The 112048-nt window shown below is 57.1% G+C and carries 115 protein-coding genes (2 of these 115 cut by a window edge); 53 read left to right on the top strand and 62 right to left on the bottom strand.

Annotated elements, in window-relative coordinates:
• On the top strand, nucleotides 1-363 hold the 3' portion of the coding sequence (locus ACR0IU_RS14940) for a response regulator (RefSeq protein ID WP_480716805.1). It extends 354 nt beyond the left edge of the window; 363 of the gene's 717 nt are visible here — the last part of the coding sequence; its start codon lies off the left edge, out of view; the stop codon is at nucleotides 361-363.
• Nucleotides 364-595: 232 nt separating this feature from the next.
• On the opposite strand, the gene aspS is transcribed toward ACR0IU_RS14940, so the two are convergent.
• From aspS to ACR0IU_RS14920, 4 genes are all read right to left on the bottom strand, one after another.
• Nucleotides 596-2371, bottom strand: coding sequence for an aspartate--tRNA ligase (gene aspS / locus ACR0IU_RS14935; protein ID WP_480716804.1), 1776 nt, complete (start codon nucleotides 2369-2371; stop codon nucleotides 596-598).
• 79 nt (nucleotides 2372-2450) lie between these two features.
• Nucleotides 2451-3122: a CPBP family intramembrane glutamic endopeptidase gene (locus ACR0IU_RS14930; protein WP_480716803.1), complete on the bottom strand. Its 672-nt coding sequence runs from the start codon at nucleotides 3120-3122 to the stop codon at nucleotides 2451-2453.
• Nucleotides 3119-3766 carry an aminotransferase class IV family protein gene (locus tag ACR0IU_RS14925; protein WP_480716802.1) on the bottom strand — a complete coding sequence of 216 codons (648 nt, stop codon included), beginning with the start codon at nucleotides 3764-3766 and terminating at the stop codon, nucleotides 3119-3121. The genes ACR0IU_RS14930 and ACR0IU_RS14925 overlap by 4 nt, the downstream gene beginning before the upstream one ends.
• Nucleotides 3721-4848 carry an aminodeoxychorismate synthase component I gene (locus ACR0IU_RS14920; protein WP_480716801.1) on the bottom strand — a complete coding sequence of 376 codons (1128 nt, stop codon included), beginning with the start codon at nucleotides 4846-4848 and terminating at the stop codon, nucleotides 3721-3723. The genes ACR0IU_RS14925 and ACR0IU_RS14920 overlap by 46 nt, the downstream gene beginning before the upstream one ends.
• A gap of 177 nt (nucleotides 4849-5025) precedes the next feature.
• Between ACR0IU_RS14920 and carB the strand changes: the two genes are divergently transcribed.
• Entirely contained in the window at nucleotides 5026-8370 is a 3345-nt protein-coding gene (gene carB, locus ACR0IU_RS14915; protein ID WP_480716800.1) for a carbamoyl-phosphate synthase large subunit, read from the top strand.
• Between the two features lie 102 nt (nucleotides 8371-8472).
• Complete coding sequence (locus ACR0IU_RS14910; protein ID WP_480716799.1) at nucleotides 8473-8883, top strand: VOC family protein; 411 nt, start codon at nucleotides 8473-8475, stop codon at nucleotides 8881-8883.
• Here ACR0IU_RS14910 and ACR0IU_RS14905 read toward each other — a convergent pair whose 3' ends face one another.
• Genes ACR0IU_RS14905 through ACR0IU_RS14895 form a run of 3 tightly spaced genes read right to left on the bottom strand, consistent with a single transcriptional unit; the run spans nucleotide 8884 to nucleotide 13437 of the window.
• Nucleotides 8884-11925, bottom strand: a complete 3042-nt coding sequence (locus tag ACR0IU_RS14905; protein ID WP_480716798.1) for an efflux RND transporter permease subunit — start codon at nucleotides 11923-11925, stop codon at nucleotides 8884-8886.
• Between the two features lie 10 nt (nucleotides 11926-11935).
• Nucleotides 11936-12973: an efflux RND transporter periplasmic adaptor subunit gene (locus ACR0IU_RS14900; RefSeq protein WP_480716797.1), complete on the bottom strand. Its 1038-nt coding sequence runs from the start codon at nucleotides 12971-12973 to the stop codon at nucleotides 11936-11938.
• A complete protein-coding gene (locus ACR0IU_RS14895) occupies nucleotides 12970-13437 on the bottom strand; it encodes a MarR family winged helix-turn-helix transcriptional regulator (RefSeq protein ID WP_480716796.1) in 468 nt (155 codons plus the stop codon). The genes ACR0IU_RS14900 and ACR0IU_RS14895 overlap by 4 nt, the downstream gene beginning before the upstream one ends.
• 154 nt (nucleotides 13438-13591) lie before the next feature.
• Between ACR0IU_RS14895 and ACR0IU_RS14890 the strand changes: the two genes are divergently transcribed.
• The gene (locus ACR0IU_RS14890) at nucleotides 13592-14716 is read left to right on the top strand and encodes a beta-ketoacyl-ACP synthase III (protein WP_480716795.1); all 1125 of its coding nucleotides are present in this window, start codon (nucleotides 13592-13594) and stop codon (nucleotides 14714-14716) included.
• A 188-nt stretch (nucleotides 14717-14904) separates the two neighbouring features.
• Nucleotides 14905-15591, top strand: a complete 687-nt coding sequence (locus ACR0IU_RS14885; protein ID WP_480716794.1) for a hypothetical protein — start codon at nucleotides 14905-14907, stop codon at nucleotides 15589-15591.
• A gap of 104 nt (nucleotides 15592-15695) precedes the next feature.
• Here ACR0IU_RS14885 and ACR0IU_RS14880 read toward each other — a convergent pair whose 3' ends face one another.
• Entirely contained in the window at nucleotides 15696-16157 is a 462-nt protein-coding gene (locus ACR0IU_RS14880) for a hypothetical protein (protein ID WP_170472887.1), read from the bottom strand.
• Between the two features lie 358 nt (nucleotides 16158-16515).
• Here ACR0IU_RS14880 and ACR0IU_RS14875 point away from each other — a divergent pair, with 358 nt between their 5' ends.
• Nucleotides 16516-17094, top strand: coding sequence for a thymidine kinase (locus ACR0IU_RS14875; protein WP_010441806.1), 579 nt, complete (start codon nucleotides 16516-16518; stop codon nucleotides 17092-17094).
• Here ACR0IU_RS14875 and ACR0IU_RS14870 read toward each other — a convergent pair.
• From ACR0IU_RS14870 to ACR0IU_RS14850, 5 genes are all read right to left on the bottom strand, one after another.
• On the bottom strand, nucleotides 17091-18041 hold the full coding sequence (locus ACR0IU_RS14870) for a 2-hydroxyacid dehydrogenase (protein WP_480716793.1): 951 nt from the start codon (nucleotides 18039-18041) through the stop codon (nucleotides 17091-17093). The genes ACR0IU_RS14875 and ACR0IU_RS14870 overlap by 4 nt on opposite strands.
• Nucleotides 18041-18379: a tRNA-binding protein gene (locus ACR0IU_RS14865; protein ID WP_170472910.1), complete on the bottom strand. Its 339-nt coding sequence runs from the start codon at nucleotides 18377-18379 to the stop codon at nucleotides 18041-18043. The genes ACR0IU_RS14870 and ACR0IU_RS14865 overlap by 1 nt, the downstream gene beginning before the upstream one ends.
• Nucleotides 18372-19187, bottom strand: a complete 816-nt coding sequence (proC, locus tag ACR0IU_RS14860; protein WP_480716792.1) for a pyrroline-5-carboxylate reductase — start codon at nucleotides 19185-19187, stop codon at nucleotides 18372-18374. Before proC ends, ACR0IU_RS14865 begins: the two co-directional genes overlap by 8 nt.
• A 33-nt stretch (nucleotides 19188-19220) precedes the next feature.
• Complete coding sequence (locus ACR0IU_RS14855; protein WP_010441802.1) at nucleotides 19221-19721, bottom strand: type III secretion system chaperone family protein; 501 nt, start codon at nucleotides 19719-19721, stop codon at nucleotides 19221-19223.
• A 314-nt stretch (nucleotides 19722-20035) separates the two neighbouring features.
• On the bottom strand, nucleotides 20036-20284 hold the full coding sequence (locus tag ACR0IU_RS14850; RefSeq protein ID WP_010441801.1) for an accessory factor UbiK family protein: 249 nt from the start codon (nucleotides 20282-20284) through the stop codon (nucleotides 20036-20038).
• A gap of 97 nt (nucleotides 20285-20381) precedes the next feature.
• Between ACR0IU_RS14850 and lgt the strand changes: the two genes are divergently transcribed.
• The 4 genes from lgt to ACR0IU_RS14830 all read left to right on the top strand — a co-directional run bounded on the left by lgt (nucleotide 20382) and on the right by ACR0IU_RS14830 (nucleotide 24596).
• Nucleotides 20382-21269: a prolipoprotein diacylglyceryl transferase gene (lgt, locus tag ACR0IU_RS14845; RefSeq protein WP_480716791.1), complete on the top strand. Its 888-nt coding sequence runs from the start codon at nucleotides 20382-20384 to the stop codon at nucleotides 21267-21269.
• A complete protein-coding gene (locus ACR0IU_RS14840) occupies nucleotides 21266-22333 on the top strand; it encodes a class I SAM-dependent methyltransferase (RefSeq protein ID WP_480716790.1) in 1068 nt (355 codons plus the stop codon). Before lgt ends, ACR0IU_RS14840 begins: the two co-directional genes overlap by 4 nt.
• On the top strand, nucleotides 22330-23088 hold the full coding sequence (gene pgeF / locus ACR0IU_RS14835; RefSeq protein WP_170541307.1) for a peptidoglycan editing factor PgeF: 759 nt from the start codon (nucleotides 22330-22332) through the stop codon (nucleotides 23086-23088). Before ACR0IU_RS14840 ends, pgeF begins: the two co-directional genes overlap by 4 nt.
• A gap of 725 nt (nucleotides 23089-23813) precedes the next feature.
• Nucleotides 23814-24596 (top strand): Hint domain-containing protein, encoded by a 783-nt coding sequence (locus ACR0IU_RS14830; protein WP_170772576.1) that lies wholly within the window; start codon nucleotides 23814-23816, stop codon nucleotides 24594-24596.
• Nucleotides 24597-24715: 119 nt separating this feature from the next.
• Here ACR0IU_RS14830 and ACR0IU_RS14825 read toward each other — a convergent pair whose 3' ends face one another.
• On the bottom strand, nucleotides 24716-25216 hold the full coding sequence (locus ACR0IU_RS14825) for an Lrp/AsnC family transcriptional regulator (RefSeq protein ID WP_010441796.1): 501 nt from the start codon (nucleotides 25214-25216) through the stop codon (nucleotides 24716-24718).
• Nucleotides 25217-25443: 227 nt separating this feature from the next.
• On the opposite strand from ACR0IU_RS14825, the gene trxB reads away from it, so the two are divergent.
• From trxB to ACR0IU_RS14800, 5 genes are all read left to right on the top strand, one after another.
• Entirely contained in the window at nucleotides 25444-26385 is a 942-nt protein-coding gene (trxB, locus tag ACR0IU_RS14820) for a thioredoxin-disulfide reductase (protein ID WP_480716789.1), read from the top strand.
• Nucleotide 26386: 1 nt separating this feature from the next.
• Nucleotides 26387-26845, top strand: coding sequence for an RES family NAD+ phosphorylase (locus tag ACR0IU_RS14815; protein ID WP_480716788.1), 459 nt, complete (start codon nucleotides 26387-26389; stop codon nucleotides 26843-26845).
• A gap of 93 nt (nucleotides 26846-26938) precedes the next feature.
• Nucleotides 26939-28594 carry an adenylate/guanylate cyclase domain-containing protein gene (locus tag ACR0IU_RS14810; protein ID WP_480716787.1) on the top strand — a complete coding sequence of 552 codons (1656 nt, stop codon included), beginning with the start codon at nucleotides 26939-26941 and terminating at the stop codon, nucleotides 28592-28594.
• Nucleotides 28595-28794: 200 nt separating this feature from the next.
• Entirely contained in the window at nucleotides 28795-30513 is a 1719-nt protein-coding gene (locus tag ACR0IU_RS14805; protein ID WP_480716786.1) for a bifunctional sulfate adenylyltransferase/adenylylsulfate kinase, read from the top strand.
• A gap of 136 nt (nucleotides 30514-30649) precedes the next feature.
• Nucleotides 30650-31492 (top strand): hypothetical protein, encoded by an 843-nt coding sequence (locus tag ACR0IU_RS14800; RefSeq protein WP_480716785.1) that lies wholly within the window; start codon nucleotides 30650-30652, stop codon nucleotides 31490-31492.
• A gap of 20 nt (nucleotides 31493-31512) precedes the next feature.
• On the opposite strand, the gene ACR0IU_RS14795 is transcribed toward ACR0IU_RS14800, so the two are convergent.
• From ACR0IU_RS14795 to ACR0IU_RS14785, 3 genes are all read right to left on the bottom strand, one after another.
• On the bottom strand, nucleotides 31513-32400 hold the full coding sequence (locus tag ACR0IU_RS14795) for a PhzF family phenazine biosynthesis protein (protein WP_480653116.1): 888 nt from the start codon (nucleotides 32398-32400) through the stop codon (nucleotides 31513-31515).
• 86 nt (nucleotides 32401-32486) lie between these two features.
• Nucleotides 32487-32711, bottom strand: coding sequence for a DUF1150 family protein (locus ACR0IU_RS14790; protein WP_170472953.1), 225 nt, complete (start codon nucleotides 32709-32711; stop codon nucleotides 32487-32489).
• A 5-nt stretch (nucleotides 32712-32716) separates the two neighbouring features.
• Entirely contained in the window at nucleotides 32717-33130 is a 414-nt protein-coding gene (locus tag ACR0IU_RS14785; protein WP_010441788.1) for an Hsp20 family protein, read from the bottom strand.
• 164 nt (nucleotides 33131-33294) lie between these two features.
• Here ACR0IU_RS14785 and ACR0IU_RS14780 point away from each other — a divergent pair, with 164 nt between their 5' ends.
• From ACR0IU_RS14780 to ACR0IU_RS14765, 4 genes are all read left to right on the top strand, one after another.
• Nucleotides 33295-33519 carry a YdcH family protein gene (locus tag ACR0IU_RS14780; RefSeq protein ID WP_010441787.1) on the top strand — a complete coding sequence of 75 codons (225 nt, stop codon included), beginning with the start codon at nucleotides 33295-33297 and terminating at the stop codon, nucleotides 33517-33519.
• A gap of 77 nt (nucleotides 33520-33596) precedes the next feature.
• Nucleotides 33597-34082, top strand: coding sequence for a 5-(carboxyamino)imidazole ribonucleotide mutase (gene purE, locus ACR0IU_RS14775; protein ID WP_480716784.1), 486 nt, complete (start codon nucleotides 33597-33599; stop codon nucleotides 34080-34082).
• Nucleotides 34079-34834: an NAD(P)-binding domain-containing protein gene (locus ACR0IU_RS14770; protein ID WP_480716783.1), complete on the top strand. Its 756-nt coding sequence runs from the start codon at nucleotides 34079-34081 to the stop codon at nucleotides 34832-34834. Before purE ends, ACR0IU_RS14770 begins: the two co-directional genes overlap by 4 nt.
• A gap of 2 nt (nucleotides 34835-34836) precedes the next feature.
• Nucleotides 34837-35904, top strand: a complete 1068-nt coding sequence (locus ACR0IU_RS14765; protein ID WP_480716782.1) for a 5-(carboxyamino)imidazole ribonucleotide synthase — start codon at nucleotides 34837-34839, stop codon at nucleotides 35902-35904.
• A gap of 62 nt (nucleotides 35905-35966) precedes the next feature.
• Here ACR0IU_RS14765 and ACR0IU_RS14760 read toward each other — a convergent pair whose 3' ends face one another.
• The 5 genes from ACR0IU_RS14760 to groES form a co-directional block, all read right to left on the bottom strand.
• A complete protein-coding gene (locus ACR0IU_RS14760) occupies nucleotides 35967-37118 on the bottom strand; it encodes an alpha-D-ribose 1-methylphosphonate 5-triphosphate diphosphatase (RefSeq protein WP_480716781.1) in 1152 nt (383 codons plus the stop codon).
• Complete coding sequence (locus ACR0IU_RS14755; RefSeq protein WP_170779507.1) at nucleotides 37115-37888, bottom strand: alpha/beta hydrolase; 774 nt, start codon at nucleotides 37886-37888, stop codon at nucleotides 37115-37117. The genes ACR0IU_RS14760 and ACR0IU_RS14755 overlap by 4 nt, the downstream gene beginning before the upstream one ends.
• A gap of 38 nt (nucleotides 37889-37926) precedes the next feature.
• Nucleotides 37927-38769, bottom strand: coding sequence for a DMT family transporter (locus ACR0IU_RS14750; RefSeq protein WP_480716780.1), 843 nt, complete (start codon nucleotides 38767-38769; stop codon nucleotides 37927-37929).
• 144 nt (nucleotides 38770-38913) lie between these two features.
• Nucleotides 38914-40557: a chaperonin GroEL gene (groL, locus tag ACR0IU_RS14745; protein ID WP_170472988.1), complete on the bottom strand. Its 1644-nt coding sequence runs from the start codon at nucleotides 40555-40557 to the stop codon at nucleotides 38914-38916.
• A 55-nt stretch (nucleotides 40558-40612) separates the two neighbouring features.
• Entirely contained in the window at nucleotides 40613-40900 is a 288-nt protein-coding gene (gene groES / locus ACR0IU_RS14740) for a co-chaperone GroES (RefSeq protein WP_010441779.1), read from the bottom strand.
• A 228-nt stretch (nucleotides 40901-41128) separates the two neighbouring features.
• On the opposite strand from groES, the gene bla reads away from it, so the two are divergent.
• Nucleotides 41129-42010, top strand: coding sequence for a class A beta-lactamase (gene bla / locus ACR0IU_RS14735; protein WP_480716779.1), 882 nt, complete (start codon nucleotides 41129-41131; stop codon nucleotides 42008-42010).
• A gap of 25 nt (nucleotides 42011-42035) precedes the next feature.
• On the opposite strand, the gene ACR0IU_RS14730 is transcribed toward bla, so the two are convergent.
• Complete coding sequence (locus ACR0IU_RS14730) at nucleotides 42036-42710, bottom strand: DUF2161 domain-containing phosphodiesterase (RefSeq protein WP_480716778.1); 675 nt, start codon at nucleotides 42708-42710, stop codon at nucleotides 42036-42038.
• A 121-nt stretch (nucleotides 42711-42831) separates the two neighbouring features.
• Here ACR0IU_RS14730 and ACR0IU_RS14725 point away from each other — a divergent pair, with 121 nt between their 5' ends.
• The 7 genes from ACR0IU_RS14725 to ACR0IU_RS14695 all read left to right on the top strand — a co-directional run bounded on the left by ACR0IU_RS14725 (nucleotide 42832) and on the right by ACR0IU_RS14695 (nucleotide 48945).
• Nucleotides 42832-43812, top strand: a complete 981-nt coding sequence (locus ACR0IU_RS14725; RefSeq protein ID WP_480716777.1) for a TraB/GumN family protein — start codon at nucleotides 42832-42834, stop codon at nucleotides 43810-43812.
• 99 nt (nucleotides 43813-43911) lie between these two features.
• Nucleotides 43912-44832 carry a manganese-dependent inorganic pyrophosphatase gene (locus ACR0IU_RS14720; RefSeq protein WP_170473001.1) on the top strand — a complete coding sequence of 307 codons (921 nt, stop codon included), beginning with the start codon at nucleotides 43912-43914 and terminating at the stop codon, nucleotides 44830-44832.
• A 196-nt stretch (nucleotides 44833-45028) separates the two neighbouring features.
• A complete protein-coding gene (locus ACR0IU_RS14715) occupies nucleotides 45029-45904 on the top strand; it encodes a TIGR01459 family HAD-type hydrolase (RefSeq protein ID WP_010441773.1) in 876 nt (291 codons plus the stop codon).
• 100 nt (nucleotides 45905-46004) lie between these two features.
• Nucleotides 46005-46448, top strand: a complete 444-nt coding sequence (locus ACR0IU_RS14710) for a MaoC family dehydratase (protein WP_010441772.1) — start codon at nucleotides 46005-46007, stop codon at nucleotides 46446-46448.
• A 60-nt stretch (nucleotides 46449-46508) separates the two neighbouring features.
• Entirely contained in the window at nucleotides 46509-47441 is a 933-nt protein-coding gene (locus ACR0IU_RS14705) for a bifunctional riboflavin kinase/FAD synthetase (RefSeq protein ID WP_480716776.1), read from the top strand.
• The gene (locus ACR0IU_RS14700) at nucleotides 47438-47911 is read left to right on the top strand and encodes a YcgN family cysteine cluster protein (RefSeq protein ID WP_170541368.1); all 474 of its coding nucleotides are present in this window, start codon (nucleotides 47438-47440) and stop codon (nucleotides 47909-47911) included. Before ACR0IU_RS14705 ends, ACR0IU_RS14700 begins: the two co-directional genes overlap by 4 nt.
• A complete protein-coding gene (locus tag ACR0IU_RS14695; protein WP_480716775.1) occupies nucleotides 47911-48945 on the top strand; it encodes a threonine aldolase family protein in 1035 nt (344 codons plus the stop codon). The genes ACR0IU_RS14700 and ACR0IU_RS14695 overlap by 1 nt, the downstream gene beginning before the upstream one ends.
• Before the next feature lie 18 nt (nucleotides 48946-48963).
• Here the strand turns inward: ACR0IU_RS14695 and ACR0IU_RS14690 are convergent, their stop codons facing one another.
• Nucleotides 48964-49563, bottom strand: a complete 600-nt coding sequence (locus tag ACR0IU_RS14690) for a DsbA family protein (RefSeq protein WP_480716774.1) — start codon at nucleotides 49561-49563, stop codon at nucleotides 48964-48966.
• 108 nt (nucleotides 49564-49671) lie between these two features.
• On the opposite strand from ACR0IU_RS14690, the gene ACR0IU_RS14685 reads away from it, so the two are divergent.
• A complete protein-coding gene (locus ACR0IU_RS14685; RefSeq protein WP_010441767.1) occupies nucleotides 49672-50691 on the top strand; it encodes a ribose-phosphate pyrophosphokinase in 1020 nt (339 codons plus the stop codon).
• A gap of 51 nt (nucleotides 50692-50742) precedes the next feature.
• On the opposite strand, the gene ACR0IU_RS14680 is transcribed toward ACR0IU_RS14685, so the two are convergent.
• From ACR0IU_RS14680 to ACR0IU_RS14645, 8 genes are all read right to left on the bottom strand, one after another.
• Nucleotides 50743-51435 carry a nitroreductase family protein gene (locus ACR0IU_RS14680; RefSeq protein WP_480716773.1) on the bottom strand — a complete coding sequence of 231 codons (693 nt, stop codon included), beginning with the start codon at nucleotides 51433-51435 and terminating at the stop codon, nucleotides 50743-50745.
• Between the two features lie 98 nt (nucleotides 51436-51533).
• On the bottom strand, nucleotides 51534-51884 hold the full coding sequence (locus ACR0IU_RS14675; RefSeq protein ID WP_480716772.1) for an H-type lectin domain-containing protein: 351 nt from the start codon (nucleotides 51882-51884) through the stop codon (nucleotides 51534-51536).
• A 111-nt stretch (nucleotides 51885-51995) separates the two neighbouring features.
• The gene (locus tag ACR0IU_RS14670; RefSeq protein WP_010441764.1) at nucleotides 51996-52406 is read right to left on the bottom strand and encodes a F0F1 ATP synthase subunit epsilon; all 411 of its coding nucleotides are present in this window, start codon (nucleotides 52404-52406) and stop codon (nucleotides 51996-51998) included.
• Nucleotides 52407-52418: 12 nt separating this feature from the next.
• Nucleotides 52419-53843 (bottom strand): F0F1 ATP synthase subunit beta, encoded by a 1425-nt coding sequence (gene atpD / locus ACR0IU_RS14665; protein ID WP_039537698.1) that lies wholly within the window; start codon nucleotides 53841-53843, stop codon nucleotides 52419-52421.
• A gap of 20 nt (nucleotides 53844-53863) precedes the next feature.
• Nucleotides 53864-54739, bottom strand: coding sequence for a F0F1 ATP synthase subunit gamma (locus ACR0IU_RS14660; protein WP_170541380.1), 876 nt, complete (start codon nucleotides 54737-54739; stop codon nucleotides 53864-53866).
• A 12-nt stretch (nucleotides 54740-54751) separates the two neighbouring features.
• Entirely contained in the window at nucleotides 54752-56290 is a 1539-nt protein-coding gene (gene atpA / locus ACR0IU_RS14655; RefSeq protein WP_010441761.1) for a F0F1 ATP synthase subunit alpha, read from the bottom strand.
• The gene (locus ACR0IU_RS14650; protein WP_170392445.1) at nucleotides 56291-56851 is read right to left on the bottom strand and encodes a F0F1 ATP synthase subunit delta; all 561 of its coding nucleotides are present in this window, start codon (nucleotides 56849-56851) and stop codon (nucleotides 56291-56293) included.
• Between the two features lie 302 nt (nucleotides 56852-57153).
• Complete coding sequence (locus tag ACR0IU_RS14645; protein ID WP_010441759.1) at nucleotides 57154-57888, bottom strand: class I SAM-dependent methyltransferase; 735 nt, start codon at nucleotides 57886-57888, stop codon at nucleotides 57154-57156.
• Between the two features lie 43 nt (nucleotides 57889-57931).
• Between ACR0IU_RS14645 and gloB the strand changes: the two genes are divergently transcribed.
• From gloB to ACR0IU_RS14630, 3 genes are all read left to right on the top strand, one after another.
• A complete protein-coding gene (gene gloB / locus ACR0IU_RS14640) occupies nucleotides 57932-58717 on the top strand; it encodes a hydroxyacylglutathione hydrolase (protein WP_170779487.1) in 786 nt (261 codons plus the stop codon).
• Between the two features lie 170 nt (nucleotides 58718-58887).
• Nucleotides 58888-61212, top strand: coding sequence for an ATP-dependent Clp protease ATP-binding subunit ClpA (gene clpA / locus ACR0IU_RS14635; protein ID WP_010441757.1), 2325 nt, complete (start codon nucleotides 58888-58890; stop codon nucleotides 61210-61212).
• Between the two features lie 89 nt (nucleotides 61213-61301).
• A complete protein-coding gene (locus tag ACR0IU_RS14630) occupies nucleotides 61302-61910 on the top strand; it encodes a DJ-1/PfpI family protein (RefSeq protein WP_480716771.1) in 609 nt (202 codons plus the stop codon).
• A 14-nt stretch (nucleotides 61911-61924) separates the two neighbouring features.
• Here the strand turns inward: ACR0IU_RS14630 and ACR0IU_RS14625 are convergent, their stop codons facing one another.
• From ACR0IU_RS14625 to ACR0IU_RS14615, 3 genes are all read right to left on the bottom strand, one after another.
• Nucleotides 61925-63604 (bottom strand): peptidoglycan -binding protein, encoded by a 1680-nt coding sequence (locus tag ACR0IU_RS14625; protein ID WP_480716770.1) that lies wholly within the window; start codon nucleotides 63602-63604, stop codon nucleotides 61925-61927.
• Between the two features lie 3 nt (nucleotides 63605-63607).
• On the bottom strand, nucleotides 63608-64786 hold the full coding sequence (locus ACR0IU_RS14620) for a biopolymer transporter ExbB (RefSeq protein ID WP_480716769.1): 1179 nt from the start codon (nucleotides 64784-64786) through the stop codon (nucleotides 63608-63610).
• 68 nt (nucleotides 64787-64854) lie between these two features.
• Complete coding sequence (locus tag ACR0IU_RS14615; RefSeq protein WP_480716768.1) at nucleotides 64855-65385, bottom strand: gamma-glutamylcyclotransferase; 531 nt, start codon at nucleotides 65383-65385, stop codon at nucleotides 64855-64857.
• A 67-nt stretch (nucleotides 65386-65452) separates the two neighbouring features.
• Here ACR0IU_RS14615 and ACR0IU_RS14610 point away from each other — a divergent pair, with 67 nt between their 5' ends.
• On the top strand, nucleotides 65453-66454 hold the full coding sequence (locus ACR0IU_RS14610; protein ID WP_170541397.1) for a DUF2125 domain-containing protein: 1002 nt from the start codon (nucleotides 65453-65455) through the stop codon (nucleotides 66452-66454).
• Here ACR0IU_RS14610 and ACR0IU_RS14605 read toward each other — a convergent pair.
• The 5 genes from ACR0IU_RS14605 to ACR0IU_RS14585 form a co-directional block, all read right to left on the bottom strand.
• A complete protein-coding gene (locus ACR0IU_RS14605) occupies nucleotides 66451-67272 on the bottom strand; it encodes an extensin-like domain-containing protein (protein ID WP_480716767.1) in 822 nt (273 codons plus the stop codon). The two genes, ACR0IU_RS14610 and ACR0IU_RS14605, sit on opposite strands and share 4 nt — an antisense overlap.
• Nucleotides 67269-68189, bottom strand: a complete 921-nt coding sequence (locus ACR0IU_RS14600; RefSeq protein ID WP_170541403.1) for a prephenate/arogenate dehydrogenase family protein — start codon at nucleotides 68187-68189, stop codon at nucleotides 67269-67271. Before ACR0IU_RS14600 ends, ACR0IU_RS14605 begins: the two co-directional genes overlap by 4 nt.
• Nucleotides 68186-69271, bottom strand: a complete 1086-nt coding sequence (hisC, locus tag ACR0IU_RS14595) for a histidinol-phosphate transaminase (protein ID WP_480716766.1) — start codon at nucleotides 69269-69271, stop codon at nucleotides 68186-68188. The genes ACR0IU_RS14600 and hisC overlap by 4 nt, the downstream gene beginning before the upstream one ends.
• Nucleotides 69272-69567: 296 nt before the next feature.
• Entirely contained in the window at nucleotides 69568-70188 is a 621-nt protein-coding gene (gene rpsD, locus ACR0IU_RS14590) for a 30S ribosomal protein S4 (protein WP_010441748.1), read from the bottom strand.
• Nucleotides 70189-70400: 212 nt separating this feature from the next.
• The gene (locus ACR0IU_RS14585) at nucleotides 70401-70907 is read right to left on the bottom strand and encodes a hypothetical protein (RefSeq protein WP_480716765.1); all 507 of its coding nucleotides are present in this window, start codon (nucleotides 70905-70907) and stop codon (nucleotides 70401-70403) included.
• Nucleotides 70908-71535: 628 nt separating this feature from the next.
• Between ACR0IU_RS14585 and ACR0IU_RS14580 the strand changes: the two genes are divergently transcribed.
• Both ACR0IU_RS14580 and ACR0IU_RS14575 read left to right on the top strand, forming a co-directional pair.
• On the top strand, nucleotides 71536-71943 hold the full coding sequence (locus tag ACR0IU_RS14580; RefSeq protein WP_480716764.1) for a hypothetical protein: 408 nt from the start codon (nucleotides 71536-71538) through the stop codon (nucleotides 71941-71943).
• Nucleotides 71944-71960: 17 nt separating this feature from the next.
• Nucleotides 71961-72089, top strand: a complete 129-nt coding sequence (locus ACR0IU_RS14575; protein WP_480716763.1) for a hypothetical protein — start codon at nucleotides 71961-71963, stop codon at nucleotides 72087-72089.
• Between the two features lie 83 nt (nucleotides 72090-72172).
• Here ACR0IU_RS14575 and ACR0IU_RS14570 read toward each other — a convergent pair whose 3' ends face one another.
• The gene (locus ACR0IU_RS14570; RefSeq protein WP_480716762.1) at nucleotides 72173-72622 is read right to left on the bottom strand and encodes a hypothetical protein; all 450 of its coding nucleotides are present in this window, start codon (nucleotides 72620-72622) and stop codon (nucleotides 72173-72175) included.
• Between the two features lie 129 nt (nucleotides 72623-72751).
• Nucleotides 72752-73072, bottom strand: coding sequence for a hypothetical protein (locus tag ACR0IU_RS14565; RefSeq protein WP_170685911.1), 321 nt, complete (start codon nucleotides 73070-73072; stop codon nucleotides 72752-72754).
• Between the two features lie 280 nt (nucleotides 73073-73352).
• On the opposite strand from ACR0IU_RS14565, the gene ACR0IU_RS14560 reads away from it, so the two are divergent.
• The gene (locus ACR0IU_RS14560; RefSeq protein ID WP_480716761.1) at nucleotides 73353-74450 is read left to right on the top strand and encodes a manganese-dependent inorganic pyrophosphatase; all 1098 of its coding nucleotides are present in this window, start codon (nucleotides 73353-73355) and stop codon (nucleotides 74448-74450) included.
• 54 nt (nucleotides 74451-74504) lie between these two features.
• Here the strand turns inward: ACR0IU_RS14560 and lepA are convergent, their stop codons facing one another.
• Both lepA and ACR0IU_RS14550 read right to left on the bottom strand, forming a co-directional pair.
• On the bottom strand, nucleotides 74505-76304 hold the full coding sequence (gene lepA, locus ACR0IU_RS14555) for a translation elongation factor 4 (protein ID WP_170397199.1): 1800 nt from the start codon (nucleotides 76302-76304) through the stop codon (nucleotides 74505-74507).
• Between the two features lie 87 nt (nucleotides 76305-76391).
• Nucleotides 76392-76946 carry an RNA ligase family protein gene (locus ACR0IU_RS14550; protein WP_480716760.1) on the bottom strand — a complete coding sequence of 185 codons (555 nt, stop codon included), beginning with the start codon at nucleotides 76944-76946 and terminating at the stop codon, nucleotides 76392-76394.
• Between the two features lie 244 nt (nucleotides 76947-77190).
• Between ACR0IU_RS14550 and ACR0IU_RS14545 the strand changes: the two genes are divergently transcribed.
• Nucleotides 77191-77499 (top strand): hypothetical protein, encoded by a 309-nt coding sequence (locus ACR0IU_RS14545; protein ID WP_170473067.1) that lies wholly within the window; start codon nucleotides 77191-77193, stop codon nucleotides 77497-77499.
• A gap of 66 nt (nucleotides 77500-77565) precedes the next feature.
• Nucleotides 77566-78507, top strand: a complete 942-nt coding sequence (locus tag ACR0IU_RS14540) for a LysR family transcriptional regulator (protein ID WP_480716759.1) — start codon at nucleotides 77566-77568, stop codon at nucleotides 78505-78507.
• Between the two features lie 307 nt (nucleotides 78508-78814).
• On the opposite strand, the gene ACR0IU_RS14535 is transcribed toward ACR0IU_RS14540, so the two are convergent.
• Nucleotides 78815-78937: a winged helix-turn-helix transcriptional regulator gene (locus ACR0IU_RS14535; RefSeq protein WP_480716758.1), complete on the bottom strand. Its 123-nt coding sequence runs from the start codon at nucleotides 78935-78937 to the stop codon at nucleotides 78815-78817.
• A 267-nt stretch (nucleotides 78938-79204) separates the two neighbouring features.
• Between ACR0IU_RS14535 and ACR0IU_RS14530 the strand changes: the two genes are divergently transcribed.
• Together ACR0IU_RS14530 and ACR0IU_RS14525 are read left to right on the top strand one after the other, a co-directional pair.
• The gene (locus ACR0IU_RS14530) at nucleotides 79205-79612 is read left to right on the top strand and encodes a nuclear transport factor 2 family protein (RefSeq protein ID WP_480716842.1); all 408 of its coding nucleotides are present in this window, start codon (nucleotides 79205-79207) and stop codon (nucleotides 79610-79612) included.
• Nucleotides 79613-79678: 66 nt separating this feature from the next.
• Nucleotides 79679-79969: a nuclear transport factor 2 family protein gene (locus tag ACR0IU_RS14525; protein ID WP_480716757.1), complete on the top strand. Its 291-nt coding sequence runs from the start codon at nucleotides 79679-79681 to the stop codon at nucleotides 79967-79969.
• Between the two features lie 141 nt (nucleotides 79970-80110).
• On the opposite strand, the gene ACR0IU_RS14520 is transcribed toward ACR0IU_RS14525, so the two are convergent.
• Nucleotides 80111-80560 carry a low molecular weight protein-tyrosine-phosphatase gene (locus tag ACR0IU_RS14520; RefSeq protein ID WP_480716756.1) on the bottom strand — a complete coding sequence of 150 codons (450 nt, stop codon included), beginning with the start codon at nucleotides 80558-80560 and terminating at the stop codon, nucleotides 80111-80113.
• Between the two features lie 29 nt (nucleotides 80561-80589).
• Here ACR0IU_RS14520 and ACR0IU_RS14515 point away from each other — a divergent pair, with 29 nt between their 5' ends.
• Both ACR0IU_RS14515 and ACR0IU_RS14510 read left to right on the top strand, forming a co-directional pair.
• Nucleotides 80590-81294 (top strand): NAD-dependent deacylase, encoded by a 705-nt coding sequence (locus tag ACR0IU_RS14515; protein ID WP_480716755.1) that lies wholly within the window; start codon nucleotides 80590-80592, stop codon nucleotides 81292-81294.
• A gap of 61 nt (nucleotides 81295-81355) precedes the next feature.
• Nucleotides 81356-81964: an HdeD family acid-resistance protein gene (locus ACR0IU_RS14510; RefSeq protein WP_050806461.1), complete on the top strand. Its 609-nt coding sequence runs from the start codon at nucleotides 81356-81358 to the stop codon at nucleotides 81962-81964.
• A 59-nt stretch (nucleotides 81965-82023) separates the two neighbouring features.
• Here ACR0IU_RS14510 and ACR0IU_RS14505 read toward each other — a convergent pair whose 3' ends face one another.
• From ACR0IU_RS14505 to meaB, 5 genes are all read right to left on the bottom strand, one after another.
• A complete protein-coding gene (locus ACR0IU_RS14505; protein ID WP_480716754.1) occupies nucleotides 82024-82509 on the bottom strand; it encodes a copper chaperone PCu(A)C in 486 nt (161 codons plus the stop codon).
• A 45-nt stretch (nucleotides 82510-82554) separates the two neighbouring features.
• On the bottom strand, nucleotides 82555-82905 hold the full coding sequence (locus ACR0IU_RS14500) for a hypothetical protein (protein WP_480716753.1): 351 nt from the start codon (nucleotides 82903-82905) through the stop codon (nucleotides 82555-82557).
• 407 nt (nucleotides 82906-83312) lie between these two features.
• A complete protein-coding gene (gene rpmB / locus ACR0IU_RS14495) occupies nucleotides 83313-83600 on the bottom strand; it encodes a 50S ribosomal protein L28 (protein WP_008756960.1) in 288 nt (95 codons plus the stop codon).
• 170 nt (nucleotides 83601-83770) lie between these two features.
• Nucleotides 83771-84913, bottom strand: coding sequence for a Hint domain-containing protein (locus tag ACR0IU_RS14490; protein ID WP_480716752.1), 1143 nt, complete (start codon nucleotides 84911-84913; stop codon nucleotides 83771-83773).
• Between the two features lie 170 nt (nucleotides 84914-85083).
• Nucleotides 85084-86061 (bottom strand): methylmalonyl Co-A mutase-associated GTPase MeaB, encoded by a 978-nt coding sequence (gene meaB, locus ACR0IU_RS14485; RefSeq protein ID WP_480716751.1) that lies wholly within the window; start codon nucleotides 86059-86061, stop codon nucleotides 85084-85086.
• Between the two features lie 120 nt (nucleotides 86062-86181).
• Between meaB and hrpB the strand changes: the two genes are divergently transcribed.
• From hrpB to ACR0IU_RS14470, 3 genes are all read left to right on the top strand, one after another.
• Nucleotides 86182-88620 (top strand): ATP-dependent helicase HrpB, encoded by a 2439-nt coding sequence (hrpB, locus tag ACR0IU_RS14480; protein WP_480716750.1) that lies wholly within the window; start codon nucleotides 86182-86184, stop codon nucleotides 88618-88620.
• 204 nt (nucleotides 88621-88824) lie between these two features.
• Nucleotides 88825-89283, top strand: a complete 459-nt coding sequence (locus ACR0IU_RS14475) for an NUDIX hydrolase (protein WP_480716749.1) — start codon at nucleotides 88825-88827, stop codon at nucleotides 89281-89283.
• Between the two features lie 89 nt (nucleotides 89284-89372).
• Nucleotides 89373-90851, top strand: a complete 1479-nt coding sequence (locus tag ACR0IU_RS14470; RefSeq protein WP_480716748.1) for an inorganic phosphate transporter — start codon at nucleotides 89373-89375, stop codon at nucleotides 90849-90851.
• Here the strand turns inward: ACR0IU_RS14470 and ACR0IU_RS14465 are convergent.
• Both ACR0IU_RS14465 and ACR0IU_RS14460 read right to left on the bottom strand, forming a co-directional pair.
• Nucleotides 90820-91827, bottom strand: a complete 1008-nt coding sequence (locus ACR0IU_RS14465; RefSeq protein WP_480716747.1) for a 2-dehydropantoate 2-reductase — start codon at nucleotides 91825-91827, stop codon at nucleotides 90820-90822. The genes ACR0IU_RS14470 and ACR0IU_RS14465 overlap by 32 nt on opposite strands.
• 64 nt (nucleotides 91828-91891) lie before the next feature.
• The gene (locus tag ACR0IU_RS14460; protein WP_480716746.1) at nucleotides 91892-92857 is read right to left on the bottom strand and encodes a pirin family protein; all 966 of its coding nucleotides are present in this window, start codon (nucleotides 92855-92857) and stop codon (nucleotides 91892-91894) included.
• 276 nt (nucleotides 92858-93133) lie between these two features.
• On the opposite strand from ACR0IU_RS14460, the gene ACR0IU_RS14455 reads away from it, so the two are divergent.
• Entirely contained in the window at nucleotides 93134-93622 is a 489-nt protein-coding gene (locus tag ACR0IU_RS14455; RefSeq protein WP_480716745.1) for a twin-arginine translocation pathway signal, read from the top strand.
• A 3-nt stretch (nucleotides 93623-93625) separates the two neighbouring features.
• Nucleotides 93626-94225: a ferric reductase-like transmembrane domain-containing protein gene (locus ACR0IU_RS14450; RefSeq protein ID WP_480716744.1), complete on the top strand. Its 600-nt coding sequence runs from the start codon at nucleotides 93626-93628 to the stop codon at nucleotides 94223-94225.
• A gap of 27 nt (nucleotides 94226-94252) precedes the next feature.
• Here the strand turns inward: ACR0IU_RS14450 and ACR0IU_RS14445 are convergent, their stop codons facing one another.
• Genes ACR0IU_RS14445 through ACR0IU_RS14435 form a run of 3 tightly spaced genes read right to left on the bottom strand, consistent with a single transcriptional unit; the run spans nucleotide 94253 to nucleotide 96795 of the window.
• Nucleotides 94253-94597, bottom strand: a complete 345-nt coding sequence (locus ACR0IU_RS14445) for a 5-carboxymethyl-2-hydroxymuconate Delta-isomerase (protein WP_480716743.1) — start codon at nucleotides 94595-94597, stop codon at nucleotides 94253-94255.
• Nucleotides 94598-94653: 56 nt separating this feature from the next.
• Entirely contained in the window at nucleotides 94654-95580 is a 927-nt protein-coding gene (gene argF, locus ACR0IU_RS14440) for an ornithine carbamoyltransferase (protein WP_480716742.1), read from the bottom strand.
• A 27-nt stretch (nucleotides 95581-95607) separates the two neighbouring features.
• Nucleotides 95608-96795: an acetylornithine transaminase gene (locus ACR0IU_RS14435; protein ID WP_480716741.1), complete on the bottom strand. Its 1188-nt coding sequence runs from the start codon at nucleotides 96793-96795 to the stop codon at nucleotides 95608-95610.
• A gap of 294 nt (nucleotides 96796-97089) precedes the next feature.
• Between ACR0IU_RS14435 and ACR0IU_RS14430 the strand changes: the two genes are divergently transcribed.
• Nucleotides 97090-97980 (top strand): DMT family transporter, encoded by an 891-nt coding sequence (locus ACR0IU_RS14430; RefSeq protein WP_480716740.1) that lies wholly within the window; start codon nucleotides 97090-97092, stop codon nucleotides 97978-97980.
• Here ACR0IU_RS14430 and ACR0IU_RS14425 read toward each other — a convergent pair.
• Nucleotides 97962-98765 carry an ABC transporter permease gene (locus ACR0IU_RS14425; protein WP_480716739.1) on the bottom strand — a complete coding sequence of 268 codons (804 nt, stop codon included), beginning with the start codon at nucleotides 98763-98765 and terminating at the stop codon, nucleotides 97962-97964. The two genes, ACR0IU_RS14430 and ACR0IU_RS14425, sit on opposite strands and share 19 nt — an antisense overlap.
• A gap of 125 nt (nucleotides 98766-98890) precedes the next feature.
• On the opposite strand from ACR0IU_RS14425, the gene ACR0IU_RS14420 reads away from it, so the two are divergent.
• The gene (locus ACR0IU_RS14420; RefSeq protein WP_170541501.1) at nucleotides 98891-99460 is read left to right on the top strand and encodes a GcrA family cell cycle regulator; all 570 of its coding nucleotides are present in this window, start codon (nucleotides 98891-98893) and stop codon (nucleotides 99458-99460) included.
• Between the two features lie 209 nt (nucleotides 99461-99669).
• Here the strand turns inward: ACR0IU_RS14420 and ACR0IU_RS14415 are convergent, their stop codons facing one another.
• A complete protein-coding gene (locus ACR0IU_RS14415) occupies nucleotides 99670-99861 on the bottom strand; it encodes a hypothetical protein (protein WP_480716738.1) in 192 nt (63 codons plus the stop codon).
• 111 nt (nucleotides 99862-99972) lie between these two features.
• On the opposite strand from ACR0IU_RS14415, the gene ACR0IU_RS14410 reads away from it, so the two are divergent.
• Complete coding sequence (locus tag ACR0IU_RS14410) at nucleotides 99973-100986, top strand: GlxA family transcriptional regulator (protein WP_480716737.1); 1014 nt, start codon at nucleotides 99973-99975, stop codon at nucleotides 100984-100986.
• Nucleotides 100987-101086: 100 nt separating this feature from the next.
• Here the strand turns inward: ACR0IU_RS14410 and ACR0IU_RS14405 are convergent, their stop codons facing one another.
• Nucleotides 101087-102163, bottom strand: a complete 1077-nt coding sequence (locus ACR0IU_RS14405) for a DUF2235 domain-containing protein (RefSeq protein ID WP_480716736.1) — start codon at nucleotides 102161-102163, stop codon at nucleotides 101087-101089.
• A complete protein-coding gene (locus ACR0IU_RS14400; protein ID WP_480716735.1) occupies nucleotides 102141-104432 on the bottom strand; it encodes a xanthine dehydrogenase family protein molybdopterin-binding subunit in 2292 nt (763 codons plus the stop codon). Before ACR0IU_RS14400 ends, ACR0IU_RS14405 begins: the two co-directional genes overlap by 23 nt.
• Nucleotides 104433-104609: 177 nt before the next feature.
• Here ACR0IU_RS14400 and ACR0IU_RS14395 point away from each other — a divergent pair, with 177 nt between their 5' ends.
• The 4 genes from ACR0IU_RS14395 to ACR0IU_RS14380 all read left to right on the top strand — a co-directional run bounded on the left by ACR0IU_RS14395 (nucleotide 104610) and on the right by ACR0IU_RS14380 (nucleotide 110439).
• Nucleotides 104610-105509 (top strand): phytanoyl-CoA dioxygenase family protein, encoded by a 900-nt coding sequence (locus tag ACR0IU_RS14395; RefSeq protein WP_480716734.1) that lies wholly within the window; start codon nucleotides 104610-104612, stop codon nucleotides 105507-105509.
• 93 nt (nucleotides 105510-105602) lie between these two features.
• Nucleotides 105603-108764, top strand: coding sequence for a valine--tRNA ligase (locus ACR0IU_RS14390; RefSeq protein WP_480716733.1), 3162 nt, complete (start codon nucleotides 105603-105605; stop codon nucleotides 108762-108764).
• 139 nt (nucleotides 108765-108903) lie between these two features.
• Nucleotides 108904-110067 (top strand): benzoate/H(+) symporter BenE family transporter, encoded by a 1164-nt coding sequence (locus tag ACR0IU_RS14385; RefSeq protein WP_480716732.1) that lies wholly within the window; start codon nucleotides 108904-108906, stop codon nucleotides 110065-110067.
• A 39-nt stretch (nucleotides 110068-110106) separates the two neighbouring features.
• A complete protein-coding gene (locus ACR0IU_RS14380) occupies nucleotides 110107-110439 on the top strand; it encodes a DnaJ family domain-containing protein (protein WP_319545128.1) in 333 nt (110 codons plus the stop codon).
• On the opposite strand, the gene ACR0IU_RS14375 is transcribed toward ACR0IU_RS14380, so the two are convergent.
• Both ACR0IU_RS14375 and ACR0IU_RS14370 read right to left on the bottom strand, forming a co-directional pair.
• Nucleotides 110440-111222, bottom strand: coding sequence for a crotonase/enoyl-CoA hydratase family protein (locus ACR0IU_RS14375; protein WP_480716731.1), 783 nt, complete (start codon nucleotides 111220-111222; stop codon nucleotides 110440-110442). It lies immediately after the preceding gene.
• A gap of 67 nt (nucleotides 111223-111289) precedes the next feature.
• Nucleotides 111290-112048, bottom strand: partial view of an SMP-30/gluconolactonase/LRE family protein gene (locus ACR0IU_RS14370; protein WP_480716730.1) — the 3' portion only. It continues 312 nt past the right edge of the window; only the last 759 of its 1071 coding nucleotides appear in the window; its start codon lies beyond the right edge, outside the window; its stop codon occupies nucleotides 111290-111292.

The raw sequence follows: 112048 nt of genomic DNA, 5'->3' as shown, positions 1-112048 counted from the left end.
TTGGCCAAACCCCTCAAATCGGTTGCTTATTTCCAGAAAACTATTCTTGCGCTTTTGCCGGAAGACCGGCGCCCCAGTGACCTCGGCAAGGTCAAAGACGATATCATTCACCCGGACCCGTTGGCATATCAGGACGACATGGCCCATATCGCCGATGTGCTCACCGGGCCGACGGACCAACGCACGCTAAACTATGCCACGCAGTTTCTGCAAAGCGTTGCGCGAGATGCGAATGACACAACGCTTGCGGAGGCGGTGCATGAGCTTGCCCGGTCGCAATCCAAAGGTGCCCCGATGACAGCACAGACGGCAAGAGTCGCAGGCCTTGTGCAAGACCGCCTGGAAAGACAGGAGGCAATCTGACGTGCTGACTGCCTACTTCTTAACGGCCTCGATCCTGAGTGTATGGCTCTATCGCCGAACACGATTTACCGCTAAAACCATCCGCCGCAAGCGGCGAAACCATGGGAGCCCGTTCGACTGAACCGTAGCAGGTACTTCTACAATACGCGACCAATCTCGCAATCATCGCTGAGTGTTTGGGTCTTTGCCACCAGCAAGACAAAAGCTGCCCGCTCAAGGCGAGCGGTTGGCTTTAGTCCTGCGGAATGATTCTTAGACCCAGCTCCATCAACTGATCCGAGGTCGGATCAGAGGGAGCATCCATCATCAGGTCTTCGGCGCGCTGGTTCATCGGGAACATCATCACCTCGCGGATGTTGGCCTCATCCGCCAACAGCATCACGATCCGGTCGATACCAGCGGCGCAGCCACCGTGCGGCGGCGCGCCGTAGTGGAATGCGTTGAACAAAGCGCCAAAGCGGGATTTGACTTCGTCTTCGCCGTACCCTGCCAGTTCAAAGGCCTTCAACATGATCTCGGGCTTGTGGTTCCGGATCGCACCCGACACCAACTCGTAGCCGTTGCAAGCCAGATCATACTGATACCCACGTACGTCCAGAGGGTTGCCCTGCAAAGCTTCCATTCCGCCCTGCGGCATCGAGAACGGGTTGTGTTCAAAATCAATCGCGCCGGTTTCTTCATCCTGCTCGTAGATCGGGAAGTCCACGATCCAGGCAAAGGCAAAACGGTCTTTTTCAGTCAGACCAAGCTCTTCGCCAATCACATCCCGCGCTTTGCCAGCGACCTTTTCAAAGGCCTTCGGTTTACCGCCCAAGAAGAACGCCGCATCACCGACGCCCAGACCCAATTGCTGACGGATTGCCTCGGTGCGTTCGGGGCCGATGTTTTTGGCCAGCGGACCTGCGGCTTCCATACCTTCGCCCTGATCCCGCCAGAAAATGTAACCCATGCCGGGCAGACCTTCTTTCTGGGCAAAGGCGTTCATACGGTCACAGAACTTGCGGCTGCCACCGCTTGGTGCAGGGATGGCGCGGATTTCGGTGCCGTCCTGCTCCAACAGCTTCGCGAAAATTGCGAAGCCAGAGCCGCGGAAGTGGTCAGAGACCACTTGCATTCTAATAGGGTTCCGCAGGTCGGGCTTGTCGGTGCCGTACCACAGGGCCGAGTCCTTGTAGGAGATTTGCGGCCAATCCTGATCGACCTTGCGACCACCGCCGAACTCTTCGAACACGCCGGTCAGAACGGGCTGGATGGTGTCGAACACGTCCTGCTGCTCGACAAACGACATCTCGAGGTCAAGCTGGTAAAAATCGGTCGGCGAACGGTCAGCGCGCGGGTCTTCGTCGCGGAAGCAGGGTGCGATCTGGAAGTATTTGTCGAAACCCGACACCATGATCAGCTGTTTGAACTGCTGCGGTGCCTGCGGCAACGCGTAGAATTTGCCCGGGTGCAAACGCGACGGCACCAAGAAGTCGCGTGCGCCTTCGGGTGAGGATGCCGTAATGATCGGCGTTTGATATTCGCGGAAGCCTTGATCCCACATGCGGCGGCGCATTGATGCAACAACGTCCGAGCGCAGGGTCATGTTCTGCTGCATCGCCTCGCGACGCAGGTCGAGGTAGCGATAGCGCAGACGGGTTTCCTCGGGGTATTCCTGATCGCCGAACACCATCAACGGCAGTTCATCGGCAGCGCCCAGAACTTCCAGCTCGCGCACGTAAACCTCGATTTCGCCTGTTGGCAATTTCGGGTTAACGAGATCAGCGTCGCGGGCTTTGACAGTACCGTCGATGCGGATACACCATTCGGACCGCACCTTCTCAAGCTCAGCAAATGCCGCACTGTCGCCATCGCACAGAACCTGAGTCACACCGAAATGGTCGCGCAGGTCGATAAACAGCACGCCGCCGTGATCTCGGACACGATGCACCCAGCCAGACAGGCGGACGGTTTCACCGACATTGGCGGCGGTCAGAGCGGCGCAGGTGTGGCTGCGATAGGCGTGCATGGATCATATCCCTTCGGGCGCAGAATTCGTCGCGCCGATACACCCCTTTGGGCTAGGAAAGTCAAGGCGGGTCGCGCCGTCAAAACGGCCTTTGCACGTTGCCCGAGTAGAAATAGACGCCAAGCCCAGCCGCAAAGATAATATTGCCGGCAATTGCATGCAGAAGAACAGCGTAGAAGAATGACCCTCGCTTGCGATAGCCCCAGGTGAAAAGAAGGCCCCCGGCGAAGGTCATGATCGCGACGACCCAGCTCCAATACATCAGGTGCGCAAGCGAAAACAGCCCGGCGTTCAGCAGATAGGCCGTGCGGCCTTGGGGCAGGATCGCGTGGTAGCGTCGAAAAAAGAGAGAGCGGAACAGCAGCTCTTGCGGCAGAGCGGACAACAACGGGTAGCCGATCCAAATGAATATCAGCATCTCCGGGCGATACAGCAGCAGAGCAAAGGCTGCATCGGGTCGTGCCCACAATACTAGGGCGGAACAGAAGGCAGCCATGAACAGGGCAAATGCAACGACTTCCGTCCACGACCAGTTTCGCCAACCATATCGAAGCTCGGCCCAAGAGAATCCGGGCGTATCCTGCAGCAGCAAAATGCCGAGGCCGGTAAACGCAAAGAGAGAAGGAAACATCCAGCTCGGCGGGAACAAAGTCGCGATCAGGACCGGGACGGCGACATAGAATAGTATGAACTCGATCCTGAGGCGTTGGTTGGTTGCTGGGGTGTCCACCCACTCGGTGTTTTTGCTCAAGGTGCGACAAGCTCCGCCCGGATCAGCCCCCGCAGGGAATTTCCAAAGTAGATAGATTGTGCGTTTTGAAGATCGCTCAAGGTTAGAACTGCTTCGGTAACTAGTTTATTATCAATTAATTCCTCTCGCAGAATACCCGGAAGCAAACCGCAATACAGAGAAGGCGTCAGTTGTCTTCCATCCGGCATGGTCAGGAACAGGTTCGTGATTGTACCTTCGCAAAGCTCCTCCCGTTCGTTGAGAAACAGCAGTTCGTCAACACCCTGCGGCAACTCTGCCCGCGCCATGTCATAAACGGCCCTGCGGGTCGTTTTGTGGCGCAGCCAGATATCCGACGAGGACAACCTCCGATCCGCCAGACCCACACGCCAGACCGATGGGTTGGCTGCAAGTTCCCCGGTTGTCAGCTCAAAATTACCACGTGCGTCCAGCGTCAGGCGGCAGCGCATCGAGGTTTCCCGCGATGCATTCTCCAAAGTTTGATGGGCAGAGCCTCGGTCAAACGCTATCCCCAACTTCTCAGCTGTGCGGGCCATGCGGGACAGATGGCGGTCGAGACGAACAAACCCTTGCCCCGGCCGGAACGCCAGAGTTTCGATCAGACGGAAATCAGGCTCAGTTGGTGGGCGAAGCGGGCTTTCCATAGCGCCTCCTCATATTCTGAAGGGGCAGTGCTGTCCCAGACCAGCCCACCGCCGACGTTCAGGGTCGCTTTGTCGTCTTCAACCATAAGAGTGCGGATGGCCACGTTGAATTCAGATCGCCCGTCCGGTGCTGCCCAGCCAATGGTGCCGCAATAGGCATCGCGGGGCCACGGCTCAAGATCAGACAGGATTTCCATCGCCCTGATCTTAGGTGCCCCGGTGATCGAGCCGCACGGGAAGAGGGCCGTCAGAATATCCGACAACCCGACGCCGACATGCAATTGCGCCTGCACCAGCGAGACCATCTGGTGCACGGTTGCATAGGTCTCGACCTTGAACAGCTCGGGCACTTTTACCGACCCGGCCAAAGCCACCCGGCTGATATCGTTGCGTAACAGATCAACGATCATCAGATTCTCAGCCCGGTTCTTTCCGTCTGACGACAAGAAAACGCGGCGGCGTTCGTCTTCGACCGGGTCTTCGCTGCGCGGTTGGGTGCCCTTCATCGGGCGCGTTTCGATCCGACCTTCGGCATCGGTACGGAAGAACAGTTCAGGAGATCGGCTCAGCAAGTCGGGCAAGCCATCCTGCTGGACCAATGCGCCATGACCAACAGGCTGGCCCGCCGCCAGCGTAGCGTAAAGCGCGGCGCTGCCCCCGGTCACTTCAAGGTCTATCGGGAAAGTGAGATTAGCTTGATAGATGTCCCCAGCACCGATGGCGTCATGCACCAATCGAAAGGCTTGGGTGTAGCGCGCCTCGTCCCAACGAGGTTCAAACTCGGTGATACCGACAGTATTTAGTGACAGGCCAACGCGATCCGGTTCATCAAACACCCCGAAACACAACAACGGCAGGCGACGACCTGCTGGCAATCGATCCGCGAGTCGTGGTTCCAGCACATAGCCAAGTTCGTAACTTGCGTATCCTGCCAGCCACGCCCCATCCGCGCGCACCTGATCAAGCGCCGCCAGAGCCTGGGGCACCTCTTCCGCGTTGTCCGCGCGGATAATCCGGATTGGACGCTCGAAACGAGTTCCGCGCCCGGCTGGTCCTTGATCGAAACGAATACGCAATTGCATCCTCATTTGCCGTGCTGCGCGGTATAGAGAATAGCGCGCCGAGGGAAAGAGGGGAAAGCGGCAATTTTAAACCCATTTCCGATAGCTCTTGCACCTTTTCGCGCGGTCCCTATAACGCAGGACAATTTGGGCGCTGGGGCGGTGCCCTGACTCGCGGACAATCGAAGGAACAAGGCCATGCCGAGAAGAACCGACATCCAGTCGATCATGATCATCGGGGCGGGGCCCATTGTCATCGGTCAGGCCTGCGAATTCGACTATTCCGGTGCGCAGGCCTGTAAGGCGCTGCGAGAAGAAGGCTACCGGGTCATTCTGGTGAACTCGAACCCCGCGACGATCATGACCGACCCCGGTTTGGCTGATGCGACATATATTGAGCCGATCACGCCCGAGGTTGTCGCCAAGATTATCGAGAAAGAACGCCCCGACGCCCTGCTGCCCACCATGGGCGGGCAGACCGGCCTGAACACCTCGCTGGCGCTGGAAGAGATGGGTGTGCTGGACAAGTTCGGTGTCGAGATGATCGGCGCAAAACGTGACGCCATTGAAATGGCCGAGGACCGCGCCCTGTTCCGCGAAGCGATGGATCGGCTGGGCATCGAAAACCCCAAGGCCGAAATCGTGACCGCCCCCAAGGACGAGAGCGGTAAGAAAGATTTGGACGCCGGTGTTGCTCTGGCTCTTGAAACCCTGGAAACCGTGGGCCTACCGGCCATCATTCGCCCCGCCTTTACACTGGGCGGCACCGGTGGTGGTGTGGCGTATAACCGTGAGGATTATATCCATATTTGCCGCTCGGGCATGGATGCCTCGCCCGTGGGTCAGATCCTGATCGACGAAAGCCTGCTGGGCTGGAAAGAATATGAGATGGAGGTGGTGCGCGACACCGCCGACAACGCCATTATCGTCTGTTCCATCGAAAACGTCGATCCGATGGGCGTGCACACAGGTGACTCGATCACAGTGGCCCCTGCCCTGACGCTTACCGACAAAGAATACCAGATCATGCGCAATCACTCGATTGCCGTGCTGCGTGAAATCGGCGTCGAAACGGGCGGCTCGAACGTGCAATGGGCGATCAACCCGGTTGATGGCCGTATGGTCGTGATTGAGATGAACCCTCGTGTTTCGCGGTCCTCTGCTCTGGCATCGAAAGCGACGGGTTTCCCGATTGCAAAGATCGCCGCGAAACTGGCCGTGGGCTATACGCTGGACGAATTGGACAACGACATCACCAAAGTCACACCGGCCTCGTTCGAGCCGACCATCGACTATGTCGTCACCAAAATCCCGAAATTCGCGTTTGAGAAATTCCCTGGGTCTGAGCCCTACCTGACCACCGCGATGAAGTCGGTGGGTGAGGCCATGTCGATCGGCCGCACGATCCACGAATCAATGCAGAAGGCCCTGGCTTCGATGGAATCCGGCCTGACCGGCTTTGATGAGATTGAAATCCCCGGCCTGAATGTAGGCGTTTGGGAAGAAGCCGACGACAAAGCTGCCGTAATCAAGGCTATCAGCCAGCAAACACCTGATCGTCTGCGCACCATTGCCCAAGCAATGCGCCACGGCCTGACTGATGACGAGATTTTCGGCGTCACCAAGTTCGACCCGTGGTTCCTCGCCCGCATCCGTGAGATCATCGAAGCCGAGCGTCAAGTTCGTAAAGACGGCCTGCCGGTGACCGAGGACGGTATCCGCAAGCTGAAAATGCTGGGCTTCACGGATGCGCGCCTCGGCAATCTGACCGGCCGCGACGAAGACAATGTTCGCCGCGCCCGCCGCAATCTGGGTGTGAATGCTGTCTTCAAACGCATCGACACCTGCGCCGCTGAGTTCGAAGCGCAGACACCCTACATGTACTCGACCTACGAGGCCCCCATGATGGGTGAGGTTGAGTGCGAGGCGCGCCCGAGCGACCGCAAAAAGGTCGTCATCCTTGGTGGTGGTCCGAACCGGATCGGCCAGGGGATCGAGTTCGATTATTGCTGCTGCCACGCCTGTTTCGCTCTGACCGAAGCGGGCTATGAGACCATCATGATCAACTGCAACCCCGAGACGGTTTCAACCGATTATGACACCTCTGACCGGCTGTATTTCGAGCCGTTGACCTTCGAGCACGTCATGGAAATCCTGACAAAAGAACAGGAAAGCGGCACGCTGCACGGTGTGATCGTTCAGTTCGGCGGACAGACCCCACTGAAACTGGCCAACGCGCTTGAAGCTGAAGGCATTCCGATCCTTGGCACCACTCCAGACGCCATCGACCTTGCCGAAGACCGTGAACGCTTCCAGGCGTTGGTCAACGATCTGGGCCTGAAACAGCCGAAGAACGGCATTGCTTCGACTGATGAGCAAGCGCTGGAGATTGCCGAAGAGATCGGATTCCCGCTGGTGATCCGCCCGTCCTACGTTCTGGGTGGTCGCGCGATGGAAATCGTGCGCGATATGGATCAGCTGCGGCGTTATATCAACGAGGCCGTGGTGGTCTCGGGCGACAGTCCTGTGCTGTTGGACAGCTATCTTGCCGGGGCTGTTGAACTGGACGTGGACGCCTTGTGCGATGGCACCGATGTTCACGTTGCGGGCATCATGCAGCATATCGAAGAGGCTGGCGTCCACTCGGGCGACTCGGCTTGTTCTCTGCCGCCTTATTCGCTGTCCGACGAGATCATCGAGCAGATCAAAGAACAGGCGTTTAAACTGGCCAAGGCGCTGAATGTCGTGGGTCTGATGAACGTGCAGTTCGCGATTAAGGATGATGAGATATACCTGATCGAAGTGAACCCTCGCGCCTCGCGTACGGTGCCCTTCGTGGCCAAGGCGACCGATAGTGCGATTGCATCGATTGCCGCCCGTGTAATGGCAGGTGAGAAGCTAACGGAATTCCCAAAGCGACCACCTTATAAGACGGTGGACGACACCAAGATTGCCGACCAGATGACACTGGCCGACCCAAATATGCCGTGGTTCTCGGTGAAAGAAGCCGTACTTCCCTTTGCGCGCTTCCCTGGCGTTGACACCATCCTGGGCCCTGAAATGCGTTCGACCGGAGAGGTCATGGGCTGGGATCGCGACTTCCCGCGCGCTTTCCTGAAAGCACAAATGGGGGCCGGTATGGTGCTGCCCAGCGCAGGTCGTGCGTTTATCTCGATCAAGGATGCTGACAAAGGGCCGGATATGCTCGAAGCAGCGCGTGTTCTGGTTGAACAAGGCTTTGAGCTTGTTGCGACCCGCGGCACACAAGCCTGGCTGACTGAAGAAAGTGTGCCGTGCGGGGTAGTCAACAAGGTCTATGAAGGCCGCCCGGATGTGACTGACCTGATGAAGGACGGTGGCGTTCAACTGGTGATGAACTCTACCGAGGGCGCTCAGGCGGTAGAAGACAGCCGCTCAATCCGTTCGATCGCGTTGTATGACAAGATCCCATACTACACCACAGCCGCCGCCAGCTACGCCGCTGCGCTGGCGATTAAGGCGCAGGCCGAAGGCGATGTTGAGGTGAAATCGCTGCAGGGTTAAGCCACGGCAACGGTATGAATGAATAGACCCCGGCCTCGGCCGGGGTCTTTTTTCTTCCCCTCCTTGCCCGTCGCCCACATGATGGGCGGGGAAGGAGTGCACATGGACCTCTACACCACATACGGAAGCAACGACCTGCCGCGGGCCATCCGCTTTTACGATGCGATTTTCGCGGTTCTTGGTCAGCCGCGCCTGCCCGGATGGATCGACGGTTGGGCCGGATGGGGCACCGATCCCGACAGCGGGACCGGCTTTTGGATCTGCACACCTTTTAATGGTGCCCCCGCCAGCACCGGCAATGGCACGATGATCGCCTTTCCCGCCAGAAGTGCCGATCAGGTCCGGCGTTTCCATGCCACGGGTTTGGAAAACGGCGGCACGGATGAAGGCAAACCGGGTGTCCGTCCCCATTACGAGCCCGGTTTCTATGTGGCCTATTTGCGCGATCCTGATGGCAACAAGCTGTCCTGCTTCTATTATCATTATGACCCCGAAAAGGATGCCGGCAGCTGATCAGCCGGCAGCCAGGCGTCGCCTTTCTTCACGGTTGAAGAACAACATGTAGAAGACCGGCGCAGCAACCATCGTCAGGATGGTGGCAAAGGCCAGACCGCCCATGATCGTGACCGCCATCGACACAAAGAACGCATCCGTCAGCAGTGGAGCCATCCCCAGAATCGTCGTAATCGCCGCCAACATCACCGGGCGCAGACGCGAGACCGAGGCCTCGACAATCGCGGGGCGCAGGGCTTTGCCAGTGGCGCGGACCAGATCGATCTCTTCCACCAACACGATGCCGTTCTTGATCAGCATCCCTGACAAGCTGAGCAGTCCCAAAAGTGCTGTGAAGGTGAACGGAAGGCCCGTTCCAAGCAGACCGATAACCACGCCATTGACGGACATCGGGACCAAAAGCCAGATGATGACCGGTTGCCGGATCGCGTTGAACAGCAGTACCGAGATCAACACCATGATCAACAGGCTCAGGGGCAATTGCCGCCCAAGGCTGGCCTGCGCGTCGCCCGAATCCTCGAACTCACCGCCCCATTCCATGCGATAACCGATGGGCAGCTCCATCGCCTCGATAGCGCTGCGCACTTCGGAATGGACCTGCGCGGCGGTCATGTCAGGAGGGATATCCGCGCCAACCGTGATGGTCAGCACTCGGTCACGGCGATGAACCAAGGTATTGAGCGCTTTGTAGTCGAACCCGTCCACCATCTGTTCAATCGGCACGAACCGTTCCGATTGATCGGAATAAACCACCTGATCGACAATCGAATAGTCCCCATCTGCCGGACGGCGCAGGATGATCGGGATCTGGCGGTCACGTTCGCGCAGAACACCGCCGGTAATCCCATCGGTCGAAAACTGCAGCGTGGCGGCAATATCTTCTCGCGAGACACCTGCCGTTTGCGCCCGTTCTGTCGCATAGATAGGCTGCACAGCCAGTTCCTGCTCGCGCCAATCGTGATGCACATGCAGCGCATTCGGAGATGCGGCTGTCATCCGCCCCACGGCTTCTTCGGCCAGCTGGCGCAGAACTACCGGATCACTGCCCGAGAACCGGGCCTGGATCGGATCACCTCCTCCGGGGCCAAAAATCAGACGTTTGGTACGGAACTCACCTTCAGGAAACTGAGCCGACCCGAATGCTTCGAGATCGGCCTGCAAGGCAGGAATATCGTCCAGCGTTTCGGTGCGGATGATCATATGGCCATAGCTTGGGTTTGGCTTCTCAGCCGCATAGGTCAACATGAACCGCGTGGCCCCCTGCCCCACGAATGTGGCGACCGAGACGACATCATCACGTTCGGCCAACCAATCCTCAAACACAGCCATGTCTTCAGCGGTGCGGGAAATCGGCGTGCCTTGCGGCAGCTTGTAGTGCACGAAGAACAGCGGCGTGTTCGAGTTGGGGAAGAACTGCTGTTTCATCAGGCCGAAACCTGCAAAGCAGGCGACCGTGACCGCGATCAACCCGGCGACCACCAGCCAACGGAACCGCAGCGCCCAGTTCAGGATTGCTCCGTAGATGCGAAACAGAATGCCGCCATAGGCGTCAATCTCGCCCTCTCTGCCCTGCTTGAAAAAATAGTGCCCCAGCAAAGGCGTCACGGTGATCGCCAGAACCCAGCTCAGCAGCAGTGAAATACCGATCACGGCGAATAGCGAGAACAGGAACTCCCCGGTCGCATCAGGGCTGAGCCCGATCCCCGCGAAGGCCATTATCCCGATCACGGTCGCGCCCAGCAGTGGGATTTGCGTTTTCGACGCAACCTCTTCCGCCGCATCGCGCGAGGGTTTGCCCCGCAACATCGATATCTGCATCCCTTCGGCCACCACGATGGCGTTGTCGACCAGCATCCCCATGGCGATGATCAGGGCGCCCAGCGAAATCCGCTCCATCTCGATCGAGAACATCGACATGAAAAGCAGCGTGCCCACAACTGTCAGCAAAAGGGTGGAACCCACGACGATGGCCGCACGCCAACCCATGAAAATGCCCAGAACAGCGACCACGATGCTGACCGACATGGCGAGGTTCAGCAGGAAGGCGTTCGAGGCCTCATCGACAACAACATGCTGCTGATAGATGGGCAGGATTTCGACGCCAAAGGGGATCTCGGAATTCAGCTCAGCCAGTTTCGCGTCTGCACGCTGGCCAACTTCGACGATGTTTTCGGTGGCCAGCCCGGCAATACCTAAAGTGAAGGCCTCAGTCCCGTTGAAGCGGATCATGATATCGGGATCGTTCTGCCGCCCACGATAGACATCAGACATGTCGAACAGGTTGATCACTTGGCCTTGCGAACCAACTGACAGCCCCGCGATAGCCGACACGCTGTCCGAGCCCTCGGCCGTCAGGATCGTTGTCCGGTCACCTTCTGAGCGCAACGAGCCCGAGGCGTTGACCGAATCTGCATTTGCGATGGCCTCGTTGATCGCCTGTAAGGGCACGTTCTGATTGACCGAGATCGACAGGTCGGGTTCGATGAAAATCGCCTCGTCCGGCAGACCCTGCACCTCGACATCAGCCACACCGCTGACCGTCAGCAATTCGCGGCGCAGGAAGGTCGCCAACTCGTGCTTTTCGGCGTCCGAGAACCCATCTGCCGTCACCGCATAGAACAGGCCAAACACATCCCCGAACCCGTCATTCACATATGGCACACCCACGCCCGAGGGCAGACCGCGTGCCGCATCGCGCACCTTGGCGCGCAGGCGGGTCCAGATGTCGGGCAATTCGCTGCCGTCATAGGTGGACTTGATCTCAACCTCGATCAGCGATTGGCCGGGCCGATTGACCGAAGTGATGACATCCACCTCGCCCATCTGCTGAATGGCGGATTCCAGCGGTTCCGAGACTTCGAGCGCCACTTGTTCAGCAGTCGCACCGGGATATTGCGTGGCGATCACCGCCTGTTTGATTGTGAACGCCGGGTCTTCAAGGCGACCCAGCGACGTGAAGCCCCAGATACCACCGAACAGGGCAATCAGGATGAACAACCACGTATAGAGCGGCCGGTCGATCGAAGCGCGTGCGATGCTCATGAAACCGCCCTCAGTTCGAGAAGCCGACAAAGCGGCGGACGGTTTGACCGTCGGATAGCGCACCACCACCGGCGACGACGATTTCTTCGCCATCGGTCAAGCCGGTGAGTACGCGGACATCGCCGCTCTGGGTGGGTTCAATCGTCACGGGAACCCGGCGTACGGTGCCTTCATCGGCACCAACCGGCGAGAAGACCATCGCGCCCAGTGCTCCACTGGCATCAGCTTCTATAGCCGTGGGCGGGATGATGATCCCGGTACGCTCGTCCTGCACCTGCACCGTAACCGTTACGGAGGAGCCGGGTAGAATTTGCAACCCCTCTGGCGGGGTCAAACCAAACTGGATGCGGAACGTCTGGCCCACGCTTGAGGATTCTGCGTCGAATTCGCGTATTTCCAGCGGAAAAATCTCATCGCTAACCGGGAACTTAGCAGTAATGGTAATATCATCCTGCTGTCCGGAACGCTGGAACAGGATTTCGGGCACGTCGACCTCAATCCGCAGTTCGGACATATCATGGAGTCGCACGATGGGCGTGCCCGCTGAAACAGTTGTAAACGCTTCAACCGCGCGGCTTGAGACCAGCGCATCGAACGGGGCGGTCAGCGTCGCATGCTCCAACGCATATTCGGCGTCCCGTACCGCAATCGCAGCCAGTTGCGCCGCTGTTTCGGCATCGTCAACGGCCACTTGGCTGGCTGCCGTTCCACGCAGTCGAGACAGACGGGCAAGGGTGCGGTCCGCCTGATCTTTCTGCAGGCGAGTGCGGTCGAACTGCAGCTCAAACGGTTCCTGATCGAGACGGGCAATCAGTTCACCTTTGGGGATCACAAAACCTTCGGTCACAGGCATCTCGACGATCTGCCCCGCGACCTGAAACGCCAGATCAACGGTTTGTCGCGCAGCGATCCGGCCGAAGAACTGACGCGAAAAGCCGGGTGAAGTTTCGCTGACCTGCATCAGTTTCACAGGCTTTGCAGGCTCTTGCGCCATGGCGGGGACAGTCAACAAGGACAGTGCGAGGCAAACAGAGGTCAGGAGTTTCATTTCGTCAATCCCTCGGGAATTCCGGTTTTCAGAATGTTGTCACGGATTTTGTGAGCCAGCCGTGCGAACTCGGCGGTTTCTTCGGTGTTCAGGCCCGATGCGCTGTGAAACAGCTCACCAGCCACGGCCACCAGCATGTTGCGGGCCTCTTCGCCCTGTTCGGTCAACACCAAAAGCCAGGCGCGCCGGTCTTCGGGATCGCGCTGCCGGGTCAGATGCCCCGCCTGTTCCAGTGCATCGGCAGTCGCCGTGATCGTGGACGGCACGGTCAGCATATCCGCCGCTAGCACCCCCATACGTTTGGGCGCATCCAGCTTGATCAGCATATGACATTCCTGATGGCTCAGGTCCGTTTTGATGCAATCAAAGCTCTCTTCCAGTTTCCAGTAAAGCGCATAGACCCCCATCATCGCCTGAATCTCAGGGCTGAGGCGGCCTAGTCGGGTGCTGATTTCGTCAGACATGGGTCTCTTCCATCCGAATCGCGGCGAAATATACTTCGAATAATGAACTATTCAAGTTCTGAAGCGGCCGCGCGTGCATTCCCTTGGGTCAACACATCTTGATCAATACCGGCTGGGGCTGCATTTTGTTCAGATCATGAAATCAGGACCCGCCATGTACACCCCTGCCATCACCGGTACCGGCGTCTATACGCCCGAGAACATCATCACCAACGCCGAACTGGTGGAAGCGTTCAACGCCTATGCCGACCGGATGAACGCCGAATATGCGGATGCGATTGCAGCGGGTGAGATGGAACCGATGCAGCATTCCTCGGAAGAATTCATCGTCAAAGCATCGGGGATTGAAAACCGGTATGTGATGGATAAGACCGGCGTTCTGAACCCCGAGATCATGCATCCAGCGCTGCGCCAGCGCAGCGACGACGAACCGGGGATCATGACCGAGATGGCCGTGGATGCGTGCCGTAAAGCCCTGGCTCAGGCTGGACGCGATGCCGAGGATGTCGATCTGGTGATCTGCGCCGCCTCGAACCACGAACGCGCCTATCCGGCGATTGCCATCGAGATTCAACAGGCACTTGGGATCGAAGGGTTCGGGTTTGACATGAACGTGGCCTGTTCCTCGGCCACCTTCGGCATTCAGGCGGCGGCTGATATGGTGCGCTCGGGATCGGTACGTGCGGCGCTGGTGGTGAACCCCGAGATTTGCTCGGGCCACCTGGAGTGGCGCGATCGGGATTGCCACTTCATCTTTGGTGATGTAGCCACAGCAACACTGGTCGAACGCCGTGACAATGCAAATGGCCCGCATTTCGAGATCATCTCGACCCGCTGCGCTACATCATTTTCCAACAATATCCGGAACAATAACGGCTTCCTTCGCCGCTCTCGTCCAGACGGGGTTAAGGATCGCCGCGACATGCAGTTTATGCAGAACGGGCGTAAAGTGTTCAAGGAAGTGCTGCCCATGGTCAGCAAACATATCAGCGACCATATGGAGGCTGAGGGTATCAGCAGCGATAACCTCAAGCGCCTGTGGCTGCATCAGGCCAACAAGACTATGAATGATTTCATCGGCAAAAAGGTTCTCGGCCGTGAACCTGAGGCGGAAGAGCAACCTAATATTCTGCAAGACTATGCCAACACATCCTCGGCAGGATCGATCATTGCTTTTTCGAAACACTCCGATGATCTGAGTGACGGCGATGTGGGGCTAATCTGCTCATTTGGCGCTGGGTATTCCGTAGGATCGGTGATTGTGAAGCGGCACCAATAAACGGCATATATTCATTTCTCTACCCACCCGTTCCTTACGGCCTATACCAATTCAGCCCGAAATTGTTGCTTGAAAATATCTTCAGATAAGCCCCACCGATCCTTCATCTTCGATCAACACCTCATACACGGGTGCCCCGGGGCATCCGAGTGGAGTATTGATGGGAGCCCTAAGGTATGGGAAAATCGATGAAAACTGGGATGGCCGCGCTGGTTGCTGCGCCATTCATCGGAGTCATGTCCAGCAGCGCGGCTGTTGCCGAGGCTCAGGTCTGTACAGTCAAAACAGCGCGCAGCGCCGCAAATAGTGGTGACTATGGAACGCTTTGCGACTGCTCACATGTCACGCCCGGTTTTGTCAAACATCTGCAAAAACGCTCGGACCTGCCGGATATCTTGCAGAACACGTCAGCGCTATGCCCAGGGCTAACCGATTTGCTTGTCGATCTTCCAACGGCGTCTGTCACCGGCGCATCGACGGGGGAGGATCGCAGCAGTGATCCGAATTTAAGGTCCGCCGTAGCTGAAAAAGATGAAGACGCAGGACCAAATACAGGCGAAGGCCCTGGTTCTGGCGAAGGAGATACGCCTGGAAACGGCGGGGGCGAACCCGGAGATGGAGGAGACAACCCTGGCGATGGAGGCACCAATCCCGGTGATGACGGTGACAAGCCCGGAAAAGGTGGCGACAAACCCGGCAAGGGTGACGGCAAACCCGGCAATGGTGGCGACAAGCCCGGTAAGGGCGGTGGCAAAGGTGGCCATGGCGGTGATAAGCCCGGAAAGGGCGGGGCCAAAGGCAACAATGGTGGTGGGAATGGCTCAGAAGGGGCCAGCCCGGGGCGTGGAAAGAATGCCAACAACGACGAAGGCTGAATGAAGGGGCTCAATACGAAGAAAGGCGGCCTGCGTGCCGCCTTCTTCAACAAGAAATCATTGCAAATCCATGCAGAGACTAAGCACCAACAAGTGCGGATGCGTCAGCTGACGCTTTCTTCTTCAAGGTGAAGCTTCATCTCGATCAGCACCTGCTGCAGCATGCTGGTCTCTTTCAGCAAGCGCTTTGCCTCGTTGACGGTGATGATGCCATCTTCGATTGCGGTCTGGTATTCGGACATCAGCATCGCAAAGCGTTGGCTTAATGCAATGACGTCAGAATTCACGCCACCGGTACGAGGGCCTTCTGAATTCCGACCGTTATAAGACAGGGTGATACCCTGCAAATCGGCCAGTGCCGAGGTGACATGCGGGTAAGCTGCGGCGTTTTCCAGTTGCGCAACAGCATCCACAGGCATGAAGCGGTCAACGTGTTCGGCATTATCAGAATAATATCTTCCCAGGGTGGCTTTGGATTTACCAGTGATCTCGCACGCGGCTTCGATCCCGACATCCTTTACCAATGCCTCGGTGTGCTTTTTCAGATAGGCCCCGATATCTGCCATGTTGCTACCCTTGTTACCTGCGCTCCTGTCCCCCGCCTGTCCGTGCCGGGGGAAAGGGTAGGGAAATTTCCCATATTCGAGTCATAATTGAAATGCCATAAATTGACTATCCCTCAGATATGCAGGGATTTTGTGAGTGAGTGGCGGCCGTTCGTGCCGGTAAAGAGTGATTGCAGGGCAATATTACCGCCTTGCAAAGTAAATAGGCCAACTATAGGCCGAAGACGCCGCTGTTGCGGACGCGAGGTTATCCATCCCCAAGAGCATCTGCTCGACCTCTGCTGCTGTAGCGGCGGCGTCGCTTTCCCGGTACATGAGACCGCTTGCCCAGACCGATCAGGCGAATTAGACCCACGGCATGGCAAAGCTCTATTTCAACTATTCGACCATGAACGCGGGCAAATCGACCGTGTTACTGCAGGCCTCGCACAACTACCGTGAACGCGGTATGGATACCTATCTTATGACCGCTGCCATCGATGGGCGCGCGGGTGAGGGGCAGATCGCCTCGCGAATCGGAATTTCCGAACAGGCGGATAAATTTCACCCCGCCGACGATGTGTTTGCCATGATCGAAAACCGTCTGAAACAGGGGCAGATTGCCTGCGTGTTCATTGATGAGGCCCAGTTTCTGTCGGAAGAACAGGTCTGGCAGCTTGCGCGTGCTGTAGACGACCTGAAGGTTCCGGTGCTGACATACGGATTGCGGGTGGATTTTCAGGGCAAGCTCTTCCCGGGATCTGCCACACTTCTGGCATTAGCTGACGAGATGCGCGAAGTGCGAACCATCTGCGAATGCGGCCGCAAGGCGACCATGGTGATTCGTCAGGACGAGAACGGGAACGCCATCACCGAAGGGGCCCAAGTGCAGATCGGCGGGAACGAGACCTATGTTTCGCTCTGCCGCAAACACTGGCGCGAGGTTGTCGGCGACTAGACCGGGTTGGGCAAGGCTCGCCCGGCAACAAATGCCGCCACATTGTTCAGCGCCATATGGCCCATATCGGTGCGCACCGCTTCCGTTGCCGTACCCAGATGCGGCAACAGCGTCACATTCTGCATCTCACGCAAAGTAAGTGGAACTTCGGGTTCGAATTCGTAAACGTCCAATCCAGCGCCAGCGATCTGCCCTTCTTGCAATGCAGCAATCAACGCTGTCTCATCTATGACTTCACCGCGTGCGATGTTGACCAGAATTCCATCGGGTTTCATCACCTCCAGCACTTCGGCGTTAACCAGATGGCGCGTTTCAGTCCCGCCGGGAACGGCTAATACAAGAAAATCTACAGACGCCGCCAATGCGTCGAGATTGGGAAAGTACTCAGTTGGAAAATCCACCTGCTTTGGGCTGCGCGATTGATACGCGACGCTCATGCCAAAGCCAAAATGACAGCGTCGAGCAATCGCCTGCCCAATCCGCCCCATACCCACGATACCCACCTTCTTACCGCTTACATGATGGCCCAGCATTTGCGTCGGGTGCCATCCTTCCCAGCCGCCTGATCTAACCAGACGCTCCCCCTCACCGGCACGGCGCGCGGTAGCCAACAGCAGAGTCATGGCAATGTCTGCCGTGGCATCTGTAACAGCGCCGGGCGTGTTGGTCACCAAAAGGCGTGCTACCCGCGCTGCGTCCACATCAATATGATTGTAGCCAACGCCAAAATTTGCCAGCAGTTTACAGCGTGGCTCAGGCGTTTGGGCAAACACCTGTGCCGAAAACTGATCTCCGAGCGTGGGGACAACGACATCAAATTCGGTCAGCGCGCGCGCCATCTCGTCTTGTGTCAGAGGCGAGGTCGCCTCACGAATTTCCACATCGAACTCAGCTCGGGCGCGGGCTTCGACAGCCTCAGTCATTGGGCGGGTAATCAGCAATTTCATTAGTGCATCCGCCCCCCGGTAGGAACTTCTCCGTCCGGCCCGATCAAGACGATCTCTCCGTTTTCGTCCGGAAGACCTAGCACCAGAACCTCGGACATGAACTTGCCGATCTGACGCGGCGGGAAGTTCACAACAGCCATCACTTGCTTGCCCACCAGAGTCATCGGGTCGTAATGGGCGGTGATCTGGGCAGACGTCTTGCGCTCACCTATCTCATCACCGAAGTCGATCCACATCTTGATCGCGGGCTTGCGAGCCTCTGGATATGGTTCAGCACGGACGACCTCGCCAACACGAATGTCGACTTTAAGAAATTCGTCGAATGTGATCTCACTCACGAGAAAGCTCCTTGGATCGGTTGGTTGCGGCTTTGACGGCACGATGCAGCAGGTCTGGGAACCCATCCTCTTCGTGCATAAGCACCTCTAGCGCTGCCTGCGTGGTGCCATTGGGCGAGGTCACATTGATCCGTAGTTGCGAGGGGTGCTCATCTGCGGCCATCGCCAACGCCCCTGCCCCGGCTACGGTTGATTTGGCCAACTTCATCGCCAGCTCAGGCGGCAAGCCATGTGCTTCACCTGCTTGTGCCAGCGTTTCAATTAAGTGGAAAACATAGGCCGGACCTGAACCACTAACGCCAGTTACGGCATCCATCTGCGTCTCATCATCAAGGCGCACCGTTTCGCCAATCGCCGAAAGCAATCCCTCGGCCAATACAATATCGGCATCCGAGGCTTCCGAATTACCAATCAGTGCCGTAATCCCCTGCCGAACCGCTGCAGGTGTGTTTGGCATTGCTCGGATGATGGGTGTGTCCGCACCCAGAACGTTTTCGAAAGTGGCCAAAGATGTGCCGGCAGCGACCGAAATGAACAGACTATCGCCACCGCCAAGCGCCTGAATGGCAGGCAAAGCCTCACCCATCATTTGCGGCTTAACGGCCACCAAAACCACTGCCGGGGATTCGGGGAGAGGTGTGTTTATGTTGACGCCCTGCGCCTTCAGCCAGTCAGAGGGATAAGGATCGATCACCCAAACCGATGCTGCGGGCAGGCCATGTTCCAACCAACCCGCAAGCATCGCTGAACCCATCTTGCCGCATCCCAGAAGCACCAACCCCTGTTCGGCAACGCGCGAGATATCCATGATTGCCCCTCCCCTATGGTTTGGGGCAAAGCTTTACGCGCGGCCGTAAGCCTCTGCAATGGCGACTTGCATTGCCTCTTCGGGATCACGGTTGCCCCAGGTCACCAGTTGGATCGCAGGGTAGTAGCGCTCGGCGCTCAGTACCGCTGCGGTGATCATGGTATCGATTTGTTCCGGGCTGGCGGTCTGACCACCGGCCAGTACCAAGCCATAGCGATAGACCATCAATTTTTGATTGGCCCAATAGGTAAACGCCCCGGCCCAACACTGATCATTCATCTTGTTCAGCAATTCATAAAGCTCGGTTTCGCGCTCAGCTGGAGGCTCCATTTCGAACGAACATACCATACGCAGCGTTTCGTCGTAATTCGACCAGGCCAGTGTGATCGAGTACGTGCGCCACTGTCCTTCAACAGCCATGGCAATCTGATCATCCCCGATCCGGTCAAAATCCCAGTCGTGATGTTCTGCAAGATGTTCAACAATGTCGATCGGATGAAGGTCTTCTTCGAGATACTGCTCGGAAAGGGCCATAATGCCACCTCACTAATCTCTAGCAATTTGGGGCTGGCAGCGCCCCAGCGCTAGTTGCCTGCTCTACAAGCCGGGCTTCCCCAGTCTGTCTGTACTAAATATGGTGCGACGCGCGCCGGGTTCTGGCAACCCTAATTATTGGGGATAACAGCAATAAGTTGTGGACAGTTGGCAACGCCGATCAAAATATTGGCGTCTCACGCAGCTTTGTCTTGATTAATTTCTGCAAGGCGGCATCATACACGACACCGCTCAATCCAAGTCTGGATTGCGCGGCTGATTGTCTTTGCCTGACATTTGCAATTCAGTCGGACTTATTTGTCCAGCTTCGCTTCAAGTGCGGCAATACGCTGTTCAAGCGCGGCATTTTCTTCGCGCGCTTTCTGCGCCATGGCCCGCACGGCATCAAACTCTTCCCGGGTTACAAAGTCGCGATCAGCCAGCCAGCGATCCATCATCGACTTCATCGCATTTTCAGCTTCTTCCCGCGCCCCTTGCGCCACGCCCATGGCGTTGGTCATGAGTTGAGACATATCGTCCAGAATCTTGTTACGGGTTTGCATGGGCTTTCTCCGATTTCACGATTGCTCTCTATATGGGTAAAGAATGGCCCGGGCTCAAGGTTGACTTGCCCCGTAAACCCCGGGCAATGAGACGCACATGCAGGCTGTACTGAATTTTCCCGATCTGTCACCCGACGTTTTCTCGATCTCTGTGTTCGGGATGGAGTTTGCGCTGCGCTGGTATGCGCTGGCCTATATCGTTGGCATTCTGATTGCTTGGCGCGTGGCGCTGATCGCGCTGCGGCGACCTGGGCTTTGGACGGACGAGACACCCCCGATGCGCCCCGACCAGCTTGAGGATTTAGTGACCTGGATCATCGCGGGTGTCATCCTTGGGGGCCGCTTGGGTTTCGTCCTTTTCTATCAGCCCGCCTACTACCTATCGCACCCGCTGGAAATCCTGATGGTCTGGCAAGGCGGCATGGCGTTTCATGGCGGCCTGCTGGGCGTGATCATCGCCAGTTATCTGTACGGTAAGCGCCACAAGATTCCGCTTCTCTCGCTAGCCGATCTGGTTGCCCACACGGTGCCACCCGGGTTACTGCTGGGGCGGCTCGCGAATTTCAGCAATGCCGAACTTTGGGGGCGGCCCAGTGAACTGCCATGGGCGGTGATCTTTCCCGGCAGTGCGGCACAGGATTGTCCCGGCGTTGTGGCCGGAATGTGCGCCCGCCATCCTTCGCAGCTGTATGAAGCAGCACTTGAGGGGCTGCTTCTTGGTGCACTACTGATCTGGTTGGCCTATCGGCGCGGCGCGTTTCAGAAACCCGGTCTGATTATGGGCGTGTTTCTTGCAGGCTACGGCACTTCGCGATTCCTGGTCGAATTCTTTCGCCAGCCGGACGCCCAATTTATCACACCCGGCAACCCGCTGGGGCTTGCATGGCATGTGGGTGGGTACGGCCTGACCATGGGGCAGCTTTTATCATTGCCGATGATTGCACTTGGCCTTTGGTTTGCGCTGCGGGCGCGGCGTAGATCATGAATCTGAAGGATCTTCTGCTCCTCCGCATTCAAAATGATGGCCCCATGACCGTCGCCGACTACATGACCGAATGCCTGATGCATCCCGAGCATGGCTATTACGCGACCCGCGACCCGCTGGGCGCCCAAGGTGATTTCATCACTGCTCCAGAAATCAGCCAAATGTTCGGCGAGTTGATCGGTTTGTGTCTAGCGCAATGCTGGCTTGATCAGGGCAAACCCGAACGTGTCGCACTGGCAGAGCTTGGCCCCGGTCGTGGCACGCTAATGGCAGACATCTTGCGCGCGACAAAAGGTGTTCCCGGCTTTCATGACGCGATCGAGATTATGCTGTTTGAGGCCTCTCCGGTCTTGCGCAGTATCCAGTCCAAAACACTGCAGAACTATAAACCCCAATGGGTCGAGGCCATTTCTGATCTACCGGATCTTCCGCTGTATCTGGTGGCAAACGAATTCTTCGATGCTCTTCCCGTACGTCAGTTCCTGCGTGACGGCGAAGGTTGGCGCGAGCGATTGGTCGGGGGTGACGGCTCCTCACTTGCATTCGGACTGGGCGCGCAGACCCCTCAGGCTGCACTGAACGAACGATTACAGGATACACAGGATGGCGATCTGGTCGAGTTATGCGCGGCTGCATCCTCCATTCTGAGCAGCGTCGCGGGGCAGATTTCACGGAATGGCGGGGCTGGGCTCATCATCGATTATGGCGACTGGCGATCTCTTGGAGACACCTTGCAAGCCTTGCAGACACATAAAACAGTCGACCCATTGGACCAACCCGGCCAGGCTGACCTGACAGCGCATGTCGACTTTGAGGCATTGGCGATTGCGGCGCGCGCTGCGGGCTGTGTCCAATCAAGGTTGACACCGCAAGGGGTGTTTCTTGAACGACTAGGGATCACCGCGCGTGCTCAGTCTCTTGCTGCCCGGCTCAGCGGGTCACAGCTTGAGGCGCTGATATCCGCACATCGACGGTTGACGCACCCGGATGAAATGGGAAACCTATTCAAAGTACTGGGCCTATATCCGCAACACGCTGCACCGCCACCGGGACTGGAACCATGACATTGGAAATCCTCACATCTGATATTCTGTCCCCTGTACGACACGGGTTCTTCAGTCGTCGTGGCGGCGCCTCGTCAGGCATTTATGCGGGTCTCAATTGCGGAACCGGTTCAACTGATCTGGCCGAGGCCGTAGCCTTGAATCGTAGGCGCGTCGCCCAGGCCATGGAAGTCACCCCAGAGGGCTTGATCGGCGTGCATCAGGTGCATTCTCCGACCGTAATCACCGTGGACGGACCAATTAATGGCGAGAAGCCCAAAGCAGACGCAGTTGTTACGGCGACGCCAGGCCTCGCCCTGACGATATTGACGGCGGATTGCCAGCCAGTTCTATTGGCTGATTCTGACGCAAAAGTGATCGGTGCGGCGCACGCGGGTTGGCGCGGAGCGTTAGACGGCGTTCTAGAGGCAACTCTTGATGCGATGGAGGGATTGGGGGCTACACGGGCAAACACTGCAGCGGTCATTGGTCCAACCATTTCGCAACGTGCATACGAAGTTGGCCCGGAATTTCTGGACAGCTTTATCGCTGACTCGTCAGAAAACACGCGATTCTTCGCAAATGGCGAAGGCGACCGCCTGCACTTTGACTTACCCGCGTTTGGCCTGCACCGTTTGCGTCAGGCCGGTGTTGGACAAGCCGAATGGATTAAGCACTGCACGTATTCCGACCCTGATAGGTTTTATTCCTATCGGCGTTCAACCCACGCCAACGAGGTCGATTACGGCAGGTTGATTTCAGCGATCAGGCTGTAGATCTAGCCCGAATTAAGGCAACTTCGCCCAGATTCTGCCACATTTATTGTGTTTATCTGTCACAGAATCGTCTCAAATTTTCACCAATGCTCAGACGGTTACCCGAAATTGGGGCAACTGAGCGTTGGCGCACGTAGCCAAGAGGTAACTAAAACCTTCCTATTGTCCTGAATTCATCCCGGATCAGCCTTATCGGTGCCGCAAAGCCGCATCACATTTGGTCGACATACAGGAACCGGGCGTTTCGCCCCAACGAAGCAGGATGATGAATATGAGAATGAAATCGCGCTTTCTGAATGCCGTGCTTACGGCCCTTAAGGATCAGGAACCAGAAATGCCCTGGAAGCGGGTTTCTAGTCACTCTGTCAGAGTCGCGCGCCGCCTGGCGGCGAGACGCTGACAAGCAACCCCATGGGACCAGCTGCCGGTCTCAACGGGCAAGCCACATACCGGGTAATGCTCTGGTTCGGTATGTGGGGTCGCGATCGAGATTGCGACCATGTTTCGGAGCGTGTGCTTGCGGGCAATTGAAGCCTGCAGTTTACGAGTTTGTCTGGGGGGTCATGAAATTGACCATGAACATTGGTATTTGCTTTTCGCGGCGCTGCGCACTTGCAGCATCGGCCGGTGTTTATCCCTTTGATTAAAGACAAAGAACATAGCCGTTTGGCGCAGTTGCACGGGGGTTCAAAATGCCCGGACGGTATTTAGAGGAGACGGAATATATGGCTATTCCAAATTCTCTGGCACAAGCTGCCAGAAACGCGGTCGAGACGTCAGCGCTGTTGCGCGATGTGCCTGGGCCGTCAACAAAACCTAAGGCCCAACTTCGAAGGTACGAAGTCTCTTGCCTGCTGGAAAATGGGGATGTTTCACAGACAAGGCATATCGCACCGGCCTTACCGATGTTCGAAGATGCGTTTTGCGCCTTTACACGTGGCTCGTTGGTCGAGACAACGCATGGTCCGATGGCCATTGAAGACCTGTTGCCCGGTGATGATGTTCTTACTCAGAACGGATCATCCGAAACGGTGCTTTGGAAGGGGTCTGTAACACTAATCCCGGGGCGCGAAGATTCGCGTGGACGGACCCGTCCGCTGACCCGAATTATGGCCGACACCTTTGGAATGCAGAAACCAATGTCGGGCGTTATCGCTGGTCCCGCAGCACGCCTGCTCGCGACACCAGCGCATATGCGCCATTTGCATGCCGGCCAACCTATGCTGACACCCGTGAATGAGTTCCAAGACGGTACGAGCGTAATTGAAACGCTACCGCCGACTCCGGTTGAGTTGTTCCATATCTGCGTCGCGCGACATTCGGTCATCCGGGTTGATGGTCTGCAATTCGAAACCTACCATCCTGGCGTCAATGCTGTACGTATGATCAGCCACTCTTTGCGATCGATCTATCTGAATCTATTCTCACATATCGAATCACTGAACGATTTTGGACCGTTGCTCTTGCCAAGAGCGGGTGATGGTGAAATTGACGCCTTAACAGCGTGATTTGGTTAATGATTACTGCAAGTGTGGGGGCATCATGCAGATATTAGTAATTTGGGCGCTATCCCTGGCTGTGGCAGCGGTGCTGTCACCATGCGCGGTGGATCAATCTGGCATCAGGGTCAGGCCGTCTGGTTCATCCGGTCTTCCAGTACGTCAAATGGTACGCCTGGCTCGTCTTTTGCGCCTCGGATAACGAGCGAGGTTTTCACGCTGGCAACGTTTGGCGTGGTCAGCAACTCGCCCGTAAGAAATTGCTGAAAACTGCTGAGATCCGGTGCAACGCACTTCAGGATGAAATCCACCTCGCCGTTCAGCATGTGGCATTCACGGACTAAAGGCCATTCGCGGCAACGGTCTTCAAAGGCACTGAGTTCGGATTCAGCCTGGCTTTCCAACCCGACCATCGCAAAAACCTGCACCTCGAATCCAAGTTCGCGGGCGTTCACATCCGCATGGTAACCATGGATATAACCCGAATCCTCCAATGTCCGCACCCGTCGCAGACAGGGTGGAGCCGATATCCCAACGCGTTTGGCAAGTTCAACATTGGTCATTCGGCCGTCGGCCTGCAGCTCCGCAAGAATCTTGCGGTCGATTTCATCCAATCGGGTCGCGACCATCGAATGCTCCTAAATTTTTCCGGTTGTTATATCAGCAGCCCCGGTGGGCGCAATAATATTTCACGACTGAGCAATTTTCGTTATCTCAAATGTATGTTCGCCCGATTAACCTGTCATCAGTCGCATCAAGAGCTTGCAATATGAAAGGGCTTTAAGCTCTGCGTTGTGGTCGCTATATCGATCCGGATTGGAAAATTGCCCTAAAAGGCAGATCGAGTGGGGATACCATGGCTGAAACACGACACACAAAGGTTTTGATCATCGGATCGGGACCGGCCGGATACACTGCTGGCGTCTATGCAAGCCGCGCCATGCTGGAGCCGATTCTGGTGCAGGGTATCGAGCCTGGAGGGCAACTGACCACTACTACCGAAGTCGAGAACTGGCCAGGTGACACCGAGGTGCAAGGGCCGGATCTGATGGTGCGGATGCAGGATCACGCCAAGGCCATGGGATGCGAGGTCATCGGTGACATCATCAACGATCTGGACCTCAGCCAGCGCCCCTTCACGGCCAAGGGTGACAGCGGCACAGTTTATACTGCCGATGCAGTAATCCTGGCCACAGGCGCGCGGGCCAAATGGCTCGGCCTGCCATCCGAGGAAAAATTCAAAGGCTTTGGTGTCTCGGCCTGTGCCACCTGTGACGGTTTCTTCTATCGTGGGCAGGAAATTGTGGTAATCGGTGGTGGGAACACCGCAGTGGAAGAGGCGCTGTTCCTGACCAATTTTGCCAGCAAAGTCACGCTGATCCACCGCCGCGATGAGCTGCGCGCCGAGAAAATTCTGCAGGACCGGCTGCTCAAGAACGAAAAGATCGAGCCGCTGTGGTTCCATGAATTGGACGAAGTCGTTGGCACCGATGCTCCGCTGGGCGTCGAAGGCGTCAAGGTCAAGAACGTCAAAACCGGAGAGATCACCGAAATCCCGTGCAAAGGCGTGTTTGTCGCTATCGGTCACGCCCCGGCGAATGAACTGGTTAAAGACACCTTGGAAACCCACATGGGGGGCTACGTCATTACCAATCCGGGCACGACCGAGACCTCGGTTCCGGGCGTCTTCGCAGCCGGGGACTTGACCGATCATGTGTATCGTCAAGCTGTAACGAGCGCTGGCATGGGTTGCATGGCTGCGCTGGACGCCGAGCGGTTCCTGGCGGAGAACGACTAGAATGATTACAGAGTTCTCCGGCCCGGTCTGGAGAATTCTGTTCCGCAGCCAATTGGGCACCCCATTGGCGCCTGCACGCGCACCCGAAGGCCGGTTTCATCATTCCGGCCAATTCGCCCTGTATGCTTCACTAAGCGCAGAAGGAGCTGGGATCGCCATACGGCGCTATGTCTCGCCATGCGATCCGTCGCGTGTAATTCAACAGTTTCAGGTTTCCGCAGCGCATTTGATGGACTTGCGGGCGCGCGCCGATGTCTCGATTGTCTGGCAAGACCTGCGGGACAACGGCACCCCTTCCCCAACTTGGCGATTTTCGGATGAAGCACGCGCATCTGGCGCGGACGGGCTGTTGTACAGTTCGCGTTCGCGGCCCGAACTTAACCATCTCGTGTTGTTCAGTACTGGGGTCAATTTGATACAGCCGACGAGCACGCCTAACGATTGGCGTCCCGAAAGGTAACCTTGACCGGCGCACACCGCCGTATCAGGATCGATTCAAACAACGCGACGAACAGGTAAGCTTTTGGATAACGCACTTTGGCGCGGCGGATGGATGAGCCGGCTCAGGATCGCAAGCGGCCTCGTGCTGTTTGTCTTTGCGTTCTTTCACTTCATCAATATCGGCTTGGGTCTGTTTCACACCGATCTGCTGCATGGAATGCAGGACGGGCGCAAGACCGTTAGCCGCCACGGGATCGGAACCGTTCTGCTGTATGCCGCGCTGCTGGTTCACGCGGGGTTGGCTCTGATCTCGATCGCACAGCGCCGCACCCTAAGGATGCCTTTCAGTGTCGCTCTGCAAGTCGTTTTAGGTCTTCTAATCCCGCTTCAGCTGATCTCGCACCTAGTCCAGACCCGATATGCCCATGAAATATTCGGAGTAAACGACGAGATGGGCTATATCATTGTCTTGATGTGGCCCAACAGTGCGATCTGGATGCAAAGCTTACTGCTTCTGCTGGTTTGGGTGCATGGCTGCATTGGTCTTCATATGTGGCTGCGTCTGACGTTTTGGTGGCGCAAATTGACACCTTACCTGATCGGCGTTGCTGTTTTTATACCTGGCTTCGCGCTGGTTGGGCTTTTGACGGAAGGTCGTCGCATCTGGTCTGATTTCGCTGATCCAGATCTGCGCGAGCAATATATTGAACATTACAATTGGCCTTCACCCGAGACATTTCAGGATCTGTTCGTAGTAAAAGACAATACGTTGTTGGTATTTTGGGGAGCGCTTGCACTCACCGGGGTGATCTTTGTTGGGCGCAAGCTGTGGCGGCGGCGTCACTCGGTCCGTATCCGTTATGTGAATGGACCTGAAGTTGTATCCGAGAAGGGTATGACCCTACTTGAGATGTCGCATGCAAACGGCATCCCACATACCGCCCTGTGCGGTGGCAAGGGTCGCTGCACAACCTGTCGTGTTATCGTTGAAGAAGGGGAAAACCAGCTGCATCCACCCACAGAAATCGAAGCCCGTAGTCTGAGAGCCATAGGCGCCCCGGACGGCACGCGCCTGGCCTGTCAGATGCGCCCAACGGACCCAGTTACTGTATTTCGCGTGTTCAGACCTGATGGCGCGCGTGATCGAGCCCACGCCAGTCAGGGGCAGGAAAGGCAATTGGCTGTCCTGTTCCTTGACATGCGTGGATTTACAGCCCGCACAACCGGACAATTACCATATGACATCGTGTTCCTTTTGAACCGTTTCTTCGACGCGATTGTGCCTGCCATCACTGCTCAGGGTGGGGTAGTCGATAAATACATGGGGGATGGTTTGTTGGCCATGTTCGAAACGGCGGACACCAAAAGTTCCGCCCTTGCCGGACTTCAGGCAGCCGTTGAAATTAGCCAGGCGTTAAAGAGATTTAACCAACAACTTGAAGCCGAGGGCAGCGCAGCTGTATGCATTGGCATGGGCCTGCATATAGGTGATCTTGTGTTGGGCGAAATCGGTGCCGCAAAGCACGCCCCACGCACCATCATCGGGGACGCGGTGAATGTCGCCAGCCGTCTGGAGGCCGAGACCAAAGCGCTGGGCGTCGAGCTACTTGTATCAGACAAAGTACTTCAAGCGGCGGGACTGCAATGCGACCCAAGCGATTTACGTGATTTCAACTTGCGAGGCGTTATCGAACCTGTGCCCGCCCTGCCCGTCCAGAACGCATCCGAACTTGAGTCGCGGATCTTGCCGCTGGAACAGATTGCCTGATTGACCGCCCCAGATTGTATGTCCGTGGGAACTTCTATGCAATAGAATGCAAAATCCAAAAAAACGTTCCATTTCAAATAAAAACCATGCATATCATCCTTTGTTTTTTTCTCACTATGGACTTCACCCACTGCACGGGGCACATGCCTCGCTAACGCCTCTGAAACAAGAGCAATCAAAACTGAGATAAGAGATTTCCTATGACGATGCTAAGCAACCTGGCCCCGATCCCTGAATTGTACGTTTCTTATGAATCCGCACAAAAGCTGAAGGTCGAAGCAGCCGACCTGACCAGTTGGGACCTGAGCCCCCGACAGATCTGCGACTTGGAACTGCTTATGAATGGCGGGTTCAACCCGCTCAAAGGTTTCCTGAGCGAAGCCGACTACGACAACGTGGTCGAAAACATGCGCCTGGCCAATGGAGCGCTGTGGCCTATGCCGATCACGCTGGACGTTGATGAGGAATTTGCGGCAACCGTCGAACCAGGTCAGGACATTGCCCTGCGTGATCAGGAAGGCGTCATTCTAGGCACCATGACCGTGACCGACCGCTGGACGCCGGACAAGGCACGCGAGGCCGAGAAGGTCTTTGGTGCGGATGATGATGCCCATCCGGCGGTGAACTACCTGCACAACGTAGCGGGTAAAGTTTATCTGGGCGGCCCGGTTACGGGTATCCAGCAGCCGGTACATTATGATTTTAAAGCCCGTCGTGACACACCAAACGAATTGCGGGCGTACTTCCGCAAAGTTGGCTGGCGCCGGATCGTCGCATTCCAAACACGCAACCCATTGCACCGCGCGCATCAGGAATTGACATTCCGCGCTGCTAAAGAGGCGCAGGCCAACCTGTTGATCCACCCTGTAGTCGGAATGACCAAGCCCGGCGATGTTGATCATTTCACGCGTGTACGCTGCTATGAGGCGGTGCTGGACAAATACCCAGCCTCGACCACGTCTATGTCGCTGTTGAACCTGGCCATGCGCATGGCTGGCCCACGCGAGGCGGTCTGGCACGGCTTGATCCGTGCTAACCACGGCTGCACCCATTTCATCGTTGGTCGTGACCACGCCGGTCCGGGCAAAAACTCGGCTGGTGAAGATTTCTATGGCCCCTATGACGCGCAGGACCTGTTCCGCAAATACCAGGACGAAATCGGCCTCCAGATGGTCGACTTCAAACATATGGTTTACGTGCAGGAACGCGCCCAATACGAGCCGAATGACGAGATTCTGGACAAGGACAACGTCACGATCCTGAACATCTCGGGCACGGAACTGCGCCGCCGTTTGCGCGAAGGGCTCGAGATTCCGGAATGGTTTTCGTTCCCCGAGGTTGTACAGGAATTGCGCAATCGTTTCCCGCCGCGATCTCAACAGGGTTTCACAGTGTTCTTCACAGGCTTCTCAGGTTCAGGCAAATCCACTATTGCCAACGCTTTGATGGTCAAACTAATGGAAACTGGGAACCGTCCTGTCACTCTGCTGGACGGGGATATCGTGCGAAAGAACCTGTCCTCTGAGCTGGGCTTCTCAAAACAGCACCGCGACCTGAACATCCGCCGCATCGGCTATGTGGCCAGTGAGATCACCAAAAACGGCGGTATCGCCATCTGTGCGCCGATTGCACCTTATGCCACCACCCGGCGCGCCGTCCGCGAAGAGATCGAACAATTCGGTGCGTTCTGCGAAGTGCATGTGGCCACCAGCATTGAGGAATGCGAGCGCCGCGATCGTAAAGGCCTTTATAAACTCGCACGGGAGGGGAAAATCAAGGAATTCACAGGAATTTCTGACCCTTACGATGTGCCTGAAAACCCTGAGCTTAGCGTCGAGACCGAGAATGTCGAAGTCGATAACTGCGCCCATCAGGTTCTGCTGAAACTGGAAAGCATGGGATTGATCGCTGCCGGTTGAGCATCTCGTAAAAGTCACGGCAGCCTCCGTCATTCGGAGGCTGCCACATTCGTCTGAAACACCCCACGTTGCCTGATCTGGTCAAAACCGAATATAGATTGAGCAATCGAATGATCGGGTGTGGTCAGGTCACTGAATGGCGCAACCTCTGCCAACTATCGCCGGCTTCTGGTACGGTTCGAATTTATCCTGGATCGAGGCGCTTTGTATCCAATCCTATCTCGATAACGGTCACGAGTTCGTTCTATACACCGCCGAACAGATCGATGGTGTACCCGACGGTGCCGTAACTCGTCCTGCATCTGACATACTCTGGCCTGCTCCGTTCGATCTTGGGAATAACGACCGACAACGGATCGCAGTTTTCTCAGACATCTTTCGGCTGCATCTGATGCGGAAAACCAGTTCTATCTGGGTCGATCTGGACGCGTACTGCGTCAGGCCATTTGAGTTCGAAGGCCCTTATGTCTTTGGCTCCACTTCCTCTGGATCACTTCCCAACGGGGTTCTCCGGCTGCCGAGTGAGTCACAGGCACTGACGCAGATGTTGGAATTTGTGGCGGCCGAAAACCCAACCCAACCATGGCGTGGACCACGCTTGCACCGAAAGAACCGCGATCGTTCCATGCGTGGAGAAACATGGGGGATCGAGACGCTGCCCTGGGGGTGTTCCGGCCCCAAGGCGCTGACTCATTTCATGAACAAGACGGGTGAGGATCGCCAAGCAAAACCGCCAGATGCGTTTTATCCACTTGAACGGCAAGAGCTTTGGAAACTGCACGCCCCGAACATCGCGCTGAAAGAGTTCGAGGGTGAGCGGACCTATTCAGTTCATATCTACGGCCATCAAAAGAAATGGCTCGCAAGTCAAAATGCAGGCCTGCCGCAGAGACGGTCATATCTGGAAAGGATCTGCGAAAGGCATTCGATTGATCCGGCTTCGCGACCAATCATTCAGGCAGATTGGATGAAGCAGTAAGCTGCGACAGACCCAATGCGCTATGACACCCCGTCAGGCAGGTCCACCTGCCCACGCATCAGCACATGGCCGCGCCCGGCAACTTTGATTCCAGTCATGGCTTGGGAGGGCCCAACCTTCGTAACGCGCGCCTGGCCGGGCCGCCCCATATCGTGCCCCTGCTCAGCGATAAAACAGTCCTTCTTCATCAATTCATATTTCCACAGATAGGCCGCCATCGCGCCAGTCGCCGAACCCGTAAACGGGTCTTCGGGAGGGCTTGGCGGCGCCATCAAAAGGCGCGAAAATGTATCGCCTTCCGCCGTTGCGCCATCGAGTGTGACCAGAAACGGCTCGGCCATGTCGGACCCCGAGAATCCAGCCCTTTCAGCAATTCTTCCAAGCGAATCCACGTCAAGCTTAGCCGCACGCAGCGCTGCGTGATCGCGCAAAACCGTGATGCAGAACGGCAGTCCGGTCGAAACGAATTGAGGTGGAGAAACAATTGCAGCCTCAGGCAACCCGATAGCAGCAGCAACCAACTTGGCTGGCACCTGATCACCAAATTTCGGAGCGACCTGCGTCATCTCAATCTCATCGCCATTAAGTTCGATCGATACGATCCCTGCCCCGGTTTCCAGCGTCAGCGCATCGCCTTCGAACAGGTCACGCGAACGCATTGCTGCAACGGTTGCGATTGTCGGATGTCCAGCAAACGGGATTTCCCGGCTGGCAAGAAAATATCGGACTCGGATGTCGGCTACATCCGATGGTCCTGTGAAGGTGCATTCAACCAATGAGGTTTCGCGCACGTAAGACATACAAACCTCATCCGTCAGGCTGGCCCCGCCATGCACGACTGCGCAGCCGTTACCGCCAAAGGCCCGATCACTGAATGCGTCCACCCAGTCAAAATCATACCAGCTCATGATGCACACTCCTGCTTTGCCGACTGCGGCAAGATCACCGCAGTCGAGGCAAATGTCACGTCATTTCAGCAGAGTGCGGAGCCGGTTCAGTGAACGGCCACGGGCGAAAGATCATGCTCCCGTGCAAGCACAAAGGCCAGTTTGCGGTCGGCCACCAAAGCCAGTTGCTGGCCATCGGAATCGTGAACCGCATAAAGCTGATCCAAATCGCCTGCCTGCTCGCGCAGATCCTGCGGCAGGTCGGCCACATCAACGGCCTTTACATAGACAATCCGGTTGCCTTCAGTGTTGATCTCAATCGGCGTATTCATTGCTCTTACCCCTTCTTGATGTTGATTGTCTGAACCACGGTTTCTGGCACGGCGCGGGTCAGATCCACATGCAGCAGACCGTTCTCCATGATCGCCTCGCCCACCTCGACGCCATCTGCCAGCACAAACATTCGCTGGAATTGACGGGCCGCGATGCCGCGATGCAGGAAAATGCGCCCTTCACTGTCGTCGCGTTGACGGCCCCGGATCACCAGTTGGCGATCCTCGATCGTGATCGACAAGTCCTCTTCCGCGAAACCGGCCACGGCCAGCGTGATGCGATAGGAAAAATCCGAGGTCTGTTCGATGTTATAGGGCGGGTACCCTTCGTTGCCAGCCTTTGCAGACCGTTCCAGAAGGCGTTCCAACTGCTCGAACCCCAAAAGATGCGGGTATGAGCCTAAGGTAAGTTTCGACACGTATTTTCGTCCTTCTTTGTCAAAGCGACGTTTTGTGCGGCCCCGTTCTGGCAACCGCGTATTATAGAATATGGGAAGATACAGGGATGTCCACAAGGTCTGGCCGGATAAAGCCTGACACACTATCTTGTGTGTAAAGCACCACATGAGCTACTGAGTCGCCAATGAACGCGCCCACCGATCTTTCGATGAAAACCGATGAAGTCCTGCGTGTTGAGTTGGAGGTTTTTCGCCGCCAGCACCGCGATCTGGACGAGGCAATTGAAGCTCTGCAGGCCAAGGGAACCTCGGACCAGCTGACGATCAAACGACTGAAAAAGCAGAAACTGCGCCTGAAAGACATTATTCGTCTGATCGAAGACCGTTTGACCCCAGATATCATCGCCTGAAGCGCGTGTACCGCATTGCCACATAAGTGGATTTGGCTATAGTGCGCGCTCTTTCCGAAGGCAGGGGCACAGTAGCTATGAGCGATGTGAAAGTAGGGATCATCATGGGCAGTCAGTCGGACTGGCCCACGATGAAAGAGGCCGCCGATATTCTAGATGAATTGGGCATCGCATATGAGGCGCGCATCGTCTCGGCTCATCGCACGCCAGACCGTCTTTGGGACTATGGCAAATCCGCTGTTTCGCGCGGCTTGCACGTGATCATCGCAGGTGCAGGCGGCGCAGCGCATTTGCCCGGCATGATGGCGTCAAAAACCCGCGTGCCGGTGATTGGTGTGCCTGTGCAGACACGCGCACTGTCGGGCGTGGATTCGCTCTATTCGATCGTGCAGATGCCCAAAGGCTTTCCGGTGGCAACCATGGCGATCGGCTCGGCCGGTGGAGCCAATGCGGGGCTGATGGCTGCGGGAATACTAGCGCTACAGGATGCGGCACTGGCGGATCGGTTGGAGGCTTGGCGCGAGGCGCTCTCGGCCTCGATTCCCGAGGAACCGCAGGGATGAGCCGCATCGGCATCATCGGCACCGGCCACATCGCGGCGCCGATTGCACGATTAATGGCTTCAAAAGGGCATGAAATTTGTGTCACCGAGCGCAACGCGCAGGTTTCCGAGGCCTTGAAGGCAGAGCTTGGAGTCGGTGTCGGCACTCCGCAGGAGGTACTTGATGGCTCAGACATCGTGTTCCTCTGCCTGCGCCCACATATTGCAGAAGATGTTCTGAGCCCGCTGACCTTTCGCTCTGATCAGCAGATCGTATCTGTGATGGCTGCGGTGCCTCAGACCCAGCTTGCAACACTATGCGCTCCAGCATCAAATTTCGTGCAGACCATCCCGTTGGGATTTTTGCAGACCGGAGGATGCCCACTCGCCGCCTACGGCAATGATCGCTTGCTGGCCGAGTTGTTTGAGCCCGAAAACCCCGTGGTAAAAGTCGCTGACGAGACGGCATTGAACGCCCATTTCGCAATCTGCGCCATGGTGCCAGGCCTTCTGGATCTGATGGCAACCGGTGCAGACTGGCTGGCCGAGCAAACCGGCGACGAACATGGTGCCGAGTTCTACACCACTCAACTGATGTCAGGCTTCCTTGAAGCCACGAAGAAAGGGCAAGCGGGTCAATTGGCTACAGAGCGCGACGCACTTGCGACCGAAGGCACGCTAAGCCTTCAGATGACAGATACCTTGCAGTCCGAGGGCGCGCATGATGCTTTGCGCAGCGCTCTTACAGCGATTGGCAAACGATTGGAGACGTAACGATGGCAGATATGCTCCCGACCGGTGCAATGATCGGAATACTGGGCGGTGGCCAACTGGGCCGTATGCTGTCGGTCGCCGCAGCACGACTGGGGTTCAAGACTCATATCTTTGAACCAGGTACGAACCCGCCCGCCGGACAGGTGGCGGATCGTGTCACAACCGCTGCGTATGATGATGAGAACGCTCTCAAGGCCTTTGCGGAATCGGTAGACGTCATCACCTATGAATTCGAAAACATCCCCACTCAGGCGCTGGATCTGCTTGAAGCACATTGCCCAATCCGCCCCGGCCGTGAGGCGCTGCGGGTCAGTCAGGACCGGCTGACCGAGAAGACCTTTCTGCAAGGTCTGGGCCTTAAAACTGCGCCCTTTGCAGACATCACCGATCTGAACAGTCTGCAGGCTGCAATTGATGAAATCGGCACCCCTGCGATCCTGAAAACCCGCCGCTTTGGATATGACGGCAAAGGGCAAGCCCGCCTACGTGCGCCCGACGACGCCGAGGCAGCTTTGGGTGACATGGCAGGTGCGCCTTCCATTCTGGAAGGGTTCGTGGAATTCAGCCATGAAGTGTCGGTTATCGCAGCGCGTGGCCTCGACGGTCAGGTCGCCTGTTTCGATCCCGGCGAGAACGTGCATCGTGATGGCATCCTGCATACGACCACAATCCCAGCACGCCTGTCTCCGGCGCAACGAACAGACGCAGTATTACTCGCGGCCAATATCCTGAACGCGCTGGATTATGTTGGCGTGATGGGAGTTGAACTGTTCGTGACGCCTGAAGGCTTAGTCGTGAACGAAATCGCGCCTCGGGTTCACAACTCGGGTCATTGGACGCAGAATGGTTGTGCCGTAGATCAGTTCGAGCAGCATATTCGAGCAGTGACAGGTTGGCCATTGGGCGACGGGCAAAGGCACTCGGACGTTGTGATGGAGAACTTAATTGGTCACGACATGGACCGCGTGCCCGAACTTGCGCGTGAGCGGGATATCGCGCTGCATCTCTACGGCAAGACCGAGGTCAAGGTGGGCCGCAAGATGGGGCACTTCAATCGTATCGTGCGTTAGAAGTAATCGCGCTGACGCGCGATGCCTCTGGCGGGGATACTTTGGGCCAGATGAAGCTGGGATCAGCTTAGAAACCGCCTGGCGATATCACCGGACATGTAGCTGACGCGCCCACCTGACAAAGTGGCCGCAACACGTTGGGTTGTTGCGTCCAATATTACAAGATCAGCGCGTTTTCCGGGTTGCAGTGCTCCACGATCCTTGAGGCCCAGAACTTCTGCGGGACCCGAAGAAACCAAAGCCCAAGCATTTGTGAGGTCCAGCAAACCGGATTTAACCAGCATCAACGCAGCACGACGTGGGCTGGGGTAGTGGTAATCCGATGCCAGCGCATCACACAGACCCATTGCGATCAGGTCCAAAGCACTGGCATTTCCCTTATGCGAACCGCCACGAACGACGTTTGGCGAACCGAGGATGATGTGATCACCACCCGCTCTGGCGGCTTCGGCGGCTTCAAGCGTTTCGGGGAATTCCGAGATCATGACACCGCGATCGCGCCAGACCGTACGATCCTGAGAAGTGGAGTCATCATGGCTGCCCAGTCGTATGCCTCGTTCTGTGAGTTTAGCGCAAAGCCCATCCAATGCAGCTGGCACCTCGGTACTGCGTGCGTGCATTGATAGCAGCATGTCAAAATGGGTTTCCGGATTACGCCCCGCCTTCAACGCCTGCCCCGTCAGACGCGGTGGTTTGCGCCCTTCCGCCAACCGATCATGAGGCAGATGATCGTTTAGGACCACGTAGGGGACCTGCCAGCTTTCAATGCGCTCTGGCAGCACCTCATAGTCGTCCAGCATATGGGTTTCAAAGCGTAGCTGTGGGATCAGATCTGTCGCCACATCATCACGGACCGCCGATATGGCCTCGAAGACTTGCCCGGCAAATTCGGGTCCGCGCACGCCACCTTCCCAGCTGTGAAACTGCGCCAGAACAGCGGTCGTAATTCCGTTTGCCGCCAATTCCGCCTCAACCGATAAAATGCCCTCTGCCATCTGCTTCATCGCGCCACGACGCGGTGCGATATGGCGTTCGAACCCGTCGCCATGCAGATCTATGATCCCGGGCAGAACAAAATAGCCCGACAAATCAATCTGCCTCCCTGCCCTGCCCGACTGTACAAGACCGTCTGCGATGGATAACTCACCGCTCGTAAGCCCATCCTCCGGCAGCAGAACATCTGCGCCGGTCAATGTCAGTTCCAATGAGCTCATTGAGTGCGCTCCGATTCGGGTTCCGAGCAGTCTTCGCCCAGACAGATCTGATCGATGATATCCATCACCCCATCAAGCCAAGTGATCTGGGGATCAAACTGTCCGAATTCGATGAAATGCAGTGTCTGCGCCATGACGCGTGGGTTATTCATCATGAACGTATGGGTAACCGGCAGGACAATATGATCTGACATACCCTCAACTTTTGTTGTCTCAATTGAGACCTTGCCGTCATCGGGCCCGTCAATAAGGGACGAAAAAAGCGGATTTAAAGAATTCTCTCCCGCAATCACCCCCAGATCGAAGTCGACAGGCGGCAAGCGGCGCGGAATGCCCTCGGGGCCTGTTCCCAATGCCAGACCGGCGGGTCCATTCAGAAAACCGAACACCTCCCAGGCGCCAAGCTCATCTACCAGTTGGCTGCCTTGGTTCGGGGGGCCAAGCATAACGACGCGCCCAAGTTTCTCGGGTTCATTATCCTGCAACCAATACCGTAACAGAATGCCTCCCATCGAATGGGCCACGACGTTCACCGTGTCGTCACCACAGGCCTCGAAAGCATCGGGCAATGTCTGGTTGGCGAGCTCGGGTATCGGCAAATCTGTCGATGGGTAACCCGGCCTGATTACGGTATAGTCATGGGCATGGAAAAGCTGCTCCATGACGGTAAACGAAGCCTCGGTACGCGCAAGCCCGTGGAGCAGCACGACGCATTTCGCCTGTACCGCCACGGGAGCAATAGTAAGAAAGATCGCTGCTACAAACTTCATACCCGCCAAATAAGACTTAACCAAAGTTGAGAAAACCCCTAGTCGCCGCGCCGCCGCGTCACTGCCAGCGCAATTCCGCCCAGCACAAAACTTGCTCCTAGCAACAGCCGTAGGTTCGCAACCTCTGATAGCAGAATGATACCGGCGGCAATGGCGATGACCGGAACGCTGAGTTGTACGATCGCGGCGACGGCAGGCGAAAGCTGCGGCACAACGCGATACCACAGTGCATAACCCAGACCGGACGTGACGCCTCCGGATAACGCCGCCAATACATAGCCTAGCGTCGTCATATACCAGTCACCGCCCATTAGGAACAAGGCGAGTGCCGTAAATGGCAAAGCCACAATGAAGTTTGCAGCAGTTCCCGACAACGCGTCTGGTTCTGATCGCCCAGAGATGGAATAGATAGCCCATCCAATCCCGGCAGCCGTCATCATACTCGCACCGAACGGATCGACCTGCACCGGCCCGGCAGGCCAAAGGACAAATATCAGACCGCCCAGCGCAACCCCGGCACCCAGTAGCTGCCGCATCATGGGTGCCGAGCCGGTCAAAGCCCCGATGGCGAACATCGTGATCTGCACCACTCCAAATAGGATCAATGCGCCAAGCCCTGCATCGAGCGTCAGATAGGCGACGGAGAATCCGATCATGTAGAGTAATAGCGACCCTGCCCCAGCTATGCGCCGGCGGCTAAACACTGGGATTGCGCCGCCTCGCATAGCCACCAGTGCGGCCAAAACTAAAGCACCAGACAATACTCGAACGACCGCAAATCCCGCCGGATCACTGGCACCGCTATCAATCGCAAGCCGATTGAGGATCGAGTTTGCCGCGAAGGCGCACATGGTCAGTGAGGTCAAAAGAAACAGGCGCATATCAACGGCATAGAGGTTTCAACGCGGTTTGCACACTCACTTTTCTGCGCGAACACGGCACGCGGTTCGCCGTGTTTACCAGCGCAAACTAAAACGGGGCCGCCCAAAGGCGACCCCGTCGATAAGCGCTATGGCTTGAGCAGCTTACATCATGCCGCCCATGCCGCCCATGTCGGGCATGCCACCGGCAGGTGCCGCGCCTTCTTTGGCGGGCTTGTCCGCAACCATTGCTTCGGTGGTGACCAGCAGGCCTGCAACCGATGCCGCGTCTTCCAGAGCGGTACGGACAACTTTGGCCGGGTCGATGACGCCGAACGAGAACATGTCGCCATATTCTTCGGTCTGAGCGTTGAAGCCGAATGCTGCGTCGGAAGATTCACGAACCTTGCCTGCAACAACTGCACCGTCGACACCTGCGTTCTCGGCGATCTGACGCAGCGGCGCTTCGATTGCCTTGCGAACGATGTTGATGCCTGCGTCCTGATCGGCGTTTGCACCTTCCAGAGTTTCCAGCACCTTACCCGCCTGAACCAGCGATACACCACCGCCAACAACAACACCTTCCTGAACGGCTGCACGAGTTGCGTTCAGAGCATCGTCCACACGGTCCTTACGCTCTTTCACTTCAACTTCGGTCATGCCGCCGACGCGGATAACGGCAACACCGCCTGCCAGTTTGGCAACGCGCTCTTGCAGCTTCTCACGGTCGTAGTCCGACGAGGTTTCTTCGATCTGAGTGCGGATCTGAGCAACACGTGCTTCGATCTCGGCTTTCTCGCCCGCACCGTCGACGATGGTGGTTTCGTCTTTGGTGATTTCGATTTTCTTGGCGGTGCCCAGCATGTCCATGGTGACGGACTCGAGCTTCATGCCCAGATCTTCGCTGATGACCTGACCGCCGGTCAGGATTGCGATGTCCTGCAGCATGGCCTTGCGGCGATCGCCAAAGCCCGGCGCTTTGACAGCAGCAATTTTCAGGCCGCCGCGCAGTTTGTTGACAACCAGAGTTGCCAGCGCTTCGCCTTCAACGTCTTCTGCGATGATCAGCAGAGGCTTCTGCGACTGGATCACCTGCTCGAGCAGCGGAACCATCGGCTGCAGCGAGGACAGTTTCTTTTCGTGCAGCAGGATCATGCAGTCATCCAGATCTGCAATCATCTTGTCTGCGTTGGTGACAAAGTAAGGCGACAGGTAGCCACGGTCGAATTGCATACCTTCGACAACATCGGTCTCGGTTTCCAGACCTTTGTTTTCTTCGACAGTGATGACGCCTTCGTTGCCAACTTTCTGCATCGCGTCAGCGATCTGCTGGCCAATCTCGGCTTCGCCGTTGGCCGAGATCGTGCCAACCTGAGCAACTTCAGCGCTGTCTTTAACTTCACGCGAGGCGTCTTTGATGCCTTCAACAACCTTGGCAGTTGCCAGGTCGATGCCGCGCTTCAGGTCCATCGGGTTCAGGCCCGCTGCTACCTGTTTAAGACCTTCGCGAACGATGGCTTGCGCCAGAACGGTTGCGGTGGTGGTGCCGTCGCCGGCTTCGTCATTGGTGCGACTGGCGACTTCTTTCACCATCTGCGCGCCCATGTTTTCGAACTTGTCTTCCAGTTCGATTTCCTTGGCAACCGAAACACCGTCTTTGGTGATGCGCGGTGCGCCGAAGGATTTGTCCAGAACCACGTTACGGCCTTTGGGGCCCAGGGTCACTTTAACAGCATCGGCCAGAACATTCACACCGGCCAGCATGCGGTTACGGGCATCGGTGTCAAATTTGACGTCCTTTGCAGACATGTTGTCTCTCCTTGAGAAAATGTATTGAGATGAAGATCAGAGAAACCGCTTGGGCTTACTCGATGATCCCCATGATGTCGCTTTCTTTCATCATCAGCAGCTCTTCGCCGTTGACCTGAACCTCGGTGCCCGACCATTTGCCGAACAGGATTTTGTCGCCAGCTTTTACAGCCATCGCGATCAGTTCGCCGCTGTCCTTGCGCGCGCCTTCGCCGGTTGCGACGACTTCGCCTTCGCTGGGCTTTTCTTTTGCACTGTCGGGAATGATCAGACCACCAGCGGTTTTCTCTTCGCTTTCTACGCGACGAACCAGCACACGGTCGTGAAGCGGTTTCAATGCCATCTTTGCAGCTCCTTGGGCTCAAAGTTAGTTTATCCTCCCCTCGCCGACTGGCGAGGCGTTAGCACTCGGGTCTCATGAGTGATAACGACGCATAGCTAGGGAGTAACCGAAAGTGAGTCAACAAGCTGCATGAATATTTTTTGCAGCTTAAAGAATCCAGAGTAGTTGGTTAACTCAAAACCTCGGCAGACTATTCTGGTCGCACCCTTGATTGAAGCGGAAACTTTGATGTCTAGATGCCAGTTCCTTGCCGCCGCGAATGTGCTTTCACTTGCTCTGATTATCTGTTTCGCCGCTACCGCGCAGGCCCAAACCCTTATCCAAACCACCCGATTATGGGAGCACCGCTTGGACGCGCGAATTGGCGTCCTTCTGTATGAAACTGACGCTGCTTGGGAAGTCTCGCATCGGGCCGATGAGCTGTTCCCGATGTCCAGTACATTCAAGCCACTCTTGTGCGGCGCGATTTTGGCAGGTGTGGATTCTGGTGCAGTAGACCTGTCAGAAAATGTGGCAATTCAGACATCAGACCTTGTGGAATACTCACCTGTTACGAGCGAATACGTTGAGACGGGAATGACAATTGGTGCGTTATGTCGGGCAACCATGACAATCAGCGACAACGCAGCGGCCAACCTCTTGTTAAAACAACTGGGCGGGCCAGCCGGGCTGACCGAGTTCCTCCGGGCAACGGGCGACGGCACTACACGCCTGGATCGTTGGGAGACTGCCCTGAACGAAGCCACCCCTGGCGACCCGCGTGATACAACGACACCAAGGGCAATACTGGAGACAATAGAACGGCTGTTATTCGACGAGGTGCTTTCACCCGCCTCAGCCGCGCAGCTTGAGAAATGGATGATTGATGATCAGGTGGCCGACGGGCTTATCCGCGCTCACCTGCCAAAAAGCTGGATAATTGGGGGCAAAACCGGAGCAGGAGGTTACGGCAGCCGCGCGATCATCGCCTTTTTGCAGACACCTGAACCACGAACATATATGGCAGCCATCTATCTGATTGAAAGCGATGCGTCATTTCCTGAACGCAACGCGGTGCTCTCGGACATTGGCCAAGCGATGATCGCCGAGATTAGCGCACGGATTGACTGATCACCTTCAGCACGCGGCAAGTCGGCTATTCCGCTTCTTCCCAGCTATATGCCCAATGTTTCAATCCTTCGGCCCCCGAGGCAGATAGGGCATATACGCCTTTCTCCACCTTCTCGAACCAGCCGTAGTGGTTGTCATACATCAGGCGCGTGGCTGTTTGGACCCCCGTCGCCTTTGCCACCGTTTCCCCTTTTACCGCGCCATGTTCAGCCAGATGTGCCGCGCATTTAAGCGCATCTTGCCGATAGGCCGTCACAATACCATGGCGCGTGGCACCGCCTGCATTCGGATCACCCTGTAGCCGTTCAAATTCCCGCAGCAATCGCTTGGCTTTCACCTTGTCTTTGCGTGGCGTATATGGGCCAGGGTCGCATTGAACCTCAACCGTACCATCCGGGCGCACGGTGATCAGGCCCAGGCCCAAACGGCGACACATCGCCAGATTGTCCTTCAAAGCCCGTCGCGCCATTCGCCCTTTGGGCTTACAGACCCCGATGTAGACTTGATCGGTCACTTTCAGGCGCGTGATGGCCTGATGAAACAGCGCAAGGTTAAAGCGCAGTTTGAGTTCAACGATCACCAAGTCTTCGCCATCGCGTACGGCCACGATATCGGCAGCGCCGACCTCTCCTTTCACGGTATAGCCCTGTCGTTCCAACAACGCTTTGATTGGGGGATAGAGATCTTGCTCAAGCTTCATAAGGCCATGCTATGCGGTTTCGCGCAGATTGCCAGCCGCTGCTTGATAACAAACCACGTTGCAGGCCGTAAGAAGGCAGGGGTATGAATTGGGCATCGTCGCAAGCTGCGGAAGGATTCCCATGCGTCTGCTCAGCATCTGTCTTTGCCTATTATTTCCAATCACCGCGCAAGCAGCCTGTGAGGGGCGAGATCTGAGGCTTGATCTGTCGACAGACGCTCAGGCTGAGCTGGACGAGACGCTTCGCGCTATTCCATTTCCGGAAGGCAATCACTGGATCGCCACGAAGGACAACACTGTGCTGCATTTGATCGGCACTCTGCACACCAACGATGCGCGAATGGGTCCAGTGGTTGATAGATTGGCGCCAATCCTGAGCCAGGTCGACGCGTTCTACTTTGAAGTTACAATGACAGAAATGGAGGCTTTCGAGAAAGATCTGGCCGAGGACCTAAGCCCGGTATTGATCACCTCGGGGCCTACCTTGATTGATCTGATGTCAGAAGAAGATTGGGCCGCGTTGTCGGAAACGCTGGCTGATCGCGGGATTCCCAGTTGGATGGCTGCGAAGATGCGCCCTTGGTTCCTGAGCATGATGCTTGGCATTCCGCCTTGCCTGATGAACACCCCAAATTTCGATCGGGGCATGGATACGCGCTTGACCGAATTGGCCGATGAACATCAAATTCCTCAGTATTCGCTCGAACGTATCGAGGACCTGATTGTCATGTTCGACAGTCATTCGTTGGAAGATCAGGTTGCCTCGCTGACCCGGATGTCAGGCGCACTGGAGGCGGGTGACGATCAAATGATCACCATGGCGAATGCGTATATCGAGGAACAGCACGCCGCAATCATGGAATTGGCCAAGATACAGGGGCTTGAAGCATCAGGACTGACACCCGAGGAGTTTGATGCCGAATGGCAGAGTTTTGAGGATCAGCTTCTGGTACAGCGCAATGCAAATTGGATGGAAATAATTTTGAGCCTGAAGGATCAGACCGCAGTCATCGCTGTTGGGGCCGGACATCTAAGCAATGACTACGGCTTGCTAAACCAGTTGCAACAGGCGGGATACACCTTGGAGCGCGCTGAATTCTAGGAAATCAGACCAAGGGTCGCAGCACCTTTCCTTCCAGGTGACATCCGGGATTGACCACCCTATAAGGCGCGCAAATCCACATTCCTCAGGACACGCGACATGACAACGCTAGTTTTTGGCCATAAATCTCCCGACACCGATTCCACCGGCTCTCCGATCCTGTGGTCCTGGTATCTGAACGAAGTGAAGGGTGAGCAGGCCCAGCCTGCATTGCTGGGTGAACCCAACACCGAAGCGGCGTTCATGCTGGAACGCTGGGACCTGCCCAAGCCTCAGATCATCGAGGACGTGGCAGAAGATGCGCCCGTTATCATCGTCGACACCAACAATCCGGCTGAGTTGCCGGCCAGCATCAACAGCGCCGACATCCGCGCGATCATCGACCACCACAAGCTGGTTGGCGGACTTGAAACCAAAGGCCCGATCGATATCACCGTGCGCCCACTGGCCTGCACGGCAACCATCATGGTCGACCTGATGGGTGACGATGCCGCCAAGATGCCTGACGCCATCAAAGGTGCAGCGCTGACCTGCATCCTGTCGGACACGCTGGAGTTCCGCTCACCTACCACCACCGCCCATGATCGTTCCGTGGCCGAGAAATTGGCGGCTGAGCTTGGTCTGGATGTCTCGGCCTATGCCGCCGACATGTTTGCAGCGAAATCGGATGTCTCGTCTTTCTCGGACGCCGAACTGATCCGCATGGATAGCAAGGAATACGAAGTCGACGGCACCAAGTTCCGGGTCTCGGTTCTGGAAACTACAGCACCCGGCGTCGTGCTGGATCGCAAGGACAGCATCGTAAGCGCGATGACCGACGTGGCCAAGGAAGACGGCGTTGATCAGGTGTTGCTGTTCGTGGTCGACATTCTGAACGAAGAGGCGACCCTGCTGGTTCCAAACGATCTGGTCAAAGGCGTCGCCGAGAAAAGCTTTGGCGCTACCGTAGACGGCGACGCGGTTGTCCTGCCAGGCATCATGAGCCGGAAAAAGCAGATCATTCCAAACCTCAAGGTCTGAGTTTAGATCATCAAAGGCGCTCGAACCGGGCGCCTTTCTTTTTGCGAGGCTCTGCCTCGCGCTCCGGGATATTTGTGGCCAGATGAACAAGGGAATCCTATTCCCTTCAACACGCCCAAAGCGGGACCTCTGGCAAATCTGGCCGGGCTCTGCCATAGGCTTGGTATCTTGCATTCCCTGTTCCACGAGGCGCGCCATGACCCAAATCGTTTCTTCACTTGCGGAAATCTCTGACAGGTACAAAGCGCTGTTCGTTGATTTGTGGGGGTGCGTTCACAACGGGATAACCGCCTACCCCGAGGCCGTGGCTGCCCTGCAAGCTTATCGGCAAAAAGGCGGCACTGTGGTTCTGGTGACAAACTCTCCCAAGCCCCGAGCCGGTGTTGCAGTGCAGCTAACGCAATTCAACGTACCCGCGGACGCCTATGACACCATCGCGACCAGTGGCGATTCGGCACGTTCTGCGATGTATCGCGGGACGGTTGGTGAAAAAGTCTACTTCATGGGCGAATGGCAACGTGACGCGGGATTTTTTGAACCTCTGAAGCTGTTGGATCATCCTATCCATATCGAACGCGTGGCGCTGGACGAAGCTGAAGGCATTGTGTGCTGCGGCCCGTTCGACCCGATGGCAGACCCGGATGTAAACCGGCCCGACTTTCTATATGCCAAGCAGAAAGGATTGAAACTGCTTTGCGCCAACCCCGATATCGTCGTGGACCGAGGCGAAACACGCGAGTGGTGCGCAGGAGCTTTAGCCCGGCTTTACAGTGAGATGGGAGGTGAAAGCCTGTATTTCGGCAAGCCGCACCCGCCGATCTATGATCTGGCCCGACGAAGGCTGCAAGCAATCGGAGTCGACGCCTCGGATTCCGAGATACTGGCGATTGGTGACGGGCCGCAGACTGACATCGCGGGGGGCATGGGTGAAGGCATTGACACCTTGTTCATCACCGGGGGACTGGCCGCTGCTGAAACCAAAACCGCACATCACCCGGATGAGGATGCATTGCGGGTCCATAACGAAAAAGAACAGATTAACCCAACCTTCTCGATTGGCCGTTTGAGATAGCAAAAAAGACTTGATTTTCTGCGACTGCGAAGTAATAAAGTTGCCGACGAGCGGCAAAAGATAGTCTTTTGTTACTCTTTCGATCTCGGATGAGGGCAGCATGTTGGATAACCTTCCACGCGGAACGATTTGTATCGAAGACATCGAAATGGGAATGTCACGACACTTGCGTAAAGTGGTGACCGATGAAGACATTGAGATGTTTGCTCAGGTTTCGACCGATCGCAATCCGGTTCATCTGGATGATGACTATGCCCGCGATACGATTTTCGAAGGACGCATTGCGCATGGCATGCTGACCGCTGGCCTGATCTCTGCCGTGATCGGGGAGCAGCTCCCGGGACATGGAACCGTGTACATGGGACAGTCGCTCAAATTTCTGGCCCCGGTGCGTCCGGGGGACATGGTTTATGCCGAGGTCAAGGTGATCGATATCGATTTCTCCAAACGTCGGGTTAAGCTGGATTGTCACTGCGCTGTCGACGGTAAGAAAGTGCTGGTGGGTGAGGCCATGGTGCTGGCACCAAGCCGCAAGTTCGACTGATCACGCAGCTTAGCCGATCTGCGGCTTGAACCTGACGGTCAGTCCCGCTAGGCAATCCTCATGCAGATCATTCGTGACTTCCAGTTTGTCGAGCCAGAAGATCGTGGTGCCAGCGTCGCCATTGGAAACTTTGACGGCGTCCATTTAGGGCATCAATCCGTCATTGAACTTGCGCGCAATGCTGAATTGAACGCACCGCTGGGAGTCATGACCTTCGAGCCGCATCCACGAGAGTATTTTGCCCCAGAGGCTCCGCCCTTTCGTCTGATGCGCGGCAATGCGCGCGCGCACCGGCTGGAAAAGCTCGGCGTGCAGAAGCTTTATGAACTTCCCTTCAATTCGGCGCTGGCGGGAATGACCCCTGAAGCTTTCGCCAGAAACGTCATATGTGATGGTCTGGGGCTGTCTCATGTTGTCGTGGGCGCTGACTTTTGTTTCGGCAAAGGACGCAGCGGCAACCCTCAGGACCTGGTTCGCTTCGGCGAAGAGATGGGGTTCGGTGTAACCATCGCGCCCCTGTTGGAGCGAACCGAGAATGTGGTTTCATCGACTGCGATCCGTACGGCTCTGACTGAAGGGCGTCCGCGCGATGCGGCAACAATGCTGGGTCACTGGCATCGGATCGAGGGCGAGGTCGTTGGAGGCGAGCAACGTGGACGCGACTTGGGATACCCGACGGCCAATATGTCGATCGAAGGGCTGCACCCTCCGAGATTCGGTGTTTATGCAGTTCTGGTCGACGTCCTGGATGGCCCACATCAGGGCAGCTATCACGGGGCGGCATCGGTCGGGACCCGGCCAATGTTCCAAGGTGAGGTTCCCAACATCGAAACATTCCTGTTCGATTTCTCAGGCGATCTTTACGGCGCGACGCTGTCCGTTGGTCTGGTCGACTATCTGCGGCCCGAAATGACATTCGACGGCCTTGACGGGTTGATCTCGCAGATGGATGCCGATTGCGCGCGCGCCCGAGAGATACTGGCTAGTACATGACCACGGATCCAATCGATCGAGCTGGCCTCGCGCCTCGGTTCTGGGAACGCAAGCCACTACGCAAGATGAACCAGCGTGAGTGGGAGGCCCTGTGCGATGGCTGCGGCAAATGCTGCCTGAACAAACTGGAAGACGAAGATACCGGCGAGGTCGCCCTGACATGTGTTGCCTGCCGTCTTTTGGATGACGAAACCTGCCGGTGCACGCAATATGACATCCGGCACCAGTTCGTACCCGAATGCATCGTCATGACACCCGATAATATCGACAGTCATGCCTATTGGTTACCCCAGACCTGCGCCTACCGACTGCTGTGGGAAGGCAAACCACTTTACGACTGGCATCCTTTGGTATCAGGTACGCCAGACAGCGTTCATACCGCCGGAGTTTCCATGCAGGGGCGAACCGTATCTGAATTCGAAACACCCATGGAAGAATGGGAAGACTACATCATCGAGGAGCCGAGCTGATGCATTTTGCCTCTGACAATTCCGGGCCTGTTCATCCCGAAGTTCTGACCGCGTTGGCCGAGGCCAATCAGGACTATCAGATGGCTTACGGCGCGGACACTTTGATGAACGAAGTCCGTGATCAAATCCGCGGGATCTTTGAGGCGCCCGGCGCGGCCGTCTATCTGGTGGCCACGGGAACAGCCGCAAACTCGCTGGCGTTGGCGACGCTGAGCAAGCCGTGGGAAACCGTATTCTGCTCACCCGTCGCTCATATTCATGAGGATGAGTGCAACGCGCCCGAATTCTACACCGGCGCAAAGCTAACGCTGGTGCCGGGTGGCGACAAAATGACCCCCGAAGCGTTGACCAAGTCCATTGAGGGGGAAGAAACCCGCGGCGTTCATGGTCCTCAACGCGGGCCCGTCTCTATCACTCAGGTGACCGAGCGCGGCTCGGTTTACTCGCTGGCCGAACTACAAGCCCTATGTGGTGTTGCCAAATCTTTTGGATTGCCAGTGCATTTGGATGGCGCTCGTTTCACCAACGCTCTGGTTGCCCTAAATTGCTCACCCGCTGAGATGACATGGAAAGCCGGTGTTGATGCGGTCAGTTTTGGCGGCACCAAAAACGGGCTGATGGGTGTCGAGGCCGTGATCTTCTTCGACGAAAGCAAAGCATGGGAATTCGAGCTGCGACGTAAGCGCGGTGCGCACCTGTTTTCCAAGCACCGTTACCTGTCGGCCCAAATGGCCGCCTACCTAAAGGATGACCTGTGGTTGAAATCTGCCCGCAAGGCCAATGCCAACTGCGCGCGTCTGGCGGACGGGTTGCGTGCACTCGGCGCAGAGTTCCTGCATGAACCCCAAGCCAACATGGTATTCGCCAGTTTCCCCCGCAACCAGCACAAGCGCCTGCACGAGGCAGGCGCTGTCTATCATCTGTGGGGCGACACGCTGGCGGGTGAAGACGAAAGCGAGATGCTGGCCTGCCGCCTGGTTTGCGACTGGTCCATCGGAACCGAACAGATCGACCAGTTTCTAAGCCTTCTTTAGTCGGGCGCGTCTGCCCGGCTATTTCATCTCAGCGAGATGACGGTCCAGGTCGTCAAGACGGTCTTGACCCCAGAACCTTTGACCGTCCGGTGTGATATAAAACGGCGCGCCGAATACACCACGATCCACGGCCTCTTCAAGATTGGCGGCATAGGTTTCTGCACCTACCAGAAGACCGCTATCGGCAAGGTTTGGATTAAACCCGGCCTGCTCTAGGCAATCGCGGATAACGCCATCGTCGGCGATGTCCTTTTCTTCTGCCCAGCACGCTCGCAGGAAAGAATGGCACAGCTTTCCGACATCCCCTGATCCATCCTGAATGGCCGCAATTACGGCATATGAGGACGGCGCCATATTCGTAGGCCAGTGCGCGGGTTGCAGGTTCAGCGGCATGCTCAGATTACGCGCTTGGCGAACCAGTTCCTGCGCGCGGTATTCGATACGTGAGATATGTCGATCTTTTGGAGGCACTCCCCCGGTTCGGCCGAACAGAGCAATGATATCCAGCGGTTTATAATTGATCGTCGCACCATGCTTGGCTGCAATCTCTTCAAGTCGCATCCCCGCTAGGTAGGAATAGGGCGAGAGTGTCGCAAAAAAGTAGTCAATCTGGGCCATGTTCACTTTCTCCGCTGCGTTATCTTTGCGGGACGGTAGACCCATGCTAAGCGGTGTCAACATCACGAATCTGTCACATTGCCACTGCTGCCCGGGGAAAATCAGCCGATGCCGACACTTCACGAACCCAAGCTTATCGCTGGGAACGCCAATCTTCCGCTTGCCGAAACCATTGCCCGCCGCATGAGCCTACATCGCGGCGTTGACCAGGGGCTGGTCGATGCGCGGGTCGAACGGTTCAACGACGGCGAGATTTTCGTTGAGGTATTCGAGAACGTGCGTGGCGAGGATATGTTTATTATCCAACCGACCTCGAACCCGGCTAATGACAACCTGATGGAGTTGCTGATCATTGCCGATGCCCTGCGCCGTTCGTCCGCGGCCCGCATCACTGCTGTGATCCCCTATTTCGGCTATGCCCGACAGGACCGCCGCACTAAAGCGCGCACACCAATAAGTGCCAAGCTGGTGGCTAACATGCTGACTGGCGCAGGTATCGAGCGTATCCTTACGATGGATCTGCACGCCGCCCAGATTCAGGGCTTTTTCGACATGCCGGTGGACAACCTCTATGCCTCACCGATTTTTGCCCTGGATGTGAAGAAGCAATTCAAAGATCAGATGGACGATCTGATGGTGGTCTCACCCGACGTCGGCGGTGTTGCGCGCGCGCGCGAATTGGCCAAACGTATCAACGCTCCGTTGTCGATCGTTGACAAGCGCCGCGAAAAAGCCGGTGAAATTGCTGAGATGACAGTGATCGGCGACGTCAAAGACAAGATCTGCCTGATCGTGGACGACATCTGCGATACAGCTGGTACACTATGTAAAGCTGCCCAGGTGCTGATAGATAATGGCGCCAAAGAGGTGCATTCCTATATCACGCATGGCGTCATGAGCGGACCTGCAGTTGAACGTGTAACCAATTCGGTCATGAAATCTTTGGTGCTTTCGGACACAATCCAACCAACAGCCGAGATCGAAAAGGCCGCAAATATCCGCATCGTACCTACGGCTCCGATCTTCACACAGGCAATCCTGAATATCTGGAACGGCACCAGTGTGTCATCCCTGTTCGAGGACAAGACGCTGACCCCGATTTACGAGTCGCTCTATCACATGGACTAATTAGCAAAGCTACTGACCACAGCTTCTGCCATTTGAGATCATGACGGCCTGCTACTCGGCGACCGTCATGATTTCATCCAACGGCTTTTTCATCTTTGCTACTTTCGGCACCTTCGCCTCTTCACTCGGATGACCAACCGCAACGATCATGATCGGTTTTTCGTGATCAGGGCGATCCAATAGTTTATTCAGGAATTTCATAGGGTTGGGTGTATGGGTCAGGGAGACCAACCCAGCGTGATGTAATGCCGTCAGCAGAAAGCCAGTCGCAATACCTGTACTCTCGGGCACATAGTAATTCTTGAACCGCACCCCATCATCGAAATGGCCCCATCTCTGAGCGAATATCACAATTAACCACGGCGCATCTTCAAGATGCGGCTTCTGGTCATTTGTCCCAATCGGTTCCAGCGCTTTCAGCCATTCATCCCCTGCACCGCCGTCATAGAACTTGCGTTCCTCTTCTTCCGCTTCCTCACGAATTCGGCGCTTCATCTCGGGATTTGAAATTGCGACGAAGTGCCAAGGCTGATGATTTGCCCCTGATGGGGCGGTTCCTGCGGCGCGAATACACTCTTCAATGACTGCGCGTGACACAGAGCGGTCCGAATAGTCCCGTACGGTATGGCGACGCTTCATCTTGTCATAAAATGCCAACGCCTCACTCAACATCTCGTCATCCGACATGTCCATACGATCAGGCAGATTCAAAGCTTTGTATTCAATGTGCTCGCGTGCAAACACCGGCAAGGTCCTCCGTATCCATCGCGCGTCGCAGGCGCTTTTTCCGTTATGGTACGGCTGTCAAAAAGGTGCAATCGCCTCTTACGTGCAATACGGACTCAGGAGATATTCCAATCATCTTCGTGCGCTACCTCGCCGATCGCTGTCCAGGATACCCGAATTCTGGCAATGCGCGTATCAGACCAAGTCCGAAACACAGCATTAAATCCTTCGGGGGTGATATCTTCTGCCTGCACCTCAGCTCGCAGCGCAGATGACGTATCCACATCCCAAAGCGCCACACCGATCTGCACAAATGGCACTGATCGAAACGCCTCTTTGAACCGAATGGCGGTTCGGCGTTCGCGCGCGCCTTGCCCGATCCACATATCTCCACCGTCGGCGAAATCGGAAAACAAAACGGATTCGCCCTGATCAATACCGATGGGATGGGTCAGAAATTTCTTCATCGTGTCGTCTTTTCTTTCAATTCCGGCACCTTACCCTGCACCTTTGACGAAATCACGACAAAAAAACGGCCCCGCAAAGCAGGGCCGTTTCGAATGGGTTGAGATGAACCTTTATAAGCTCATATGCGTTCCAAGGGCTTCCATATCAGCCAGCAACTTAGCTGCATCGTCGACAATGGATTGATCGTCACCCGCTTTCGCGGCCTCATGCGAGGCACGGGCTTCTGCGATCAGGTCATCCATATGCGACCGGGTCACTTCCGCGACCGGAATGGCTTTTTCTGCCAGAACAGAAAGGCCATCGCCGTTGATCTGGGCAAACCCGCCGGTGACCAGGTACTCGCTGGCTCCTGCAGGTGCCTCGACCTTCAGGATGCCCGGGCGCAGCGTGGTAATTGTAGGGGCATGATCGGGCATTGCCGTCATGTCCCCGTCCGCGCCGGGAATCTGGACCGCGGTGGCCTCAAGCGAAGCGAGGCTCCGCTCGGGGCTGACGAGGTCGAATTGCATCGTATTTGCCATCAGGGATACTCCTTAGGCGGCTTCTGCGGCCATCTTCTCCGCTTTGGCGATCACTTCTTCGATGCCGCCAACCATCAGGAAGGCCGCTTCCGGCAGGTGATCGTATTCGCCAGCGACAACCGCTTTGAACGACGCGATGGTCACATCCAGAGGAACCTGTACGCCGGGCGAACCGGTGAAGACTTCGGCCACGTCGAACGGCTGCGACAGGAAGCGTTCGATCTTACGGGCACGGGCCACGGTCAGTTTGTCCTCTTCCGACAGTTCGTCCATGCCGAGGATGGCGATGATGTCCTGCAGTGACTTGTAGCGCTGGAGGATCTGCTGAACGTCGGTCGCAACTTTGTAGTGCTCTTCACCAACGATGGCCGGATCGAGCAGACGCGAGGTCGAGTCGAGCGGGTCAACCGCCGGGTAGATACCCTTTTCCGAGATCGCACGGTTAAGAACAGTGGTCGCGTCCAAGTGAGCAAATGAGGTTGCCGGCGCAGGGTCGGTAAGGTCGTCCGCAGGCACGTAGATCGCCTGCACGGACGTGATCGAGCCCGACTTGGTCGAGGTGATGCGTTCCTGCAGGGCACCCATGTCTGTGGCCAGTGTTGGCTGGTAGCCCACCGCGGAAGGAATACGGCCCAGCAGAGCCGAAACCTCGGAACCCGCCTGCGTGAAGCGGAAGATGTTGTCGACGAAGAACAGAACGTCGGTACCGGATTGGTCGCGGAACTGCTCGGCCAGAGTCAGACCGGTCAGAGCAACACGTGCACGTGCTCCCGGAGGTTCGTTCATCTGACCGTAAACCAGGGCAACCTGCGATTCTGACAGGTTGTCCGGCTTAATAACGTTCGATTCGATCATCTCGTGATACAGGTCGTTCCCTTCACGGGTCCGTTCGCCAACACCCGCGAACACCGAGAAGCCCGAGTGCACTTTTGCGATGTTGTTGATCAGTTCCATGATCAGAACGGTTTTACCAACGCCGGCGCCGCCGAACAGGCCGATCTTACCGCCTTTGGCGTAGGGGGCCAGCAGGTCAACAACCTTGATGCCGGTTACCAGAACTTCCGACTCGGTCGACTGTTCGTCGAATGTCGGCGCGGGCTGGTGGATCGCTCGAGCCTCGGTTGCTTCAACCGGGCCTTTTTCGTCGATCGGCTCACCAACCACGTTCAGGATGCGGCCCAGGGTGGCGTTACCAACCGGAACCGAGATCGGTGCGCCGGTGTCGGTGACGGCTTCGCCACGGACCAGACCTTCGGTCGCGTCCATTGCGATGGTGCGGACGGTGTTTTCACCCAGGTGCTGAGCAACTTCCAACACCAGGCGCTTGCCGTTGTTGGTGGTTTCCAGCGCGTTCAGAATTTCAGGCAGCTGATCTTCGAAGTGCACGTCGACGACGGCCCCGATGATCTGTGTGACTTTGCCTTTTGCATTCGCCATGTTTCGTCTCCGGTATGTCTCTACAGCGCTTCGGCGCCGGAAATAATTTCAATCAGCTCGTTGGTGATCACGGCCTGACGCGAGCGGTTGAACTGGATCGTCAGCTTGTCGATCATTTCACCCGCGTTGCGTGTCGCGTTGTCCATCGCGGACATCCGTGCACCCTGTTCAGACGCTCCGTTTTCGAGCAGAGCCGAGAAGATCGCGGTCGCGACCCCCTTGGGCAGCAGGTCGGCCAGAATGGCCTCTTCGCTGGGCTCGTAATCGAACACGGCACCGCTGTCGTCATCCTCGGTTTCCTCGAACGAGGCGGGGATGACCTGCTGTGCCGTCGGGATCTGGGTCACAACGTTGACGAACTTCGAGTAGAAGATCGTGGCAACGTCGAACTCACCCCCGTCGAAACGTGACAGGACGTCCTTGGCGATGTCTTGCGCGTTGTTGTAGCCAATGCGCTTGACCTCACTCAGGTCGATATGCCCAACGAACAGATCGCCAAAATCACGCTTGAGCGCATCGCGGCCTTTCTTGCCGACGGTCAAAACCTTGACCGTCTTGCCTTTGCCGCGCAGCTCGTCCGCTTTGGCGCGGGCAAGCTTGGCGATGTTCGCGTTGAAGCCGCCACACAGGCCGCGTTCAGCTGTCATCACAACCAGCAGATGGACATCATCGCTGCCCGTACCACGGAGCAACTTGGGAGCGCTGTCGCTGCCCCCGACCGACGCCGCCAGCCCCGCCATCACGGCATTGAACCGTTCGGCATAAGGGCGCGAGGCTTCGGCAGATTCCTGGGCGCGGCGCAGTTTTGCTGCCGCGACCATCTGCATGGCCTTGGTGATCTTGCGGGTCGATTTGACCGACTCGATCCTGTTTTTAAGGTCCTTCAGACTAGGCATCGGAACCCCCTATCAAGCGAAGGTCGCGGCGTATTCGTCGATCGCTGCCTTGAGTTTGTCTGCTGCGTCACCTTTGATCTTCGGATCTTCGTCGGTGATCCACTTCAGCAGGTCAGCGTGCTTGCCGCGCAGATGCGCCAGCAGGCCAGCCTCATAGCGGCCAACGTCAGATACGTCGATCTTGTCGAGGTAGCCGTTGGTGCCTGCGAAGATGACGCAGACGATTTCGGCGTTGGTCAGCGGCGAGTACTGCGGCTGTTTCATCAGTTCAGTCAGACGCGCACCACGGTTCAGCAGCTGCTGAGTTGCGGCGTCGAGGTCCGAACCGAACTGCGCAAACGCAGCCATTTCGCGGTACTGAGCCAGTTCCAGCTTAACAGGACCAGCAACCGATTTCATCGCATCGGTTTGAGCCGAGGAGCCCACACGCGAAACCGACAGACCGGTGTTCACAGCAGGACGGATACCTTGGTAGAACAGTTCGGTTTCCAGGAAGATCTGACCGTCGGTGATCGAGATCACGTTGGTCGGAATAAACGCCGAAACGTCACCACCCTGAGTTTCGATAACCGGCAGTGCTGTCAGCGAGCCTGCACCGAAGTCTTCGTTCAGCTTCGCCGAACGCTCCAGCAGACGCGAGTGGAGGTAGAAAACGTCGCCAGGATAGGCTTCACGTCCGGGGGGACGACGCAGCAGCAGCGACATCTGACGATACGATACAGCCTGTTTCGACAGGTCATCATAGATGATCAGCGCGTGGCGACCGTTGTCACGGAAGTATTCAGCCATCGCAGTCGCGGCGTAAGGCGCAAGGAACTGCATCGGTGCCGGATCGGACGCGGTTGCGGCCACAACGATCGAGTATTCAATCGCGCCAGACTCTTCCAGCTTCTTCACCAGCTGTGCAACGGTCGAACGCTTCTGACCAACCGCAACGTAAACGCAGTACAGTTTCTTCGACTCGTCGTCGCCTGCTGCGTCGTTATAGACTTTCTGGTTCAGGATGGTGTCCAGAGCCACAGCAGTTTTGCCGGTCTGACGGTCACCAATGATCAGCTCACGCTGGCCACGGCCGATCGGGATCATCGCGTCGACCGATTTCAGGCCGGTTGCCATCGGCTCGTGCACCGATTTACGCGGGATGATGCCGGGGGCTTTAACGTCTGCAACGCCACGTTTGGAGGCATTGATCGGGCCTTTGCCGTCCAACGGGTTGCCCAGACCGTCCACAACGCGGCCCAGCAGTTCGTCACCGATCGGAACGTCCACGATCGAGTTGGTGCGCTTAACAGTGTCACCTTCTTTTATGTCACGGTCAGAACCGAAGATAACGACACCGACGTTGTCGCTTTCCAGGTTCAGCGCCATGCCCATGATGCCACCGGGGAATTCGACCATCTCACCCGCTTGCACGTTGTCCAGGCCGTATACACGGGCAATCCCGTCACCGACGCTCAGCACGCGGCCGATTTCGGCCACTTCGGCTTCCTGACCAAAATTCTTGATCTGGTCCTTCAGGATTGCAGAAATCTCTGCAGCTTGGATTCCCATTTATCCGACCTCTTTCATTGCATTCTGTAGGGAGTTGAGCTTCGAACGGATCGAGCTATCGATCATTTTCGAGCCCACTTTAACGACAAGACCGCCGATGAGGCTTTCATCAACGGTCGCATTGATTGTTACGGTCTTGCCCACACGCTCGGACAGCGTCTTGGACAGTTTATCCATTTGAGTCTTGGTCAGTGCCTTGGCCGATGCGACATCAGCAGTCACTTCGCCGCGCTCATCCGCCAGCATGTCGCGCAGAACCTGTACCAGTTGCGGTACAACAAACAGGCGGCGTTTCTGCGCCATGAGACCCAGCGTATTGCGCAGGATGGCATGCAGGCCCATCTTGTCGGCAACTGCGGTGATTGCGCTTTCCTGTTCGGCGCGCGAAACCAGAGGCGATGCAATCAGGTCGCGCAATTCGGCGCTGTCGCCCAATGCTGCTGCCAGATCGTTGATTCCGGTTTCCAGACCTGCGAGGTCATTATTCTCTTTCGCGATCTCGAAGATCGCGGTGGCATAGCGCTCGGCAATGCCTGTGGAAATCGAAGCTGGTTCGGACACGTCCACCCTTCCGATATTTGAGGCCCCGATTTAGAGTAGCGGCCGCTACCTTGGGGCGTGAGGAAACCCCGTCCATTTAGGGCGGGGATCAAAATCACCGGGGATGTAGCAGAGGTGTTCCAACCAAGCAATACGCTATAGCGGTAACAGATTTATCCACAAATCCATATTTTTCATACACTTAAGCCAAGTGCGACCCTTTGGACCGATTGCGGCAGTTGAAAAATGTTACGAATATGCAGGTTTTTGCGATTCCTGTGACCTTTTTCCCGCATTTTTTCCATTCGAAACGCGCCGGATTGTCACGCAGGCTTCAACAAACCATCCAGCGCTTTGATCGGACGTTTCGCGGCGTCTTTGGTGACGTTTCCACTGGGTGGCCGGATAAGTTTGGTCGCCTCAACCATCAGTACCCCCCCGGCCATGACGGTTGGAATCCGCTGCCCAGTTTTTTCGATCAGGCTACCTGATTTCAGCCAAAACCGACGAAACGAGGGCGGAAGATATAGCGCCGAGCAATGGCTTTCGGGTACAAAGTGATGCGCGCGCAGTTGGTTCTCAAGTTGGGTTGTTGAATAGGGTTGCCCAAAGCCGAACGGCGTCCGGTCTGAACGCGACCAAAGTCCGGCCCGGTTCGGTACGACAAATAGTGCCCGCCCACCGGGTCCCAACACGCGCCAGCATTCTTCCAGCAACTGGCTGGGCCGGTTAGAGTTTTCCAAACCATGCATCACCACCAGTTTATCAACGTGACCAGTTTCGATTGGCCACATCGTCTCTTCGGTCAGAACCGAGACATTGGGCATTCCCGCTGGCCATGGCATTACGCCCTGCGGCCCCGGCATCAAGCCGATCACACGACGTGCATCTTTGAGGTAGGGCCGCAACAAAGGTACAGCAAAACCAAAGCCTACCACAGTTTGCCCTTTGGCTTCGGGCCAAAGATCCACCAGTCGCCCACGGATCGCCGCTTGGGCCGCGCGACCCAAGGTGCTGCGATAGTAAAAATTCCTCAGATCCTGCACATCAAGATGCATTGCGGACACCCGGTCAATCGGCTTAGCTGGGCGCAGTCTAGCAATGAAAGGGCAAAAGGCCATGCCTCTTGAGATCGTAACCGTCCCCTGCCTGAGCGACAATTATGCCTTTCTCACCCACGATCCCGTCAGTGGCGAGACCGCATTGGTTGACGCGCCAGAATCCACTCCGATTCTGGCGGAACTTGAGGCGCGAGGCTGGCAATTAAGCCACGTGTTGCTGACTCACCACCATTGGGACCATGTGGATGGATTGAGTGGCATACTGGAAAAACAACCTGCGCGCGTGATCGGCGCAAAGGCGGATGAACACCGGCTGCCAAAACTCGACCAGGCAGTTGTTGAAAGTGACACATTCTATATAGGCAGCGAACCGGTCGAAGTTCTGGATGTCCCGGGTCATACCGTCGGGCACATTGCATTCTACATGCCGGAATCCGGCGCCGTCTTTACGGCGGACAGCCTGATGGCTTTGGGATGCGGTCGGTTGTTCGAGGGCACGCCCGCACAAATGTGGGCCTCTCTCAGCAAGCTGGCGGCCCTGCCAGATGAAACAATCGTGTGCTCGGGCCACGAGTATACGCAGTCAAACGCCAAATTCGCCCTGACAATCGATCCTGACAACCCTGCCCTGTTGGATCGCGTGGCCGATATCAACCGCGCCCGCGCTGCCGGAGAACCCACAGTGCCCTCAGTTTTGGGGCAGGAAAAGGCGACAAATCCGTTTCTGCGCGCTGCAGATCCGGTGATTCAGGCCCATCTGGGTATGAAAAATTCTGACCCAGCGTCGGTTTTTGCCGAAATACGTGCCCGAAAAGACCACTTTTAGTGCCTTTCAAGCCCCTATCACGGCCACGGTCACAACAAATGTGACTGTCAAGTGAAAGAAAACCCTTGAAGCCGGGCCACGATCAACCAAACTCTAATAGTATGAGGACATGGTTGGGATGGGGATCCGGCCTAAGGCCCCCTTCCGGCCCAATATAGAGGAGCACCCGCGTGCCTTCATTCTCGAGCACACTTGAACAAGCCATCCACGCGGCCCTTGCGGCGGCGAATGAACGGCGACATGAATTTGCAACGCTAGAGCATTTGTTGCTTGCGCTGCTGGAAGAACCCGACGCGATACGCGTAATGAAAGCATGCAGCGTTGATCTTGATGAGTTGCGCAGCACCTTGGTCGAATTCATCGACGAAGACCTGTCTAACCTCGTCACCGACATAGACGGGTCCGAGGCCGTGCCAACGGCTGCGTTCCAACGTGTTATCCAGCGTGCGGCGATCCATGTTCAAAGCTCTGGCCGCACCGAAGTGACCGGGGCGAATGTTCTGGTCGCTATCTTCGCCGAACGCGAAAGCAACGCGGCCTATTTCCTGCAAGAGCAAGACATGACCCGCTATGACGCGGTGAACTTTATCGCCCACGGTGTCGCAAAGGACCCGGCCTATGGTGAAAACCGGCCGGTGACTGGTGCGGATGAAGCCGAAGAAGAAGCGCAGACCACCTCTGGCGAGGCCGATCAAAAGGAAAGCGCGCTTGGCAAGTATTGCATCGATTTGAACGCAAAATCGCGCGCGGGAGATGTTGATCCGCTGATCGGACGCTCGGACGAGGTTGAACGCTGCATCCAGGTGCTGTGTCGCCGCCGCAAAAACAATCCCCTGTTGGTAGGGGACCCCGGTGTTGGCAAAACAGCCATCGCGGAAGGCTTGGCACATAAGATCGTGGCTGGAGAAGCTCCCGACGTTCTTGCGGAAACCACTATCTATTCGCTGGACATGGGTGCCCTTCTCGCCGGAACCCGCTATCGCGGTGATTTCGAAGAGCGCCTGAAAGCGGTCGTCACTGAATTGGAAGAACACCCCGACGCGGTTCTCTTCATCGACGAAATCCACACCGTGATCGGTGCGGGTGCGACCTCGGGCGGCGCGATGGATGCGTCGAACCTGCTAAAGCCGGCGCTGCAGGGTGGTAAACTGCGCACCATGGGCTCGACCACGTATAAAGAGTTCCGGCAGCATTTCGAAAAAGACCGAGCGCTGAGCCGCCGGTTCCAGAAGATTGATGTGAACGAGCCTTCGGTCGAAGACAGCGTGAAGATTCTGCGTGGTCTGAAACCGTATTTTGAAGAGCATCACTCGATCAAGTACACGGCGGATGCGATCAAGACGGCTGTCGAACTGTCGGCCCGCTACATCAATGACCGCAAACTGCCCGACAAGGCCATCGACGTGATCGATGAGGCCGGAGCGGCACAGCATCTGCTGGCCGAAAGCAAACGGCGCAAGACCATTGGCGTCAAAGAGATCGAGGCGGTGGTTGCAAAGATTGCGCGTATCCCACCCAAGAACGTTACCAAGGACGACGCGGAGGTTCTGAAAGATCTCGAAACCTCGCTGAAACGCGTGGTGTTTGGTCAGGATGAAGCCATCGAAGCGCTGTCCAGCGCCATCAAACTGGCCCGTGCCGGTTTGCGGGAACCAGAGAAACCCATCGGTAACTATCTGTTTGCCGGTCCGACCGGTGTGGGTAAAACCGAGGTGGCGAAACAACTGGCGGATACGCTGGGTGTGGAACTGCTGCGCTTTGACATGTCGGAATACATGGAGAAGCACGCGGTCAGCCGCCTGATTGGTGCCCCTCCGGGTTATGTCGGGTTTGATCAGGGCGGTCTGTTGACCGATGGCGTCGATCAGCATCCGCATTGTGTGCTGTTGCTTGATGAAATCGAAAAGGCGCATCCGGACGTGTTCAACATTCTGTTGCAGGTGATGGATCATGGCGAGTTGACCGATCACAACGGTCGTACGGTGAACTTCCGCAACGTCGTGCTGATCATGACCTCGAATGCAGGGGCTCAGGAACAAGCCAAGGCCGCCATCGGCTTTGCCCGCGACCGTCGCGAAGGCGAGGACACTGCAGCGATCGAACGCATGTTCACGCCGGAATTCCGCAACCGCCTAGACGCCGTGATCTCATTTGCGCCGCTGCCGAAAGAGGTCATCTTGCAGGTCGTCGAAAAGTTCGTCCTGCAGCTTGAAGCTCAATTGCTGGATCGTGGCGTGACCATCGATCTGACCCCCCGTGCCGCCGAATGGCTGGCCGACAAGGGCTATGATGACAAGATGGGTGCACGTCCGCTGGGACGTGTCATTCAGGAGCACATTAAGAAGCCTCTGGCCGAGGAGCTGCTGTTCGGTAAATTGGCCAAAGGTGGCGTGGTCCGTGTTTCGGTCAAAAAAGGCGAATTGAGCCTTGAAATCCTGGGGCCCGATCAGCCACGTATACCCGGTGACAAGCCCCCGCTGCTGACAGCAGACTGACCTTAATCTTGAAACCTGCTTGAACGCCTGCCAACTTCATTTGGCAGGCGTTTTTCATCTGCATAAGTCGGCTGAGAACAGGTGCAGAATTGCGTAGAATCGGTGCGTTGATATTTCCCGGGTTTGAATTGCTGGATGTCTTTGGCCCGATGGAGATGTTCAGTCTTCTGGAGGACGATTTCCAATTGGAACTTGTCGCTGAAACCCCAGGGCCAATTCAAAGCAACCAAAAGCTGAAAGCGATCGCCGAACACTCGATCAGCGACGATACTCACTATGATATCCTCTTCGTCCCCGGTGGTGCCGGAACGCGCCGCGAGGTCGGGAATCACCGCCTGCTGGACTGGATCTCGACCAGCGCCGAGAAGGTGGAGTTCACCCTGAGTGTTTGCACCGGCAGCGCTCTTCTTGCCAAAGCTGGTGTTTTGGACAATCGGCGCGCCACCACGAATAAGGCTGCGTATTCGTGGGTCCGCACGCAGGGGCCAAATGTCAACTGGGTGCCTCAGGCGCGATGGGTCGAAGATGGCCCCTTCCTGACGTCATCCGGAGTTTCTGCCGGTATGGACATGACGCTGGGCGCTATCGCCTTGATGCACGGAGAAGACAGAGCCGAGGAAGTTGCCAAGTGGTGCGAGTATTCGTGGCACAAGGACAAGAGCCACGATCCCTTTGCCCGAATTCACGGGTTGGTCTGATACTCGTTTGCTGCTTACCGCTCAGTCAGTTTCAACTCGATCCGACGATTCTGCGCACGGGCCTCGGGGGTGTCCGCTGGGTTAACGGGCTGGAATTCCCCGAACCCGTTTGCTGCCAGCCGATCCGGAGGAATACCCAGCGCATCAACCATATAGCGCACCACAGACAAAGCGCGGCCCTGGCTGAGTTCCCAATTGTCGCGATACCGTCCAGTACTCACAAGCGGTACATTGTCGGTATGCCCATCGACCCGGATGACCCAGTTCAATCCACCAGGGATTTCTGCGGCGATACTACGCAGAATATTGGCGACCTTGGCGACCTCTTGGCGGCCTTCGACAGACAACTCTGCCGAGCCTGTGGCAAAAAGAACCTCGGACGAGAATACGAATCTGTCACCCTCGATCCGAACACCTTCCTGATCGCCCAGCACATCCCGCAAACGCCCGAAGAATTCCGAGCGGTAACGTTGCAGATCTTCCGCCTGTGCTGTCAGCTCCTGGTTTTGACCGGCGAGTTCCTCGGCTTCGGCCTCAAGACGGATACGCTCGGCCTCTTCCAGCAACCTTCGGCGGCGCTCTTCCGAGGCCGCACGCGCGAGGGCCGCATTCAAATCCTGTCCCAGCGTTTGAATCTGAATTTCGGCTGCCGCATTTCGATCTTCATAATCATCCAAAAGCGCCTGCAATGATCCAAGCTGGCTACGCAACGCCGACATCTGCTGATTTAACAGGGCGGTCTGCCGCTGCGCCTCTGCCGATATCTCTTTCTCTGACGCAAGTGTATCTTGTGCCAAAGCCAAGAGCGCAGCACGCTCGTCTGCGAGTGACTTTTGTTCGTCGACCTGCGCCTGAGCTTGCGTTTGTGCCTCTAGCGCAGCCTGAAGCTGAGCTCTTAACTCTTCGGCATTGATTTCGCCAAATTTCTGCTCCAACTCTGCCTGCGCGGCCCGCGCTGCGGCCAGCAAGGTCAGTGTTTCTTCGGCTTCCTTGCGTTGTGCTTCTAATGCGAGTGTCATCGCCGTCAGCTCGGCATCTGCATCCTGCAAACGACCGCGCAAGGTTTCCGCCGCAGCCGCCTCGGCCAGACGCGCGGCTTCTTCTTTGGTCAGTTGTTGCTCAAGCTCAGTGATTTGAAGGGCTTGAGCATCTTTGTTGGTTTCAAGGTCGGCAATCAAGGCCTCAAGCGCTTCGCGCCGTGCAGCGGCCAGACGCGCGGCTTCGGCTTGCGCGTCGATTTCCTGCCGACTTTGGGCAAGCGCCAGATTGAGGGCCTCTTGTTCAGTCAGCAGTTCATCGCGCTGAGTTTCCAGCGCCGTAATATCTCCCTGTGCCCGTTCCTGATCAGCAAGCAATGCGGCGACCTGCGCCTCGAAGTCGGTGATGCGTCCTTGTGCTTGCGCCAAATCATCTTCGACCCGATTCAGGGTCGTGTTCAGCGTTCCAAACCGAGCTTGAAGGCGGCTGTTTTCCCGCTCTTCCAGCCCCAACGCCCCAGCCAGTGCTGCGATTTCGTCGGACAGCGCGGTCAGTTCATCCTCTTGGCCTGAAATGGTCTCGCGCAGCACAAACTGGACAACCATGAAGATGGTCAACACAAAGGTCAAAACCATCAGCAAGCCGGTCATTGCGTCCACGAAACCGGGCCAGACCGAGCCCGAGAACCGTTGCCCTGTGCGGCGAGACAGCGCCATCCGTTACTCTCCTTCCGGAGAGCTGCGCACCGCGCCGCGTGGAAGAGTGAGTGCTTTGACCAGTAGCTCGAAGTCCTTGCGCAGCTCGTTCATGCTGTCCTGACGACCGGCGGAAATCTCTTCGAGAATACGCAGTAGCTGTACATCCATCGATCGTAGGCGCATCCGGCTTTCGGCATCGATCCCCTCACCCGCGCCGTGTTCGCGCATATGATCCAGCAGTGCATCTTGCCCCAGCGCCACACGTTCCAATGCCGACGTAACGCCTTCGGTCTGGGCTTGCCGTTGGTTCATTTCCCCGATCACATCAACCAATTGACCCAGTTTGGTTGAGACATTGATCCGGTCAACTTCTTGCGCCGAGAACATATCCTGCAGGGCATCCATCTGCTCGGACATCGCATCAAGAACCGGTGTCAGTACGGCCAGTTCGGCGCCCCCTTCATCACCCGCCGCAAATCCGACGCGGGTAATTGATGACAGCCATTCCTCCAACTCACGGTAAAAGCGGTTCTGGCCATGACCTGCAAATAATTCCAGCAAGCCGACGATCAGTGATCCAGCCAAGCCCAGTAGAGACGAGCCAAAGGCAACACCCATTCCCTGCAGCTGTGATTCCAGTCCCGTCATCAGACGATTGAAGACGGCCAAGCCCTCCTCGCCTTCCTGAGGGTTCAGGCTGCGGATTGTGTCGACGATGGCCGGAACCGTTGTAGCCAGTCCAAAGAAGGTACCCAAAAGACCAAGGTAGATCAGCACGTTGGTGATATAACGCGTGATCTCACGCTCCTCCTCCACCCGTTCGGCGACGGAATCGAGGATTGACCGGGTTGAGCTGGAACTGATCTGAGACCGCGCACCTCGTTCTCGTAGAAGCGACGCCAGCGGAGCCAACAATTGCGGCGGGCGCACATCGTCGCGCTCGACCCCGCCGATGAAAGCTTCGATCCAACGAACCGAGCCGATCAACTGCGTAACTTGCAGAAAACAGGCGGCAACACCGATGACAAATACCAGCAGGATGAACCCGTTAAGATATAGATTGGCTTGAACGACGGGCAACACATAGGGCAGCGCCATGAACACGCCTAGCCCCGACAGCCCGATTGCAATCAGCATCATCAAGATTTGACGGATCGGTTGTGAGAAATGCGGTCTCACGCCCTGATGTGCCTGCGCCATGCGCGTGGCTCCTGGTATTGTCTGCTCTGGGCTGAACCTAACGAAGTTCGTCCCGCGACGCCAAGAGTTTATGCACTGATTGTCCGCACCCGTTGCGACAACCACTCAAGGTCCGGGTCGTGCAGCCCTATATCGGTCAGATGCGACGCGGTATTATAGAGATACTCGGTATTCGGTCCGCGCCCGCCAACCGCATGGGCGATGATCTGGGCCTGCTCTTCCAATGGCAGGCCACCGCAATACTGAACATGATGCGCGTCGATTACGTAAGTCACTGCGTTCACGATCGTCCCGCAGTCCAGATGCACATCAAGCATTCGTTCAAGATATGCTGACGAGATCAGCTCGCGCTCGCGCAGTTCCGCCAAGGTGCGATCTTCATGTCCTGCTTCGACGGCCAGAGCCAATCCAGTGCAGAGCGCGTCGGGCTGCTCGTCTAGCGCCAGAACCAGACCGGGGTCCTCTTCGGTGCCGCGATGGTGGATCGAACGCATACAAAACGACCGCGCATATCCATGCAAAGTGGCACGTTCACTGTGGGCTACCGGGAAACCCGGGTTCCACAGCAGCGACCCATATCCAAATACCCACATCGTCATTGCACTGGTCCTTGCCTGTTTGGCCCTATAAACATCAAATCCGAGGCAGGAAAAAGGGCCATTCATCATGCGTCGCCTGATACGCGTTTTTGTATTTATCGCCCTTGCGTGGAGCGCGTATTGGTTTGTGGCCGGTTACGGGCTGCGCAACGCACTGACCGGTTGGTTTGACAGGCAGCAAGAACTGGGCTGGCAGGCTGACTTCTCAGACGTGACAACGGCCGGATATCCGTTTCAACACATCACGCGCCTAGACAACCCCGCTTTGGCCGATCCAGTTAACGGAACGGCATGGAGCGCGGATTGGATCGAGTTCCAAAGCCCAGCAATCTGGCCTGGTCGTCAGATGCTGCGCTTTGCCAGCACACCACAGCGCCTGTCCTATTTCGACCAGACCACAACTGTTCAGGCTGAGGAGCTACAAGCCGAACTGCACCTCCAACCTGGCGTCGCACTGGTGCTTGAGAAAATGGCGCTGACTTCTGAACGCTGGTTGCTGACCACCGAAGGTGATCCGCAGGCTGGTGGTCAAACGCTGGGTCTTGTGATGGAACAATCCGGAGCACCCGAAAGCTATGGGATTACGGCAAATGTCGACGGATTTACACCCGGTGATGATCTGAGGCGTCTGATGCGTTCAGCCTCGACCCTACCGCAATCGTTCGAAACACTTGAGCTGGATATGTTTGTCACTTTCGACAAACCTTGGGATCGCTCGGCGCTTGAGCAGCGTCGCCCTCAACCCGTCGAGATCGACCTGCGTTTGGCAGAGGTGAAATGGGGAGAGTTGCGCCTGTTCGCCACCGGAGAATTGGATGTAGACGAACAAGGCATCCCAACCGGTGAAATCGCGATGAAGGCGGAAAACTGGCGCGATATGATCGCGATGGCAAATGCTGCAGGCGCACTTCCTGATCAGGCAGTTGATGCGGTGACCCGCGCTTTGGGGTTCATGGCCGGTTTGGGCGGCAATCCGAATGCGCTGGATTTACAACTGAATTTCCGTGACGGATTTGTAGCCTTGGGGCCTTTGCCACTAGGCCCTGCACCCCGGCTGGTTCTCCGTTAACGGCAATAAGTACCGCTTCGATACCGCGCAGTATCAAGGTGGAAATGATCCCGATGATAGCGATCCGAGTTTGGCCCCAGAACCGTGCCAAACGGCCCACAAGCGCCGCGCCAGACTTTGGTTAGTTGTTTCTTGGACGGATTCTTGCGCCAACCATCCAGGACTGTCACCACCTCACCATCCGCCATCTTGAAACCCGATATGTCGATGGCGCGCCCCTTGCCGTGTTCGGATATTCGCGCCCCTTTGCGGTTGTTCCGCGTTCGACAAGCGTAGTGCGCGGCGACCTGCAGTTCGACCACCGGACCACGTCGTTTGAATGTGGGTATAACGGCTTTGTCGACCCATTTGTTCAGTGCCTGCGCTGTTCCGCAATCCATCGTTGAAGGGCGGCTTAAATTGACCCCTGAAACCGACGTGATCTGAACCGCGTCTTTGATCCCACAGGCTTTGATCTTGCCATTAACACGCCCGACCGCCTTGCCCTGTATGTCGATGTCACCGCACACCGAGGTTTTGCGCAGCTTGCGTTTCTTGAAGAGAACTTGCTGTTCCAATTGTTCTGGTCGAACAAATGGCCGGATCGAATTCTCTGGCCCCAAAAATGGGAGATCAACGGGTCGGGCCGCCGCGGCTGTTACCTGAGGTGAAGAAGGCCTTAGGATGGGACGGATGTTGGAAGTGACAACGGTTTTAACCACCTCGGAGTTCACTGGGCGTGTCAGCGGAACAAGAGAGGCTTCAGGCGCAGCGGAATGTGAAGTCGTTGCCGTCAATACGACGAAACCTATCAATAAGCTGCTGCTCAAGCCTCTCATGTCGATGTCTTTCCCCGCCCAAAATCTGGTGCATCCGTGTCCTGCCCAGCATCGATAATGCCTCGGCGGATTGCCCGAGTGCGCGTAAAGTAGTCGAACAATTGCTCTCCGTCACCTGTGCGGATAGCCCGTTGAAGTGCAAAGAGTTCTTCGGTGAAACGCCCCAGAATCTCCAGCGTCGCGTCCTTGTTGGTCAGAAAAACATCGCGCCACATGGTCGGATCTGAGGCTGCGATTCGCGTAAAGTCACGGAAACCGGCGGCCGAGTATTTGATTACTTCGGTGTCTGTAACCCGCCGAAGATCATCTGCGACACCCACCATCGTGTAGGCGATCAGGTGTGGAGCATGCGAGGTAACGGCAAGAACCAAATCATGGTGATCAGCGTCCATCTCATCGACATTCGAACCCATGCCTTCCCAGAAAGCGCGCAGTTGTGCGATTGCGCCTATATCCGAACCTTCCACTGGCACCAGCAGACACCAGCGGTTGTCAAACAGCTCGGCGAAACCAGCTTCGGGGCCGGAATGTTCGGTTCCGGCTAGAGGGTGGGCAGGAATGAAATGGACCCCATCGGGGATGTGCTGCGAGACAGCCTTGATTACATGACGCTTAACCGACCCGACATCCGAAACTGTTGCACCCGGCTTCAGAACTGGTGCGATATCTCCTGCCACGGCTCCCATCGCCCCAACAGGAACACAAAGGACCACCAGGTCAGCATCTTCGACTGCCTCTTGCGCGGTATCGCATACCCGGTCGCAAAGCCCGATACGACGCGCAGTCTCACGTGTCGCCTCAGATCGGGCATAACCGGTAACTTCGCCTGCAAGCCCGGCGCGTTTGATCGCCCAGAACATGGAGGATGCGATTAGGCCTAGCCCAATCAGCGCCACACGGTCGTATATCTGGGTCATGCAGCGCCCCCTTTGAACGCGGTAATGGCTGCAACCACGCGGCGGCAGGCGTTTTCGTCACCTACGGTAATCCGCAGAGCGTTTGGCAGGTTGTAGCCCGCAACCCGCCGAACGATCAAACCCTGAGTTTTCAGGAAATCGTCACAAGCCTCAGTCTCGTTCCGATCAGCAAAGCGGGCGAGTACGAAATTGGTGCAGGAGGCATCTGAGGCCACTCCAACCTTGGCCAGTTCCTCGGACAACCAAATGCGAAGGCGCGCATTCTCTGACTGGCAAAACCGCAGATATTCTTCGTCGCCTACAGCGGCTTCTGCGGCTGCCAGTGCGGTCAAAGACAGATTGAAGGGCTGCCGGACGCGGTTCAGCACGTCGATTATCTCTTTCGCTGCATAGCCCCAGCCAACGCGCATGCCCCCAAGACCGTACACCTTGGAGAATGTTCGGGTCATGATGACGTTGCTAAACCGGTCAACCAACCCTGCCCCGCCATCGAAGCCGTCGACAAATTCTGCATAGGCGCCATCCAGCACCATTAGGCAATCGGTGGGCAACCCCTGCGCCAACCGTACCAACTCTGCGTCAGAAACCATTGTTGAAGTCGGGTTCCCTGGGTTGGTTACAAAGACAATCCGCGTCCGGCCTGTGACCGCAGCGAAGATGTTATCCACGTCCACTCGACGATCCCGCTCGGAAACCATGACTGGGGTCGCCCCAGCCATGCGCGCGATGATTGGGTACATGGAAAACCCATGCTCGGTATAAATCACCTCATCGCCCGGCCCGGCATAGGCCTGCGCTACGAATTGCAGCACCTCGTCACTGCCGACGCCGCATATAATACGGTCCGGGTTCAACCCATGCTTTTCAGCAATCGCGTTGCGCAGGCTGGCGTGATCGGTGCTGGGATAACGATGCAACGAAGCTGCGCTATCGCGCACGGCCTCGATTGCCTTGGGGCTTGGTCCGAAAGGGTTTTCATTGGAACTCAGCTTGATGACTTCAGCCACGCCCTCAACATGTGACTGCCCGCCCTGATACAGTGCGATGTCCATAATGCCGGGTTGTGGGGTGATCTGGTTCATGAGGGGCTCCAATAACGTGGCCCCTCTTACCCTTCTCATCGCATTGAGAAAAGCGGCAATTCCTTCAGACCGCCTCGAAGCAGGTCATCGCCGGTTCAGTAGAATGAAATGCCCGGATATCCTCGGCTCAGCCCTTGCGCTATCGCAACGCTCACCGATGGGTTCCTCCTCGGATCCGCCTCTTCATCTGGCTCAAAGTATCTCGGGGGAGTCGCAAAGCGACGGGGGCAGAGCCCCCAAAATCAAAAAAGACCGCGCTTAAAGCGCGGTCCTTAAACTCAGCAGATCGGCGAAGATTAGTTCTTCGCGTAGAATTCGACGACCAGGTTCGGTTCCATCATAACCGGGTAAGGCACATCACTCAGGCCAGGTGCGCGCACAAACGTTGCAGTCATTTTCGAGTGATCTGCATCGATGTAGTCTGGGACATCACGCTCTGCCAGAGCAGCCGCTTCCAGAACAACAGCCAGTTGCTTGGACTTGTCGCGCACTTCTATCACGTCACCTTCCTTGACACGGTAGCTGGGGATGTTGACCCGCTTGCCGTTCACTTTGACGTGGCCGTGGTTCACGAATTGACGCGCGGCAAACACGGTTGCAACAAACTTGGCACGGTAGACAACAGCGTCCAGACGACGTTCCAGCAGACCGATCAGGTTTTCACCGGTGTCACCGTTCACACGAACAGCTTCGGCGTAGATGCGGCGGAACTGCTTCTCGGTCAGGTCGCCATAATAGCCTTTCAGCTTCTGCTTGGCACGCAGCTGCAGACCAAAGTCCGACAGTTTGCCCTTGCGGCGCTGACCGTGCTGGCCGGGGCCGTATTCACGACGGTTGACTGGGGATTTCGGACGACCCCAGATGTTTTCGCCCATCCGGCGGTCGATTTTGTACTTGGCAGACGTGCGTTTGGTCACGGCTGATCTCCTTCGTTTGGTCGAGGCCACATTGGCCACTATGAAGGGCGTTGTCCTCTTGAGGTTTCCCCCATGACAGGCATCCCCTTGCGGGGGCCACCAACACCAATGAAGCCGCGCTTATATCTGCAGTTTTACCAGAGTCAACATGCCGAACCGAACAGTCGGGCCGTTTTCCGTATTATTCATACAATTTTCAGCGGTGCGGCCTGCTATTCAGCGGCAACACCCACGATTTTTGGCATATCTGCGGGAATTGCGATCACCTCAGCCCCAGAACCGGGGAAGGCAATCACCTTACTGTCATCGATAAATCCAATATCGGCGGGCTCCACATTCTCAGCCGCCTCACTGACCCAAAACTCTTGATCCGCTTCGGGGCATCCGTCATTGAAAATCAACATCAGAGAAGAACCACCGACAATTTGCACAAGCTCGGCAGTGAATTTCTGCGCTCCATTTGTCAGCACGACGAGCGAGCCCTGAGCTACAGCAAGCGGGTCAAAAGCAACATCCGCTCGTGCCGCCAGCGCTGATACAACATTTGAGTATGCATCGTTCTGAACATAAACATCAGCATCTGCCGACAATTCGATCCTGCGGCCCCGCCAAGACCAAGCTGCACCGACAACCATATGGGCAAGAGGCGCCGCCTCAAGCCCGTCAATCTCTGTCTGCGACCAAGATATCGCTACCTGACCGTTAAACCCGGTTCCCATATACCCGCCCGTACATTTACTCGCCTAACTTTTTATGTTGCATGTGTATCAGTGAAAAAATGGGCGGAAAAGAGACCGAAATGCAGCATTCACAAAAATGTTGCCAAAGAACAAAGTCACTTTGAGACTTAACCCGTTTCGCCGCCAGGCTACATGAATGCAGCCCTGCAAATATCAAATAACTCGAGTGCCGCAGTCGGCCGCTCTTGTGATAGAAATTCCCGATGAGTGCGTTGAAGTAATTGGCAAGAGTATCCGATCTTAAGACCTCTGCGAAAGCACTATCAATGAATGGTCATTGCTGTGAAATCGCCCATAGTGCGTAGAAGTAGCGTAGACGAGATCCAATTTCGGAAAGCAAGCGCGACAGGTCTTACTGGAACATTCCTTTGACGAAAGCATGCATTTTGCCCAGCGACGACCAGCTGAGGTACATCGTTGGCTATAAGGTCAAAGGTTTTCACCGGCATACACGCACAGGTTGGTTTAAACGTTCAATTTGATACCATATTTTTCAGAAAGAACTCTTGGCTTCACGAATAATCCATTTCAAGGGAACTTCTGTTGATGATCATTCGCATTTTAGTCGTCGGAGCACTAACCGTTGCTGGCGCAGGAAGCGCCAGAAATGAAGAGGCCCTTGGGCTTCCCCGGGTTCAATGGCACGATCGAACTGAATGTCAGGGATTCTGAATCCGATTGGGCTCGGGTCGCGCCAAAGGCTTCCGCGGAAGGTGCCCCGAATATCCTCTTTGTGCTATACGATGATACCGAACTGAGTGCCTGGTCCACTTATTGCCCGTCCAAAGATCTGGCTGATCAGGCAATCCAGATGTTGCGGGATCAGAACTCAACCAACCTGTACATGGCAGCAGCCTTGAGAATCCGATGGGCTGGCAATGAGCCCTATCCACGAGACGATCCAGTGGAGTGGGAAAGCTACCCAGAAACCCTGCAGTGGATAGTTTCACTTCCTATCAAGCGGTACTCTCAAGGCCGGACGGCAGGTACCTCACCGCGTGCGACGCCGCGCTGAAGGTCCGCGAGATCCAGATGACCCGTGCCGAGGAACGCCGCATTCTCGAACGCGGGGGTCTGAACCCTGTCGTGGGCGGCGAGATTGCCGCCCGGTCCGTCTCCTCCCTGTGGAGACGATTGTTGATGAGAAGCGCTCCGACCTGACCGGGGTACCTACTACTCCATGCCGCAGTCACAAATTTCAGCGGCATTAACCCCCTTTACCATCCGATCGGGCCGGAAACGCTTCAGTTCACCTGACGTTCCAGAACGGTGCTGTAGGTCGTTCCGTTCCGCAGGCTACGGAAATCGGCAAAGATCTTGCCGTCCTCGTACCGCGCATCGATCAACGCATTTGCGCCAATCACCAGCGGGGATGTTTCAACGATGCCGATCGCGCCAGATCCATCGAGGCTGATGGTTCCGGTGGCCTCATATTCGTTCCATTCGGTATCGCCATCCCGACGCCACTTGCTGGGCCCCCAGAAGACATTGTCTTCCTGCATCTGGACGTCGAGCATCCATTCGGCCTGATTAAAGCGCGGCTGATCCCCCTTGTAATAGTGGCTGGGTTGCACGGTCGTATAACTCCCCAGCCACGTGCCGCGCAGGTCCGGCGTGGTATCGGCCAGCGCAGCGGTTCCGAGCGCGAGGCTGGTGGCCAGAGCAGCCGCTCCGACAGTCATGTATCTGGTCATGGGCTTTCCTCCTGAAAGCGACCCTTTGGAGTTCAAAAACGAACATCCTTGCTGTGGGATACAGATTGGGCGGAGGTGTGCCGGTTACAACTTACCTAAGGGAAACTTCATAATCGGTTAATGTTTGCGTCAGGCCCAGGCCAGCGCAGTGCCGAGGATGACCAGACCGATGCCCGCGACTTCGCGATACGAGAAGTTCTCGCCAAACAGGAAGAACGAGGCGATGGCGATCAGAACAACCTCGGCCCCCAGAATGCCGGTATAGATGATGCCCAGCCGTTCCTCGCGCAGGGCGGCGAGTTCCAGCGTGGCCCCGGCCAGCAGGGTCGCGACGATCAGTAGACCAAGACCCACGCCGGGGAGTTTCCACCAGAACTTCATCGCGATCATGGCCACGGAATAGAGACCCGCCGACCCGAGGGCGATGATAGGGATCATGGATGTGGACATCTGCGCCTCCTGCCGGAATTGCCGTGAGATCAAGTGTAGCAGGATGGCACAGTCGAGGCTGTGAGGTGGTTCACAGTCGCCAATCAGTATGTCCGATAAGGGCTCATTGGTTTTCGACTGAAGCGCCCAAAAATTCCTAAAGGATTGTTCATGTTGGTTTAATGTGAGCCTTATGAGTCAATTCTTACCTGACTCTTGTACACTGACCAAACTTGCCGACCACAAAGCCCATCTCTGGCACCGACAGGCCGGGCAATCAGCGAACAGACGGAGGTCTCTGATGCAGTTTATGTCATCGAAACAAACCCATTCCGACCCACGCTCGAAATTGGCACTCATCAATCGGATTCGTGTGACCGCAATCGCGGCAACCTGTTTTGTTGCAACTGCGACGTGGGCGCAATCAAACGAGCGGCAGGGGGCTGCTTTGGACTATCTGCAAAAAGATCTGGCAAACGTACAAGGGCTGGTTTGGACCGGACACCTCAACCCAGACACCGACTCGGTTGGTGCCAGTTTGCTGGCAGCCCATATCTATGGCGGACAGCCCGGAGTTCCCGGTTCGATCAACCCAGAATCCCGGTTCGCAATTGAACAGTGCAACGCGGTTGAACCGAAGGCTATCGGTGATTTCTCGGGAATGACTGTTGGGCTAGTCGACTTCAATCAAAGCACACAACTTCCGCCCAGCATTGACCCTGAAAACATCGTCGCCTTGATCGACCATCACGCGCTTGGGGGATCGCCGGTCAACCTGTCTGAAGCCATCAGCATCGAGATGCGGCCATGGGGATCAACAGCAACAATATTGGCCGATCAGGCGCAGATGCTTGGCGTTGAACTGCCTGCACCTCTGTCCTGCATCGGGATGGCTGCGATCCTGTCCGACACCGTCAACCTGACGTTGCCAACCACCACGGATTACGACCGCCACTATGTGCAGGAACTGGCGCGGCAGGCCGGCATTGAGGATGTCGATACGTTTGCGGAAAACATGCTGCTGGCGAAATCCGACCTAAGCGCGCTGTCGGCTAAAGATATCGTTCTGCTGGACTACAAGGACTTCGTGTATGGCGGCAAGAATGTCGGCATCGGGGTTGCCGAGACATTGACAGCGCAGCAGCTGATCGACCGTCGGCACGAGTTAAAAGCCGCAATCGAAACGCAAAAGAATGCGAGCGGTCTGGACCATCTGGTCTTTGCGATTGTCGATACCCGCGATCAGAAATCCTACATGCTATGGGGGGATGACACCGACAAGGACCTGGTTCTTGCCGCATTCGGCGGAGAGATCGCGAACGACATGCTGGAAGCAGAGGACGTAATTTCCCGCAAACGTCAGATTGGTCCGGCAATACAACGCGCAGTCGAGAACTAATCAGGTCACGAGTGACATTTGATTTCGAAGCAAATCTCTTGAAGATGGAGAGCCTTAGCTGTCCATCTTCAACGCTGAAATAAACGCCTCCTGAGGGATATCGACCTTCCCGAACTGGCGCATCTTTTTCTTACCCGCCTTCTGCTTGTCCAGCAGTTTGCGTTTCCGCGTGGCGTCGCCTCCGTAGCATTTCGCGGTCACGTCCTTGCGCAGGGCCGAGAGGGTTTCGCGGGCGATGACCTTGCCTCCAATGGCGGCCTGGATCGGGATTTTGAACATGTGGCGCGGGATCAGGTCCTTGAGCTTTTCGCACATCGCCCGGCCCCGCATCTCGGCCCGATCGCGGTGAACCATGGTCGACAGCGCATCGACCGGTTCGTCGTTCACCAGCACTGACATCTTGACCAGATTATCCTCGGTATACCCGGTCATCTGGTAGTCGAACGAGGCATAGCCCTTGGTCACCGATTTCAGGCGGTCGTAGAAGTCAAAGACGACCTCGTTCAGCGGCAGGTCATAGACGACCATGGCGCGGGTGCCTGCATAGGTCAGGTCCAGCTGGATGCCACGGCGGTCCTGGCAGAGTTTCAGCACGTCGCCGAGGTATTCATCCGGCACCAGAATGGTCGCCTTGATGCGCGGTTCCTCGATATGGTCGACCTTCGACGGGTCGGGCATGTCGGCGGGGTTGTGCAGCTCGATCATCTCGCCGTCTTTCATGTAGACGTGATAGATCACCGAGGGCGCGGTGGTGATGAGCTCGATATCATATTCGCGTTCGATGCGGTCTCGGATGACCTCTAGGTGCAGAAGGCCGAGGAAGCCGCAGCGGAAGCCAAAGCCAAGTGCTGCCGAGGTTTCCATTTCAAAGCTGAAGCTGGCGTCGTTCAGGGCCAGTTTATCAATCGCATCGCGCAGGTCTTCGAATTCGGAACTGTCGACGGGGAAGAGGCCGCAGAATACCACCGGCTGCGCGGGTTTGAAGCCCGTCAGCGCCTCTTCGGTGCCGTTGCGGTCATTGGTGATCGTGTCACCCACGCGGGTGTCTCGGACCTGTTTGATTGAAGCGGTGAGAAAGCCGATCTCACCGGGGCCTAAGGAGTCGACCATCTCCATCTCCGGTCGGAAGACCCCGACGCGGTCGACATGGTGCAGGGTGTTGTTCGACATGAACTTGACCCGCATCCCCTTTTTCAGCGTGCCGTCCATGATGCGGACCAGAACGATGACGCCCAGATAGGCGTCGTACCACGAATCCACCAGCATCGCCTTGAGCGGCGCGTCCAGATTACCCTGCGGTGCGGGCAGCTGCTGGACGATGGCCTCAAGCGTCTCGTGGATGCCCTGCCCTGTCTTGGCGCTGACCTGAATGGCGTCGGTCGCGTCGATGCCGATCACATCCTCGATCTGTTCGGCTACGCGGTCACAGTCGGAGGCGGGCAGATCGATCTTGTTCAGCACCGGAACGATCTCATGATCGGCGTCGATGGCTTGGTACACATTCGCCAGCGTCTGCGCCTCGACCCCTTGGGTGGAGTCCACAACCAGCAGAGAGCCTTCGACCGCGCGCATGGAGCGGCTGACCTCATAGGCAAAGTCCACGTGGCCGGGTGTGTCGATCAGGTTCAGCACGTATGCCTCGCCATTGTCGGCGGTATAGTCGATGCGAACCGTGTTGGCCTTGATGGTGATGCCACGCTCGCGTTCGATATCCATGCTGTCGAGCAGCTGTTCCTTCATGTCGCGATCCTTGACCGTTCCGGTCTCTTGGATGAGCCGGTCAGCAAGGGTGGATTTGCCATGGTCGATATGCGCGACGATGGAGAAATTGCGGATATGAGCGAGGTCTGTCATGGGTTGGGGATATGCGTCGGAAATGGGCCGCGGTCAAGGTGGGACGAGAGCCCGGCGAAACCCTTTGATTGCGAGGCCTATGACCGTTCAGAGCAACCTGTTTTTAACCAACTCCGCGTTCATCCAATGCGTCTCACTTTGCACATGGCCCTCGCGCACGTATTTCGCGAGATGAGTGGGCATGTCTTCTTCGTTAAACGCAGCTGTTGTACGGACGACAAAACCCTCCTGAGTATCCAGATTCAGGTCTGCGATCACATCCGCCACAACCTTAGCCGAGAACCGTCCGCGATAAAATTCGGGAACAGCGGTGATCCCAAGTTCTTCAAAGCGTGACAACGTCGTGTCCCAAGACTGAACAACGCCTGCAATTATCCAGCCAAACCCCAGAAAATAAGTTGGCAACTCTGAATATGCGATTGAATGACGCGCAAACAGATACTCGCCGACAATGCGCTCATCCTCGGCAAGTTGAGGCGCAATGCCTGCTGCGAATGCCTTCATCCAATCGCGCGACGGATGATATCTAGCGTCGATGCTACGAGGATGACAGCCTTGACTATGGATTGTTGTATTCTCACCATCCATCTTTTCGGTGAAGACCACCTCATCAGCCGAAGCCAATTCATCAATGCTGGACATTATCTTATCATCGCTGGTAGCCCCGGGGGATTCCGGCAAGTGAAACGTGCGTCCGTATTTCTTAAGCATATTGGTCTCACGAAAGAGTTCTAAACAAAGTCGGGCCAGAAAACGCGACATCCCAGCCGCGTGCAATCACTTTTTCGAACCACCCGATTGATCCCGAATCCAGTTTGATTCATACTCCGCCGCAGACCGAGAGGGGCATAAGACCCGTCCGGGCAGGCAAAAACGAGGCTCGAGTATGAAACAGTTCCTCCTAATCGCATTTTGTGCGGCATCGGTGACGGCGGTGGCCCACACAGTGGACGCGGCGCAGATCAAGCGGGCGTGTTTGGCATCAGACCGTGAGGCGGCGACGCGGGCGCGATGCACTTGCATTCAGCGCGTGGCGGATCAGGCGTTGACGCGTGGCGATCAGAAGACCGTGGCAAAGTGGTTCGAAGACCCCCATCAGGCGCAGGAGTTGAAGATGTCGCAGACCGCGCGCGATGATGCGCTGTGGGATCGGTATCAGAACTTTGGCCAGATGGCGCAGGCGATCTGCAGCTGAGCCAGAGGCAATCCTTGACCTGATGCACGCTGCGCCTCAAAAAAGGCGCAGCGAAAGGTATGTGCGATGGTGATGAAAGGGCTGACCCTGCGGGGCCTTGAGGTGTTCGAGGCGCTGGCACGGACCGGATCGGTGGCGCAGGCGGCCGAGATCACGGGGCTCAGCCAGCCGTCGGTGTCTCAGCAATTGCGCAATCTGGAAAAGGCCTTGGGCACCGATCTGGTCGATCACGGGCGGCGACCGATGCGGCTGACGCAGGCCGGGCGCAGTTTCCTGGCGCGCACTCAAGCGGTGCTGGGTGAGCTGCAAGTGGCGCAGAGCGAACTGGCGGTCATGGATCTGGGGCATCTGACCACTCTGTCCATCGGATTGATCGACGATTTCGACAATGATCTGACGCCCAGGCTGGCCACCCTGCTAGCCGATAGTCTGACTCGGTCGAAATTCAAGCTGATCACGCTGTCGAGCCTCGATCTGTTCGAAGCACTGGAGGCACAGCGGTTACACATGGCTGTCTCGGCCCATTCTGGTGAAGTATTGGAAGGTGTCATCGAATACCCTCTGGTCCAAGACCCCTTCATTTTGGTCGCGCCCAAGGGCGCAGAGCAACCGATGCAAGATCTGCCCTTCCTGCGCTACGCCCGTGAACAGTTGATCAGCCGCCAGATCGAAGGTCATCTGGCCCGGCAGCAAATGGAGTTCGAAGAACGGTTCGAAATCGGCTCGCATCTGGCATTGATGGCGATGGTGGCGCGGGGCTTGGGCTGGGCGATCACCACGCCGCTGGGCTATATGCGCGCCGCGCGGTTTCATGACGGACTGGAGGCGCACCCTGCCCCGTTTGGCCAGTTCGCGCGCACCATTTCCTTATTCAACCGCTCCGACTGGTCGGATCAGGTGCCGCAAGAGATCGCTGGCATGATCCGACGGCTGATGCAAAGCCAAATCATCGATCCCGCGATTGCGCAGATTCCGTGGCTGGGCGGGCAGTTGAAGGTGATGAATTAGTCAAGAGTGTATGGGGTTCGGAATCCTTATTTCCAGCACTGGAAAGATCTGGTTTCGTTTCTCAGCATAGATGAATAAATGTAAGCACAGCAGGACTATGCTGCCTTCCGAAATAGCTAGCCTTAAGTCCGCTTTGAGGTCAATTCGCCTGCTCACGATCAAATTGCATTCTAAATTGTCTGGCTTCATACATCTGTTCATCCGACCAGAAAACGAGTGGCTTTAGAATCTTGAGTAATCTACGGCCCAAGGGCTTCAATTCATAGGACACTGCTACTGGGGGTCCGGGATCGACGGTGCGGGTCAATTACCCGTCGCGCTGCAATCCACGCAGGTTTTCGGTTAGCAAACTTTGCGTGACGTCTCCGATGCAGCGCTTGAGGTCGCCAAAGCGTTTCGGCTCATCCTCCAGCGCGAGGATGATGATCATCGGCCATTTGCCTGTCTGTTTGGAAAGCATTGAACGGATGGAGCAGTTCGAGGCTTCTGCATTGTTGGCAATACCTATTGGTAGCGTCCCAGTCTCTGGTATTGTTTCGCAACCGCATGACACAGTAGCGCCGCATCAGTTCCTACGCAACTCCCTGACTGCTATGGGTGTAGTGTTGAGATGCTAAGTCAGTTCAAAGTACGTAATTGCAATATGGTATGACTTTGCCACCGCGTATCGAGAGGATATTAATCTAAGGATAAATCCATATCTCCCAACGAACTTGTAATCGCGCTCTTAACAACAGCCTTTGCCGATCACGACCCGGAAGCGGCGCGACAGCTCGTTACGCCGGATTATGTTCAGCATAACCCACAAATCCCAACCGGAGCCGAGGGTTTGGCTGGCCTGATACCTTTGGTGGAGCAATCCGGAATGGCTGGCACCACCCATCGCGTCATCGCCGAAGGCGATATGGTCGTATTGCACAGCACTTCTGAAAATACTGATGCGTTTGGCGCACCCAGTCTTGCCGCATTCGACATATTCCGGCTCGCGGACGGTAAAGTTGCCGAGCATTGGGACAATTTGAAGCCAGCTCCGGAAACAACGGTGGCTGGCCGAGATATAACGGATGGGCCAATCGAAATCACCGATCTCGACAAAACAGAATAAAACAAAGCGTTGGTTCTCGGTCTTGTGCGCGATGTCTTGGGTGGTGCCGCACCAAAGAAAGCCCCTATGTATTCCAAGTTCTACATGCAGCACAATCTAATGCTTGCTGATGGGATAGATGGGCTGATGGAGGACACCAAGCCCTGGTCTAAACAAGGCAACGTTATTACTAAATTTGAGCCTCAGATTGTTGTTGCAGAAGGTAACTTCGTCTTTGTCGCTCCAAATGCCAACGTGAGTGAGAAACCTTGGGCCTTTTTCGACCTATGGCGCGTTGAGGACGGAAAGATAGTCGAGCACCGGGACGTTGTTTCCCCCATCCCTGCGGAGATGGCGCATGGGAACGGCAAGTTCTGAGTTTTAAAGAAAATAGCGAGCCAGGAATTTCTAGCGCGCCAGCCTAAAACTGACGTCCGAACAGAACGCAGCATCAAGGATTTCGGGCTCTGAGCAGACATCGGGGCGTTCAGTGCCCCGATGCAGGGCGCGCTCCAGCTTCTATAGCTCAGCGCTCAGGTACGCCTGCAAGCCATCAACAGCAATCTCGATCAGGTCCAGCGCGCCATCGAAATCGAGGGTATAATACGGATCGGGCACGTGATCGGCACCGGAATGTGGCGCGAAATCGGTTAGCAGGCGGACAGGAGTATCGCTGCCATCAGGCCGCAGGTCTTCGATATTGGCGATATTATCCGCATCCATACCGATGATCAGATCGAAGCGGTGGAAATCTTCGGCCACGAACTGGCGGGCGCGCATGTCGCTGAGGTTAATATCGCGGGCGCGGGCGGCTTTTTGCATTGGGCCATAGGGCGGATCACCAATATGCCAACCCGCGGTTCCGGCGCTGTCGATTTGGTGATGGGGTGCCAGGGCGCGAAAAACGCCCTCGGCTGCCGGAGAGCGGCAGATATTGCCCAGGCAGACGAAAAGGATACGGTGTGTCATGGGAATTGGGTGTAGCGCGTGGGGCGGCCATGGAAAAGATCGTCATTCTGACTGGAGCCGGAATTTCCGCCGAAAGCGGGCTGGGCACGTTCCGCGACGAAGGCGGTCTGTGGGCGCAGCACCGGATCGAGGATGTCGCAACGCCCGAAGGCTTCGCCCGCAATCCGGCACTGGTGCATGGGTTTTACAATGCCCGCCGGGTGCAGGCCGCCAAGGCACAGCCCAATGCCGCACATCGTGCGCTTGCCCGGCTGCAGAAGCGATGGCCCGGCGAAGTGGTCATCGTCACGCAGAATGTCGACAGCCTGCATGAGGCAAGCGGGGCTGCAAGGGTACTCCATATGCATGGCACGCTGGCCGGTGCCCTATGTGGAGTTTGCGGGCACCGCTGGACCTCGCCACCCGAGATGGAAGTACACGAGCCTTGCCCAGCCTGCTTTCAACCGACGGCCCGACCCGATGTGGTGTGGTTTGGCGAGATGCCCTATTTCATGGATGAAATTTACAATCACCTGGCAGAAACCGCACTGTTCGCCTCAATCGGCACTTCGGGTCAGGTTTATCCAGCGGCGGGTTTTGCGCAAGAGGCACGGGCCGGAGGTGCGCGAACGATAGAATTGAACCTTGAACCTTCCGCTGGGGCGTCCGTCTTTGATGAGACACACCTCGGGCCCGCCACCGAGGTGATCCCGCGTTGGGTCAATAAAATGTTGGTACGGGGCCGCACGCGATAGGGGCAGACAGAGCAGCGCTTTCGCGTCTATGGTGCTGAAAACAATAAAGCTGAGTGAGTTCATGACAGATTTACCACCCAAAGATGGAGAAATCCTTGACGATAGCAGCATTAACGCGCGTGACACCCTAAGCGAGAATCTGGCTAACCTGTGGTGGACCTTCTTGCTGCGCGGAATTCTGGCCGGTCTGATCGGGATTGCGGCGCTGTTCTGGCCCACCAGCAGTATCTCAGTATTGCTGCGGCTGGTGGGGGCGCTGCTTATTTTGGATGGTGCGCTCACTTGGCTTGGGTTTGGGCGACGTGGGCTGGTTGGCGGCTTTGGCATCGGGGCTGCTCTGATCGGATTGATACTATTGATCTGGCCGCAGGGAGTGGCGTGGCTGGCATTTACGCTGATGGGGGCGATGGCGTTATTCGTGGCCATAGGCTCCTTCATGGCCCTGCCTCAGATGCACCCACAGGATCCCGAGCGTGCAACGGTGCGAAATTCAGGTATCTTTGCCCTCATCATCGGGCTGGTGCTTATCTTCTGGCCCGGCAGCGGAATGGTGGCTTTGGGTTGGGCAATTGCTTTCTTTGCATTGACCTCGGCCATCGTAATGTTCTTTCTAGCCGCACGGTTCAAAAATGCGGGTGATCGGTTGGGAATGAAAACTGTCAACCGCTAGCAATACAGGCCGGGCATTGTCCGGCCTGATGCCTTGATGATGGCTGATGAAACGGCGGATTAGTTCGAATGCGTGTGGTCGTGTGAACCGTGCCCGCCCTGATCCTTCCGCTCCAAATCTACGGGGACTTCTAAAACAACCTCTCCGGCCTTTTCAAAAATCAACGTCACCGGCACAGAAGATCCCTGTTGAAATGGCGCATTGAGTCCCATGAACATGACATGGTCACCGCCACGTTTCAACAGGTGGGCTTCACCCGCCGGTATGGCAAATCCTTCCTCGACATGGATCATCTGGGCAACGCCGTTTTCATCAACCTTGTGGGTGTGAAGCTCGACACGACCTGCCACATCCGATTTGACGCCGATCAAGCGGTCATCGGTATCGCTGTGGTTTTCGATTACCATGAAGGCGGCACCGGCCTTGGCCGATTTACCTGAGGACCGCGCGTAGGCATCGTCAACAACGATAGCATCGGCAGCCATGGCGCCTGAGGTGAACGAAAGCGCAGCCAAAGTTGCGAGCAAAGTGGATTTGAGGGCCATTGCGACTCTCCTTACGTAAATGTCTGATTTTGTTAGATGTCTAATTCAGACAGAGATCGGAGGAGCGCGGGCAGGATGCCGTGGCAAGGGGGCCGAAATCAAATCCGCCGAGCGTAGTGGTGGAGCGGGCAACGCCCTGGACGGAGCCAAAGGCAGGGCAGCGCGCGCGTCCAGCACAGCGCCCAGCAGGCTAAGCGCATAGTCCGGACAGTAGTGCGGCGCACGTACCGGTTGACCTTCGTCATCCATATACACAACCACAGGCCCGGTTCCGGTGCACAGAACCATCTGTCCTACCGCACGATCAATACCGCGCGATGCAGCAAGGCCCTGCCCCGTGACAAGTACGAGCAGGGACAGCGCATAAGGCAGCATCTGGCGGAAAATGTCTTTCATCCTAGCCCGAGATATACGCCTGAGTTTCTATCCGCTTCAAGCGAGAAGGCCAGGCTGAGACAGAATGGCCCGGTTCAGGATTTGGGTGGTTTTGCCGGGTCGGCGTTCATACTCGTATGTAGACGATTCACCCGGCGTTGCATCCGCGTGCATCGAACCACTGCCGCCGCAAGTGAAGCTTGCAAGAAAGACAATAAATTTGTTACTCGAAACAGCATGATGACCCCCAAAAATCAACAATATGCATATACATATATTGATCTCATCAAGACTTCTGTGAACAAAGTCACGGAAAGTCTCGCTTTGTTGGAATTTTGAAAACAAAGGACAGGTCCACTGTAATCATCACCGACAAAAAAGCCCCGCATCCAAGGATGCAGGGCTGAATACTTTTGCGTCGGTAAGACTTATGCCGAAGCTTGCGCTTTGGCGATTTCTTTCTTCACTTTCAAGGCGTTCGCCGACAGTTCGTCATCCTTGGCTTTCGCCAGAAATGCATCCAGACCACCGCGGTGGTCTACCGAGCGCAGGGCTGCCGCCGAGATGCGCAGCTTTACGCCGCGGCCCAGGGTTTCCGACTGCAGGGTAACGTCGTTCAAGTTGGGCAGAAAACGACGACGAGTTCTGTTTTTGGCGTGGCTGACATTGTTGCCAGTCATCGGGCCTTTTCCGGTCAGTTCGCAACGGCGCGACATGGTTTCTTCCTTTGTTTCTGGAGGCCGGGTACAAGACCCTCGGCCAAATCACAAGGGGCGCAACCCGAAGTCGCGCCCGAAAACTGGTTGGATGCGTGTAGTGGGAATCACGCGAAGGGTCAAGACGGGTGCGGCGAAATCTTTGCCCCCTTGTTGAATTCCTTGGAAGTTCAGATCGGAGGCAACCGCAACAACGGCTTGTTGTTCTTCAAATGCCGTGTGATCAACTGCGCCTGCATCCGCCCACGCGGGATCAGGCGGGCCGGATCAGCCCGGTAGTCAAGATCGACCAGCTCGGGAAAAATCTCGAATATCTCGCGGCGGGACGCAGCGCTGAGCGCCTTCAGCGCCTCGGGGCCAGTATAGAGGCTTTCGGTCGGCGCGCCCTCGGCAAAGATCACCTGATGGCGGTCAAACAGCAGGTGAAAATACTCAACGCTTTTTACGCTTTCATCAACGTAGATATCCGGCATCGCAGTGAGTTTGATGGCCGGAATCAGAACCTCGGTCGTGCCAAACATGCGTTGGGCGATCTTTGAGTGCGCCAGCATCCGGTGCTGGCGCGAGACCAGTAGATCACGATACGGCAACCCCTCGCCCAATGCGCCTGCAAGGATGCGCACGGGCCAGAGTCTGGGGTTGGTCTCAAGCTGGGGGCGGTCAAATTCGCGCCGTCCGATCCAGCGGATCGGGTGCAGGCCCTGCCCCAGCGTGGGGATCAGGTCACCGGTGCGCAGCGACTGGATCGGTGTTTGGCCGTGCTGCGTCGTGATCAATGTATCGCGCGTGAAACAGGGCATGCCTGACCCGTTCTCAAACGCCGAATAGGTGACAGTTATTCCGGATGGCAGAGTGAATGTGCCGCTTGAGATTGAATATCCAACCCCGTCTACGACCGTAATCACCCCGAATGTATCGTCCGTGATAACAGTGCCCTCAGGCAGGTTCAGCGTGTCGGTTCCGCTGCCGCCGCGAATGTCGCCTGTCACCGTGGTGCTGATGAAATTCAGCGTGTCATTGCCACCGCCAAGCCGGATATTGCCCACGGTTGACCCGCTGATATCAACCGTATCCGCATCGGACCCGCTGGCAATGCGCCCGCCAACCGTGCTGTTGGTGACAGTGATCGTGTCGATACCTGCATTGCCCAAGACATTGTTGGCAATGGTACTATCGGTGATGGTGATATCGTCATTGCCGCCACGGCCCCGGATATTATCAATCGGTGTCCCCTGCGGCGTGCCATTCAACGTACCGTTGTCATTTGTGACATCGATATCGTCGTCGCCGTTGGTGCCATTGATATTGGGCATTCTGACGTGTCCCGTTCCTCGGAGCATCCGGGCACGATCCGAGCTGACCAAGCCCTTTCTCAACCCGGTTCAAACGCAGTAACTCACACTCAAACACTGCAATATATGCAACGATAATACACTATTAGCGGTCAGCGCACCAGCCGCGCGCGCATCAATCCGCCAGAGTGTTACGTGTCGGACAGCCCGGCGAGGATTTGTTCGGCCGCTGCCGACGGGCTGAGACGGCCCGCACTGACCTGCGTGCCCAGATCGCTCATCCGGTCGCGCATCTGTGGCGTGTCGAGGCGCGCCAGCAAGGCGTGGCGCACCTCTTGTTTGAACCAGTATTGCGCCTGTGTAGCGCGGTTCGACGCCCAGTGCCCGGCGTCGCGCCGCCATGTGGTCAGCGCCTGCATCTCGTCCCAGGCCTGTTCCAACCCGTGCTCTTCAACCGCTGAAACTGTCATGGCCTTGGGGAACCCTTCGGGGTCTTGCGGGCGTTTGCGCAGCAGACGCAGCGCGCCCGCGTAATCGGCGCAGGTGCGGGTGGCTGTCGTTTTCAGGTCACCATCGGCCTTGTTGATCAGGATCATGTCAGCCATTTCCATGATGCCGCGTTTGACGCCCTGCAATTCATCCCCGCCCGCCGGGGCCAGAAGCAACAGGAACAGGTCAGACATCTCGGCCACCACGGTTTCCGATTGGCCCACACCCACAGTTTCAATCAACACGACGTCAAATCCCGCCGCCTCGCAGAGCGCAATCGCTTCACGCGTGCGGCGCGCCACGCCGCCAAGGTGGCTCTGGCTGGGGGACGGGCGGATAAAGGCGTTTTTCTCGCGGCTCAGCCGCTCCATGCGGGTCTTGTCGCCCAGAATCGAGCCGCCCGAACGGGCCGAACTGGGATCAACTGCCAGAACCGCAACACGTAACCCCTGCCCCGTCAGCATCATTCCGAAGCTTTCGATAAAGGTCGATTTGCCGACACCTGGCGTGCCGGACAGGCCAATTCGCAGCGCCTGCCGCCCGACACCAGCCAACCGATCGAGCAAGGCCGTAGCTTGCGCTCGGTGGTCATCACGCCCGCTTTCGACCAGCGTGATCGCTCTGGCCAGTGCCCTGCGCTCTCCGTTCAAGATCCTGTCGCCAAGCTCGGCAATGTTCATCGGTCAGTCCCCGGCTGGAATTTGCCATAGATGAGAGGGGATGACCCGGTTTGTCCAGCCCCAACTCGGGCCCGGATGGGCGATGCTGGACCTTGGCCGAGGCTTTGGCGATAAGGCGATATGACCCGGTTGCCCATTGATGACGCCATTCCCGACCTCTTGAACGCCTTGCGAACGCATGGGCGCGCAGTGCTGCAGGCGCCTCCGGGCGCGGGTAAGACGACGCGCGTGCCGCTTGAGATGCTGCATGCGGGCCTTGGTGATGGTCGAATCGTGATGCTTGAGCCACGTCGACTGGCCGCGCGGGCCGCTGCAGAGCGCATGGCTGAGACTCTGGGTGAACCTGTGGGTCAGACCGTCGGCTACCGCGTACGCGGTGATACGAAGGTTTCAAATTCCACACAGATCGAAGTGGTGACCGAGGGCATTTTGACCCGCATGCTGCAATCCGAACCGGATTTACCAGGCGTGGGGGCAGTAATTTTCGATGAATTCCACGAGCGTTCGCTGAACGCCGATCTGGGGCTGGCCTTATGCCTTGAGGTGGCAGGAGCGCTTCGGGACGATCTTATCCTGCTTGCAATGTCTGCGACACTGGATGCCGAACCGGTGGGGCGGCTGATGGTTGCGCCGCTCATCACTTCCGAGGGGCGCAGCTACCCGGTTGAAACCCGTTGGCTTGACCGACCTCTGGGTGCGCAGGCTCGACGCTTGGATGCGCTTGTTGATCTGGTTGTTCAGGCCGAGCGGGAAACTACAGGTGGAATGCTGGTTTTTCTGCCCGGCGAAGGGGAAATCAGGCGCGCCGAGGCTGCTTTGAGACGCCGCCTGCCCCACGACTGCACGGTACACCCTCTTTTTGGTGCCCTGCCATTTGCCGCCCAACGCGCAGCAATTGCGCCAGTGACGACAGGCCGCAAGGTCGTGCTGGCGACATCGATTGCTGAGACCTCGTTGACCATACCCGATATCCGCGTGGTGGTGGATATGGGCCAAGCGCGCCGCGCACGGTTCGATCCGGGTTCTGGCATGTCGCGGCTGGTGACCGAACGGGTAACGCGGGCCGAGGCCACTCAACGTGCGGGCCGTGCAGGCCGGGTAGCCGAAGGCGTGTGCTACCGGCTGTGGTCCAAGGGCGAAGAAGGCGCGATGCTCGCATACCCACCCGCTGAAATCGAAGCCGCCGACTTGACCGGAATGGCGCTGGAGCTCGCGCTCTGGGGCGCGGAGCCGGGTGATCTTGCGTTCCTGACTTCGCCACCTGAGGGCGCATTGACCGAGGCGCGATCCTTGCTAACCATGCTCGACGCCTTGGACAGCAAGGGCCGGATTACGGAACACGGGCGCGCGTTGGCTGCGTTGCCGCTGCATCCGCGTCTCGCGCATATGTTGGTGCGTGCGGGCCGCGAGGCCGCGCCCTTAGCGGCGCTGATGGCAGATCGAGATCCGCTGCGTGGCGCGCCCGTTGATCTATCGTTGCGGCTCGAGGCGTTGCGCGATATCCGCAAGTTTCGGCATAATCGCGTCTGGCAAGTCAACGAGGGCGCGCTGGACCGGATCAATACCGAGGGAAAACGATTGCGTGCGCAAGCGCAGGGCTCTGGCGATCTGAGACCTGCGGCGACGGCAGCCCTGGCCTATCCGGACCGCATCGCGCAGCGCCGCAAGGGTGATACCCCCCGCTATGTACTCTCGGGCGGTAAGGGCGTGGTGTTGGAGGCTGACGACACCTTGGCAACAGCTCCTTATCTGGTGGTCACCGACACAGACGGCAACCCGCGTGAGGCCCGCGTACGCATGGCCGCGCAGATTTCCGAGGGCGAAATCCGCGATTTATTCGGCGATCAGATTGAATGGGTGGATAATTGCGAATGGTCCAAGCGCGAACGCCGTGTCGTGGCCCGACGGCAGGAACGCTTCGGGACGATCACCCTGGATGACCGCATCTGGAAAGACGTACCCGAGGACGCTGTGGCCCAGGCAATGCTGGTCGGGGTGCGCGATCTGGGAATACGGCTTCAGGGGGCCTCGGCAAGGTTGGCAGCGCGGGTCGAGTTGGTTCGAGCTGAAGGTGTTGACCTACCCGATTGTTCGGAAGGGGGTCTTATGGACGCGCTGGAGGACTGGCTGCTGCCTACGCTCTCGGGCGTACGCAGCGCCGAAGACTGGAAGCGTTTTGACCTGTTACCAGCACTGCGCGCCCGGCTGGATTGGGCACAGACGCAAGAGCTGGACCGCCGCGCGCCAGGGTCGTTTGTAACTCCGCTGGGACGCAAGCTGCCAATCGACTATGGCGGTGCGGTGCCCGAGATTTCGGTGCGATTGCAAGAGGTGTTCGGTGTGACCCAACACCCGGTGATCGGTGGTGAACCCTTAAAGATCACACTACTGTCACCGGCGCAGAGACCGATCCAGATCACCCGCGATCTACCGGGGTTTTGGGCGGGCTCTTATGCCGATGTGCGCAAGGATATGCGGGCGCAATATCCCAAACATCCCTGGCCTGAAGATCCAACTCGGGCTGACCCAACTCTGCGTGCGAAACGCCGAAAGACCTGAGGTTGAAGTCGAAATTCATGTGAAATTTAAAAATCTATCCTGAATTCGCCCCATAAAACGGCAAAAAACACACATAATGAACTGCAATTCGGCCAAAACTGCTCAACAAGGTAGGAACGTATTGTTTAATCTGCGGTACATAATTATGTAATCTTTTCTGACAACATTGAGGGACGCCCATTTAAACGTCCAAGAAGGTCGAGCATGACGAAATGGATACGCAACATCTGGGAAGAGGTCGCGCGACCATTATTCCAGCGCCCGAACCGGGTGCAGGTTGCGGCGCTATGCACGCGGGGCACAGAGACCGGCGATGATGTATTACTGATCACCAGCCGCGGAACCGGACGTTGGATTATTCCCAAAGGCTGGCCCATTGATGGCCTTAACGGCCCCGAGACTGCGTTGCAGGAAGCATGGGAGGAAGCAGGCGTTCAAGCGACGGATGTTCCAAAGGAACCGATCGGCCAATACTCTTATGACAAGACATTGAACGACGGCACGGCGCAGCATGTGATCACCAGCGTATATCGTGTTCAGGTGACGAATCTGGCCGACGACTATCCTGAGGCCAATCAGCGCGAACGCTGCTGGGTTTCGCCCAAAGTGGCGGCTGGACGGGTGCAGGAGCCTGAATTGCGCGATCTGCTGCTGCAAATGTAACAATTACGTATATTTCTCATGACAAAGGTTGCTGCTTTCGACGGAACAGGGTAGCGGCGGGCGTCAAATCGAACGGCCTGTGAAAACCGATGTCTGATCTACCACCCAAAGCTCGCTGGCACGCGCTCGACAGCGACCTCCACCGCATTTCTCGTCTTGAGTATGCCAATGCACATGTGGCGCGCCCGCTGCTGGCGCCCGGTATCGCGCTCGTCTTTATCGCTCTGGCAGGTTTGGCCGCCGCAGTTATGTTTGGTCGCGCCGATGGCGGATTAATCGTTGTCGCCGCTGCAGCCTTCGGGGCCTATATGGCGATCAACATCGGGGCCAACGACGTCGCCAACAACATGGGACCGGCGGTTGGTGCAAATGCACTGACAATGGGGGGCGCGATTCTGATCGCCGCAATTGCCGAAAGTGCTGGCGCACTGCTCGCGGGTGGAGACGTGGTTTCGACGATCTCCAAAGGGATCATCGATCCAATGTCGGTGCAAAACAGTGATGTCTTCATTTGGGCGATGATGGCTGCACTGATATCTTCCGCGTTGTGGGTAAACCTAGCCACCTGGGTGGGCGCTCCTGTTTCAACCACGCATTCGGTCGTAGGGGGCGTTATGGGCGCCGGCATCGCTGCTGCCGGGCTTGGTGCCGTAAGCTGGGGCACGATGAGCGCAATTGCCGCGAGCTGGGTTATCTCACCCGTGTTGGGCGGCCTGATCGCCGCGGGATTTCTGGCGCTGATCAAACACAAGATTCAATACCAGGACGATAAAATCGCAGCCGCACGTCGCTGGGTTCCCATTCTGGTCGCCGTGATGGCCGGGGCTTTTGCCACCTACCTTTCGGTCAAGGGCCTGAAACGCATCGTCAAAATCGATATTGAGTTCGCCCTGCTGATCGGGCTGGCCTCGGGCGGATTGATCTGGGCCGCGACCGTGCCTTGGGTGCGACGGAAATCCGAAGGCCTTGAGAACAGAACCCGGTCGTTGAAAACGCTGTTTGGTTTGCCATTGGTGATCTCCGCAGGGTTTTTGAGCTTCGCCCATGGCGCAAACGATGTGGCCAATGCGGTGGGCCCGCTGGCCGCGATCGTGCATGCTGCCGAATTCGGAGATTTTGCATCGAAAGTGTCAATCCCGACATGGGTCATGGTAATCGGAGCCTTTGGCATATCTTTCGGTTTGTTCCTCTTTGGGCCCAAGCTGATCCGCATGGTGGGCAGCCAGATCACCAAACTGAACCCGATGCGCGCGTTCTGTGTTGCGCTTTCAGCAGCGATTACAGTTATCGTAGCCAGTTGGCTGGGCTTACCCGTCAGCTCAACCCATATCGCAGTTGGGGCCGTGTTTGGCGTGGGGTTCTATCGGGAATGGCATGCAGAACGGCGCTGGAAATATTCGAACCTGCAACGACCCGCTGAACTGCGTCTTGCACGGGAAGAACGTCGGCGGCGTAAGTTGGTACGGCGATCCCATTTTATGACGATCGTAGCTGCGTGGGTAATTACGGTTCCTGCAGCCGCAGCCCTGTCGGCAGTTATCTTCTGGCTACTGACCGCATTTGGTTGATCGGGGGTATTACCTGATCGACCGCAAGTGGCCCGCGCGGTGCTTGATGAATAAGGCCGCAGATGTGGCTGTTGATCGGGGTTGGAATCGCGTGAATTTGCCCGAGCTTGATGATTTCGCCTTGCAGACTGTCGATTTCGGTCGGGCGACCCTCCATCAGATCGTAGGCCATCGAGGTACGCGCGTTGGGGTCGATGGTAAGCATCTTTGCTGCAATCCGCGAAAAGATTGGTGTTGGCAACCGCAGTAGATGCGGGGTCGTCCATGCTGGCAGTGGCGTCGTTGAGGCGACTTCGTTTCCCGAAGCTTTCAAAACGCGCAAAGCCTCGGCCATTTGATCGGCCATCAAGCAACGCCAGCTTCGATCAAGCAGTTGGTTTTGCAGGGTCAGACCTGATAACGCGTTCAGTGCATTGTTGAGATTGATCACCAGTTTGCCCCATTGCACCGCCTCGATCCGGTCGCTTTCGGTGACGGGCAAATCCGGGGCGCTGAGATGTCGGGCGAGATCACCCGGACCTTGTTCGATGACGATATCGCCGGAAGTGGCGCGATGATAGGACGCGGTATTGGTTGGCACCACATTAAAGGGCACCATTCCGGCCCGCACGTCGCGGCCGTCAAGGACCGCACGTAGTCCGCGGGCGTTTTCCAGCCCGTTTTGCCAGGACAGAACCGGGGCATTCGCCGGCGCGTGCGCCGCAATCAACGCTGCCATCTCGGCTGTTGCGCCGGATTTAACCGTGACGATGACAAATTCAGCGCCCTCTAAGCAGGTGGGATCTTCGCTGAGCATCAATTTCGCGGTGGGCACATGGCAGTCCAGATCTGCGAAATCGGTGACGGTCAGTCCCTGATCGCGGATCGGTTGCAGCACGCGGGCGCGGCCCAGCAGCGTGACCGCGTGGCCCGCATCTGCCAACAATGCACCGCAATAACAGCCAATGCTGCCTGCGCCCGCGATGACGATTCTCATTGAACTCCTCCGCTGTGGCCCAATGATCACCGGGATGGTTCAGTGGCGCCAGAGTGACGTAAAGTCATACACGCGCCAACCGTGGCCGGGTACGTTCAAGCTCGTCTGGTATGGTAATAAATTCCTGATCGTCTCCGGGCGGAAGATGGAACGCACCGTTGGCCCAGTCGGCGGTGTTCCATTCACGCGTAGCGGTTTCGATCTTTTCCTTTGAGGACGAGACGAAATTCCACCAGATGTATCGATCCTCGCTCAGGGTTGCGCCGCCCAGCAGCATCAATCGCGCACCCAAAGGCCCCGCCCTGACCGAGAGCTTGTCACCGGGCCTAAACACCATCATACGCCCTTCGTCAAAGGTATCACCGGCTACCTCGACCGAGCCTTGCGTGACATAAACACCCCGATCCTCGTGATCGTCAGGCAATGGGAAAGATGCGCCGGGGTCCAGTCGCACGTCGACATAGAAGGTCTCGGACAACATGGTCACTGGGCTGGTTTCACCATAGGCGGCGCCAAGGATCAGGCGGGCGCTGACACCCTTGTCTTCGATATGGGGCAGCGCGCCCTGCTTGTGATGCTCGAAGTCAGGGGCCATGTCCTCATGGGCTTCTGGCAGCGCGAGCCAGGTCTGGATGCCGAACAGGTTGTGACATTTGCCGCGCGTTTCTGCGCTCGTACGTTCGGAATGAGTTACACCACGGCCCGCGACCATCCAGTTGACCTCACCGGGGTGAATCATCTGGTGGGTACCGAGGCTGTCACGATGTTCGAACTCTCCCTGATACAGATAGGTTACGGTGCCCAGCCCGATATGAGGATGCGGCCGCACATCAATGCCACCCTCGGTGATGAATTCGGCAGGACCCATCTGGTCAAAGAAGATGAATGGGCCAACGAGCTGACGCTTGACCGAGGGCAGCGCGCGGCGCACCTCGAACCCGCCGAGATCTCGGACACGTGGGATGATCAAGGTTTCGAGAGCATCTTTTTCGGAGGCGCATTCGGGGTTATGGGTGGGGTTCCAACTCATTCCTGATCTCCGTTTTTTCGGTCCCATAAGACGCGTTCATGTTTGCCAATGCTGAATGTATTGGAAAAATATCGCAAGAAAAGTGCATTTTCGCACAATGATCGTGAAGTCCTTGGAACGACTTGCGGTTACTCACCAAGGCGTGGAACGGAGCACCTGAAGCTCACCTTCGCCGACTCTCGGAATCATAAACAATCGTGCTATCCTTAGAAATCGGGTGTCGCCGGATCAGGGAAGCCGGTCAAAGATGAGGTTCAGCCGACAGGAGTGGATGCAATGACTCGACTCGAAATCAATCGCCGTAAGTTAATTGCTACAGGGGTTGGCACAATTGTAGCCGGTTTGACCGGCGTGATCACACCTGCGCACGCCTCTGGTCTTGCGCCGACACCGTCGATGCGGGGCGGGTCGAACAATTATCGACCCGGCGCGCCGATCGTGGAGCGAATCGGCGGTGGCGGGTTTTGGATGACCGGCACCGTGCGGCGTGCGGGTGAGGGAGCCCCCCTGCCCGGTCAACGCATCCAGATCTGGGCCCATACAACCGAAGGGCATGAACGCGATCAGCGCAGCCATGGGGCGACACTCACCGATGCGAACGGAGAGTTCCGGTTGGAAATGCCTCAGATTGTGCCCGCCTTTGGTCAACCACACGGGCATTTGGCCTATGACAGCTGTGAATTTGAGACGGTATTCCTGCGCCCAGTGATGTCGAGCGCGAAGGACAAGACCCTTGCCGCACATTTCGTGTTGCAGCCTGCCTGACGGGTGTCTAAGCGCATTGCGATCTGGGCGGCATTGGTTGCCACACTTCTTATACCGGTCATAGCAGCGGCTTTTAGCCCGTATCTGGCGTGGCGTGAGCCGATTTACATCCTCGCCGGTTTTGCGGGCATCATCGGGATGTGCCTTCTTCTGCTGCAACCCTTGTTGGCCGGGCGTTGGTTGCCCGGGCTTTCTCCGGTTAACAGTCGCCATTGGCACAGGCGGTGTGGCTTGGCCCTTGTCGTAAGCATTGTGATCCATGTGATCGGCTTGTGGATCACAAGCCCGCCTGACGTCGTGGACGCATTGTTTTTTGTGTCTGCAACACCTTTTTCGGCATGGGGAGTCATCGCCATGTGGGCGGGTTTTGCGGCCGCGGCAATGGGGATTTTTCGGCAACGCCTAAGCTTGCGGTTTCGGGTCTGGCGCCTGGGCCATGCAGGGTTGGCCATAGTGACCATTCTGGGTAGCGTCATTCACGCACTGCTGATTGAGGGCACGATGGAGATCATGACCAAGTTCGCATTGTGCGTTCTGGTGGTTCTGGCGAGCTTCGCAACGCTTTTCAGATTGCGGGTTTGGGATGTGAAACAGCGCGCCTAGACGCCGCATGCGCGTGCCGGGGCTGCATCAGACTGACAGGCGCTTGGCATATGTGGCGCGGTTTATTTCAACATCCTGCACGGTGATGCTGCCGACCGTGGGCGCAGCCTCGGCCAGAACATTCATGATGATGGCATTCAACTCGGCTCGCGTCGCCTCATCCCGGCCCTGCATCAGCAAAAGCATGGCATGAATGAAGGTCTGCGGTTCGGTCCCAATATGAGAAAACGGAACCGGGGTGGCGCGGATTTTGAGCGTCGACGGGTCAAACTCTTCATGCCCGGCGAGAACGGTGTAAAGCTGTTCGCAGATGGTTTGAAAATCATGAGACTGTTCAAGACCAGCAGAAAATTCGAGAGTGACGTGCGGCATGGGAAGCTCCGTGATTTGAGAGAGCCATGTGGCTCTCTCGGTACTTTCTGTGAATCTCAGACGCCCAGGCACCAGCGCATGACCGCCTTTTGCGCATGCAGACGGTTCTCGGCCTCATCGAAGATCACCGAGTTCGGGCCATCCATGACTTCTGAGGTGGCCTCCTCCTCGCGGTGGGCGGGCAGACAGTGCATAAACAGCGCGTCGGGTTTGGCATGCGCCATCAGCTCGGCGTTGACCTGATAGGGGCGTAGCATGTTGTGGCGGCGCTCCTTGGCGGACTGGCTGTCGTGCATCGACACCCAGGTATCGGCGACCACCAGATCGGCGCCCTGAACCGCTTTGTGCGGGTCCCGTTCGATCACGACCTTCGAGCCCTGCTGGCGGGCGAGCCCCATGAACTCTTCTTCCGGGTCTAGCTGGGCCGGGCCGGTGAAGGTGAAATCGAACCCGAATTGACCGGCAGCATGCAGGAAAGAGGCGCAGACATTGTTGCCATCACCAGTCCAGACGACCTTTTTGCCTTTGATCGGACCGCGATGTTCCTCGAACGTCAGTACGTCAGCCATGATCTGGCAGGGATGGGTGCGATCGGTCAGGCCGTTGATGACGGGCACGTCCGAATATTCCGCCATCTCGGTCAAGATGGTTTCATCGAAGGTCCGGATCATGATCATGTCAACATAGCGTGACAGTACGCGGGCGGTATCGGCAATGGTCTCCCCGTGGCCCAGTTGCATGTCCTTGCCCGACAGCACCATGGTCTGCCCGCCCATCTGGCGCACGCCCACATCAAAGGATACGCGGGTGCGGGTTGAGGGCTTTTCGAAGATCAGAGCCACCATGCGATCCTTCAGCGGCTGCTCATCATCCGGCGCGGCTTTGGGACGGCCAAGGCGGGCCTGTTTCATGGCACCAGCCTGATCGATCATGCCCCGCAAGGCGGTTGCGTCGGTTTTGTGGATATCAAGGAAGTGGTTCATTTTATTTCGCTTTTCAATCAGGCACATTCAGGCCGAAGCCATTGCGTTTTCAACTTGCGCCGCAGCCTTGTCGAGGCGGATCATGGCCTGGGCGATATCATCCTCAGTCAGGGTTAGCGGAGGCAGCAAGCGGATCACATTGTCGGCAGCAGGAACGGTGATGACTTCGTTGTCATAGCCTGCGTTGACAACATCGATATTGGTCGGCTTACATTTCAAACCGAGCATCAGACCGGAACCGCGCACCTCTTCGAACACCTCGGGGTGATCGGCGATCAGGCCTTCGAGTTTCTGGCGCAACAGGCCTGCCTTGCGGTTGACACCTTCGAGGAAAGCGGGTGTGGCGACCTGATCGATTACTGCGCAGCCGACGGCGCAACCGAGGGGATTGCCTCCATAGGTCGAGCCGTGGGTGCCTGCGGTCATGCCGCTGGCGGCCTCTTCAGTGGCCAGAACAGCACCCAGAGGAAAGCCGCCGCCGATACCCTTGGCGACCATCATGATATCCGGTGTGATACCGGCCCATTCATGGGCGAAAAGCTTGCCGGTGCGGCCCACGCCACACTGAACTTCGTCGAGGATTAGCAAGAGGTCGTTGTCATCGCAAATCTGGCGCAGAGCCTTAAGCTCGGCGTCGGGGACTGGGCGAATGCCGCCTTCGCCCTGAACCGGCTCGATCAGGATCGCGGCAGTATTTTCGTTGATCGCATTGGTGACGCCATCGAGATCTCCGAATGTCAGGTGCACGAAGCCGGGCAGCAGCGGGCCAAAGCCTTTGGTCATCTTCTCAGACCCTGCGGCGGCGATGCCTGCTGAGGAACGGCCGTGGAATGAGCCATCGAAGGTGATGATCTCAACCTTTTTGGCCTGACCTTTGTCATAGAAATACTTGCGGGCCATTTTCACAGCCAGTTCGCAGGATTCCGTACCCGAATTGGTGAAGAACACCGTGTCGGCAAAGGTATGTTCGACCAGCTTGTCCGCCAACGCCTGCTGCTGCGGGATGTTGTAAAGGTTCGAGACATGCCACAGCGCATGCGCCTGCTCGGTCAGCGCGGCCACCAGTGCCGGATGCGTATGGCCCAGCGCGTTCACCGCGATGCCCGCGCCAAGGTCCAGAAAACGTCGGCCATCCGCCTCGGTCAGCCAGGCGCCTTCGCCCTTCACAAATGTCAGGGGCGCACGATTATAAGTCGGCAGAACGGACGGGATCATCGGATCATCCTTTTCGAATAGCTTGAGCCCTGTGAGTGATACACTGGGGCCATGGTCGTCAACTGATTTGGTGGGGATTGCGCGGATTTAGACAGCGCAAATAGATCAAACGGGCCGGTTACGCGGTAAAGCGCCGGCGTCGGAGGCGCAGGATATGTGCGGCTTTGATCATGGCGGGTCGTATAGCGGTGTACGTTTAGTCTGAAAACCCCGTTTTTGCGAATAAGGCAAAAATCATTCTGAGACCGGGATTTGCTGCTTGCCATTTGTCCTGCGCTAACGCACGGGTGGGCCATGACTCCGATACGCCAGAACCCTGCCCTTGCGGCCCTGTTGATTCTTGTGGCCAGCGCCATTCTGGCAGGCACCACATTACTAGCCAAGGCGCTGGGCACAGATGTTCTTGGGCCTTCGCTGAATCCAATGCAGATCAGCCACGGGCGGTTTCTGTTTGCCTTTCTGGTAATCGTCACGACCGTGGGAATCCTGCGCCCGCGCCTCGGGCGTGTCCATTGGGGCCTGCATGTCGGGCGGACAAGTTTTGGCTGGCTTGGGATTACGTTGATGTTCGCCTCGGTTGCGTTCATCCCGATTGCGGATGCGACGGCAATATCCTTCCTGAACCCGGTCTTTGCAATGGTGCTGGCGATCCCGCTGCTGAAAGAAGGCGTCGGTCCGTGGCGCTGGATGGCAGCCATTGTAGCGCTGATCGGTGCACTGGTACTGTTGCGCCCAACACCCGCGAGTTTTCAACCCGCCGCCTTGCTAGCCCTAACCGCGGCCGCAGTGATTGGGATGGAGCTGATTTTCATCAAGAAACTTTCTGGCCGCGAAATTCCAATTCAGATCTTGCTGGTCAACAATGCGATGGGGCTGACCATTGCAACGGTCGCGGTCAGCTTTGTGTTCCAAATGCCGACCCCGCAGCAATGGGCGGCCTTGGCGGCGATCGGCGTGTTGATGGCCTGCGCTCAGGCCTGTTTCGTCAACGGAATGGCGCGGGCAGATGCGTCCTTTGTGGCGCCGATCAGCTATGCCACGCTGATATTCGCCGCGCTCTATGATTTCGCCGTGTTTCAGGTTGTCCCGGACAGCGTCAGCATGATCGGATCGGCCATCATCCTCACTGGTGGCCTAATCCTGGTCTGGCGTGAGGCGCGACAGCGTCAGGGCTTGAGCCGATAGCCGGTACGCAACATTTGCCAGGTCAGCGCGCCAACCAGCACGGTCGCGCTCGTGCAAATCGCCATCCCCAGCCAAGGTGAACTGTCAGAGACACCAATCATGCCATATCGCAGCCCGTCGATCAGGTAGAAGACCGGGTTCACATGGCTGAGCCGGTTCAGCACCGGCGGCAGGGCTTCGACCGAATAGAAAGTGCCCGACAGGAAGGCCAGTGGCGTGACGATAAAGTTAGTAATCGCAGCCATCTGATCGAACTTATTGGCAAATATACCGGCAAAAAGGCCCAGCGCGCCCATGAAAGCCCCGCCCAGAACCACGAAGATCAGCGCGATCAGCGGGTTTTTCGGCACGATACCCAAAACAAGCGCCAGCGCAGTCGCAACGACAAGGGCGATCAGGACACCGCGAACGATGCCGCCAGCCAGATAACCCAGCAGGATTTCCAGCGGCGACAGCGGTGGCATCAGCGTGTCCACGATATTGCCCTGCACCTTGGCGATCACCATCGAGGACGAAGTATTGGCAAAGGCGTTCTGGATCACCGTCATCATCATGATGCCGGGAGCCAGAAAGGTTAGGAACGGCACCCCCATCACGTCCGACCGGCTGGGGCCGATGGCAATGTTGAAGATCAGCAGGAATAAACCGGCTGTCACCAGCGGGGCTAGTAAGGTCTGCGTCCACACCGCCAAAAACCGCAGGGTTTCGCGCTGCGCCAGCGTATAGAGGCCCATCCAATTCACCGCGCCAAAGCGGCGCGCGTCCTGATCCATGAGATTCTGCATGTCTGCCCCATACCTGATTCGAAGACCGCTTGTAACTCGGGCCGCAGTGTTTAGAATAGGGGGCTGAGACGAATTCCCAAGGCGGCCCGAATCCGGGGCCGCTTTCCGCTTTTGAAAGGCAAATGATGTCCTGGACTGACGAGCGTGTAGAGCTGCTGAAAAAGATGTGGGGCGAGGGCCAGTCGGCCAGCCAGATCGCCAAGGAACTGGGCGGCGTGACCCGCAACGCGGTGATCGGTAAGGTTCACCGTCTGGGTCTGTCGAACCGTGCAACCGGCGCCAGCCCGGCAAAGACCGAGCCCAAGGAAAAACCGGCGCCCGCGCCCAAGGCCGAGGCCAAGCCAAAACCGGCACCCAAAACAGAACCGGCCCGCCCGGCGCCTGCTCCGGAAGCGAAACCCGCTATCCCTGCTCGCCGCCAAATCATTCCGGCCGGCCAGCCGTTGCCACCGCAGCCCTCAGCGAACGAGATCAGCCCCGAGGCGCTGGCGAAGGTCAACGAGGTTGAGAAGAAAGCCAAGAAGCTGACCTTGATGGAGCTGACCGAGAAAACCTGCAAATGGCCCGTCGGCGACCCCGCGACCGAAGATTTCTGGTTCTGCGGCCTTCCGGTTGAGGCGGGCAAGCCTTATTGCGAGGCGCATGTGGGCGTGGCGTTCCAGCCAATGAGCTCGCGTCGCGACCGTCGGCGATAATAGCGAACACAAGAACCTAAATCTTTACTATAGAACGTGAAAAGGGCGCAGGCGTTTCGCCACGCCTCTTACCGGAAGCGCTGCATAGTCGGGGACGACACAAGGCGTAACGAGCTCTTACAAAGAAAACACCCTCGCTGAAAACTGCGAGGGTGTTTTAGACTGGAGCGTCGGCTGTGCGGACAAAGCGGACAATGAAATTGCTCTGACTAACGGTCTCTCACCAGCGGACCGCCTGGTCCAAGATAGATAGCGGATTTCCACACCTCTTCCGTCACTTTGCAGTTGCCGGTTCCCTTTCCTTGGTCATCTGTGATGCTGAGTTCTTCTGAAGCGGTTCTCTTCGGAAAAATCAGCTTTTTAGTGTCGAAAAATAATTCCCAAACTGCGTTCATCTTCACTAACACCTCCAGAGGCTACGTGCCCATGAAGACTGCGCGACATTTTTCGTTGGGCGTGAGTGGTGGAACAGCTAAAAAAGGGGTAAATTCACCATTTTGGGAATTTTGCCGATGCCATTTTCGGTTCAGATCGTTGCCACCCCAGAAACCAGCGCCTCCAGCGTGTTTGGCCTGTATGACACTTTGGTGGCCGCAGGGCGGGACTGGGAACATCTGGTGAGCGGCGAGGAGCCAGTGCCGGTGTTTGACGTTAGCCTCGTTGGCCCAGACACCAAGGGATTTCGTTGCGGAAGTGGCGTGTGGATCGCTCCAGACCAGACATTTCACGACGCAGACGACGCTGATATTGTTGTCGTACCTGGACTGACACTTTCTCCGCACGACCGACTCGACCCCAAACAACATCCTTGTTTAGCGTGGCTTGCTAAGCGCAACTTGGCCAAGACGCGTATCGTGTCAGCCTGTACAGGGGCGGTCTATCTGGCGGAAATAGGTATTCTGGATGGGGTTGAAGCGACCACACATTGGGCTTGGGAAGGCCTTTTTCGGAGGTTTTATCCGAATGTGCGGCTTCGCATCGACCGTGGTCTTTGCTTTGCTGATGCGTCTCGCGGACCCGTAACGTCGGGTGGGACAACCGGGTGGCAGGAACTCGCTACGTTTCTGATCGCGCATTACGGCGGCACGCAAAGGGCGGTGCGGGCAGCAAAAGTCTGGCTTATGGCCAACCGCGGAGAACTTCAGTCACCATTCAGTTCAATGATCACTACGGCACCTCATGCTGACGCCATTATCTCACAGGCTCAGTTATGGATTTCCGACAATTACGCCATCGATAACCCAGTCGCTGAAATGGCTAAACGTTCCGGGTTGCCGCCGACTACGTTTGCACGACGCTTCCGCCAAGCCACGAGCAAGTCACCGCAAGATTACGTTTTGGCGCTGCGAATTGAAGAGGCCCGGCAGTTGCTTGAAACTACCGACTGCCCCGTCGCGGAGGTTGGAGAAGCAGTCGGCTATGCCGACACGCCTTCGTTTAGGAGGTTGTTCAAGCGAAAGACAGGACTGACCCCTGCCGAACATCGCAAAATGTTCGGCCTGTCTCGGTTCTCTAACTACTCCTGATTGATGGTGTTCAAGATTGGCAATCCTATTGACCGCTTTGGGCTCGAACTTGACATTGAAGTGTCGGCGATCTTGGAGCCGCTGGCACATGGTCAGCCTTTCACTGCGCCGGGTGTGACGGCAAATCCGGCATCGGCACCCATCGGGGCAGTTCATCGGGTGAGACCGAAACATGCAGCTTCTCTGACCGGTCACGTCCCACTCTGCGATGCTTACGCAGCAAGAAAATCTTGCCCCAGCCGCGCCACGTGCCGACCGAACGGGCGTGGGGGTCGGTGGGGAAACGGTCGCGCCACCCTTCGGGCAGGGACAGGCCGTGCAGCTCGGCCTTGTCCAGCATCCAAATCAGCGAGATGTTGCTGAGGGGGCGGGCCTCCTCAAAACCGTTCAACTGGCCGCCGACGTCGCCATGGGTGCCACGGAACCAGACCTGCTCGATATGGCCCTTAAAATCGGGGGTACATTTCCACAATACCGGCTCGAAAACCTCGCGGGTCTCGTCCAGTCCCATGGCATGATAACCGTGGCGGGTGGCGGGTCCTAGCTGGTGGTTGTGGAAGGCATGGCGTTCCTCGGCCCAGCGCCAGAGCAGCGGCAGGCGCAGGCCCAGCGCTTTGACCGTGTCCCAGACGCCAACCATCTCGATGGCAACATCCTCGTGACAGAATTCCCGACGAAAGACCGCTGCGGCTTCGCCATTGGCGTTGCATTCATAGTGGCGATAGGCCTGTTTGATGTTGCGGACGGTGGCGTGTTCGGCCTTGAGTAGCCCGATCGCGTCAATCACGCCCGCAAGGCTGCGCACCCCATAGGCGCCGCGCGAATAACCGATGAAAAAGATCTTGTCGCCCGGCTTGTAGCGCGAGGCCAGATAGCCATATGCGCGGCGGATCTGGCGATTGATGCCCCGCCCCATCATCACGTCCAGTGAAGATTTCCAGCTGTCCCACTGCACACCGGCTTCGTAAAAGACCGAGACCTTGCTGCCCATCTCGCAGCACAAACGAAGGGTCTGACCGGCATGGGTTTCCAGACCAGGCTCAAGTCTGGACATGGTGCCGTCGAGAATAATCACGTGGCTGATCGGTTCGCGGTGGCGCGACTCGGCCGAGTGCTCGGACCGTAAAGGCCGCCCGAGCCATCCCAGTACCTTTCTACTCAGCCGCGACAGAACCATGCGTCAACAATTCCCAAACTTTGTGAGGTGTGAAAGGCATATCCGCCTGCCGCACCCCGTGATCCCAGAGCGCATCCTGAACCGCGTTTGCCACTGCAGCCAGTGCGCCCACGGTGCCTGCCTCGCCGCAACCTTTCATCCCCATCGGGTTGGCGGTTGACGGAACCGGCGCCGAGGTAAATTCAATCATGGGTATCCCGGCGGCGCTGGGCAAGGCGTAATCCATGAACGATGCCGTGAGCAGTTGCCCCTCGGCATCATATACAACATGCTCGGTCAGCGCCTGACCGATGCCCTGCACCACCCCGCCATGCACCTGCCCCTCGGCCAGCATCGGATTGATAAGATTGCCGAAATCATCGACGACGGTGTAGCGATCCACCCATGTTTCACCGGTGTAAGGATCGATAACGACTTCGGCAACATGTGCGCCGTTGGGATAACTGCGCGCCTCTAGTTTGGCGCGGGCTTCGTGCTGCAACAGATCGGTGCGTCCGTCTGTGCGCGCCATCTGGGCCGCCTCGGTCAGCGTTGGCGTTAGGTTGGACCCCGGAGCGCGGAAGGTTTCATGGTCGAAGGTCACATCATTTTCCTCGACCCCCATCTTATCCGCAAGATAGGGCGTGAATGCGGCAATCATCGTATCAACCGTCACCAGTGTCGCGTTGCTTTGGGTCGTGACCGAGCGTGACCCGCCAGTCCCGCCACCCTGCGATAGCCTGTCCGTGTCGCCTTGCACCACATTGATGAGATGTGCGGGAATGCCCGCCTGGTCTGACAGGAATTGAGCATAGACCGTCTCATGCCCCTGCCCATTGGACTGCGTGCCTACATAGAGGTTCACCGTTCCATCCTCGCAAAACTCGACCTTCGCGCCTTCGGAAGGATCCCCCAGAATGCTTTCGATATAGTAACAAAGCCCCTGTCCCCGGATCAGGCCGTTTTCGGCATCTGCGGCTTTACGGGCCTCATAACCGCTGGTCTGTTCAGCGGCGCGGCTGAGGACCATGTCGAATTCACCCACGTCGTAGGTTTCACCGGTTGCGGTCTTGTAGGGGAAGGCCTCGGGCCGAATGAAGTTCTTGCGCCGCAGTTCCCACGGGTCGACGCCCAACTCACGCGCTGCACGGTCCATCGCGCGTTCGAGGACGTAGATCGCCTCGGGCCGACCGGCCCCGCGATATGCATCGACCTGCGTGGTGTTGGTGAAGAAGCCTTCGACCCGCAAGTAGGTGGTCTGAACATCGTAGACACCCATCAGCACCCGGCTGAACAGGTTGGTCTGGATCGCCTGCGCGAAATGGCTGTTATAGGCACCTAGGTTGATCTTGCTGTGCACCCGGTAGGCGGTGATCTTGTGATCGGCGTCAAAGGCGAGCTCCGCAAGCGAGGTCAGGTCACGGCCATGGTGATCCGATAGCATTGCCTCGGACCTATCCGACATCCAGTGCACGGGCTGGCCTAGTTTCATCGCGGCAACTGCGACTGTGAAATATTCGGGATAGGGCATCGCCTTCATACCAAACCCGCCGCCCACATCCGGCGTGGTAACGCGGATCGCCTCGGCGTCCAGTTTCAGTTTTTGCGCCAACTGCACCTTCATCCCCCAGACGCCCTGTCCACCATAAGAGAAATGCAAGCGGCCATCCGACCAATCGGCCTGACAGCCGCGCGGTTCGATCGAACTCACAATGACCCGATTGTCATGAACGCTCAGCGCGACGGTGTGCGCTGCTGCCTGAAAGGCTGCGTTAGTCACCTCTTCATCGCCCAACCCCCAGTCAAAGGCGCGGTTGTCGGGGGCCTGCGGATGCAAAGGTTCCCCACCCGCAGCGACATCCATCTTGACACTCAGGTCCTCGGTTTCCATCCAGATCAGCTCGGCTGCGTCGCGGGCTTGCAGAAGGGTGTCGGCGATGACAACCGCAACGGGCTCACCTACGAAACGCACGCGATCCTTGGCCAACATGTTCCGTTCGGACGCAGCGCCTTGAGTGCCGTCGCGATTGGCAACCGTGGTGGCATTCATCACTGTATCGATCCCGGCATCGGTCAGATCCTCGAGTGCCATGACCAGACGCACCCCCTCAGCCGCACGCGCTTCTTCAAGGTCCAGCGCAGTTATTGTGGCATGCGCCACAGAGCTTCGGAAGAAAGCAGCAAACAGAGCATTCTCGGGCACCGCATCATCCATGTACTGCCCCTGCCCGGTCAGAAACCGCTGATCCTCGGTTCGTTTGACGGGCTGGCTTTTGCCGAATTTTTCCATGGGATGATCCTTTGGTTGCCTGAATGCGCGACCCTAGCGTGGAGCAAGACCTTGTCCAGTGGCTGAGAAAATTAACTCTGTGCAGTCTGAAAGCGACATTCCTGTCTGGAAACAGCGTTGCGCGCCGTTCTGGGCCGCGCCTAGGCTGAACTCATATTCAGTCGTGTGGAGGTTTCAATGCCCGCAGAAATCAAGCTGACGAATGGCCGTTTGGACAGCCAAAGTACCGAAGCCTATTGGGATGATGGGTTTATCTTTCCGATCCCCGTGTTCTCTGCCGCAGAAGCCGCCGAGTACCGTGCCGAATTGGAGGAAGTCGAGACCAACTGGCGCGAGGCTGACCTGCCACTTCCCCTGAACATGTACAAACGCATCAACGCGCATGTGGTGATGCCATTTGCCACGCGCATTGCTCTGGACCCGCGCGTTCTGGACGTGGTCGAAGGTGTGCTGGGTCCCGATCTGCTGCTGTGGTCGGCCGAACTGTTCATCAAGGAACCGCGTACGAGGCAGGTGGTGGGCATGCATCAGGATCTAACCTATTGGGGCATGGGCGAAACCTCGGACCAGTTGACCGCATGGATTGCACTGTCTCCGGCAACGGTTGAAAGCGGCTGCATGGATTTCGTGAAAGCCAGCCACAAGAACCCGATCCTGCCGCATAATGATACGTTTTCCGAAAACAACCTGCTGTCACGGGGGCAAGAGGTTGCTGTGGATGTCGCGGATGAAGACAAGACTCATATCGAGCTAAAGCCCGGTCAGATGTCACTGCATCACGGGCTGACGATCCACGGATCAGGGCCGAACGTTTCGGATGATCGTCGAATTGGCCTGGCCATCCGCTATCTCAACCCCAACGCGCAGCAAAAGGTCGCCGACCGTGACTACGCCATTCTGGCGCGCGGCGAAGACCGGGTGGGGAATTTCATTCACATCCCGGCGCCGAAGGAATTGTTTGCACAAGACGCTCTGGACCTTCACGCGCGCATTCGCGCCGATCAGGCCAAAGCGATGGCCCAGGGGGCCAGCGAGAAACTGCAGCTTTACGATCAGGCCCCATCGAATCCCGGCTGAGACGGGCCCGACTGCCGCGCAGGGCCTTCCCCTTCCCGCGTCCATTCGCTATTGCAGGCGCTGACCCGATATTGTTGACGCAGGACGCATCCCATGGCGATGGAAAAGACATTCAACGCGGCCGAGGCCGAGGCCCGCATCTATCAGGCCTGGGAACAGGCCGGAGCCTTCAAGGCAGGCGCGAACAAATCGCGCGACGAGAGCTTTACCATTATGATCCCGCCGCCCAACGTGACGGGCGCCTTGCATGTGGGCCATGCGTTCAACAACACGCTGCAGGATATTCTGACCCGCTGGCACCGAATGCGTGGCTTTGACACTCTGTGGCAGCCCGGTCAGGACCACGCTGGTATCGCCACGCAGATGCAGGTTGAGAAGATGTTGGCCGCCACGCAGCAACCTGGTCGGCGCGAACTGGGACGTGAGGCATTTCTGGACAAGGTCTGGGAATGGAAAGGCGAATATGGTGGCACGATCATTGAGCAGTTGAAGCGACTAGGGTCGTCCTGTGATTGGTCGCGCAACGCTTTCACCATGGCAGGCGCGCCGCGCGACCCGCGCACCGGACACGAAAATTCTGCGAATTTTCACGACGCGGTCATCAAGGTCTTTGTCGACATGTACGAAAAGGGCCTGATCTATCGCGGTAAGCGGCTGGTCAACTGGGATCCGCATTTCGAGACCGCGATCTCGGACTTGGAAGTCGAGAATATCGAAGTCGCCGGCCACATGTGGCACTTCAAATACCCGTTGGCCGGGGGCGAGACCTACACTTACGTCGAGAAGGACGAGGACGGAAACATCGTGCTTGAGGAAGAGCGCGATTACATCTCGATCGCCACAACGCGCCCCGAAACCATGCTGGGTGATGGCGCGGTTGCGGTTCATCCCTCGGACGAACGGTACGCCCCCATCGTCGGCAAGCTTTGCGAAATCCCGGTTGGTCCGAAAGAACACCGCCGTCAGATTCCGATCATCACCGATGATTACCCCGACCCCGAATTTGGCTCGGGCGCGGTGAAGATCACTGGCGCGCATGATTTCAACGACTATCAGGTCGCCAAACGTGGTGGCATACCGCTGTATCGCCTGATGGATACAAGCGGGCACATGCGGGCCGATGGCGCACCTTACGCGAATGAGGCGTACAAAGCCGGTCAATACGCACGCGGTCAGTCCTTTACCGAAGGTGAGATCGACGCGATCAACCTTGTTCCCGACCACCTGCGCGGATTGGACCGGTTCGAGGCGCGCGCCAAAGTGATCGACGAGATCACCAGCGAAGGTCTGGCTGTCATGACCCGTGCTGATGACCCGCGTCTGGGATCGACCGCGCTGAAGCCGGACCACGAAGGCGCGGACAAAACCGTTCCGCTGGTCGAATCCAAACCAATCATGCAGCCATTCGGCGACCGCTCAAAAGTCGTGATCGAGCCGATGCTGACCGATCAGTGGTTCGTCGATGCTGAAAAGGTCGTTGGCCCTGCACTGGATGCGGTCAAGGACGGCACCGTCAAGATCATCCCCGAGTCCGGTGAAAAGACGTATTACCATTGGTTGGAAAACATCGAACCGTGGTGCATCTCTCGCCAGCTATGGTGGGGACATCAGATTCCGGTTTGGTATGGCCTTGATCTATCGGCTGAGAACTTCAAGGACGACGAAAACGACGGCGACCTTGATCTAGTCGAATTGGGACGTCTGCTAAACGAAGGCGGCATGCTCCACCGTGGCAACGTCATGGAATGTGCGCCCAACTTTGATGCTGTTGTCGATAAATTCCTGGACGACAATGCCAATATCCCCAGCCCGCTGAGCCATGCGACCGTTATTGAGGTCGCCGACAAGCATGCGGCCATCCATCAATTCGCTGAAAGCCTTGCTCAGTACGCAGTCGAACAGGACCCGACCAAGCTAGTGTATCCGGTCTGGCGCGATCCCGATGTCCTCGACACCTGGTTCTCCTCCGGCCTCTGGCCCATCGGCACGCTGGGCTGGCCCGAGACGACCGAAGAGCTGGAGCGTTACTTCCCTACGGACGTTCTGATCACCGGCTTCGACATCCTGTTCTTCTGGGTCGCCCGAATGATGATGATGCAACTGGCCGTGGTCGATCAAATCCCATTCCACACCGTTTACCTGCACCAACTCGTCCGCGACGAGAAGGGCAAGAAGATGTCCAAGACCACCGGCAACGTCATCGACCCGCTTGAGATCGTGGACGAATTCGGCGCCGACGCTCTGCGGTTCACCAATGCCTCGATGGCGGCGATTGGCGGCGTGCTGAAACTGTCCCGCGAACGGATAACCGGCTATCGCAACTTCGGTACCAAGCTGTGGAACGCCGTCCGCTTTGCCGAGATGAACGAGGTCTTCACCGACGCCGCGCCGCAACTGGACGTGGCCGACCTGAAACCCAAAGCCGCCGTAAACCGCTGGATCATTGGCGAAACCGCACGCGTACGGGAAGAGGTCGACGCGGCGCTGGAAAGCTATCGCTTCAACGACGCGGCGAACGGGCTTTATGCCTTTGTCTGGGGCAAGGTCTGCGACTGGTATGTGGAACTGTCGAAACCTCTGCTGCAAGGCGACGACGCCGAAGCACAGGCCGAGACCCGCGCCACCATGCGCTGGGTTCTGGATCAGTGCATGGTCCTGCTGCACCCGATCATGCCCTTCATCACCGAAGAGCTGTGGGGCCTGACAGGCAGCCGCGCCAAGATGGTCGTTCACGCCGACTGGCCGAGCTATTCCGCCGCTGACTTGGTGGATGCCGATGCGGATCGTGAGATGAACTGGGTGATCTCGGTGATCGAAAACACCCGCTCAGCCCGCGCGCAGATGCGTGTTCCTGCCGGCCTTTATGTCCCTATGCTGGTGACCGAGATCGACGCCCACGGGCAGGCTGCATGGGACCGCAATGAAGCGCTGATCAAGCGTCTTGCGCGGATCGACAGCCTGACCAAGGCCGATGAATTGCCCAAGGGGACCATCTCGATTGCCGCCCCAGGTGCGAGTTTTGGCCTGCCGCTGGCAGACATCATCGATATCGGCGCTGAAAAGGAACGGCTGGAGAAAGCCATGGGCAAGCTCGCAAAAGAGCTTGGTGGTCTGCGCGGGCGACTGAACAACCCCAAATTCGTGGCTTCGGCCCCGGAAGAGGTTGTTGCTGAAGCCAAAGCGAATCTTGCAGCTCGTGAGGAAGAAGAAGCCAAGCTGAACGAGGCGCTTGCACGTTTGGCCGAGATCGCCTGATCCTCTACTTTCATAAGCACTCAAAGTTCAAAAGCCCGCCGTTCTCCCGGCGGGTTTTTACTGTGCAATGACGTATTTCACCTTGTTCGCGGCAGCTTGAGATTGTTAGCAAGTGCGGGTGGTTATAGCCGAGGACAGGATGACACGCGCATTTCCCCCAATGCAGACCGTTTCGACCGGGCTGGTCGTGGCCATCGTCGGGTTCTTCAGCTCATTCCCAATTGTGTTGCAGGGGCTGAACGCGATGGGAGCCTCTTCGCACGAAGCCGCCTCGGGCCTGATGAGTGCAGCCATCGCTATGGGGCTGGCCGCCATTGTGTTGAGCCTGTTTCACAAGCTACCAATCAGCGTTGCCTGGTCCACGCCAGGTGTCGCGCTGCTGGCTGTGTCTGCTACACCGACCGAAGGGTTTTCAGGCGCAATCGGCGCATTCCTTTGCGCCGGAGCCCTGACCGTTCTGGCAGGGCTGTGGAAACCGCTTGGTCGGTTGGCTGCAGCAATCCCAATTACGCTGGCGCAAGCGATGCTGGCAGGCGTGCTCTTGCCGCTTTGCCTTGTACCATTCAAAGCGGCGGTCGAGATCCCATGGCAGGCGTTGCCGGTGATCCTAACATGGTTTATTGCGGGCCGTTTCAATCGGTTGATCGCGGTTCCGGCAGCTGTGGTCGCGGCGGCTATCATTGTGTCGCTGAACGCCGGAGATGCACAATTAATGCCGGACCGACTGATCGCTGCTCCGGTCTGGACCATGCCCACGTTCTCGGTCGCGTCTGCGATCGGAATCGGCGTACCGCTGTTTATCGTCACGATGGCGACACAGAACATTCCCGGCGTCGCTGTGATGCGCAGCTTTGGCTTCGATCCAGTTCCCGGCCGGTTGTTTTCATCCGTCGGTGGCGCAAGCATGCTCTCGGCCCCCTTTGGAGCGCCCGCAACCTGTCTGGCTGCGATAACCGCGGCGATGTGTTCCAATGAGGACAGCCATCCTGACCCGGCGCAGCGCTATTGGTCCGCCGTAATGGGGGGTGTGTTTTACTGCCTGTTCGGCGTCTTTGCGGTGGCAATCACAAGCTTTGCTGCCCATGCCAACCCATTGCTGATGGGTGCTCTGGCAGGGGTTGCTCTGATCGGGGTCATGGCCAACGCCATGCATGCAGCGTTGGATATCCCTGCCGAGCGCGAGGCGGCCATTCTGACCTTGGTCATCACCGCCTCTGGTATCACGGTCTTTGGATTGGGTGCGGCGGTCTGGGGGCTTTTGGCCGGCGGAATAGCGTATGTCGTGACAAACAGATTGCGGTAATCCCTTTCGCCAGACTGTCACAGGCAGTAGAATACAGACATGTTCGGATCGCTTGGAAAACTGGTGGAACGCCAGATTAAGAAGGCACAGGCCGAGGGCCAGTTGCAGGGGCTTGAAGGCGAAGGTGCGCCGCTGCCTGACCGTTCAAGTGAGGCGCAGGGTGATCCTGCCATTGCCGCTGGTCACCGCATCATGGCGCAGGCCGGGGTTCTGCCGGAAGAGTTCAACATCAAGAAAAAACTCGACGCGGCACGCAAGGATTATGCTGCTCTGACGGATCCCGAAGAGCGCAAGTCGGCGATGTCCCGCATCGCCGATCTGGAGATGCGATACAATATGGCCCGCGATGCGCGACGCAGTTTTATGCGGTGACTACTTGAACTCGGGCTTGCGGCCCTGCATCTGCGCCATGACAACCTCCATCTGATCTGGCTTTCCAATCAGGTCGACCTGCTCTGAGGATTCGGCCATCAACACATGTGCGCGGTCTCGGGTTTCGGCCACATCGATCAGACGCTTGGCGGCACGGATGGCCGAGGGGCTTTTGCCCGTGATATCCTCGGCCAGCGCAAGTGCCTCGGTCAGCGGGTCATCCGAGAGTTTCGTCACCAGCCCCCAATCTGCGGCCTGCGGCGCACCGATCGGACGGGCGATATAGGTCAGAAGGCGCAGAACGTCCGAACGAACAAGCTCAGGCAGCAACACCATCCCGCCCATGTCGGGAATGAGGCCCCATTTCATCTCCATCACCGACAGCTTGGCCTCGGGGTGCGCGATGCGGATATCCGCACCCAATGCGATCTGCAGGCCACCGCCATAGGCCACGCCCTGAATGGCGCAGATTACCGGGACCGGGACACGCCGCCAGATCAGGGCAATCTCCTGCAACTCATTGGCATCTTCGTGGCTGCGGGTCATCAGCCATTCGGTCGGGTCTGTTTGGGCCATGCTGGCAAAGCTAGCCATATCGAGCCCGGCGCAGAAGCTTTTGCCCTCTCCCGACAGCACCACCGCCCGGATATCGGCGGCGGCGACCTCTTGCCCCGCCGAGAGGATAGCCTTGATCATCGCATCGTCCAAAGCGTTCATCTTGTCGCCGCGAGTCAGCGTGACATGGGCGATGTGATCTTTGTATTCGACGGATACGCGGGACATGGGACCTCCGGTGCGTTCTTTGTTGCGTCAAGCATGCCAGTAAGAGGCAAGCAGCGCTACAACGACGTCAGGGCAAATCGGCGATCGGCATCCGACCAAACCAAGGAGAGTCCAGTGTCATTACATAGAACTGGTCGCCAGCCGCTTGGCCCGCAGTGGTGATGCCCAGCCGCCCTTGGGGGTCTTGCAGCGTACGCAGGCTGGTTCCGTCACCATCAAACTGTACCAGCATACCGCGGTGGATCGGCGCGGGGCGCACCTTGGGTCCCAACCGCCAGATCACCTTGCGTAGGAAGGGATAGGGCATCAGCTTTTCCGCGGGCACGCGCGGGCTGGCGAATGCCATCCAATAGGTGCCGTCACCTTGCGCTTTGATGTTGTCCGGATAGCCTGGCAGGTTATCCAAAAGAACCTCTTGTTTTCCGGCTTTCGGGCCAGTCAGCCACAGCTTGTGCACCCTTGCCCGACCCGTCTCGGCAATCAGCAGGAAATCTTCGTCCGGTGAAAGGGCAATGCCGTTGGTGTAGACGAACCCTTCGGCGATCTTTTCTTCAGTGCCGTCAGGCGAATAACGTGCCACATAGCCGGTTGGCGATTGCTCCCAGATCGTCATGACCGAGGTGGGTTTGGTGCCGCCCATGATTTCAGGATCGAACCGGTCTGAGGAGTTCGAGAAATAGACCGTGCCGTCCTGTGCCACGTCGAGGTTGTTGGCATAGATGATAGGCGCGCCATCGATCTCAGAGACGAGTGTTTCCAGCGTTCCGGGCCCGGCCCAGCGCATCAGCCCTCGAAAGCTGTCGGCGATATAAAGCGCGCCATCTGG

This window comes from Ruegeria sp. CL5 (genome assembly GCF_056536485.1).
The sequence above is the reverse complement of the archived record's forward strand: the minus strand, read 5'-3'. Positions and strand labels throughout refer to the sequence as shown.

Coding starts and splice junctions, on each gene's coding strand:
- carB (WP_480716800.1), top strand. CDS start 5,026: ATGCCGAGAAGAACCGACATCCAGTCGATCATGATCATCGGGGCGGGG.
- atpD (WP_039537698.1), bottom strand. CDS start 53,843: ATGGCGAATGCAAAAGGCAAAGTCACACAGATCATCGGGGCCGTCGTC.
- ACR0IU_RS14730 (WP_480716778.1), bottom strand. CDS start 42,710: ATGAAGCTTGAGCAAGATCTCTATCCCCCAATCAAAGCGTTGTTGGAA.
- ACR0IU_RS14705 (WP_480716776.1), top strand. CDS start 46,509: ATGCAGATCATTCGTGACTTCCAGTTTGTCGAGCCAGAAGATCGTGGT.
- ACR0IU_RS14700 (WP_170541368.1), top strand. CDS start 47,438: ATGACCACGGATCCAATCGATCGAGCTGGCCTCGCGCCTCGGTTCTGG.
- ACR0IU_RS14750 (WP_480716780.1), bottom strand. CDS start 38,769: ATGCGCCTGTTTCTTTTGACCTCACTGACCATGTGCGCCTTCGCGGCA.
- groES (WP_010441779.1), bottom strand. CDS start 40,900: ATGGCATTGAAACCGCTTCACGACCGTGTGCTGGTTCGTCGCGTAGAA.
- ACR0IU_RS14435 (WP_480716741.1), bottom strand. CDS start 96,795: ATGATCCCGTCCGTTCTGCCGACTTATAATCGTGCGCCCCTGACATTT.
- groL (WP_170472988.1), bottom strand. CDS start 40,557: ATGTCTGCAAAGGACGTCAAATTTGACACCGATGCCCGTAACCGCATG.
- atpA (WP_010441761.1), bottom strand. CDS start 56,290: ATGGGAATCCAAGCTGCAGAGATTTCTGCAATCCTGAAGGACCAGATC.
- lepA (WP_170397199.1), bottom strand. CDS start 76,304: ATGACAGACCTCGCTCATATCCGCAATTTCTCCATCGTCGCGCATATC.
- ACR0IU_RS14675 (WP_480716772.1), bottom strand. CDS start 51,884: ATGAAGAAATTTCTGACCCATCCCATCGGTATTGATCAGGGCGAATCC.
- ACR0IU_RS14805 (WP_480716786.1), top strand. CDS start 28,795: ATGACGATGCTAAGCAACCTGGCCCCGATCCCTGAATTGTACGTTTCT.
- ACR0IU_RS14460 (WP_480716746.1), bottom strand. CDS start 92,857: ATGAGTTGGAACCCCACCCATAACCCCGAATGCGCCTCCGAAAAAGAT.
- ACR0IU_RS14840 (WP_480716790.1), top strand. CDS start 21,266: ATGAATCTGAAGGATCTTCTGCTCCTCCGCATTCAAAATGATGGCCCC.
- hrpB (WP_480716750.1), top strand. CDS start 86,182: ATGACCCGGTTGCCCATTGATGACGCCATTCCCGACCTCTTGAACGCC.
- rpmB (WP_008756960.1), bottom strand. CDS start 83,600: ATGTCGCGCCGTTGCGAACTGACCGGAAAAGGCCCGATGACTGGCAAC.
- ACR0IU_RS14660 (WP_170541380.1), bottom strand. CDS start 54,739: ATGCCTAGTCTGAAGGACCTTAAAAACAGGATCGAGTCGGTCAAATCG.
- ACR0IU_RS14455 (WP_480716745.1), top strand. CDS start 93,134: ATGACTCGACTCGAAATCAATCGCCGTAAGTTAATTGCTACAGGGGTT.
- ACR0IU_RS14520 (WP_480716756.1), bottom strand. CDS start 80,560: ATGACACACCGTATCCTTTTCGTCTGCCTGGGCAATATCTGCCGCTCT.
- ACR0IU_RS14405 (WP_480716736.1), bottom strand. CDS start 102,163: ATGGTTCTGTCGCGGCTGAGTAGAAAGGTACTGGGATGGCTCGGGCGG.
- ACR0IU_RS14395 (WP_480716734.1), top strand. CDS start 104,610: ATGCCCGCAGAAATCAAGCTGACGAATGGCCGTTTGGACAGCCAAAGT.
- ACR0IU_RS14690 (WP_480716774.1), bottom strand. CDS start 49,563: ATGGCCCAGATTGACTACTTTTTTGCGACACTCTCGCCCTATTCCTAC.
- ACR0IU_RS14525 (WP_480716757.1), top strand. CDS start 79,679: ATGTATTCCAAGTTCTACATGCAGCACAATCTAATGCTTGCTGATGGG.
- ACR0IU_RS14545 (WP_170473067.1), top strand. CDS start 77,191: ATGAAACAGTTCCTCCTAATCGCATTTTGTGCGGCATCGGTGACGGCG.
- ACR0IU_RS14390 (WP_480716733.1), top strand. CDS start 105,603: ATGGCGATGGAAAAGACATTCAACGCGGCCGAGGCCGAGGCCCGCATC.
- purE (WP_480716784.1), top strand. CDS start 33,597: ATGAGCGATGTGAAAGTAGGGATCATCATGGGCAGTCAGTCGGACTGG.
- ACR0IU_RS14510 (WP_050806461.1), top strand. CDS start 81,356: ATGACAGATTTACCACCCAAAGATGGAGAAATCCTTGACGATAGCAGC.
- ACR0IU_RS14375 (WP_480716731.1), bottom strand. CDS start 111,222: ATGTCCCGCGTATCCGTCGAATACAAAGATCACATCGCCCATGTCACG.
- ACR0IU_RS14695 (WP_480716775.1), top strand. CDS start 47,911: ATGCATTTTGCCTCTGACAATTCCGGGCCTGTTCATCCCGAAGTTCTG.
- ACR0IU_RS14490 (WP_480716752.1), bottom strand. CDS start 84,913: ATGCCCAATATCAATGGCACCAACGGCGACGACGATATCGATGTCACA.
- ACR0IU_RS14765 (WP_480716782.1), top strand. CDS start 34,837: ATGGCAGATATGCTCCCGACCGGTGCAATGATCGGAATACTGGGCGGT.
- ACR0IU_RS14725 (WP_480716777.1), top strand. CDS start 42,832: ATGCGTCTGCTCAGCATCTGTCTTTGCCTATTATTTCCAATCACCGCG.
- ACR0IU_RS14420 (WP_170541501.1), top strand. CDS start 98,891: ATGTCCTGGACTGACGAGCGTGTAGAGCTGCTGAAAAAGATGTGGGGC.
- ACR0IU_RS14535 (WP_480716758.1), bottom strand. CDS start 78,937: ATGATCATCATCCTCGCGCTGGAGGATGAGCCGAAACGCTTTGGCGAC.
- ACR0IU_RS14825 (WP_010441796.1), bottom strand. CDS start 25,216: ATGGTCGCGACCCGATTGGATGAAATCGACCGCAAGATTCTTGCGGAG.
- ACR0IU_RS14830 (WP_170772576.1), top strand. CDS start 23,814: ATGGCTATTCCAAATTCTCTGGCACAAGCTGCCAGAAACGCGGTCGAG.
- pgeF (WP_170541307.1), top strand. CDS start 22,330: ATGACATTGGAAATCCTCACATCTGATATTCTGTCCCCTGTACGACAC.
- ACR0IU_RS14500 (WP_480716753.1), bottom strand. CDS start 82,905: ATGAAAGACATTTTCCGCCAGATGCTGCCTTATGCGCTGTCCCTGCTC.
- ACR0IU_RS14430 (WP_480716740.1), top strand. CDS start 97,090: ATGACTCCGATACGCCAGAACCCTGCCCTTGCGGCCCTGTTGATTCTT.
- ACR0IU_RS14920 (WP_480716801.1), bottom strand. CDS start 4,848: ATGCAATTGCGTATTCGTTTCGATCAAGGACCAGCCGGGCGCGGAACT.
- ACR0IU_RS14760 (WP_480716781.1), bottom strand. CDS start 37,118: ATGAGCTCATTGGAACTGACATTGACCGGCGCAGATGTTCTGCTGCCG.
- proC (WP_480716792.1), bottom strand. CDS start 19,187: ATGGATATCTCGCGCGTTGCCGAACAGGGGTTGGTGCTTCTGGGATGC.
- ACR0IU_RS14445 (WP_480716743.1), bottom strand. CDS start 94,597: ATGCCGCACGTCACTCTCGAATTTTCTGCTGGTCTTGAACAGTCTCAT.
- ACR0IU_RS14470 (WP_480716748.1), top strand. CDS start 89,373: ATGTCTGATCTACCACCCAAAGCTCGCTGGCACGCGCTCGACAGCGAC.
- ACR0IU_RS14870 (WP_480716793.1), bottom strand. CDS start 18,041: ATGAAATTGCTGATTACCCGCCCAATGACTGAGGCTGTCGAAGCCCGC.
- ACR0IU_RS14900 (WP_480716797.1), bottom strand. CDS start 12,973: ATGAAACTCCTGACCTCTGTTTGCCTCGCACTGTCCTTGTTGACTGTC.
- ACR0IU_RS14875 (WP_010441806.1), top strand. CDS start 16,516: ATGGCAAAGCTCTATTTCAACTATTCGACCATGAACGCGGGCAAATCG.
- ACR0IU_RS14895 (WP_480716796.1), bottom strand. CDS start 13,437: ATGTCTGACGAAATCAGCACCCGACTAGGCCGCCTCAGCCCTGAGATT.
- hisC (WP_480716766.1), bottom strand. CDS start 69,271: ATGAACCAGATCACCCCACAACCCGGCATTATGGACATCGCACTGTAT.
- meaB (WP_480716751.1), bottom strand. CDS start 86,061: ATGAACATTGCCGAGCTTGGCGACAGGATCTTGAACGGAGAGCGCAGG.
- argF (WP_480716742.1), bottom strand. CDS start 95,580: ATGAACCACTTCCTTGATATCCACAAAACCGACGCAACCGCCTTGCGG.
- bla (WP_480716779.1), top strand. CDS start 41,129: ATGTCTAGATGCCAGTTCCTTGCCGCCGCGAATGTGCTTTCACTTGCT.
- ACR0IU_RS14400 (WP_480716735.1), bottom strand. CDS start 104,432: ATGGAAAAATTCGGCAAAAGCCAGCCCGTCAAACGAACCGAGGATCAG.
- ACR0IU_RS14800 (WP_480716785.1), top strand. CDS start 30,650: ATGGCGCAACCTCTGCCAACTATCGCCGGCTTCTGGTACGGTTCGAAT.
- ACR0IU_RS14465 (WP_480716747.1), bottom strand. CDS start 91,827: ATGAGAATCGTCATCGCGGGCGCAGGCAGCATTGGCTGTTATTGCGGT.
- ACR0IU_RS14715 (WP_010441773.1), top strand. CDS start 45,029: ATGACCCAAATCGTTTCTTCACTTGCGGAAATCTCTGACAGGTACAAA.
- ACR0IU_RS14615 (WP_480716768.1), bottom strand. CDS start 65,385: ATGACGATGTGGGTATTTGGATATGGGTCGCTGCTGTGGAACCCGGGT.
- ACR0IU_RS14905 (WP_480716798.1), bottom strand. CDS start 11,925: ATGAGCATCGCACGCGCTTCGATCGACCGGCCGCTCTATACGTGGTTG.
- ACR0IU_RS14565 (WP_170685911.1), bottom strand. CDS start 73,072: ATGTCCACATCCATGATCCCTATCATCGCCCTCGGGTCGGCGGGTCTC.
- ACR0IU_RS14850 (WP_010441801.1), bottom strand. CDS start 20,284: ATGCAAACCCGTAACAAGATTCTGGACGATATGTCTCAACTCATGACC.
- ACR0IU_RS14410 (WP_480716737.1), top strand. CDS start 99,973: ATGCCATTTTCGGTTCAGATCGTTGCCACCCCAGAAACCAGCGCCTCC.
- ACR0IU_RS14475 (WP_480716749.1), top strand. CDS start 88,825: ATGACGAAATGGATACGCAACATCTGGGAAGAGGTCGCGCGACCATTA.
- lgt (WP_480716791.1), top strand. CDS start 20,382: ATGCAGGCTGTACTGAATTTTCCCGATCTGTCACCCGACGTTTTCTCG.
- ACR0IU_RS14425 (WP_480716739.1), bottom strand. CDS start 98,765: ATGCAGAATCTCATGGATCAGGACGCGCGCCGCTTTGGCGCGGTGAAT.
- ACR0IU_RS14880 (WP_170472887.1), bottom strand. CDS start 16,157: ATGGCAGATATCGGGGCCTATCTGAAAAAGCACACCGAGGCATTGGTA.
- ACR0IU_RS14795 (WP_480653116.1), bottom strand. CDS start 32,400: ATGAGCTGGTATGATTTTGACTGGGTGGACGCATTCAGTGATCGGGCC.
- ACR0IU_RS14620 (WP_480716769.1), bottom strand. CDS start 64,786: ATGGCGCAGGCACATCAGGGCGTGAGACCGCATTTCTCACAACCGATC.
- ACR0IU_RS14550 (WP_480716760.1), bottom strand. CDS start 76,946: ATGTCCAGCATTGATGAATTGGCTTCGGCTGATGAGGTGGTCTTCACC.
- ACR0IU_RS14770 (WP_480716783.1), top strand. CDS start 34,079: ATGAGCCGCATCGGCATCATCGGCACCGGCCACATCGCGGCGCCGATT.
- ACR0IU_RS14625 (WP_480716770.1), bottom strand. CDS start 63,604: ATGGCGCTGTCTCGCCGCACAGGGCAACGGTTCTCGGGCTCGGTCTGG.
- ACR0IU_RS14575 (WP_480716763.1), top strand. CDS start 71,961: ATGACCCGTGCCGAGGAACGCCGCATTCTCGAACGCGGGGGTCTGAAC.
- ACR0IU_RS14560 (WP_480716761.1), top strand. CDS start 73,353: ATGCAGTTTATGTCATCGAAACAAACCCATTCCGACCCACGCTCGAAA.
- ACR0IU_RS14780 (WP_010441787.1), top strand. CDS start 33,295: ATGAACGCGCCCACCGATCTTTCGATGAAAACCGATGAAGTCCTGCGT.
- ACR0IU_RS14790 (WP_170472953.1), bottom strand. CDS start 32,711: ATGAATACGCCGATTGAGATCAACACTGAAGGCAACCGGATTGTCTAT.
- ACR0IU_RS14855 (WP_010441802.1), bottom strand. CDS start 19,721: ATGGCCCTTTCCGAGCAGTATCTCGAAGAAGACCTTCATCCGATCGAC.
- ACR0IU_RS14540 (WP_480716759.1), top strand. CDS start 77,566: ATGGTGATGAAAGGGCTGACCCTGCGGGGCCTTGAGGTGTTCGAGGCG.
- ACR0IU_RS14710 (WP_010441772.1), top strand. CDS start 46,005: ATGTTGGATAACCTTCCACGCGGAACGATTTGTATCGAAGACATCGAA.
- ACR0IU_RS14605 (WP_480716767.1), bottom strand. CDS start 67,272: ATGAGAGGCTTGAGCAGCAGCTTATTGATAGGTTTCGTCGTATTGACG.
- ACR0IU_RS14685 (WP_010441767.1), top strand. CDS start 49,672: ATGCCGACACTTCACGAACCCAAGCTTATCGCTGGGAACGCCAATCTT.
- ACR0IU_RS14580 (WP_480716764.1), top strand. CDS start 71,536: ATGAAGAGGCCCTTGGGCTTCCCCGGGTTCAATGGCACGATCGAACTG.
- ACR0IU_RS14810 (WP_480716787.1), top strand. CDS start 26,939: ATGAGCCGGCTCAGGATCGCAAGCGGCCTCGTGCTGTTTGTCTTTGCG.
- ACR0IU_RS14380 (WP_319545128.1), top strand. CDS start 110,107: ATGTTCGGATCGCTTGGAAAACTGGTGGAACGCCAGATTAAGAAGGCA.
- ACR0IU_RS14885 (WP_480716794.1), top strand. CDS start 14,905: ATGAAAACTGGGATGGCCGCGCTGGTTGCTGCGCCATTCATCGGAGTC.
- ACR0IU_RS14670 (WP_010441764.1), bottom strand. CDS start 52,406: ATGGCAAATACGATGCAATTCGACCTCGTCAGCCCCGAGCGGAGCCTC.
- ACR0IU_RS14890 (WP_480716795.1), top strand. CDS start 13,592: ATGTACACCCCTGCCATCACCGGTACCGGCGTCTATACGCCCGAGAAC.
- ACR0IU_RS14570 (WP_480716762.1), bottom strand. CDS start 72,622: ATGACCAGATACATGACTGTCGGAGCGGCTGCTCTGGCCACCAGCCTC.
- ACR0IU_RS14385 (WP_480716732.1), top strand. CDS start 108,904: ATGACACGCGCATTTCCCCCAATGCAGACCGTTTCGACCGGGCTGGTC.
- ACR0IU_RS14515 (WP_480716755.1), top strand. CDS start 80,590: ATGGAAAAGATCGTCATTCTGACTGGAGCCGGAATTTCCGCCGAAAGC.
- ACR0IU_RS14610 (WP_170541397.1), top strand. CDS start 65,453: ATGCGTCGCCTGATACGCGTTTTTGTATTTATCGCCCTTGCGTGGAGC.
- gloB (WP_170779487.1), top strand. CDS start 57,932: ATGAAAGGGCAAAAGGCCATGCCTCTTGAGATCGTAACCGTCCCCTGC.
- ACR0IU_RS14815 (WP_480716788.1), top strand. CDS start 26,387: ATGATTACAGAGTTCTCCGGCCCGGTCTGGAGAATTCTGTTCCGCAGC.
- ACR0IU_RS14925 (WP_480716802.1), bottom strand. CDS start 3,766: ATGGAAAGCCCGCTTCGCCCACCAACTGAGCCTGATTTCCGTCTGATC.
- ACR0IU_RS14585 (WP_480716765.1), bottom strand. CDS start 70,907: ATGGGAACCGGGTTTAACGGTCAGGTAGCGATATCTTGGTCGCAGACA.
- ACR0IU_RS14720 (WP_170473001.1), top strand. CDS start 43,912: ATGACAACGCTAGTTTTTGGCCATAAATCTCCCGACACCGATTCCACC.
- ACR0IU_RS14645 (WP_010441759.1), bottom strand. CDS start 57,888: ATGCATCTTGATGTGCAGGATCTGAGGAATTTTTACTATCGCAGCACC.
- aspS (WP_480716804.1), bottom strand. CDS start 2,371: ATGCACGCCTATCGCAGCCACACCTGCGCCGCTCTGACCGCCGCCAAT.
- trxB (WP_480716789.1), top strand. CDS start 25,444: ATGGCTGAAACACGACACACAAAGGTTTTGATCATCGGATCGGGACCG.
- ACR0IU_RS14600 (WP_170541403.1), bottom strand. CDS start 68,189: ATGACCCAGATATACGACCGTGTGGCGCTGATTGGGCTAGGCCTAATC.
- ACR0IU_RS14505 (WP_480716754.1), bottom strand. CDS start 82,509: ATGGCCCTCAAATCCACTTTGCTCGCAACTTTGGCTGCGCTTTCGTTC.
- ACR0IU_RS14755 (WP_170779507.1), bottom strand. CDS start 37,888: ATGAAGTTTGTAGCAGCGATCTTTCTTACTATTGCTCCCGTGGCGGTA.
- ACR0IU_RS14910 (WP_480716799.1), top strand. CDS start 8,473: ATGGACCTCTACACCACATACGGAAGCAACGACCTGCCGCGGGCCATC.